General features: G+C 70.8%; 103 protein-coding genes, 2 tRNA genes, 1 pseudogene and 1 riboswitch (1 of these 107 running past the window's edge). Of the genes and pseudogenes, 71 read left to right on the forward strand and 35 right to left on the reverse strand.

Annotation, left to right across the window (positions count from 1 at the left end; all coding sequences use genetic code 11):
- The 16 genes from P5G59_RS14065 to msuE form a co-directional block, all read left to right on the forward strand.
- Positions 1-1,120 (forward strand): DNA polymerase III subunit gamma/tau domain-containing protein (locus P5G59_RS14065; protein ID WP_487247320.1); only part of this gene is annotated, 1,120 nt, incomplete at its 5' end.
- Between the two features lie 3 nt (positions 1,121-1,123).
- The gene (gene recR, locus P5G59_RS14070; protein WP_175335615.1) at positions 1,124-1,720 is read left to right on the forward strand and encodes a recombination mediator RecR; all 597 of its coding nucleotides are present in this window, start codon (positions 1,124-1,126) and stop codon (positions 1,718-1,720) included.
- Positions 1,721-1,829: 109 nt separating this feature from the next.
- Positions 1,830-3,116: an aspartate kinase gene (locus P5G59_RS14075; RefSeq protein WP_301219626.1), complete on the forward strand. Its 1,287-nt coding sequence runs from the start codon at positions 1,830-1,832 to the stop codon at positions 3,114-3,116.
- A gap of 72 nt (positions 3,117-3,188) precedes the next feature.
- On the forward strand, positions 3,189-4,274 hold the full coding sequence (locus P5G59_RS14080) for an aspartate-semialdehyde dehydrogenase (protein ID WP_301219627.1): 1,086 nt from the start codon (positions 3,189-3,191) through the stop codon (positions 4,272-4,274).
- An 84-nt stretch (positions 4,275-4,358) separates the two neighbouring features.
- Entirely contained in the window at positions 4,359-5,834 is a 1,476-nt protein-coding gene (locus tag P5G59_RS14085; protein WP_301219628.1) for a malate:quinone oxidoreductase, read from the forward strand.
- A 213-nt stretch (positions 5,835-6,047) separates the two neighbouring features.
- Positions 6,048-7,661: an ABC-F family ATP-binding cassette domain-containing protein gene (locus P5G59_RS14090; RefSeq protein WP_301219629.1), complete on the forward strand. Its 1,614-nt coding sequence runs from the start codon at positions 6,048-6,050 to the stop codon at positions 7,659-7,661.
- A 27-nt stretch (positions 7,662-7,688) separates the two neighbouring features.
- Positions 7,689-8,828: an Rv2578c family radical SAM protein gene (locus P5G59_RS14095; RefSeq protein ID WP_301219630.1), complete on the forward strand. Its 1,140-nt coding sequence runs from the start codon at positions 7,689-7,691 to the stop codon at positions 8,826-8,828.
- A gap of 116 nt (positions 8,829-8,944) precedes the next feature.
- Positions 8,945-10,189: a sensor histidine kinase gene (locus P5G59_RS14100; RefSeq protein ID WP_301219631.1), complete on the forward strand. Its 1,245-nt coding sequence runs from the start codon at positions 8,945-8,947 to the stop codon at positions 10,187-10,189.
- Positions 10,186-11,418 carry a hypothetical protein gene (locus P5G59_RS14105; protein ID WP_301219632.1) on the forward strand — a complete coding sequence of 411 codons (1,233 nt, stop codon included), beginning with the start codon at positions 10,186-10,188 and terminating at the stop codon, positions 11,416-11,418. The genes P5G59_RS14100 and P5G59_RS14105 overlap by 4 nt, the downstream gene beginning before the upstream one ends.
- Complete coding sequence (locus P5G59_RS14110) at positions 11,415-12,131, forward strand: response regulator transcription factor (protein WP_301219633.1); 717 nt, start codon at positions 11,415-11,417, stop codon at positions 12,129-12,131. The genes P5G59_RS14105 and P5G59_RS14110 overlap by 4 nt, the downstream gene beginning before the upstream one ends.
- A gap of 43 nt (positions 12,132-12,174) precedes the next feature.
- On the forward strand, positions 12,175-12,849 hold the full coding sequence (locus P5G59_RS14115; protein ID WP_301219634.1) for a thymidine kinase: 675 nt from the start codon (positions 12,175-12,177) through the stop codon (positions 12,847-12,849).
- A 72-nt stretch (positions 12,850-12,921) separates the two neighbouring features.
- On the forward strand, positions 12,922-14,229 hold the full coding sequence (locus P5G59_RS14120; RefSeq protein ID WP_301219635.1) for a UDP-glucose dehydrogenase family protein: 1,308 nt from the start codon (positions 12,922-12,924) through the stop codon (positions 14,227-14,229).
- Between the two features lie 64 nt (positions 14,230-14,293).
- Positions 14,294-16,171, forward strand: a complete 1,878-nt coding sequence (locus P5G59_RS14125; RefSeq protein ID WP_301219636.1) for a DUF4012 domain-containing protein — start codon at positions 14,294-14,296, stop codon at positions 16,169-16,171.
- Between the two features lie 55 nt (positions 16,172-16,226).
- Positions 16,227-16,790, forward strand: coding sequence for a hypothetical protein (locus P5G59_RS14130; protein ID WP_301219637.1), 564 nt, complete (start codon positions 16,227-16,229; stop codon positions 16,788-16,790).
- Positions 16,791-16,872: 82 nt separating this feature from the next.
- Complete coding sequence (locus tag P5G59_RS14135) at positions 16,873-17,889, forward strand: LLM class flavin-dependent oxidoreductase (protein ID WP_301219638.1); 1,017 nt, start codon at positions 16,873-16,875, stop codon at positions 17,887-17,889.
- Positions 17,890-17,977: 88 nt separating this feature from the next.
- A complete protein-coding gene (gene msuE / locus P5G59_RS14140; RefSeq protein ID WP_301219639.1) occupies positions 17,978-18,571 on the forward strand; it encodes an FMN reductase in 594 nt (197 codons plus the stop codon).
- Between the two features lie 200 nt (positions 18,572-18,771).
- Here the strand turns inward: msuE and P5G59_RS14145 are convergent.
- From P5G59_RS14145 to P5G59_RS14155, 3 genes are all read right to left on the reverse strand, one after another.
- Positions 18,772-18,845, reverse strand: a tRNA-Pro gene (locus P5G59_RS14145).
- A gap of 53 nt (positions 18,846-18,898) precedes the next feature.
- A complete protein-coding gene (locus P5G59_RS14150) occupies positions 18,899-19,879 on the reverse strand; it encodes a metallophosphoesterase (protein WP_301219640.1) in 981 nt (326 codons plus the stop codon).
- The gene (locus P5G59_RS14155; RefSeq protein ID WP_301219641.1) at positions 19,879-22,404 is read right to left on the reverse strand and encodes a transglycosylase domain-containing protein; all 2,526 of its coding nucleotides are present in this window, start codon (positions 22,402-22,404) and stop codon (positions 19,879-19,881) included. Before P5G59_RS14155 ends, P5G59_RS14150 begins: the two co-directional genes overlap by 1 nt.
- Positions 22,405-22,485: 81 nt before the next feature.
- Between P5G59_RS14155 and sp36 the strand changes: the two genes are divergently transcribed.
- Complete coding sequence (sp36, locus tag P5G59_RS14160) at positions 22,486-22,653, forward strand: Sp36 family protein (protein ID WP_301219642.1); 168 nt, start codon at positions 22,486-22,488, stop codon at positions 22,651-22,653.
- Complete coding sequence (locus tag P5G59_RS14165) at positions 22,653-23,123, forward strand: RidA family protein (protein WP_301219643.1); 471 nt, start codon at positions 22,653-22,655, stop codon at positions 23,121-23,123. The genes sp36 and P5G59_RS14165 overlap by 1 nt, the downstream gene beginning before the upstream one ends.
- A 66-nt stretch (positions 23,124-23,189) precedes the next feature.
- Here P5G59_RS14165 and acs read toward each other — a convergent pair whose 3' ends face one another.
- The gene (acs, locus tag P5G59_RS14170) at positions 23,190-25,139 is read right to left on the reverse strand and encodes an acetate--CoA ligase (RefSeq protein WP_301219644.1); all 1,950 of its coding nucleotides are present in this window, start codon (positions 25,137-25,139) and stop codon (positions 23,190-23,192) included.
- Between the two features lie 334 nt (positions 25,140-25,473).
- On the opposite strand from acs, the gene P5G59_RS14175 reads away from it, so the two are divergent.
- The 5 genes and pseudogenes from P5G59_RS14175 to P5G59_RS20785 form a co-directional block, all read left to right on the forward strand.
- A complete protein-coding gene (locus P5G59_RS14175) occupies positions 25,474-26,436 on the forward strand; it encodes a TadA family conjugal transfer-associated ATPase (protein WP_301219645.1) in 963 nt (320 codons plus the stop codon).
- Positions 26,433-27,377 (forward strand): type II secretion system F family protein, encoded by a 945-nt coding sequence (locus tag P5G59_RS14180; RefSeq protein ID WP_301219646.1) that lies wholly within the window; start codon positions 26,433-26,435, stop codon positions 27,375-27,377. The genes P5G59_RS14175 and P5G59_RS14180 overlap by 4 nt, the downstream gene beginning before the upstream one ends.
- A 177-nt stretch (positions 27,378-27,554) precedes the next feature.
- Positions 27,555-27,719, forward strand: coding sequence for a DUF4244 domain-containing protein (locus P5G59_RS14185; protein ID WP_301219647.1), 165 nt, complete (start codon positions 27,555-27,557; stop codon positions 27,717-27,719).
- Between the two features lie 22 nt (positions 27,720-27,741).
- Positions 27,742-28,044 carry a hypothetical protein gene (locus tag P5G59_RS14190; RefSeq protein ID WP_301219648.1) on the forward strand — a complete coding sequence of 101 codons (303 nt, stop codon included), beginning with the start codon at positions 27,742-27,744 and terminating at the stop codon, positions 28,042-28,044.
- Positions 28,041-28,400, forward strand: a pseudogene (locus P5G59_RS20785) (Rv3654c family TadE-like protein); the annotation flags it as partial. The gene P5G59_RS14190 and the pseudogene P5G59_RS20785, both read left to right, overlap by 4 nt.
- 67 nt (positions 28,401-28,467) lie before the next feature.
- On the opposite strand, the gene P5G59_RS14195 reads toward P5G59_RS20785, so the two are convergent.
- Entirely contained in the window at positions 28,468-28,713 is a 246-nt protein-coding gene (locus P5G59_RS14195; protein ID WP_301219649.1) for a hypothetical protein, read from the reverse strand.
- 245 nt (positions 28,714-28,958) lie between these two features.
- On the opposite strand from P5G59_RS14195, the gene topA reads away from it, so the two are divergent.
- From topA to P5G59_RS14275, 16 genes are all read left to right on the forward strand, one after another.
- Positions 28,959-31,748: a type I DNA topoisomerase gene (gene topA, locus P5G59_RS14200; RefSeq protein WP_301219650.1), complete on the forward strand. Its 2,790-nt coding sequence runs from the start codon at positions 28,959-28,961 to the stop codon at positions 31,746-31,748.
- Positions 31,745-32,365 (forward strand): dTMP kinase, encoded by a 621-nt coding sequence (gene tmk / locus P5G59_RS14205; RefSeq protein WP_301219651.1) that lies wholly within the window; start codon positions 31,745-31,747, stop codon positions 32,363-32,365. The genes topA and tmk overlap by 4 nt, the downstream gene beginning before the upstream one ends.
- A 107-nt stretch (positions 32,366-32,472) precedes the next feature.
- A complete protein-coding gene (locus P5G59_RS14210) occupies positions 32,473-33,660 on the forward strand; it encodes a DNA polymerase III subunit delta' (protein WP_301219652.1) in 1,188 nt (395 codons plus the stop codon).
- Positions 33,657-35,216: an alpha/beta hydrolase gene (locus P5G59_RS14215; protein ID WP_301219653.1), complete on the forward strand. Its 1,560-nt coding sequence runs from the start codon at positions 33,657-33,659 to the stop codon at positions 35,214-35,216. The genes P5G59_RS14210 and P5G59_RS14215 overlap by 4 nt, the downstream gene beginning before the upstream one ends.
- Positions 35,217-35,276: 60 nt before the next feature.
- The gene (locus P5G59_RS14220; protein ID WP_301219654.1) at positions 35,277-35,969 is read left to right on the forward strand and encodes a TetR family transcriptional regulator; all 693 of its coding nucleotides are present in this window, start codon (positions 35,277-35,279) and stop codon (positions 35,967-35,969) included.
- 81 nt (positions 35,970-36,050) lie between these two features.
- Positions 36,051-36,126: transfer RNA gene (locus P5G59_RS14225), tRNA-Thr, on the forward strand.
- Positions 36,127-36,229: 103 nt separating this feature from the next.
- Positions 36,230-38,785, forward strand: coding sequence for a PKD domain-containing protein (locus tag P5G59_RS14230; RefSeq protein WP_301219655.1), 2,556 nt, complete (start codon positions 36,230-36,232; stop codon positions 38,783-38,785).
- A 49-nt stretch (positions 38,786-38,834) separates the two neighbouring features.
- A complete protein-coding gene (locus P5G59_RS14235; RefSeq protein WP_301219656.1) occupies positions 38,835-39,047 on the forward strand; it encodes a hypervirulence associated TUDOR domain-containing protein in 213 nt (70 codons plus the stop codon).
- Positions 39,048-39,088: 41 nt separating this feature from the next.
- Entirely contained in the window at positions 39,089-40,579 is a 1,491-nt protein-coding gene (locus P5G59_RS14240) for a D-alanyl-D-alanine carboxypeptidase/D-alanyl-D-alanine-endopeptidase (protein ID WP_301219657.1), read from the forward strand.
- 16 nt (positions 40,580-40,595) lie between these two features.
- Positions 40,596-41,171, forward strand: a complete 576-nt coding sequence (locus P5G59_RS14245; protein WP_301219658.1) for an isochorismatase family protein — start codon at positions 40,596-40,598, stop codon at positions 41,169-41,171.
- A 54-nt stretch (positions 41,172-41,225) separates the two neighbouring features.
- The gene (locus P5G59_RS14250; RefSeq protein ID WP_301219659.1) at positions 41,226-43,427 is read left to right on the forward strand and encodes an MMPL family transporter; all 2,202 of its coding nucleotides are present in this window, start codon (positions 41,226-41,228) and stop codon (positions 43,425-43,427) included.
- 46 nt (positions 43,428-43,473) lie between these two features.
- Complete coding sequence (locus P5G59_RS14255) at positions 43,474-44,202, forward strand: alpha/beta fold hydrolase (protein WP_301219660.1); 729 nt, start codon at positions 43,474-43,476, stop codon at positions 44,200-44,202.
- A gap of 46 nt (positions 44,203-44,248) precedes the next feature.
- Positions 44,249-44,758 (forward strand): Lrp/AsnC family transcriptional regulator, encoded by a 510-nt coding sequence (locus P5G59_RS14260; RefSeq protein WP_301219661.1) that lies wholly within the window; start codon positions 44,249-44,251, stop codon positions 44,756-44,758.
- A complete protein-coding gene (locus tag P5G59_RS14265) occupies positions 44,758-46,221 on the forward strand; it encodes an NAD-dependent succinate-semialdehyde dehydrogenase (protein ID WP_301220142.1) in 1,464 nt (487 codons plus the stop codon). The genes P5G59_RS14260 and P5G59_RS14265 overlap by 1 nt, the downstream gene beginning before the upstream one ends.
- Before the next feature lies 1 nt (position 46,222).
- Positions 46,223-47,413 carry a thiolase family protein gene (locus P5G59_RS14270; protein WP_301219662.1) on the forward strand — a complete coding sequence of 397 codons (1,191 nt, stop codon included), beginning with the start codon at positions 46,223-46,225 and terminating at the stop codon, positions 47,411-47,413.
- 41 nt (positions 47,414-47,454) lie between these two features.
- Positions 47,455-48,216 carry a 3-hydroxyacyl-CoA dehydrogenase gene (locus P5G59_RS14275; RefSeq protein ID WP_301219663.1) on the forward strand — a complete coding sequence of 254 codons (762 nt, stop codon included), beginning with the start codon at positions 47,455-47,457 and terminating at the stop codon, positions 48,214-48,216.
- Between the two features lie 27 nt (positions 48,217-48,243).
- Here P5G59_RS14275 and P5G59_RS14280 read toward each other — a convergent pair whose 3' ends face one another.
- Positions 48,244-49,695: a helix-turn-helix domain-containing protein gene (locus P5G59_RS14280; RefSeq protein WP_301219664.1), complete on the reverse strand. Its 1,452-nt coding sequence runs from the start codon at positions 49,693-49,695 to the stop codon at positions 48,244-48,246.
- A 114-nt stretch (positions 49,696-49,809) separates the two neighbouring features.
- On the opposite strand from P5G59_RS14280, the gene P5G59_RS14285 reads away from it, so the two are divergent.
- The gene (locus P5G59_RS14285; RefSeq protein WP_301219665.1) at positions 49,810-51,642 is read left to right on the forward strand and encodes a phosphoenolpyruvate carboxykinase (GTP); all 1,833 of its coding nucleotides are present in this window, start codon (positions 49,810-49,812) and stop codon (positions 51,640-51,642) included.
- Between the two features lie 109 nt (positions 51,643-51,751).
- Here P5G59_RS14285 and P5G59_RS14290 read toward each other — a convergent pair whose 3' ends face one another.
- Positions 51,752-53,722 carry an ABC transporter ATP-binding protein gene (locus P5G59_RS14290; protein WP_301219666.1) on the reverse strand — a complete coding sequence of 657 codons (1,971 nt, stop codon included), beginning with the start codon at positions 53,720-53,722 and terminating at the stop codon, positions 51,752-51,754.
- Positions 53,723-53,779: 57 nt separating this feature from the next.
- The gene (locus tag P5G59_RS14295; protein ID WP_301219667.1) at positions 53,780-53,995 is read right to left on the reverse strand and encodes a hypothetical protein; all 216 of its coding nucleotides are present in this window, start codon (positions 53,993-53,995) and stop codon (positions 53,780-53,782) included.
- A gap of 94 nt (positions 53,996-54,089) precedes the next feature.
- On the opposite strand from P5G59_RS14295, the gene P5G59_RS14300 reads away from it, so the two are divergent.
- The 3 genes from P5G59_RS14300 to P5G59_RS14310 are packed head-to-tail and all read left to right on the forward strand — an operon-like array spanning position 54,090 to position 56,676.
- A complete protein-coding gene (locus tag P5G59_RS14300; protein WP_301219668.1) occupies positions 54,090-55,016 on the forward strand; it encodes an ABC transporter ATP-binding protein in 927 nt (308 codons plus the stop codon).
- Entirely contained in the window at positions 55,013-55,849 is an 837-nt protein-coding gene (locus P5G59_RS14305; protein WP_301219669.1) for an ABC transporter permease, read from the forward strand. Before P5G59_RS14300 ends, P5G59_RS14305 begins: the two co-directional genes overlap by 4 nt.
- A 29-nt stretch (positions 55,850-55,878) precedes the next feature.
- Positions 55,879-56,676, forward strand: a complete 798-nt coding sequence (locus tag P5G59_RS14310; protein ID WP_435871278.1) for an ABC transporter permease — start codon at positions 55,879-55,881, stop codon at positions 56,674-56,676.
- Between the two features lie 80 nt (positions 56,677-56,756).
- Here the strand turns inward: P5G59_RS14310 and P5G59_RS14315 are convergent, their stop codons facing one another.
- On the reverse strand, positions 56,757-58,151 hold the full coding sequence (locus tag P5G59_RS14315; protein WP_301219671.1) for an MFS transporter: 1,395 nt from the start codon (positions 58,149-58,151) through the stop codon (positions 56,757-56,759).
- A 167-nt stretch (positions 58,152-58,318) separates the two neighbouring features.
- Between P5G59_RS14315 and P5G59_RS14320 the strand changes: the two genes are divergently transcribed.
- From P5G59_RS14320 to P5G59_RS14335, 4 genes are all read left to right on the forward strand, one after another.
- Positions 58,319-58,747, forward strand: a complete 429-nt coding sequence (locus P5G59_RS14320) for a DUF2269 family protein (RefSeq protein WP_301219672.1) — start codon at positions 58,319-58,321, stop codon at positions 58,745-58,747.
- An 88-nt stretch (positions 58,748-58,835) separates the two neighbouring features.
- On the forward strand, positions 58,836-59,186 hold the full coding sequence (locus P5G59_RS14325) for an ArsR/SmtB family transcription factor (RefSeq protein ID WP_301219673.1): 351 nt from the start codon (positions 58,836-58,838) through the stop codon (positions 59,184-59,186).
- Positions 59,183-59,659 carry an SRPBCC family protein gene (locus P5G59_RS14330; RefSeq protein WP_301219674.1) on the forward strand — a complete coding sequence of 159 codons (477 nt, stop codon included), beginning with the start codon at positions 59,183-59,185 and terminating at the stop codon, positions 59,657-59,659. The genes P5G59_RS14325 and P5G59_RS14330 overlap by 4 nt, the downstream gene beginning before the upstream one ends.
- Before the next feature lie 3 nt (positions 59,660-59,662).
- Positions 59,663-60,277 (forward strand): dihydrofolate reductase family protein, encoded by a 615-nt coding sequence (locus tag P5G59_RS14335; protein ID WP_301219675.1) that lies wholly within the window; start codon positions 59,663-59,665, stop codon positions 60,275-60,277.
- Positions 60,278-60,338: 61 nt separating this feature from the next.
- Here the strand turns inward: P5G59_RS14335 and ribH are convergent, their stop codons facing one another.
- From ribH to ribD, 4 genes are read right to left on the reverse strand one after another with little or no spacing between them, the layout of a single operon-like run.
- On the reverse strand, positions 60,339-60,833 hold the full coding sequence (gene ribH, locus P5G59_RS14340; RefSeq protein WP_301219676.1) for a 6,7-dimethyl-8-ribityllumazine synthase: 495 nt from the start codon (positions 60,831-60,833) through the stop codon (positions 60,339-60,341).
- Entirely contained in the window at positions 60,830-62,128 is a 1,299-nt protein-coding gene (gene ribA / locus P5G59_RS14345; protein ID WP_301219677.1) for a GTP cyclohydrolase II, read from the reverse strand. Before ribA ends, ribH begins: the two co-directional genes overlap by 4 nt.
- Positions 62,125-62,754 carry a riboflavin synthase gene (locus tag P5G59_RS14350; protein ID WP_301219678.1) on the reverse strand — a complete coding sequence of 210 codons (630 nt, stop codon included), beginning with the start codon at positions 62,752-62,754 and terminating at the stop codon, positions 62,125-62,127. Before P5G59_RS14350 ends, ribA begins: the two co-directional genes overlap by 4 nt.
- 5 nt (positions 62,755-62,759) lie before the next feature.
- The gene (gene ribD / locus P5G59_RS14355; RefSeq protein ID WP_301219679.1) at positions 62,760-63,845 is read right to left on the reverse strand and encodes a bifunctional diaminohydroxyphosphoribosylaminopyrimidine deaminase/5-amino-6-(5-phosphoribosylamino)uracil reductase RibD; all 1,086 of its coding nucleotides are present in this window, start codon (positions 63,843-63,845) and stop codon (positions 62,760-62,762) included.
- A 73-nt stretch (positions 63,846-63,918) separates the two neighbouring features.
- Positions 63,919-64,070, reverse strand: a riboswitch (FMN riboswitch).
- A gap of 140 nt (positions 64,071-64,210) precedes the next feature.
- Here ribD and P5G59_RS14360 point away from each other — a divergent pair.
- Positions 64,211-65,563 (forward strand): hypothetical protein, encoded by a 1,353-nt coding sequence (locus P5G59_RS14360; protein WP_301219680.1) that lies wholly within the window; start codon positions 64,211-64,213, stop codon positions 65,561-65,563.
- A 28-nt stretch (positions 65,564-65,591) separates the two neighbouring features.
- On the opposite strand, the gene P5G59_RS14365 is transcribed toward P5G59_RS14360, so the two are convergent.
- Complete coding sequence (locus P5G59_RS14365) at positions 65,592-66,593, reverse strand: sugar-binding transcriptional regulator (RefSeq protein WP_301219681.1); 1,002 nt, start codon at positions 66,591-66,593, stop codon at positions 65,592-65,594.
- 143 nt (positions 66,594-66,736) lie between these two features.
- Here P5G59_RS14365 and P5G59_RS14370 point away from each other — a divergent pair, with 143 nt between their 5' ends.
- From P5G59_RS14370 to P5G59_RS14385, 4 genes are all read left to right on the forward strand, one after another.
- Positions 66,737-68,476: a glycerol-3-phosphate dehydrogenase/oxidase gene (locus P5G59_RS14370; RefSeq protein ID WP_301219682.1), complete on the forward strand. Its 1,740-nt coding sequence runs from the start codon at positions 66,737-66,739 to the stop codon at positions 68,474-68,476.
- Positions 68,477-68,609: 133 nt separating this feature from the next.
- Positions 68,610-69,386 carry an MIP/aquaporin family protein gene (locus tag P5G59_RS14375; RefSeq protein WP_301219683.1) on the forward strand — a complete coding sequence of 259 codons (777 nt, stop codon included), beginning with the start codon at positions 68,610-68,612 and terminating at the stop codon, positions 69,384-69,386.
- Positions 69,387-69,453: 67 nt separating this feature from the next.
- Positions 69,454-70,974 carry a glycerol kinase GlpK gene (gene glpK / locus P5G59_RS14380; protein WP_301219684.1) on the forward strand — a complete coding sequence of 507 codons (1,521 nt, stop codon included), beginning with the start codon at positions 69,454-69,456 and terminating at the stop codon, positions 70,972-70,974.
- A gap of 129 nt (positions 70,975-71,103) precedes the next feature.
- Positions 71,104-72,363, forward strand: a complete 1,260-nt coding sequence (locus P5G59_RS14385) for an LCP family protein (protein WP_301219685.1) — start codon at positions 71,104-71,106, stop codon at positions 72,361-72,363.
- Positions 72,364-72,367: 4 nt separating this feature from the next.
- Here P5G59_RS14385 and P5G59_RS14390 read toward each other — a convergent pair whose 3' ends face one another.
- The 11 genes from P5G59_RS14390 to sdhC all read right to left on the reverse strand — a co-directional run bounded on the left by P5G59_RS14390 (position 72,368) and on the right by sdhC (position 83,982).
- Positions 72,368-72,871: a MarR family winged helix-turn-helix transcriptional regulator gene (locus P5G59_RS14390; protein WP_301219686.1), complete on the reverse strand. Its 504-nt coding sequence runs from the start codon at positions 72,869-72,871 to the stop codon at positions 72,368-72,370.
- A 68-nt stretch (positions 72,872-72,939) separates the two neighbouring features.
- Positions 72,940-75,915 carry a glycosyl hydrolase gene (locus P5G59_RS14395; RefSeq protein ID WP_301219687.1) on the reverse strand — a complete coding sequence of 992 codons (2,976 nt, stop codon included), beginning with the start codon at positions 75,913-75,915 and terminating at the stop codon, positions 72,940-72,942.
- Between the two features lie 63 nt (positions 75,916-75,978).
- The gene (locus tag P5G59_RS14400; RefSeq protein WP_301219688.1) at positions 75,979-76,710 is read right to left on the reverse strand and encodes an HAD family hydrolase; all 732 of its coding nucleotides are present in this window, start codon (positions 76,708-76,710) and stop codon (positions 75,979-75,981) included.
- The gene (locus tag P5G59_RS14405; protein ID WP_301219689.1) at positions 76,707-77,300 is read right to left on the reverse strand and encodes a GNAT family N-acetyltransferase; all 594 of its coding nucleotides are present in this window, start codon (positions 77,298-77,300) and stop codon (positions 76,707-76,709) included. The genes P5G59_RS14400 and P5G59_RS14405 overlap by 4 nt, the downstream gene beginning before the upstream one ends.
- Positions 77,300-78,310, reverse strand: a complete 1,011-nt coding sequence (gene trpS / locus P5G59_RS14410) for a tryptophan--tRNA ligase (protein ID WP_301219690.1) — start codon at positions 78,308-78,310, stop codon at positions 77,300-77,302. Before trpS ends, P5G59_RS14405 begins: the two co-directional genes overlap by 1 nt.
- A gap of 44 nt (positions 78,311-78,354) precedes the next feature.
- Positions 78,355-79,191, reverse strand: coding sequence for an exodeoxyribonuclease III (locus P5G59_RS14415; RefSeq protein ID WP_301219691.1), 837 nt, complete (start codon positions 79,189-79,191; stop codon positions 78,355-78,357).
- Between the two features lie 9 nt (positions 79,192-79,200).
- Complete coding sequence (locus P5G59_RS14420; RefSeq protein ID WP_301219692.1) at positions 79,201-80,445, reverse strand: YihY/virulence factor BrkB family protein; 1,245 nt, start codon at positions 80,443-80,445, stop codon at positions 79,201-79,203.
- 90 nt (positions 80,446-80,535) lie between these two features.
- Positions 80,536-81,297, reverse strand: coding sequence for a succinate dehydrogenase iron-sulfur subunit (locus P5G59_RS14425; RefSeq protein ID WP_301219693.1), 762 nt, complete (start codon positions 81,295-81,297; stop codon positions 80,536-80,538).
- Complete coding sequence (gene sdhA / locus P5G59_RS14430; RefSeq protein WP_301219694.1) at positions 81,297-83,099, reverse strand: succinate dehydrogenase flavoprotein subunit; 1,803 nt, start codon at positions 83,097-83,099, stop codon at positions 81,297-81,299. Before sdhA ends, P5G59_RS14425 begins: the two co-directional genes overlap by 1 nt.
- 21 nt (positions 83,100-83,120) lie before the next feature.
- Positions 83,121-83,564 (reverse strand): succinate dehydrogenase hydrophobic membrane anchor subunit, encoded by a 444-nt coding sequence (locus P5G59_RS14435; RefSeq protein ID WP_301219695.1) that lies wholly within the window; start codon positions 83,562-83,564, stop codon positions 83,121-83,123.
- A 1-nt stretch (position 83,565) separates the two neighbouring features.
- Positions 83,566-83,982 (reverse strand): succinate dehydrogenase, cytochrome b556 subunit, encoded by a 417-nt coding sequence (gene sdhC / locus P5G59_RS14440; protein ID WP_301219696.1) that lies wholly within the window; start codon positions 83,980-83,982, stop codon positions 83,566-83,568.
- Between the two features lie 161 nt (positions 83,983-84,143).
- On the opposite strand from sdhC, the gene P5G59_RS14445 reads away from it, so the two are divergent.
- The gene (locus tag P5G59_RS14445; RefSeq protein ID WP_301219697.1) at positions 84,144-84,368 is read left to right on the forward strand and encodes a hypothetical protein; all 225 of its coding nucleotides are present in this window, start codon (positions 84,144-84,146) and stop codon (positions 84,366-84,368) included.
- Positions 84,369-84,372: 4 nt separating this feature from the next.
- Here the strand turns inward: P5G59_RS14445 and P5G59_RS14450 are convergent, their stop codons facing one another.
- A complete protein-coding gene (locus tag P5G59_RS14450) occupies positions 84,373-85,509 on the reverse strand; it encodes a magnesium and cobalt transport protein CorA (RefSeq protein WP_301219698.1) in 1,137 nt (378 codons plus the stop codon).
- Between the two features lie 64 nt (positions 85,510-85,573).
- On the reverse strand, positions 85,574-86,743 hold the full coding sequence (locus P5G59_RS14455; protein WP_301219699.1) for a glycosyltransferase family 4 protein: 1,170 nt from the start codon (positions 86,741-86,743) through the stop codon (positions 85,574-85,576).
- A 74-nt stretch (positions 86,744-86,817) separates the two neighbouring features.
- Here P5G59_RS14455 and P5G59_RS14460 point away from each other — a divergent pair, with 74 nt between their 5' ends.
- The 10 genes from P5G59_RS14460 to P5G59_RS14505 all read left to right on the forward strand — a co-directional run bounded on the left by P5G59_RS14460 (position 86,818) and on the right by P5G59_RS14505 (position 97,131).
- Positions 86,818-87,957, forward strand: coding sequence for a mannose-1-phosphate guanylyltransferase (locus P5G59_RS14460; protein WP_301219700.1), 1,140 nt, complete (start codon positions 86,818-86,820; stop codon positions 87,955-87,957).
- A gap of 188 nt (positions 87,958-88,145) precedes the next feature.
- A complete protein-coding gene (locus P5G59_RS14465; protein WP_301219701.1) occupies positions 88,146-89,228 on the forward strand; it encodes a BMP family lipoprotein in 1,083 nt (360 codons plus the stop codon).
- Between the two features lie 179 nt (positions 89,229-89,407).
- Positions 89,408-90,928 (forward strand): ABC transporter ATP-binding protein, encoded by a 1,521-nt coding sequence (locus P5G59_RS14470; RefSeq protein WP_301219702.1) that lies wholly within the window; start codon positions 89,408-89,410, stop codon positions 90,926-90,928.
- The gene (locus P5G59_RS14475; protein WP_301219703.1) at positions 90,925-92,223 is read left to right on the forward strand and encodes an ABC transporter permease; all 1,299 of its coding nucleotides are present in this window, start codon (positions 90,925-90,927) and stop codon (positions 92,221-92,223) included. Before P5G59_RS14470 ends, P5G59_RS14475 begins: the two co-directional genes overlap by 4 nt.
- A complete protein-coding gene (locus P5G59_RS14480; RefSeq protein WP_301219704.1) occupies positions 92,220-93,512 on the forward strand; it encodes an ABC transporter permease in 1,293 nt (430 codons plus the stop codon). The genes P5G59_RS14475 and P5G59_RS14480 overlap by 4 nt, the downstream gene beginning before the upstream one ends.
- Positions 93,509-93,925 carry a cytidine deaminase gene (locus P5G59_RS14485; protein WP_175335540.1) on the forward strand — a complete coding sequence of 139 codons (417 nt, stop codon included), beginning with the start codon at positions 93,509-93,511 and terminating at the stop codon, positions 93,923-93,925. The genes P5G59_RS14480 and P5G59_RS14485 overlap by 4 nt, the downstream gene beginning before the upstream one ends.
- A 14-nt stretch (positions 93,926-93,939) precedes the next feature.
- On the forward strand, positions 93,940-95,247 hold the full coding sequence (locus P5G59_RS14490; RefSeq protein ID WP_301219705.1) for a thymidine phosphorylase: 1,308 nt from the start codon (positions 93,940-93,942) through the stop codon (positions 95,245-95,247).
- A 10-nt stretch (positions 95,248-95,257) separates the two neighbouring features.
- Positions 95,258-96,376: an adenosine deaminase gene (locus tag P5G59_RS14495; protein ID WP_301219706.1), complete on the forward strand. Its 1,119-nt coding sequence runs from the start codon at positions 95,258-95,260 to the stop codon at positions 96,374-96,376.
- Positions 96,377-96,400: 24 nt separating this feature from the next.
- On the forward strand, positions 96,401-96,862 hold the full coding sequence (locus P5G59_RS14500; RefSeq protein WP_301219707.1) for a PTS sugar transporter subunit IIA: 462 nt from the start codon (positions 96,401-96,403) through the stop codon (positions 96,860-96,862).
- A complete protein-coding gene (locus tag P5G59_RS14505) occupies positions 96,859-97,131 on the forward strand; it encodes a PTS sugar transporter subunit IIB (RefSeq protein WP_301219708.1) in 273 nt (90 codons plus the stop codon). The genes P5G59_RS14500 and P5G59_RS14505 overlap by 4 nt, the downstream gene beginning before the upstream one ends.
- Before the next feature lies 1 nt (position 97,132).
- Here P5G59_RS14505 and P5G59_RS14510 read toward each other — a convergent pair whose 3' ends face one another.
- Entirely contained in the window at positions 97,133-98,311 is a 1,179-nt protein-coding gene (locus P5G59_RS14510) for a Fic family protein (RefSeq protein ID WP_301219709.1), read from the reverse strand.
- Positions 98,312-98,382: 71 nt separating this feature from the next.
- The gene (locus P5G59_RS14515) at positions 98,383-98,685 is read right to left on the reverse strand and encodes an ArsR/SmtB family transcription factor (RefSeq protein WP_301219710.1); all 303 of its coding nucleotides are present in this window, start codon (positions 98,683-98,685) and stop codon (positions 98,383-98,385) included.
- Between the two features lie 49 nt (positions 98,686-98,734).
- Between P5G59_RS14515 and P5G59_RS14520 the strand changes: the two genes are divergently transcribed.
- A complete protein-coding gene (locus P5G59_RS14520) occupies positions 98,735-99,922 on the forward strand; it encodes an MFS transporter (RefSeq protein ID WP_301219711.1) in 1,188 nt (395 codons plus the stop codon).
- A gap of 1 nt (position 99,923) precedes the next feature.
- Here the strand turns inward: P5G59_RS14520 and P5G59_RS14525 are convergent, their stop codons facing one another.
- Together P5G59_RS14525 and P5G59_RS14530 are read right to left on the reverse strand one after the other, a co-directional pair.
- Positions 99,924-101,627, reverse strand: coding sequence for a phospho-sugar mutase (locus P5G59_RS14525; protein WP_301219712.1), 1,704 nt, complete (start codon positions 101,625-101,627; stop codon positions 99,924-99,926).
- The gene (locus P5G59_RS14530; RefSeq protein ID WP_301219713.1) at positions 101,624-102,457 is read right to left on the reverse strand and encodes a purine-nucleoside phosphorylase; all 834 of its coding nucleotides are present in this window, start codon (positions 102,455-102,457) and stop codon (positions 101,624-101,626) included. The genes P5G59_RS14525 and P5G59_RS14530 overlap by 4 nt, the downstream gene beginning before the upstream one ends.
- Positions 102,458-102,540: 83 nt before the next feature.
- Here P5G59_RS14530 and P5G59_RS14535 point away from each other — a divergent pair, with 83 nt between their 5' ends.
- The 3 genes from P5G59_RS14535 to P5G59_RS14545 all read left to right on the forward strand — a co-directional run bounded on the left by P5G59_RS14535 (position 102,541) and on the right by P5G59_RS14545 (position 107,285).
- Positions 102,541-103,977, forward strand: a complete 1,437-nt coding sequence (locus tag P5G59_RS14535) for an NAD(P)H-quinone dehydrogenase (protein WP_301219714.1) — start codon at positions 102,541-102,543, stop codon at positions 103,975-103,977.
- Between the two features lie 16 nt (positions 103,978-103,993).
- On the forward strand, positions 103,994-105,859 hold the full coding sequence (locus P5G59_RS14540; RefSeq protein ID WP_301219715.1) for a cation:proton antiporter domain-containing protein: 1,866 nt from the start codon (positions 103,994-103,996) through the stop codon (positions 105,857-105,859).
- Positions 105,860-105,947: 88 nt separating this feature from the next.
- Complete coding sequence (locus P5G59_RS14545; RefSeq protein WP_301219716.1) at positions 105,948-107,285, forward strand: hypothetical protein; 1,338 nt, start codon at positions 105,948-105,950, stop codon at positions 107,283-107,285.
- Here P5G59_RS14545 and P5G59_RS14550 read toward each other — a convergent pair.
- Both P5G59_RS14550 and P5G59_RS14555 read right to left on the reverse strand, forming a co-directional pair.
- Positions 107,282-109,045, reverse strand: coding sequence for an acetyl/propionyl/methylcrotonyl-CoA carboxylase subunit alpha (locus P5G59_RS14550; RefSeq protein WP_301219717.1), 1,764 nt, complete (start codon positions 109,043-109,045; stop codon positions 107,282-107,284). The genes P5G59_RS14545 and P5G59_RS14550 overlap by 4 nt on opposite strands.
- Before the next feature lie 106 nt (positions 109,046-109,151).
- Positions 109,152-109,790: a Maf family protein gene (locus P5G59_RS14555; RefSeq protein ID WP_301220143.1), complete on the reverse strand. Its 639-nt coding sequence runs from the start codon at positions 109,788-109,790 to the stop codon at positions 109,152-109,154.
- A gap of 24 nt (positions 109,791-109,814) precedes the next feature.
- Between P5G59_RS14555 and P5G59_RS14560 the strand changes: the two genes are divergently transcribed.
- Genes P5G59_RS14560 through P5G59_RS14575 form a run of 4 tightly spaced genes read left to right on the forward strand, consistent with a single transcriptional unit; the run spans position 109,815 to position 114,112 of the window.
- Entirely contained in the window at positions 109,815-111,107 is a 1,293-nt protein-coding gene (locus tag P5G59_RS14560) for a class I SAM-dependent RNA methyltransferase (protein WP_301219718.1), read from the forward strand.
- A 44-nt stretch (positions 111,108-111,151) separates the two neighbouring features.
- Complete coding sequence (locus tag P5G59_RS14565; RefSeq protein WP_175335526.1) at positions 111,152-111,811, forward strand: response regulator transcription factor; 660 nt, start codon at positions 111,152-111,154, stop codon at positions 111,809-111,811.
- On the forward strand, positions 111,798-113,093 hold the full coding sequence (locus tag P5G59_RS14570; RefSeq protein WP_301219719.1) for a sensor histidine kinase: 1,296 nt from the start codon (positions 111,798-111,800) through the stop codon (positions 113,091-113,093). The genes P5G59_RS14565 and P5G59_RS14570 overlap by 14 nt, the downstream gene beginning before the upstream one ends.
- Entirely contained in the window at positions 113,090-114,112 is a 1,023-nt protein-coding gene (locus P5G59_RS14575; protein WP_301219720.1) for a hypothetical protein, read from the forward strand. The genes P5G59_RS14570 and P5G59_RS14575 overlap by 4 nt, the downstream gene beginning before the upstream one ends.
- A 405-nt stretch (positions 114,113-114,517) precedes the next feature.
- Here the strand turns inward: P5G59_RS14575 and P5G59_RS14580 are convergent, their stop codons facing one another.
- On the reverse strand, positions 114,518-114,766 hold the full coding sequence (locus P5G59_RS14580) for an acyl-CoA carboxylase epsilon subunit (RefSeq protein WP_301219721.1): 249 nt from the start codon (positions 114,764-114,766) through the stop codon (positions 114,518-114,520).
- Positions 114,763-115,343: the final stretch of an acyl-CoA carboxylase subunit beta gene (locus tag P5G59_RS14585; RefSeq protein ID WP_301220144.1), read on the reverse strand. It continues 1,042 nt past the right edge of the window; only the last 581 of its 1,623 coding nucleotides appear in the window; the start codon falls outside the window, past its right edge; it ends in the stop codon at positions 114,763-114,765. The genes P5G59_RS14580 and P5G59_RS14585 overlap by 4 nt, the downstream gene beginning before the upstream one ends.

A 115,343-nucleotide genomic window follows, 5' to 3' on the forward strand; every position in this document is an offset into this window, starting at 1 on the left:
CGCCGGGTCGTCACGGTCCTGCACGAGCTGGCCCACATGTGGTCCGGCGACCCCGTCCACCCCGGCGCCGTCCGCTGCGCCCGCGGCGGCTGCCCCGTCACCCGAGCCGGCACCCGCCGTCGAGCCGCAGGCCGCCGCGCCGGTCGGCCCCGTCACGACGCAGCAGGTGAAGGACGCCTGGCCGCAGATCCTCGAGGCCGTGCAGCGCGCGAAGCGCAGCGCATGGATGGTCGTCTTCACCGCGCAGGTCCGCTCGCTCAACGGCGACGTGCTCACCCTGTCGTTCCCGAGCGACAATGACGTGCAGAGCTTCCGCCAGCCCGAGGCCGGGGGAGCGCTCGGCACCAGCGAGTACCTCCGTCAGGCGATCGTCGACGTGCTCGGCATCCGCGTGAAGTTCATCGCCCGTGCCGACTCCGCTCCGGGCGGCGGCGGTTCGCCGCGTCCGTCCGGCGGCGCCCCGACCGCGCCGACCGCCGAGACCTGGCCGGGTGCGGAGCCGTCCGCCCCGGCAGCCTCCGACGGCGGCACGTCCGCCCCGGCCGCCACCGGCCCGACCGGCGGCACGCCCACGCGGTCGAGCGCGGCGCCCGCCGCGACCTCGGGTGCGACGCCGAGCGCGTCCACCGTCGCCGGCGGCGTGGTCACCGAGTGGGCGACCGTCGCCATCCCGTCGGCACCGGCCGCCGACGCTTCCGTCGCCGCCGTCTCGACCACGGCGGCCGTCGTGACGCTCGAGCGCCCGGCTGCGCCCGCGGTCCCCGCCGTCGCGGACGCGCCGCCGGCCGCGCCGGACGTGGACGAGCCGCCGTTCGACGACGTCCCGCCTCCGGAGAGCGAGCCGCCCTACGAGCCGCCGGTCCCGGAGGAGCCCGCGGGCGACTGGTCGGCTGCGCCCTCGGACGACGCCGCGTCCCGTCCGGCACCGCCGGCCCCGGCCGCCCCGCGTCCCTCGGACGAGTCCACCCGCTCGGCGCGCCCCTCGTCGGCTCCGGCCGCCGGGTCGCGCACCCCGACCTTCCAGCAGCCGCAGCGCTACGGCGAGGCCGTGGTCCGCGAGATCCTCGGTGCCACCTTCCTCGAGGAGCAGCCCGCGCCTCCGACCCCGGGGATGAGGTAGCCGGTGTACGAAGGCATCGTCCAGGAGCTGATCGACGAGCTCGGGCGCCTTCCGGGCATCGGCCCGAAGTCGGCGCAGCGCATCGCGTTCCACATCCTGCAGACCGAGACGTTCGACGTGACCCGGCTCGCCGAGGTGCTGCTCGAGGTGCGAGACAAGGTCCGATTCTGCGAGATCTGCGGCAACGTCTCCGAGGAGGCGACCTGCTCCATCTGCCGCGACCCGCGCCGCAATCCCGCGCTGATCTGCGTCGTGGAGGAGGCGAAGGACGTCGTCGCGATCGAGCGCACCCGCGAGTTCCGCGGCCTCTACCACGTGCTCGGCGGTGCGATCAGCCCGATCGACGGCGTCGGCCCCGACGACCTGCGCATCCGCCAGCTGATGCAGCGGCTCGCCGACGGCACCGTCCAGGAGGTCATCATCGCGACCGACCCGAACCTGGAGGGCGAGGCGACGGCCACGTACCTGAGCCGGCTGCTGGTAACGCTCGACATCCGCGTCACGCGCCTCGCCTCCGGCCTCCCCGTCGGCGGCGACCTCGAGTACGCCGACGAGGTCACGCTGGGCCGCGCCTTCGAGGGCCGACGCCAGGTCTCCTGACCCGTCCCCGCTGCCACGCCGCGCGCCCGTTGTCCACAAGGGCCGTCACATAAGGGAACCGTCATATCCCGGCCGGTAGGATGGGAAGCCCGTGAGTTCAGGAGTGTCCGTGGCCCTCATCGTCCAGAAGTTCGGCGGTTCGTCCGTCGCGACAGCTGAGAGCATCAAGCGCGTCGCGAAGCGCATCGTCGAGACGCGGAAGGCCGGCAACGAGGTCGTCGTGGCCGTCTCCGCCATGGGCGACACGACTGACGAGCTGATCGACCTGGCGCACGAGGTCACCCCGATCCCCGCGCCGCGCGAGCTCGACATGCTGCTGACGGCGGGGGAGCGCATCTCCATGGCCCTGCTCGCCATGGCGATCAAAAGCATGGGCTACGACGCCCGGTCGTTCACCGGCAGCCAGGCCGGCATGATCACCGACGCGCAGCACGGCTCCGCCCGTATCGTCGACGTGACCCCCGGCCGCATCCAGGACGCCCTGACCGAGGGCGCCATCGCGATCGTCGCCGGCTTCCAGGGCTTCAGCCGCGAGTCCCGCGACATCACGACCCTCGGGCGCGGCGGGTCCGACACGACGGCCGTGGCCCTCGCGGCCGCACTGGGCGCCGAGGTCTGCGAGATCTACACCGACGTCGACGGCGTGTTCACCTCCGACCCGCGCCAGGTGCCGCTCGCGCGCAAGATCGACCGCATCACCAGCGAGGAGATGCTGGAGCTGGCGGCGGCGGGCGCGAAGGTGCTGCACATCCGGGCCGTGGAGTACGCGCGCCGCCACAACGTGACGCTGCACGTGCGCTCGTCGTTCTCGAACAAAGAGGGCACACTCGTCCTCAACGAAGCCGCGGCCGCCGAGGCCGCCAAGAAGGATGGAACCGTGGAAGAGCCCATCATCTCCGGCGTGGCCACCGACCTGAGCGAGGCCAAGATCACCGTCGTCGGCGTGCCCGACGTGCCGGGCAAGGCTGCGCAGATCTTCAAGATCGTCGCGAAGGCCAACGCCAACGTCGACATGATCGTGCAGAACGTGTCCGCCGCGGCCACCAGCCTCACCGACATCTCGTTCACCCTGCCCAAGTCGGAGGGCCAGCGCGTGCTCACGGCGCTCACCGCCGAGAGGGACGAGGTGGGCTACCAGTCGCTGCAGTACGACGACCAGATCGGCAAGCTGGCGCTGGTCGGCGCCGGGATGCGCACCAACTCCGGCGTCTCGGCGAAGCTCTTCGAGGCCCTCTACGACGCGGGGATCAACATCGAGATGATCTCCACCAGTGAGATCCGCATCTCGGTCGTGACGCGCGCCGACACGGTGGCGGAGGCCGCCCGCGTCGTCCACACCGCCTTCGGCCTCGACGGCGACGAGAAGGCCGTCGTCTACGCCGGCACCGGCCGCTGAGCCGACACCTCCACGAGGGAATGCGTGCCCGCAGGCGGCGGTTCACCTCACAAACGACCCGAAGGGGCTGACATGAGCGAGTTCACCGATTTCGACAGCAACGGCGTCCGCGTGGCCGTCGTCGGCGCGACAGGCCAGGTCGGCGCCGTCATGCGCCGACTGCTGGAGGAGCGCGCCTTCCCGGTGAAGAGCATCCGCTTCTTCGCCTCCTCGCGCTCCGCCGGCACGACGCTGCCGTTCAAGGGGCAGCAGATCACGGTGGAGGACGTCGCGACCGCCGACGTCTCCGGCATCGACATCGCCCTGTTCTCGGCCGGCGCGACCGGCTCGAAGGCGCACGCGCCCCGCTTCGCCGAGGCCGGCGCCATCGTCATCGACAACTCGAGCGGATGGCGCATGGACCCGGATGTGCCGCTGGTCGTCTCCGAGGTCAACCCCGACGACATCGCCCAGGCGCGCAAGGGCATCATCGCCAACCCGAACTGCACCACCATGGCGGCCATGCCCGTCCTGAAGCCGCTCCACGAGGAGGCGGGCCTCACCCGCCTCGTCGTCAGCACGTACCAGGCGGTCTCCGGCTCCGGCCTCGCCGGCGCCGAGGAGCTGGCCGAGCAGGCCCGCGCGGCGGTCGCCGACGAGCATCTCCTCGACCTGGTGCACGACGGCTCGGCCGTGACCATGCCCGACCCGGTGAAGTACGTCCGTCCGATCGCGTTCGATGTCATCCCGCTCGCCGGCTCCATCGTCGACGACGGCCTGAACGAGACCGACGAGGAGAAGAAGCTGCGCAACGAGTCGCGCAAGATCCTCGGCGTGCCCGACCTGCTGGTGAGCGGCACCTGCGTCCGCGTCCCGGTGTTCACCGGCCACTCGCTGTCGATCAACGCCGAGTTCGACCGCCCGATCAGCCCGGAGCGCGTCGCCGAGCTGCTGGCAGACGCCCCCGGCGTGCAGCTCACCGACGTCCCGACGCCGCTGCAGGCGGCCGGGAACGACCCGAGCTACGTGGGCCGCATCCGCGCCGACGAGGGCGCCCCCGCGGGCCGCGGCATCGCTCTGTTCGTCAGCAACGACAACCTCCGCAAGGGGGCGGCGCTGAACGCCGTGCAGATCGCCGAGCTGGTCGCCGAGCGGCTCTCGAACCCCGTCACGGCGTAGCCCGCTCGCGCTGAGTTGTCTCGATGTCGAGAGATATCGGGAGCATCAGGCGGTGCTCCGGCGCTCGCATCATAGGATTGACGGGTGAGCAATTCTCCCATCGACGTCGTCCTCATCGGCGGCGGCATCATGAGTGCCACGCTGGGGGCCATGATCCAGCGTGTGCAGCCCGACTGGAGCATCCGGATCTACGAGCGCCTGGGCGAAGTGGCCCAGGAGTCGTCCAACCCCTGGAACAACGCGGGCACCGGCCACGCCGCCCTGTGCGAGCTCAACTACATGCCTGAGGCGTCCGACGGCACCGTCGACCCGGCCAAGGCGATCAGCATCAACGAGCAGTTCCAGCTGAGCCGGCAGTTCTGGTCGAGCCTGGTCGCCGCGGGCGATCTGCCCGAGCCGAACACCTTCATCAACTCGACTCCGCACATGACGTTCGTGCGCGGCCGCGACAACGTCCGCTACCTCCGCAAGCGCTACGAGGCGCTCAAGGACGAGCCACTGTTCGCCGGCATGGAGTACTCGGAAGACCCCGCGGTGATCGGCGAGTGGACGCCGCTGCTGACGAAGAGGCGCAACTCCAAGCAGCGCATCGCTGCGACGCGTCAGACCTCCGGCACCGACGTCGACTTCGGCGCCCTGACGCGCGCGCTGATCGACAACCTGGTCGAGAACGGCGCGACGCTCGCGCTCAACCACTCCGTCCGCAGCATCAAGCGCACCAAGGACGGCCTCTGGCGGCTGAAGGTGCGGCACGAGGTCGGCCACACCACGCACGTCGCCACCGCACGGTTCGTCTTCGTGGGCGCGGGCGGAGGCGCGCTGCACCTGCTGCAGAAGTCGGGCATCCCCGATATCGACGGGTTCGGCGGCTTCCCGATCTCGGGTCAGTTCCTGCGCACGACGGACCCCAAGCTCGTCGCCCAGCACCAGGCCAAGGTCTACGGCAAGGCCGCCGTCGGCGCTCCGCCGATGTCCGTGCCGCACCTCGACACGCGCGTCGTCGACGGCCAGGCCTCGCTGCTGTTCGGCCCGTACGCCGGCTTCAGCCCGAAGTTCTTGAAGACGGGCTCGTGGTTCGACCTTCCCGGCTCGATCCGGCCCAAGAACATCGGCCCGATGCTCGCGGTCGCGCGCGACAACTTCGACCTCATCAAGTACCTCGTCGGCGAGCTGCTCGCCAACCGCGACAAGAAGCTGCGGGCGCTGCAGGAGTTCATGCCGACCGCGAAGAGCGAGGACTGGGAGCTCATCACCGCCGGCCAGCGCGTCCAGGTGATGAAGAAGGACGCCAAGAAGGGCGGCGTGCTGCAGTTCGGCACCGAGGTGGTCGCGGCCGAGGACGGCTCGATCGCCGGCCTGCTCGGCGCCTCGCCGGGGGCCTCCACGGCCGTCCCGATCATGGTCGACCTGCTGAAGCGCTGCTTCCCGGACCGGTTCTCCGGCTGGCTGCCGACGCTGAAGGAGCTGATCCCGACCGTCGGTACGACGCTGAACGACCGGCCGGAGGAGGCCGAGCGCGTCCTCGCGGCCACGGCGGAGACCCTGCACCTGCAGCACTGATCGCTTTACACCGGCGTGGACGGCCTGCTATGGTCGTCCACGCTATGAAGTGAGAACCTCCTGACGTCCCGCGCCTGAGGCGCCGTCGATGTGAGTGAGGACCCACAGGTCTAGCGCTGCCCGGTCAGGCACCTGGGCGCTCCGGCGCCGCTCACGACGGAGATCGCCCGGCGGGAACCTGCTCCTTGTGGAGCGCCCGGAAAGGCGGTTCCCATGCCAACCATCACCCTCGCACCCCTGCGCGCCGACGGCGTCTCCGTCGTCTACGGCGATCGCCGGGTGCTCACCGACGTCTCGCTGACCGTCGCGCCGGGACACCGGCTCGGCCTGATCGGCGAGAACGGTGCGGGCAAGTCCATGCTGCTGCGCGTGCTCGCCGGGGCGGAGACCCCGGACTCCGGGACGCTGTCCCGCCCGCCGCGGACGGGTTTCCTCTGGCAGGAGGTCCGGTTCGAGCCCGGCGACACGCTCGCGGCGCTCATCGAGCACGCGCTCGGCGAGGTCCGCGGGATCGAGCGCGAGCTCGAGGCGGCGGCGACGGCGCTCGGCTCGGGCGACCCTGCGGCCGACGCCCGCTACGACACCGCACTGGCGGCCGCCGAGCGGGCCGAGATCTGGAGCATCGACGCGCGCCGCGACGAGCTGCTCGACGGGCTCGGGGTCGGCGGCATCCCGCTGGCCCGGCGTCTCGGCGAGGTCTCCGGCGGCCAGCGCAGCAGGTTCGCCCTCGCCGCGCTGCTGCTCGGGCGTCCGGACGCCCTACTGCTCGACGAGCCGACCAACCACCTGGACGACGAAGCGGCGGCGTTCCTGGAGCGGCAGCTGCGGTCGTGGCCCGGGCCGGTCGTCTTCGCCAGCCACGATCGCGCCTTCCTGGACGCGGTGGCGACAGGCCTGCTCGACCTCGACCCCGCACGGTCGGGGACGACGGTGTTGGGCGGCGGCTACAGCGACTATCTGTCCGAGAAGGCGGCAGAGCGCTCCCGGTGGGAGAAGCAGTACGCCGACGAGCAGGCGGAGCTCAAGGAGCTGAAGCATGCGGTCGACGTGACCGCGCGCTCGATCGCCTGGTCGGGGAAGGTGCGCGACAACGACAAGTTCGTGAAGTCGTACAAGGGCAACACGCTCGACCGTCAGATCAGCCGCCGTGTCCGGAATGCGGAGGGGAGACTCGACGACCTGCGCGACGCGCAGGTGGGGAAGCCGCCCGCTCCGCTGACCTTCGCCGGGATCCCTTCGGGCTTCCAGGTGCTGGGCGACGGCTCCGGCCTGCTGGTGCAGGCGCGGGAGGTGCGCATCCCCGGGCGCCTGCGGCTCGACGAGCTGAGCGTGGCTCCCGACGCGCGGATCCTCGTCACCGGTGCGAACGGCGCGGGCAAGTCCACGCTCCTGTCGGTGCTGGCCGGCCGGCTCGAGCCGACCGCCGGGACCGTGCAGCGCAGGCGCGGGCTCCGTGTGGCGCTGCTGGAGCAGGATGTGCGCTTCGCCGATCCCTCGGCGTCGCCCCGCCGCATCTACGCGGCGACGATGGGAGAGAGGCGGGCCGAGACCGTCCCGTTGACCTCGCTCGGGCTGATCGCGCCGCGGGACGCCGACCGGCCGGTCGGCGCGCTCTCGGTCGGGCAGCAGCGCCGGCTGGCGCTCGCGCTGATCGTGGCGCGACCGCCGCATCTGTTCCTCCTCGACGAGCCGACGAACCACCTGTCGCTCGCGCTCGCGACCGAGCTGGAGGAGGCGCTCGGCGCGTATCCCGGCGCGGTCGTTGTCGCGAGCCACGACCGGTGGCTGCGGTCCCGCTGGAGCGGAGGGGGCGTGCACCTTGCTTAAGCTTCGAACATATGTTCGAATGGAGCCATGCGTTGGAGTACTCAGGAGTTGTCGGTCGACGAGCCGTCGGCCCTGCCCGGGCTCGCGCGGCTGAACAACCTGGTGCGCTCGGTGCGCACGCCCGACTTCGCCGGCATCACGTTCCACGAGGTGCTGGCGAAGTCGGCGCTCAACCGCATCCCGGGCGGGGGAGGGCCGATGCCGTTCGGCTGGACCATCAACCCGTACCGCGGCTGCTCGCACGCCTGCGTCTACTGCTTCGCGCGGCCGACGCACACCTACCTCGACCTCGACTCGGGCAAAGACTTCGACAACGAGATCATCGTCAAGGTCAACGTCGCAGAGGTGCTGCGCAAAGAGCTGTCGAAGCCGAGCTGGGGGCATCATCCGGTCGCCCTCGGCACCAACACCGACCCGTATCAGCGGGCGGAGGGGCGGTACGCACTGATGCCCGGCATCATCGATGCGCTGGCAGACTCGGGCACGCCGTTCAGCATCCTGACCAAGGGCTCGCTCCTGCGGCGCGATCTCGACCGGCTGGCGGAGGCCAACAAGCGCGTGCCGGTCGACCTCGCGATGTCCATCGCGGTCTACGACGACGAACTGCAGCAGTCGGTCGAACCGGGCACGCCCACGACCAAGGCCCGGCTCGCGACGGTCACCGCGGTGCGTGAGCACGGTCTCGACTGCGGCGTCTTCCTGATGCCGATCATCCCGTATCTGACCGACACGCGAGCGCACCTCGACGAAGCGCTGCGACAGGCGAAAGAGGCCGGCGCCACCTCGGTGCTCTACTCGGCGCTGCATCTGAAGCCCGGGGTCAAGGAGTGGTTCTACCTCTGGCTCGGCGAGCAGCACCCGGAGCTGCTGCCGCAGTACCGCGCGATGTACGGTCGCGGCACCTACGCGCCCAAGGAGTACCGGGCGTGGCTGGCGGCGCGCATCAAGCCGTTGATCCGGGCGCACGGGCTGGAGCGCGGGCGCGAAGACCCACTCACGGGCGGGGTGCGGTCGAGCGCTCTCGGGATGCTGCGGGACGACGAGGGGGAGCGGCAGGTCGTCGGATCCGCCGTCCGGGCGGCAGGGCCGAACCCCGAGGCGCCGGATGCCGCTTCGCTCGTCAGCGCGTCGTTGACGGGATTGGGGGTGCAGCCGACGTTGTTCTGAGCGTCGGCGGAATCCTCAGAGCATCGGGGTACGTCGCCGGGGTACACAGGGGGAGCGACGGATGCCATAATCCCGGGAGGACCGAGGCGCGCTCGGTCCGGGAAGGGACGCTCGTCGTGTCGCTCGGTCTGCCCAGCCATCTGGCACGACCCGCGAATTCGCGCGCCATCGCGTCGGCCGCCCGCTGGGCCGGCCTGGTCTGCCTGGGCGGCGCGGTCGTGAACGTCGCGACGTCGAGCTTCGGCAGCCACAACGTGACCTCCTGGCTCACGCTGCTGTTCCTCATCCCGATGGTCGTGCTGCTGCTCATGCTCGCCCGCGGGCGCACCGTCGTCCTGACGCTGGCCTACCTCCTCGTCGGCGCCGTCTGCACCTACTTCTACGTCGTCGCGCTGCTCACCGGAACGCCGTCCTACCGCGACACCAACCTGTTCGTGATCGCCTTGCCGGTCGTGGCGATGACCCTGGTCGGCGGCACGGGGACGGGGTCGCTGGTCGGCATCCTGTGGGCGACGCTCGGCTTCGCGCTCGCCGAGGCCGCAGTCATCGTCGCGGCGGCGACGGCGGAGCGCACGTACATCCCGGACGCCATCTCGCTCGGCGCGTACCTGCTGCTCGTGGGCGTCCTCGCCTTCGACGGGCTGACCCGCGGAACGCGCTCGCGCGCGCAGACCGCCCTCCACCGAGCGGTCAGGGACGCCCGGCTCGTCGACATCCGCCGTGAGCTGACCGCCGCATCCACCGCCGAGCTCCACGACACCGTGCTGAGCGAACTCGTCGCCGTCTCGGCGGCGCGACCCGGCCCCCTCGACCCGCGCCTCGCCGGCCGGATCGAGGCCGACCTGCGTGGACTCGCCGTCGGCGTCCCGGGCGACGACGGCCCCGGTTCGCCCGAGCCCGCCAGCGCTGATGAGGGGACGGCCGCGTCCGCTGCCGACCCCTGGTACGACAGCGACCTGCACCAGGCGATCGAGGCCGCGCGGGACGAAGGACTGACGGTCGACGTGTCGGGTGACCGCTCGGCGTTCACCGGCCTCGACGAGGACGTGCGCCGGGCGGTCGGGCTCGCGGTCCGCCAGTGCCTGGTCAACGTGATGCGTCACTCGGGGAGCCCTGTCGCCGAGGTGGCGCTGTCCGCCGGCGGCGGGTCCGTGTCCGTGATGGTGGTGGACAGCGGGAGCGGCTTCCCCGTCACGGGGCCGGCGGCCGACCGGCTCGGCCTTCGCCAGTCGGTGCAGGACCGGATCGCCCGCGTCGGGGGAACGGTCGACATCTACTCCAGCACCGACATCGGCACGACGGTGATCCTCACCGTCCCGTCGGCGTCGGAGCATGCGGCGGGCGGAGGCCCGGCCGCATGAGCGCCCTCACCCCGCGCACCATCGTGGATGCGCGCTCCGTCCCCCTCGAGCGCACACCGCAGCGACTCGACCCGCTCGGTGCGCAGTCCGCCTGGCTGCTCGTGCCGCTCCTCGGCGGCCTGGCGGTGGTCTACGCGGCGTACTCGACCTTCCTTCACCGGGACCAGCTCCGGGACCCGGCCGTCGCCGGTGTCGCCATCGCCGTCCTCGCGGTCGCCGTGCTGGTCGCGTCCGTCCGCTCGCACCCGGGCTTCGCCCCCTTCGGCCGCTGGTCGCACTTCTGCGTGATCGCCGTCGCGGTCACGGCGGCCTGCCTGTTCGACTCGGCCGTGTGGGGTCACAACGAGCGGATCCAGGACGACTGGGGTCAGATCGCCGTCGCTCTGCTCCTGGTCGTCATGCCGTTCTACCGTCCGGTCGGCGAGGTCGCCGGCTCCGCCGTCGTGTCGGCCCTGGTGCTCGGCGGGCTCGCCGCCGCCCAGCACTCCCTCGTCATCGCGAACGATCCGCTCGTGTACGCCACGGTCGCCGCGACACCGGTGCTCGCCCTCGCGGCCGGCGGCGCGGGCTACGCCTGGACCATCACCGGCGAGACGCTGCGCTGGCGCGAGGTCGCCCGCGACGGCCAGGAACGGCTCGACGGTGAGCTGCGCCAGGCCGCCGCCCGGATGATCGCGCAGGAGCGGATGACCGCGCTCAACGCGGAGGCGGTCCCGTTCCTGACCGGGCTGCTGCAGCGCGGCCAGGTGACCGAGGACGACGTGGAGGACGCGCGCAACATCGCCGACCGTCTCCGCGGCCTGTCGGTGCAGGCCGTCGGGAAGACGTGGCTCGCCGACACGCTCGATCTCGCTCTCGGCGCGCGGCTCGGCGGGCCCCCGGCACGGCAGGAGGCACCGCGGGTGGACGACCCCGACCGGCTGGAGCGCGTGCTGACCACCGACCAGCGCGCGATCGTCGGAGCCCTCCTCTCGACCGTCGCCGGCCTGCCCGGGCTCGATCCCGGCCGCCTGACCGTCTCGGCGACGGATCCCGAGCGCCCCACCTTCCTCCTGCGCGCCCGCGTCGAGGAGCCGCGCGGCGAGGTCCGCCGCGCGCTGCTCCCGTTCGTGAGCGCCCTGAACTCGGTCGCGATGGATGCGACGATGCGCCAGAGCGGCGCCGAGCTCACCATCCGGTTCGCCTCACCGGGCGCCGGTCTCCCGTACCCTGGAGCGAGACGACGATGACAGCAACACCTTCCGACCCACCGCCCGCCGCAGCAGGCTCAGCCTCCGCGGCCGGCGCGCGCACCGCAGAGCCGCCGATCCGGCTGGCGATCCTCGACGACCACGAGATCCTCCTCGACAGCCTGTCGACCTGGATCGAGAAGAACGCGCCGGAGTTCGACCTGGTCCTCCGGGCGGGCAGCTGGCTGGAGCTCGTGCACAGCGACGCGTTCCCGACCGACCTGGTCATCATGGACCTGCAGCTGAAGGAGTCCGTCTCCATCGGCGCCCGCGTGCGCACGTGCCGGGCCGCCGGCGCGAAGGTGGTCGTACTGAGCGCCGTGGACACGCCGGAGGACCGGGATGCCGCGCTCGCCGCGGGCGCCGTCGCCTACGTCACCAAGTCGCAGCCGATGGCAGAGCTCCTCGGGGCCGCGCTGTCGGCCGCCGGGCGCGGCCCCGGCCGCAGCCGGTCCGCGCCGCCGGCCTGGCGGCCGAAGCCGCTCATCCCCGAGTCGTCCCGGCCGCGTCTGAGCGACGGCGAGCGGCAGGCGCTCGTGCTGTACGCCGACGGCCGCACCACGTCCGAGGTGGCCCGCGCGATGAACGTCCAGTACGAGACCGCGAAGACCTACCTCCGCCGCGTCCGCGAGAAGTACGGCAAGGCAGGGCGTCCGACCAGTTCGCGGGCCGACCTCATCCGCCGCGCCGCGGAGGACGGCTACCTCACGTGAGCGGCTGACGCGCGCGTCCAGCTCGCCCGCATAGGATCGATGCGTGGCGAAACTGTATTTCCGGTACGGCGCGATGAACAGCGGCAAGAGCACGGCGATGCTCCAGGCCGCGTACAACTACGAGGAGCGCGGCCATCGCGTCCTCCTCGCGAAGCCGTCGATCGACACCAAGGGCGACCTGGGCATCCTGTCCCGGCTCGGCGTCACCCGCGAGGTCGACTTCCTCATCGCACCCGAGACCGACGCGTACGGCTCGTTCCAGCGCCACCGTGAGCGCACCATGAAGCGCTCCGGGCGCGATGTGAGCGCCCTGCTGGTCGACGAGGCGCAGTTCCTGACCGAGGCGCAGGTCGACGACCTGCTGCGGATCGCGCTGCTCGACGACGTGCCCGTGCTCGCCTACGGCATCCGCACCGACTTCCAGACGGTCGCCTTCCCGGGCAGCCGCCGTCTGCTGGAGGTCGCGCACAGCCTGGAGGAGCTCAAGACGATCTGCCGCTGCGGCCGGAAGGCGATCTTCAACGCCCGCAAGATCGACGGCGTCTTCGTCTTCGACGGCGACCAGGTGGCCATCGACGGCGCCTCGGTCTCCTACGAGTCGCTCTGCGGCAACTGCTACCTTCAGGAGAGCCGCGGCGTGCTCAACAACGGCCGCAGGCACTGGCCGGTGGATGCCGCCTCGGCGTACGTCGACGAGCCGGACCCCGACTTCACCTGACGAGCGCGTCCCCCTCCATGAGACCAGAAGCCGTCCCCGCGGGCGACGGCTGCGACCCAAGGATCTGACCCGATGAGAATCTCCGTGATCGGCTGCGGCTACCTCGGCGCCGTGCACGCGGCGTCGATGGCCCACCTCGGCCACGAGGTCGTCGGCATCGACATCGACGAGGCGAAGATCGCCTCGCTCTCCGCCGGCCGTCCGCCGTTCTTCGAGCCCGGCCTGCCCGAGGTGCTCGAGTCCGCCACCGCGACGGGCCGCCTCCGGTTCACCACCGACTTCTCGGCGGCGGCGGACGCGGACGTGCACTTCGTCGCCGTCGGCACACCGCAGGTCGCCGACGGGGACGCCGCCGACATGCGCTTCGTCGACGCCGCGTTCGGCGCGCTCGTGGAGCACGTGAAGCAGGGCGACCTCATCGTCGGCAAGAGCACCGTCCCGGTGGGGACCGCGGCGCGGCTCGCCGCCCTGATCGCCGAGCGGCAGCCCGGCGCGACGCTGGCCTGGAACCCCGAGTTCCTGCGCGAGGGCTTCGCCGTGAAGGACACGATCAGCCCCGACCGTCTGGTGTACGGCGTCCCCGAGGGCGAGGCGGGGGAGCGGGCTGCCCGCCTGCTCGACGAGGTGTACGCGTCGGCCGTGGCGGCCGGGACGCCCGTGATCGTGACCGACTACGCCACCGCGGAGCTCGTGAAGGTCTCCGCCAACGCCTTCCTGGCCACCAAGATCTCCTTCATCAACGCCATGGCGGAGATCGCGGAGGTCACCGGGGCCGATGTCACCAAGCTGGCGGATGCGATCGGGCATGACGCCCGCATCGGCCGCCGCTTCCTCAACGCCGGTGTCGGCTTCGGCGGCGGGTGCCTGCCGAAGGACATCCGGGCGTTCAGCGCGCGGGCGCGTGAGCTCGGCCGCGGCGAGTCGGTGCGCTTCCTGGAGGAGGTCGACAGCATCAACCTGCGACGCCGCACGCGTGTCGTCGAGCTGGTGCGCGAGGCGGCCGGCGGTCTCGCGGGCGTGCGGGTGGGCGTGCTGGGCCTCGCCTTCAAGCCGCACTCCGACGACATCCGGGACTCGCCGGCGCTCGAGATCGCGATGCGGCTGGCCGAGGCCGGCGCAATCGTGCGCGCGACCGACCCGGAGGCGGCGGAGAACGCTCGCAGGCGAGCGCCGCAGGTCGACGTAGTGGACTCGACGGAAGAAGCCGTGCGCGACGCCGACGTGGTCGTGCTCATCACGGAGTGGCCCGAGTTCACCGGTCTCGACCCGGAGGAGGTCGGCCGGCTGGTGGCGCATCGCACGGTGATCGACGGCCGCAACGCGCTGGATCCTGCGGCCTGGCGGGTCGCCGGCTGGTCGTACCGCGGCCTCGGCCGCTGACGCGGGCCGGGACTCGCCCCATTTGGGGGCCGCCAAAAAAGTGAGGATTTGTTAGATTTGTCGCATGGCGACAGGTCTTACCGAGCCGGACGCACCGCCGCGACCCGCGGACACGGTGCCGCCGACCGCGCCGCGGCGCCGACCCCTCCGCCACCCGGCGACCGTCTCCATCCTGATCCGGCTCGGCGTCGTCCTCCTCTTCGCGATCGTGTGGATCGGCGTCCGCGGCTACCTGGCGCAGCGCGCGCTGACCGACGCCATCCCCGCCGCCGAGCAGGTCAAGACCGCGATCGGCTCCGGTGACCTGCCCGCCGCCGAGCGTGCCGCCGCCGCGCTGAGCGAGCGGACCCACCAGGCGGCCGGCCTCACCTCCGACCCGGTCTGGCTCACCGCCGAGGCGGTGCCGTGGATCGGGCCCAACCTGACCGCGGTGCGCACGGCGGCCGCGGCCTCCGACGACGTCGCCTCCCGTGTCGTCCGGCCCCTCGTGGCGGCGGGCGAGGGCGTCGACCTGCGCGCGCTCGTGATCAAGGACGGCCGGGTCGACCTCGCCCCGATCGTGGCGGCTCAGCCGGCGGTCGCCAAGGCCAGGTCGGCGTTCACCTCCGCGAGAGCGAGCGTCGCTGCGATCCGGACCGGCGGCCTGGTGGCGCCGGTCGCGGCCGGCGTCTCGCAGCTGCACGACGTGCTCGACCACGCGGCCCCGCAGATCGACGCGATCGGCAACGCGGTCAAGCTCCTGCCCTCGATGCTCGGAGCGGACGGCCCGCGCGAATACCTGCTCGCGGCCCAGAACCCCGCTGAGCTGCGGGCAACGGGCGGCCTGATCGGTGCCGTGGCGCTCGTCCACGCCGACAACGGCGCGGTGACGCTGGTGCGGCAGGAGGCGGGGACGTCGATCGGGCCGTGGGGCGCCTCCGTCGCCGACGTGCCCAGCACCACGGAGGGCCTGTACGGTCCTCTCGTCGGCCGCTACCTCCAGGACGCCAACCTGACACCCCACTTCCCGCTGGCCGCGAGCACCGCCGCCGCGATGTGGACGAAGTCCTACGGCGGCACGGTGGACGGCGTGGTCGCCGTCGACCCTGTCGTGCTCAGCGGGCTGTTGAAGTCCACCGGTCCGGTCACGCTCCCCACCGGAGACACCCTCACCTCGTCCAATGCCGTCAAGCTGCTGCTGAGCGACGTGTACCAGCGTTTCTCCAAGCCCGCCGAGCAGGATGCGTTCTTCGCCTCGGCAGCGTCCGCGGTGTTCTCGCGGCTCTCGTCCGGGAACGTCGATGCGAAGAAGCTCGTGAGCGCGCTCGCCGCCGCAGGCGAGTCTCGACGCGTGCTCGTCTGGAGCGCGCATCCGGGCGACGAGAAGGTGCTGGGGCAGACGACCCTCGCGGGCGGCCTGCCGCGCTCCGACCTCTCGAGCGCCGGGATCGGCGTCTACTACAACGACGCCACCGGCGCGAAGATGGACTACTACCTCGGCACCTCCGTGGCCGCGGGCGCTGCGATCTGCCGGGCTGACGGCAAACCGTCGACGGTGGTGCGGGTGACGCTGACCAACCGCGCGCCGGCGGATGCGGCCACCTCGCTGCCGGAGTATGTCACGGGCGGCGGCACGTACGGGGTGCCGCCGGGCTCCATCCGCACCCGTGTGGCGGTCTACGGGCCCTCCGGCGGTCTGCTCGCGGCGACGCAGAGCGATGGCGCGAACTACTCCACCGTGTCGGGGGTCGACGAAGGCCGCCCGGTGAGCTTGTTCACCGTCGAGCTGGCGCCTGGTCAGTCGCGGACCGTCTCTGTGCAGTTCCTGAACGAGCAGCAGTCGTCCGCCGACCTGACGGTCGTGACGACCCCGACGCTTCCGGGCGACGGTTCCACCCCCGATGTGGGGGCAGAGAAGACGGTCGAGCCCATTGTCGTTCAGTGCTCGGGCATCGTAAAGTGAAGATTACTCATCTAACCCGACCGTGAGCCGGGCCCCACAACAGAAAGGCGGGCCGATGTTCAAGAAGATCCTGGCGGCAGTCGCCGTGACCGCGGGGCTGCTGCTTGCGGCACCCGCGGCGGCGAACGCCGTCGACTACACCGACGGCGCCCAGTGCAAGTTCGACGTCAGCGTCGTCGACTCGGGCAGCAGCGCGACACTCATCTGCATCCCCGGCACCTGGTCGCCGGGCGAGGCGATCACCTGGACGGTGACCGGACAGGACGGCTCCAGCTTCAAGCTGGCCTCCTTCACCACCGCCAGCAGCAGCCTCCAGTTCACCAAGCACGCCAACGCCGACGGCAGCGACGTGCTCTCCGTGACGCTGCCGGCGAGCGCATCCGGCCAGTACAGCGTGGTCGGCGTCGGCCAGACCAGCGGGCACGAGTGCCCGACCACCCTGACCGTCCTGCCGGCCGACCAGGCCAGCACGGTGGTCGACCCGGGCAGTGGCGGACTCGCGCACACCGGCTCCGTCGTCGCCACCTGGGCGGCCTGGGCCGGCGGTTCGCTCGTGGTCCTCGGCCTGATCGCCCTCGCGATCGTGGCCTGGATCCGGAAGCTCAAGACCACGGTCTGAGCAGCCTCCAGCACGACCCCGATTCCCGGCCGGTTCCGAACCGGCCGGGAATCGCCGTGTCGGGCCGTGCGTTGCACCCGGAGTGACCTCTCGCAGCATCCCCCTCAACGTCCTCGACCTCGCCAGCCGCCCCGCGGGCGGGACCAACGCCGAAGCCGTCGCCGGCACCGTGCGCCTCGCACAGGCCGCGGAGCGCCTCGGCTACGACCGGTTCTGGGTCGCTGAGCACCACGGGATGCCGGCCATCGCGTCCAGCGCCCCCGCCGTCCTCATCGCCGGGGTCGCCGCGGCGACCGAGCGCATCCGGGTCGGCAGCGGCGGAGTGATGCTGCCCAACCACGCGCCGCTCGTGGTCGCGGAGCAGTTCGGCACCCTGCGCGCCCTCTACGGCGACCGCATCGACCTCGGCATCGGCCGCGCGCCGGGCACCGACGGCGCCACCGCGGCAGCGCTCCGCCGCAGCCAGGAAGGCCTGGGCGTCGACGACTTCCCGCAGCAACTGCTCGACCTGTTCGGCTTCTTCTACGGCGGGATGAGCGACGCCAACCCCCTGCGCGGCATCACGGCCGTGCCCGGCCTCGGCGACGCCCCGCAGGTCTGGCTGCTCGGCTCCAGCGGCTACAGCGCCCAGGTCGCGGCGGCGCTCGGGCTGCCGTTCGCGTTCGCCCACCACTTCGCCGGCGAGAACACCGAGGCCGCGCTCGACCTCTACCGGTCGAAGTTCGAGCCCAGCGACACCCTGGCAGAGCCGCACACCATGATCGCCGTCAACGTCATCTCCGACGAGGACCCGGAGACCGTCCGCGCCCTCTCCCTGCCCGGCCAGCTGTCCTTCCTCCGCATGCGCCGGGGGCTCAAGCCCGAGCCCGTGAGCATCGAAGAGGCGCTGGCGTACGAGTTCAGCCCGCTGGAGGAGGAGTTCATCGCCAGCCGGAACGCCCGCCAGGCCGTGGGCACGCCCGACGAGGTGAAGACCCGGCTCGACTCCCTGCTCGCCTCCACCGGGACCGACGAACTCATGGTCTCCTCCGGAGCAGCCACCGTCGACGGCCGCATCCGCTCGCTGGAGATCGTCCGGGAGCTGTACCCCGCCGCATGACGGACCGTGACGGCCGCCCGCGCGGTCGGAGACGGCTCCGGGTACCGTTGGGCGAAATCCCGATCCCCAGCCGGAAGGCGGTTCCCACATGTCGCATCCACTCAACGTGGTCGGAGTGAGCGGAAGCCCCACCCATCCCTCCCGCACGACGGTCCTGGTCGACGAGGTCACGCGCGCGTACGCGGAGGCCACCGGCGGCGTCGCCCGCACCATCCAGCTCGCGCCGCTGCTCCCGGAACTCGGGGCAGGACCGTTCCGCAACAGCCTCAGCCCGGCCGTCACCGAGGCCCTGGAGGCGGTGGAGGCGGCGGACATCCTGGTGGTCGGCTCACCGGCCTACCGGGCCACCTACACCGGCCTGTTCAAACTCTTCTTCGACCACATCGGGCAGTACGCGCTCATCGACAAGCCGATCGTGCTCACCGCGACCGGGGGAAGCGACCGGCACGCCCTGCTGGTGGAGCATCAGATGCGGCCGCTGTTCGGCTTCTTCCAGTCCCTCACCCTGCCGCTCGGCATCTACGCCGCCGAAAGCGACTTCGCCGACTACGAGATACGGTCGGACGACCTGCGCGAGCGCATCGCCACGGCGGTGTCACGGACGCTGCCGCTGATCCGGTCGCGGGTGGACCCGGGGGTGGGGGTGGGGGTTGTGGAGTTCGCTCGGCCGGATGCGTTTTAGGTATCCGCCGGCCGCTTCTCCACGGGCGTCGCGAGGTGCGCCCCACCCGCTACCCCAAACGCGGCTCCTCGCTTCGCTCGGGGCCGCGCTTGGGGCCCCTCGCGGGCGGGGACCCCATTAGTCACCGCGAGTAATGCAAAAGAAGAGGTTGGCCCCGGCTCGCTCAGCGAGCCGGGGCCAACCTCTTCTTTTGCATTACGTCGGGGTGACAGGATTTGAACCTGCGGCCTCTTCGTCCCGAACGAAGCGCGCTACCAAGCTGCGCCACACCCCGAAGGCCTCATCCAGGATACACGAGCGGGAGAGTGTTCATGACCACAGGGACAGTCAGGATGCCGCGGTCAGCGTCACCAGGGTCGCCTCCGGACGGCAGGCGAACCGCACCGGCGCGTAGATCGAGGTGCCCAGCCCGGCGGACACGTTCAGGTAGGCCGAACGGAACGCGTGCCGCCACACGCTCAACCCCTTCACCTGCGCGCGCGGGATGTCGCAGTTGGTGACGAGCGCCCCGAACCCGGGCACGCACACCTGGCCGCCGTGGGTGTGGCCCGCGAAGATCATCTCCGCACCGTAGGTCACGAACGCATCCAGCACACGCCGGTAGGGGGAGTGGGTGACGCCGATCGTCACGGCCTGGCGCTCGGTCCGCGGACCCTCGTCCGGCCAGGCGTTGTCGTCGGAGAACGGGTCGTCCTCGCGCAGCTCGTCCAGGGCTCCCGGGATGGACTCCACGCGGTCGAAGCGGATGTGCGGGTCGTCGACCCCGAAGAACTCCAGGTGCGTTCCGCGCAGCTCCAGGCCCGCGGCGCGGTTGTCGAGGTCGATCCAGCCGAGGTCGCGGAAGAACGCGGTCAGCGACGCCGTGTCGAGCCGCGGAGCGGTCGAGGTGCGCTTCTTGGACGGGCCGAGGAAGTACTTGAGCGGGTTCTTGAACTGCGGCCCGAAATAGTCGTTCGACCCGTGCACGAAGACGCCGGGGATGCCGGCGAAGCCCTGATATGCCGCACGCACGCCCTCGAGACCCTGGGCGTGGCCCAGCACGTCCCCCGTCTCGACGATCAGGTCGGGCTTCAGGCGGGCGAGCGAGCGGATCCACTCCTGCTTGTCGCTCTGCCAGGGCGCCATGTGCAGGTCGGACAGGTGCAGCACCCGGATCGGATCTGCGCCCGGCGGCAGGACAGGCGCGCTCACTTCACGGAGCGTGTACGCGCGGCGCTCGATCAGCGACCCGTAGGCGAACGCGGCGGCGCCCGCCCCGGCGATGAGAGCCAGGGCGGACGCCGCCGGACGAAATGCTCCGCGAGCCACTAGCCGCCCGCACCCGGGGTCGGCGAGGGGTTCGGCGCGCTGAGGGTCAGGGTCACCTGCGAACCGGTCTTGACCGGCGTGTTCGCGGCCGGATCCTGGGCCTGCACGATCGCGGTGGGACTGTTGCCGCCCACGGTCTTCACCTTGAATCCGGCAGCCGTGAGGGCGGCCTGGGCGTCGCCTGCCTTCTGGCCGACAACGTTCGGCATGGCCACCATCGAGCCGTTGCTCGTGAAGATCGTCACCACGGTGCCCTTGCTCACCTGCGTGCCCGCGGCCGGGTCGGTCGCCGACACGGTGCCCGCGGGGGCGACGGAGTCCTGCTGCGGGCCGTCGGCGGAGTCGAGGCCGAGTCCGGTCAGGATGGACTTCGCCTCGTCCGGGGTCTTGCCGGTGAGGTCGGGGATGGCGACCTGGATGCCCTTCGTCAGCTTGGACGGCGGCTCCGGGAAGTCGTCTCCGCCGTACTTGCCGACGGCGGCCGACATCATGGTGCGCATCACCGCGGTGCGGGCGCTCGCCGGGGACGTGCCGTGCGTGGGGTAGACCTTGCGGAAGTCGACGTGGTCCTTGATGTTGCCGACCCAGTATGCCCCGGCGACCTTGGTCGTGGCGGCGACGAGCCACAGCTGGTCGTTGTACTCGGTGGTGCCCGTCTTGCCGAGCATGTCCTTGCCTGTCCGGTTCATGCCGGAGGCGGTTCCGCCGCCCTGGAGCGGGCCTTTGAGTGCCTTCGCCATTGTGTTGGCTACGGCGGGGTCGACGGACTGCGTGCACGACGTCGTCGGTGCCTGGACCGCCTTGCCTGCGGCGTCCACGATCTTGTCGATCGCGATCGGCGTGCAGGTCTTTCCGTTGTTCGCAATGCCCGCGAAGGCGGTCGCCATGGTCAGCGGAGCGATGTAGTTCGTGCCGAGCACCGACGACGGGTTGGTGTCGAGCGGCTCACCCTTGGCCGTGTGCACCCCGAACGCCTCGGCGTCCTTCTTGATCTCGCACAGGTCGAGCTGGCTCGCCATGCTCACGAACGCGGTGTTGATGGACTGGGTGGTCGCGCTCTGCGCGTTCCGGATGCCCTCTTCACCGGGCGAGTCATTCGTCGGACGGTACGTGCCGCTCCAGTCGCCGTCGCACGAGTTCTTGAACTTCGTGTAGGTGCGGATGTTGGCGTTGACCGACTCGTTGAGAGAATGACCCTCCTTGAACCACTCGGCCAGGGTGAAGACTTTGTACGTCGATCCGACCTGGAAGCCGCCGGAGCCGCCGTACTTCTGATCGGTGGCGAGGTTGATCGAGGAGTAGTCCGTGCTGCTGTTGAGCACCTCCTCGTCCTGGCTGTACTTCTTGTTCTGCGCCATGTAGAGCACCCGGCCGGTGTCAGGCTGGACGCCGGTCAGCACACCGCCGATGTCGGCCTTGGCGTATGACGACGGAACGTACGACTGGATGGTCTCCTCCGCGACCTTCTGCAGGTCGAGGTCGAGGGTGGTGTAGATCTTGTACCCGCCACGGTTGAAGGTGGAGGTGCGAGCGTCCTCGTCGGCGCCGAAGGTCGGGTCGTTGAGAATGATCTTCTGCACGTAGTCGCAGAAGTACGCGGCGCCGCCGGCGGTCTGGCAGCCGCGCTCGGACGGGGTGATCACCGGCTGGATCGGCGTCTTGACGGCCTCGTCGTACTGCGCCTTGGTGAGCTTCTTGTACTGGTACATCTTCTGCAGGATGTAGTCGCGTCGCTCTTTGTTCTTCGCGTACCCGTTGGCCGCACCGTTGGTCTTGGACTCGGGGTTGTCGATCTTCAGGCTGGTCGGCTCGTTCACGATCGCGATCAGGCTGGCCGCCTGCGCCGGGGTCAGCGCCGCAGCGGTGGTGTTGTAGTAGTACTTGGCCGCGGCCTCGATGCCGTACACCGAGCCGCCGAAGCCGGCGATGTTGAGGTAGCCGACGAGGATCTGGTCCTTCGTGTACTTCTTCTCGATCCCGATCGAGTACTTCATCTCCTTGAGCTTGCGGTCGGGGGAGACACCGGTCGAGTCATCGACGCACTGCTGGTACTTGGCCTTCTGCTCCTTGGTCTTGACCGGCAGGGCCTCGCACTTCTGCAGCAGCACGTTCTTCACATACTGCTGGGTGATCGAGGAGCCGCCCTGGACGCCGCCGCCGGCGACCGTCGAGAGCACACCGCGGACTGTGCCCTGGATGTCGACGCCGCCGTGGCTGTAGAAGCGCGGGTCCTCGCCGGCGATCGCGGCGTCCTTGCCGGCCTGGGAGATCTGGTTGAACGCGACCGGGAGCCGGTTCTGCGAGTAGAAGGTCGCCAGCGGCACATCCTGGTCGCCGTTCTTGGCGTAGATCGTGGTCGGCTGGGCGAGCTGATCGACGTTGAGGTACTCGGGGAGGCCCTCGAAGACGCCGATGCTGTTGTTGGCGGCGATGCCGGTCACCGCGATCGCGGGAGTGACGGCGGCGGTGACCAGAAGACCGGCCACGACACTCATGCCGATGAAGGCAACGGTGGCGCCGAGCACACCTCTAGCCTGTGGTTTTTGCGCAGACATAGGATCAGAGTAGGTGATGAACCTGCGAAATCCCCCGAATCAAGGAGCACGATGCCGCGCTGGGAGTACCTGACCACCCCGCTGATGATCCACAACACCGCCGCGATCCTGAACAACTGGGGCTCCGACGGCTGGGAGCTGGTGCAGATCGTGACGGGTCCGGAGGGCGGCCTGGTCGCCTATCTCAAGCGCCCGGTGCAGGACGGGGATCAGGACTGATGGCGGACATCGACGCCCGACTCGCAGAGCTCGGGATCACGCTGCCGGAGGTCGTCCCTCCAGTCGCCGCGTACACACCGGCCGTGCTCGACGGCTCCCACGTCTACACCTCCGGCCAGCTGCCGATGGTCGCGGGCGCGCTGCCCGCCACCGGCAAGGTCGGCGAGGCCGACGGCCTCGTGCCGCCGGCGGACGCCAAGGATTACGCGCGCATCTGCGCGCTCAACGCCCTCGCCGCGGCGAAGAGCGTGCTCGGCTCGCTCGACCGCGTCACCCGGGTCGTCAAGGTCGTCGGCTTCGTCGCCTCCGACCCCGCGTTCACCGGGCAGCCGGGCGTCGTCAACGGCGCCTCGGAGGTGCTCGGCGAGATCTTCGGCGACGCCGGCGTGCACGCCCGCTCGGCGGTCGGGGTCGCTGTGCTGCCGCTCGACTCGCCCGTCGAGGTGGAGCTCGTCCTCGCCGTCGACTGACCGCGGGAACGACGAAGGGGCGGCGCCACCTGGCGCCGCCCCTTCGTCGTTCTTCCGGCCCGCGGGCTAGGACAGTTTGGCCTGGATCGAGCTCATCACCGCGGTGTCCGCCAGGGTGGTCGTGTCGCCGACCTCGCGGCCCTCCGCCACATCCCGCAGCAGGCGCCGCATGATCTTGCCGGACCGGGTCTTCGGAAGCTCAGAGACGATGAAGATATCCCGCGGGCGCGCGATGGCGCCGATCTGCTGCGCGACGTGCTTGCGCAGCTCGGCGGCAACATCCAGCGCCTCCGCCTGCTCCAGCTGGTTCTGCTTGATGATCACGAAGGCGACGACGGCCTGACCGGTCGTCTCGTCGGCGGCGCCCACCACCGCGGCCTCGGCCGTGAAGGGGTGCGCGACCAGCGCCGACTCGATCTCCGCCGTGGAGAGCCGGTGGCCGGAGACGTTCATCACGTCGTCGACGCGGCCCATCAGCCAGATCTCGCCGTCGGAGTCGTACCGGGCCCCATCGCCGGCGAAGTACTTGTCGCCGAACTTCGACCAGTAGGTCTCCGTGAAGCGCTCCGGGTCGCCCCAGATGCCGCGCAGCATGCTCGGCCACGGCTCGGTGACCACGAGGAGGCCACCCTGGTCCTTGCCGACCGGCGTCCCGGCCTCGTCGAGGATGTCGATCGAGATACCGGGCAGCGGCACCTGTGCGCTGCCCGGCTTCAGCGTGGTGACGCCGGGAAGGGCCGACACCATGATCGCTCCGGTCTCGGTCTGCCACCAGGTGTCGACGATCGGAGTCCTGTCGCCGCCGATGACGTCGCGGTACCACATCCACGCCTCGGGGTTGATGGGTTCGCCCACCGAGCCGAGCACGCGCAGGCTCGAGAGGTCGAACCGCTGCGGGTGCTGCCGCCCGAGCTTCATGAACGAGCGGATGGCCGTGGGAGCCGTGTAGAAGATCGAGACCTTGTACTTCTCGATCAGCTCCCACCAGCGACCGGGATGCGGCGTCTCCGGCGTGCCCTCGTACAGCACCTGGGTCGCGCCGTTGGCGAGGGGACCGTAGACGACGTAGGTGTGACCGGTGATCCAGCCGACGTCGGCGCTGCACCAGTACACGTCCGACTCGGGGTGCAGGTCGAAGACATTCTTGTGGGTGAACGCGGCCTGTGTGAGGTAGCCGCCGGTGGTGTGCAGGATGCCCTTGGGCTTCCCCGTGGTCCCCGAGGTGTAGAGGATGAACAGCGGCTGCTCCGCCGGGAAGGCCTTCGCGACGTGATCGGCGTCGACCAGGGCGAGCTCGTCGTGCCACCACAGGTCGCGGCCCTCGGTCCAGGCGACCTCGTTCTCCCCGCGCTTGACCACCAGCACGTGCTCCACGGTGGTGGCCTCGCCGGTGAGGGCGGCGTCCACCGCGTCCTTCAGGGGGAACACCCGGCCCTTGCGCCAGCCGCCGTCGGCGGTGATCACGAGCTTCGCCTCGGCGTCGTCGATCCGGGAGCGCAGGCTCTCCGCGCTGAAACCGCCGAAGACCACGGAGTGGACGGCCCCGATGCGCGCGACCGCGAGCATCGCGACGACCGCCTCCGGGATCATCGGCAGGTAGATCGCGACGCGGTCGCCCGCTCGGATGCCGAGGCTGGTCAGGAGGTTGGCCGCCTTCTTGACCTCTGCGGTCAGCTCGGCGTAGGTGATGGTCCGGGTGTCTCCCGGCTCGCCCTCCCAGTGGATCGCGACGCGGTCGCCGTCGCCGGCGAGGACGTGACGGTCGAGGCAGTTGTACGCCACGTTGAGCTCGCCGTCGTCGAACCACTTCGCGAATGGCGGGTTGCTCCAGTCCAGGGTGCGCGTGAACGGCGTGTGCCAGTGGAGCAGCTCGCGGGACTGGTCGGCCCAGAAGCCGAGGCGGTCCTCGGCCGCGCGCTCGTACAGTTCGGCCTGGGCGACGGCGTTCGCGGCGAACTCGTCGCTCGGCGGGAACCGGCGGGCTTCGTGGAGCAGGTTGTCGATTGTGTTGCTCATGGGGAGTCTTTTCGCTCCTTTGCGATGCGGTCGATACGAGTCGTGGCGCGACAATCCCTGACTCTACAACCTGGCGGAACCGCAGCCCCAGGAGACTTGCGTTTGCATTGATTCTGCGTAAACTGGACCCCGGCCGAATGAAAATTCGTGCGTGCGGCGCAATCGATTCCCCCCAATCCTGCGCCGCAGTGGCCGCACCTGTTCCCCCCAATAGGTGCGGCCCCCCTTTTTTAACCGGTGGCTCGATGTCATCCACAGGGTGACCCTTCGGTCTGTTGTCCACAGATCCGGGTCCGCGACCGCCGGCGGTCGCGGGTCTCCGTAGCGTCGGCGTATGGTCGACACCCCCACAGCATCTCCTGCGGAGCCAGGACACTGGCAGACGTTCGGGCCCCTCGCCCCCTACCTGCTCCGGCCGGGGGTGACCGATGTCTTCCTGACCGGCACGGGCGAGCTCTGGACCGACGACGCCCGAGAGGGCCTACGGCTCGAAACGAGTTGGCGGGCCGACCGGAGGACCGCGCGCGAGCTGGCCGTCCGCCTGATCGCAGCGGGCGGACGGCACATCGACGAGGCGACCCCGTTCGTCGATGTGCGGCTTCGCGGTGGTGTGCGCGTCCACGCGGTGCTCCCGCCGGTGTCGACCGGGGGAGCGCTGCTGTCGATCCGGGTCCCGACAGCGGCCCAGCCGGGTCTCGCCGACCTCGTGGCCTCCGGCGCGATGCAGGAACGCGAGCGTCGCGTCCTGCTGGACGCGGTCCGCACCCGCACCAACCTCCTCATCACGGGAGCGGGCGGCACGGGGAAGACGACGCTGCTCGCCGCGCTGCTGGGCCATGCGCCGCCGGGGGAGCGCATCGTCGTGATCGAAGACGTCGCCGAGCTCCGCATCCCGCACCCGCACGTGGTCGGGCTCGAGACGCGGCAGCCCAATCTGGAGGGCGCGGGCGGTGTCGATCTGCGCCGGCTCGTGCGCGAGGCCCTCCGGATGCGACCCGATCGTCTGGTGCTGGGTGAGTGCCGGGGAGCCGAGGTGCAGGATCTGCTCGGCGCGCTGAACACGGGTCACGACGGTGGCGCCGGCACGCTGCACGCGAACTCGCTGGGCGACGTGCCCGCTCGGCTGGAGGCGCTCGGCGCGCTGGCGGGGATGAGCGAGCACGCGCTCGCCCGCCAGGCCGTCAGCGCGATCGGGCTGGTGGTGCATCTGGTCCGGACCGACGGGATTCGCAGGGTCGCGGGCTTTGGGCGGCTGCGGCTGGATGCGTCCGGCCGTCTCGCGGTGGTGGAGGCGTGAGGCGGCCGGCGCGCGGGGCGCGGTGGCGGCCGCGCAGGCGTCGTCCGCCGGGTGCCGAGGCGGATCGGGTCGCGGCGCTGGCCGAGTCGCTCGCCGTCATGCTCGACGCGGGACTTTCGCCGCGTACTGCCTGGTCCGCCGCGGCCGACCATGGCGTGCACCCCGTCGCCGTGAGCGTGCTCGCTGGTCTGCAACAGGACGGGGATTCGTGCGCCGCGGCCCTCGCGCGGGCTGCGACGACGGATGACGTCCGCAGCATCGCGACCGTGTGGAGCGTCGCCGAGGTCTCCGGCGCGCCCCTCGGACACGCGCTCCGCACGATCGCCGAAACGCTCAGGGATGCGGCGGAGGCGGAGCGGGAGGCCGACGTCGCCCTGAGCGGTCCCCGCGCGACCGCGCGCCTGGTGTCGTGGCTTCCAGCCGTTGGTGCCCTCCTGGCCGTCGCCGTCGGCGCGGACCTCGCCGGGACGGCCGTGTCGCCGGCAGGGGCGGTGACGCTCGGAGGCGGCGCACTGCTCATGCTGGCCGGACGATGGTGGATGCGGGGGCTCGTGCGCCGCGCGACCGCCCGGAGGCCGCATCCGGGCCTCGCCGAGGAGCTGATCGCCATCGCCCTGTCGGGAGGCGCGTCGGCGGAGGCCGGACGTCGGCTGGCGACGGAGGCCGCGGCGGGGTGCGGGCTTGCGCCTCCGGACGACGACGGTGCGCGGGTGACCCTGCGGCTCGCCGCCGCGACCGGTGTGCCCGCGGTGGAGCTCCTGACCGCCTCCGCGCGGCAGCGTCGCCGGTCGGCGCGGGCGGAGGCCCGCTCGGCCGCTGCCGCGCTCGGGGTGCGCCTGATGGTCCCGCTCGGAGTGTGTGTTCTCCCGAGCTTCGTCCTGCTCGCCGTGGTGCCGCTGCTGCTGTCCCTGTTGTCGTCCACAGCCGAGGGGTGGAGATGAGTTCCCCACAGATCTCGGCGCCGCCGACATCGGCTGGCCCGCCGCCGGAAGCATGGAACCACCGCACCCGACCTGGAGGAGGAACCGATGGAGTGCACATGGAGAAGGCGAGCACAGAGAAGGCGAGCACAGAGAAGGCGAGCACAGAGAAGGCGAGCACATACGAGCTGGCGAACCTTGGCGTCCCGCTTACGGGAGGAGCGCGGTGCTGCGACGGCCGAGTACGCGATCACGATCCTCGCCGCCGTCGGCTTCGCGGGCCTGCTCGTCGCCCTGCTGAAGGGCGACGAGGTCAAGAGCCTGTTGAGCGACTTGGTGCACCGTGCGCTCGCCGGAGGCTGACGTGCGAGGGGAGCGGGGGAGCGTGACGGCGGAGTTCGCGATCGCGACGCCGGTGGTGCTGGCCTGCGTCGCGCTGTGCGTCGCCGTCGTGGTCGGCGCGGCCGCGCACGCCGGCCTCGCGGCCTCCGCCGCCTCGGCCGCCCGTCTGGCGGCCCGGGGCGACGACCCCGGCGGTGCCGAGCTGCCGGCGGGAACGGCCGTTTCGGTCGAACCGCACGGGAGCACAACGTGCGTCAAGCTCATCGCGCCCGAGGGGGCGCTCAGCATCATCGGCGTCCGGATCAGCGCGCGGGCGTGCGCCCTCGACGAGGGGAGCGACGAATGACACGACGAGGAACGGCTCCGTGGGCGCGACGAATCCGGCGGCTGGTTCGGAGCGAGCGGGGCACGGGGTCGGTGCTCGCGCTGGCCTCCGTCGGGGTCGTCGTAGCCGTGGCAGCCGGGGCGATCACCGCGGTCGGAGCGTTTGCGGCGCGAGCACGCGCCGCCGCGGCCGCCGACCTGGCGGCGCTTGCCGGGGCCGACGCGGCGAGCGGACGCTCGCCCGGCATCCCGTGCGATCTGGCCGAGACGGTGGCCCGGTCCAACGGCGCTGCGCTGTCCTCCTGCGCTCAGGAGGGATCGGTGGTCACCGTGGCCGTCACGGTCCCGTATCTCGCGCTTTCGGCGTCCGCGACCGCGCGCGCCGGGCCGCCGCCCGGTCTCGGCGAGGCCACGCCGGCCGGGACCGCACCCGCTGCAGGCGGGATCAGTCGAACACGGTCTCCACGTAGCGGTATGCGACCGCGGTCGGAAGGCGTCCGCGACCGTCGTCCGACGCGAACTCGACCTCCGAACCCGCGGCGCGCACGTAGAGATAGTGCTTCGCGCCCGCAGAGGCCGAGATCTCGAGACGGGGACGGGCGTCTCCGGAGTCGAGGAAGCCGGTCGAGATGGTCTTGCCCTCGAGGGGGCCGTCGATCAGTTTGGCTGTGTACGTCGTCGTCGTTGCCATGTCCTCATTGTCCTCTCGGCATCGTGCCGCGCATAGGGTCTGCGGGCCTTGTGCAGGCTGCGCCCACGGCGAACGGGCTCGACACGATTAGGCAGACGAACGGCGAAGGTGTGTATGGTTTGCCTGTCGGCCGCACGGACCGCGCGGGTCGTGAACCGTCGCAGCAGGGGGAGCGCCGCGTTCGTCCCAACGGGCGAGACCGTCAGCTGTGGACGACACAGTGTGTGCATATTAAGAGGAGTCACGTGCCTGACACGAAGAAGCTCGTCATCGTCGAGTCACCCAACAAGGTGAAGTCGATCGCGCAGTATCTGGGCGACGGCTACGAGGTCATGGCCTCGGTCGGGCACATCCGCGACCTCATCGAGCCGAAGAACCTGCCGCCCGAGCTGAAGAAGGGCTCCCTCGGCAAGTTCTCCGTCGACGTCGAGAACGAGTTCGAGCCCTACTACGTGGTGTCCGACCAGAAGAAGAAGACGGTCGCCGACCTCAAGCGCGCGCTGAAGAACGCGGACGAACTCCTGCTCGCCACGGATGAGGACCGCGAGGGCGAGGCCATCGCCTGGCACCTCGTCGAGGTGCTGAAGCCGAAGATCCCCGTGAAGCGGATGGTCTTCCACGAGATCACCCGCGAGGCCATCGAGAAGGCCCGCGACAACACCCGCGAGATCGACACCGCTCTGGTCGACGCTCAGGAGACCCGGCGCATCCTCGACCGCCTCTACGGCTACGAGGTCTCGCCCGTGCTCTGGCGCAAGGTCGGCCCCGGCCTCTCGGCCGGCCGGGTCCAGTCCGCCGCCACCCGACTCGTCGTCGACCGGGAGCGCGAACGGCTCGCCTTCGTCCCCGCGTCGTACTGGGGCCTCACGGCCCAGCTGGCGCCCGAGGACGCGAGCACGTTCGAGGCGCGGCTCGCGCGCATCGACGGCGACCGCGTCGCCACCGGCCGCGACTTCGACGACCACGGCCGCCTCACCTCCGGCGCGCGCACGCTCGACGAGGCGTCGGCGACCGCGCTCGCGGCGGCCGTTCGCCAGCCGAGCACGGCGGTCGCCGTGTCCAAGCTCGACACGAAGCCGTACTCGCGTCGTCCGGCGGCGCCGTTCACCACCTCCACGCTCCAGCAGGAGGCCGCCCGCAAGCTGCGCTTCTCCGCACGGCAGACGATGAGCGTCGCCCAGTCGCTCTACGAGAACGGCTACATCACCTATATGCGAACCGACTCCTCGTCGCTCTCGCAGCAGGCGACCAACGCCGCCCGGGCGCAGGCGGCGAAGCTGTACGGCCCGGAGACCGTCCCGGAGAAGCCGCGCACGTACGCCTCCAAGAGCAAGAACGCGCAGGAGGCGCACGAGGCGATCCGTCCCTCCGGCGAGACCTTCCGCACGCCGGCGGAGCTCGAGCGCTCGCTTCGCGGGCCGGAGTTCCGCCTCTACGACCTGATCTGGAAGCGCACCGTCGCCTCGCAGATGGCGGACGCGAAGGGCCAGACGGCCTCCGTGACCGTCGAGGCGCGGGTCGGCGAGGGGCCGCTCGACGGCACGGTCGCCGAGTTCACCGCGAGCGGCACCGTCATCACGTTCCGCGGCTTCCTCAACGCCTACGAGGAGGGCAAGGATGAGGAGCGCAACGCGTCCGACTCCGCCGAGGCGAAGCTTCCGCCGCTGACGGAGGGCCAGGCGCTCGAGGTGCGCGACATCGCAGCGGACGGCCACGAGACCACCCCGCCGCCCCGCTACACCGAGGCGAGCCTCGTCAAGACGCTGGAGGAGCTCGGGATCGGGCGCCCCTCGACGTTCGCGAGCATCATCTCCACGATCATCGACCGCGGCTACGTCACGCAGCGCGGTCAGGCGCTGGTGCCGAGCTGGGTGGCGTTCTCCGTCGTCCGGCTGCTGGAGGACTACTTCGCCGACCTGGTGCAGTACGACTTCACCGCCGAGATGGAGGACGACCTCGACCGCATCGCCGACGGCGAGGCGGAGCGCGTGGACTGGCTGAACAGCTTCTACTTCGGGAGCGACAAGCACAAGGGCCTGCGCCGGGTCATCGACAACCTCGGCGAGATCGACGCCCGCAGCATCAACTCCATCACGATCGACGAGGGTGTCACCCTCCGCATCGGCAAGTACGGCCCCTACCTCGAGGTCGCCGACACCGAGGCCGGTCCGGATGCGCCGCCGCGGCGCGTGAACATCCCGCCGGACCTCGCCCCCGACGAGCTCACACCCGCCAAGGCGCGCGAGCTGATCGAGGCCCCGGTGCAGACGGACCGCGTCCTCGGCACCAACCCGGAGAACGGCAAGGTCGTGCTCGCGAAGGACGGCCGGTTCGGGCCGTACGTCACCGAGGCCGACCCGGAGGAGGAGCCGAGCGTCGACTCCGCCACCGGTGAGGTGGTGGAGCCGGCGAAGAAGACCAAGAAGGCCGCGGCGGCGAAGCCCCGCACCGCCTCCCTGTTCAAGTCGATGGACCTCGCGACGCTCGACCTCGAGACGGCCCTCAAGCTGCTCGACCTCCCGCGCGTCGTCGGCGCCGACCCGGAGAGCGGAGACGAGATCCAGGCGCAGAACGGGCGCTACGGGCCGTACCTGAAGAAGGGGACGGACACCCGCTCCCTTCCGAGCGAGGACGACATCTTCGACATCGACCTGGCCGGAGCGCTGGAGCTGTTCGCTCAGCCCAAGTACGGCAACCGCCGGGCGTCCAGCGCGCTCAAGGAGTTCGACGCCGATCCGGTCAGCGGCAAGCCGATCCGGATCAAGGACGGCCGCTTCGGCGCGTACGTCACCGATGGCGAGACCAACGCGACCATCCCGCGCGGCGAGACCGTCGACGAGGTCGACTTCGACCGTGCCGTGCAGCTGCTCGCCGACAAGCGCGCGAAGGGTCCGGCCAAGAAGCCCGCCCGCCGCACGACCACGGCCAAGGCGAGCACGGCGAAGACCACCACCGCGAAGAAGGCGGCGACGGCCAAGGCAACGACGGCGAAGAAGACCACGACGAAGGCCGCCGCGAAGAAGACCGCAGAGTGACCGCCGGCCTCTTCATCACGCTGGAGGGCGGAGACGGCGTCGGAAAGTCGACGCAGGCCGCACTCCTCGAGGAGTGGCTGGTCGCCCAGGGGCGGACCGTCGTCCGCACCCGGGAGCCCGGCGGGACGAAATTCGGGGTGGAGGTGCGCGAGATCGTCCTCCACCACCGCGGCGACATCGCGCCCCGCGCCGAAGCCCTCCTCTACGCGGCCGACCGCGCCCACCACGTGGCCACGCTGGTGCGCCCAGCGCTGGAGCGCGGCGACATCGTGCTCCAGGACCGCTACATCGACTCGTCCGTCGCCTACCAGGGCGCAGGGCGGGTGCTCGACGCGCAGCAGATCCGCGACCTGTCGCTGTGGGCCGCAGAGGGCCTGCTGCCCGACCTCACCATCCTGCTCGACCTCGACGAGGACGCCGCCCGAGCCCGCCTCGACAGCGCGCGCACCCGCTACGACCGGCTGGAGGCGGAGCGCTCCGACTTCCACGCCCGGGTCCGGGAGGCCTACCTCCGGCTCGCCGCAGCCGAGCCGGAGCGGTTCCTGGTGGTCGACGCCGCACGTCCCGTCGATGACATCGCAGCCGAGATCCGCGAGCGCCTCAGCGGACGGGTCTGACGCATTCGGCCCCGGCGCATCCGGTCCGGACGCACGCGTTTCTCCCCAGCCGCCGTGTTCTCCACAGCCGTCCGCGGGTGTCCGCGGTGACGGCTAGCCTGGAACGCATGACGGTGTGGGACGAGCTCACGGGGCAGGACGAGGCGATCGAGGTCGTCCGCGCCGCCGCGGAGGGGTCCGGCGCCGCCTCCGGCGGCCCCGCCAACCGTGGCATGACGCACTCCTGGCTCATCACGGGGCCGCCCGGCTCCGGCCGCTCGAACCTCGCGTACGCGTTCGCAACCGCGCTGCTCAGCCCCGGAACGCCGGAGGGCGACCTCGCCACCCGCCGCCAGGTCGACGCGCGCACGCATCCCGACCTCGCCGTGCTCAGCACCGAACGGGTCATCATCTCCATCGACGAGGTGCGGTCACTGGTCGCCAGCTCGCAATTCTCGCCGTCCGTCGGCCGCTACCGGGTCATGGTCATCGAGGACGCCGACCGCATGACCGAGCGCACCTCCAACGTGCTGCTCAAAGCGCTGGAGGAGCCGCCGGAGCGCACGGTGTGGATCCTGTGCGCGCCGAGCGAGGCCGACCTGCTCCCGACCATCCGCTCCCGGGTCCGCACCGTGCGCCTCCGGGTGCCGAGCGTCGACGATGTCGCCGAGCTCATCCAGCGCCGCGACGGGGTGGACGCCGAAGCCGCTGAGCGCGCCGCGCGCCACGCCCAGAGCCACATCGGCATGGCGCACCGCCTCGCCACCAACGAGGAGGCACGACGCCGCCGCGAGCAGACGCTGCAGCTCGCCCTCGGCATCCGCTCGGTCTCCGACGCCGTGCTCGCCGCCGCGACCCTGCTCGAGATCGCGGGCGCCGACGCGAAGGCCATCACCGAGGAGCGCGACGCAGAAGAACGCGAGCACGCCCTCCGCTCGCTCGGCGTCGAGCCGGGAGGCACCATCCCTCCCGCGCTGCGCGGCCAGCTGCGGCAGCTGGAAGAGGACCAGAAGCGCCGGGCGACGCGCAGCCTCCGCGACGGCATCGACCGCATCCTGGTCGACCTGCTCTCGCTCCACCGCGACGTCATGATGCTCCAGCTGGGCACCGACAGCGAGCTGGTCAACCGGGAGCTCCGCGCCGAGCTCGACGCTCTCAGCACCCACACGACTCCGGCCGCTACGCTCGCCGCGATGGACGCCGTGGCGACCGCGCGGGAGCGCATCGACGGCAACGTCGCCCCGGCCCTCGCCCTCGAGGCCATGCTGACCACGATCCTGCGCGGCACGACCGCACGAAAGGGGAGCGACCTGTGATCACCCGACCCGGCCCCTCGGCGCCCCGCCGGCGCAGCGCGCTCACCGCCGTCGTGGCGCTCGCCGCGGTGCTGGCGCTGACCCTGAGCGGGTGCGTCACGTGGTTCCTCCCGGCGAAGACGTCCGGCACCTCCACCCCGTCGCCCGAGAAGGTCGCCGCGGCGCTGCAGCCCTACTACGGCCAGGTGCTGAAGTGGACCGGCTGCGGCAACGGGATGCAGTGCACGACCGCCAAGGCGCCGCTCGACTGGAACGCCCCGGCGAAGGGCGAGATCGAGCTCGCCCTCATCCGCCAGCCGGCGAAGGGCACGAAGCAGGGCTCGCTGCTGACCAACCCCGGCGGCCCGGGCGCGTCCGGGTACGACTTCGTGAAGGACTCCGTCGACTTCGTCGCCGACAAGACGCTTCAGGACCACTTCGACATCGTCGGCTTCGACCCCCGCGGCGTCGGCCGCTCCACCGCGGTGAAGTGCTACGACGCCAAGCAGATGGACGACTACCTCTACGGCATCACGCCGGGTCAGCGCGGCTCCGACGAGTGGATCGCGGCCAACACGAAGGTCGCGAAGGACTTCGGCGACGCCTGCAAGAAGAACACCGGCGCGCCGCTGCCCCGCGTCGACACGGTGTCCGCCGCGCGCGACCTCGACCTGCTGCGGGCGACCCTGGGAGACAAGAAGCTGAACTACCTCGGCTACTCGTACGGCACCTACCTCGGCGCGGTCTACGCCGGGCTCTACCCGGGCAAGACGGGAAGACTCGTGCTCGACGGCGCCCTGGATCCGGCCGCCACCAACTTCGACGTCACCGAGGTGCAGGCCAAGGGCTTCGAGAGCGCCCTGCGGGCCTATCTCGCCGACTGCCTGACCCGCAAGGACTGCCCCTTCACCGGCACCGTCGACGAGGCGATGACCACGGTCGGGCAGCTGCTGGCGGCAGTGGAGAAGAGCCCCATCCAGAATTCCGACGGCCGGGAGCTCGGCGCGAACACGCTCGTGACGGCCATCATCACGCCGCTGTACGACGCCACCGCGTGGTCGTACCTCGACAAGCTGTTCGAGTCGGTGATGAAGGGGAGCGCGTCCGTCGCCTTCACGCTCGCCGACACCTACAACAACCGCGACTCCGACGGCACGTACTCCGACAACTCCACCGAGGCGTTCGTCGCGATCAACTGCCTCGACTACACGTACGACGCCGACCCGGCCGTGATGCGGCAGCAGGCGGCCGAGTTGGCGAAGGCCGCGCCCGTCATCGGCCCGTACATGGCGTACGGCGACATCGGCTGCGCGCACTGGCCGTACAAGGCGACGGGAGACCGTGGCCCCATCGCGGCCGACGGCTCCGCGCCCATCCTCGTCGTCGGCACGACGAACGACCCGGCGACCCCGTACGTGTGGGCGAAGAACCTCGCTTCCGAGCTTCAGAACGGCCACCTGCTCACCTACAAGGGCGAGGGGCACACCGCGTACAACAAGTCGAATTCCTGCGTGAACGACACGGTGGACTCCTACCTCGTCTCAGGAACGGTGCCCGAGAAGGGCAAGACTTGCTGAGCGACGCCGAAACGCCAAGGTGAGTGGTGCAATTTTGCAGCGAGTGAAATAATCGTGGATGTGTCTGCCGCCCCCGATGCCCTGGTGAGCGAGCCGGGCCTCCGCGAGCGCAAGCGCATCGCGACCCGCCGCGCCATCCAGCTCGCCGCCGTCGAGCTGGCGAGCGAACGCGGGTTCGACCGCGTCACGATCGACGAGATCAGCCACGTCGCCAACGTCTCGCCGCGCACGTTCTTCAACTACTTCCCGTCGAAGGAGTCGGCCATCATCGGCGAGCTGCCGGAGCTGCCCGACGAGGAGACCATCGAGCAGTTCGTGGCTGCCGGCCCGGAGCAGCCCATCCTGGATGGGATCAGCACCCTGCTCATCGCGGCGATCGACCTCGGCGACACGTCCGACCCGGATGCCGACGAGCGGACCTCCGGGCCGGAGAGCGTCCACCGCCTCCACGAGCTCCGCCGCGCCCTGCTCAAGGACAACCCGGAGCTCTTCGCCCTACGGATGGCGAGCATGCACAAGTTCGAGGATGCGCTGAGCGGGGTGGTCCAGCGCCGCCTGGCCCATGACGACCCGGAGCTCGCCGCCGACCAGGAGGCGCTGCACCAGCGGGCGCGGCTGGTGACCTACGTCGCGTTCGCGGGCATGCGCCACGCCTGGTCCTGCTGGGCGGACCACGGCGGCGTCGAACCGCTCTCCGACCGCCTCCGCAGCTCGTTCGAGCAGCTCTCCACCCTCGGAACCCAGGTGCGCTGACCGCAGTCCGCGCCTGGTCGTCAGTACCCCGCCGGATCGGGTAAGCTATCTGACTGTGCGTCGGGCGTCAGCCCGGCCCACGCCGCCCTAGCTCAGTCGGCAGAGCATCTCACTCGTAATGAGAAGGTCAAGGGTTCGATTCCCTTGGGCGGCTCCATCCCCTCCTCTCTCGCCTGAATCCCCGATTCTGCTGCGCTGCCGCCTCGCGCGGAGTACGCTGTGCGCAAATTGAGAATTAATCAGGTCTTCCGGGGGCTGTGATGGATGCAACGAAGGGGTCCCGCCGGACGCGCGCGCTCGGCCTGCTCACCGCGACGCTGAGTGCGCTGCTGCTGATCGGAGGGGGCGTCGGGCTGGGCGTCCCCGCGTCCGCCGACACGATGCCGCCGGACCCGAACAATCCCGCCACGCCGCCCACCGTCGGAGCGACGGCGCTGCCGACGACGCAGATCGACGGGGTGGCGTGGGCGCAGGTGGTCGTCGGCGACACCGTCTACGTGACGGGCAAGTTCACGACCGCCCGACCGGCCGGCTCTCCCGCCGGGTCGAACACGACCCCGCGCAGCAACCTGCTCGCGTACAACATCACGACCGGCGCGCTGACCCCGTTCAACGTGCCGCTGAACGCCCAGGGGCTCGCGATCGCGGCGAGCCCGGACGGCTCCCGCATCTACGTCGGCGGCGACTTCACCTCCGCGGGCGGCGCCTCCTACTACCGCATCGTCGCGATCAGCACCGCGACGGGTCAGCCGATCGCGTCGTTCCGCCCGATCATGGAGAGCCAGGTGCGGGCCCTCGCCGTCACGAACACGGCGGTCTACGCGGGTGGGACGTTCTCCAGCGTCAACGGTGTCAGCCGCGGCTACATCGCCAAGATCGACCCGACCAACGGCGCTCTCGTCAGCTCCTGGGGCGCCTCCGCCGACTACGTCGTCGACGCGCTCGCCGTCAGCCCGGACGGCGCACGCGTGTACGCCGGGGGCCGCTTCAAGAACGTGAACGGCGAACCGCACTACGGGCTCGCGATGCTGACGGGATCGACCGGGAGCACGCTCCCGTTCCCGGCCAACAACGTGGTCCGCGACGCCGGCACGCAAGCAGGCATCACAGCGCTCGCCGCGACCTCCGACCGCATCTACGGCTCGGGATACGTCTACGGCTCCGGCGGCAACCTGGAGGGGAGCTTCTCCGCCGACGCGGTCACGGGCGCCCTGATCTGGCTGGAGGACTGCCACGGCGACACCTACTCGATCGCGCCGCTCGGCAACGCGCTCTACGTCGCCGGGCATCCGCACATGTGCAGCAACGTCGGCGGCTTCCCGGAGACCAACCCGCGCACCTTCCACCACACGATCGCGTTCTCGAAGGCGAGGACGGGCACGCTGACCAACGACGGCAACCGCTCCTACGCGAACTTCAGCGGCCAGCCCGCGCCGACGCTGCAGACCTGGTTCCCGAACTACACGGTCGGAACCTACACCGGGCAGTACCAGGCGGTGTGGAGCCTGGCGGGCGACAGTCGGTACCTGGTCGCGGGCGGCGAGTTCCCGACCGTCAACGGCACGGCGCAGTACGGGCTGACGCGGTACGCGTTCGACTCGGTCGTGCGCAGCACCACGGGGCCGAACAACAACACGGCGCTGACCCCGAACGCGACGTCGCCGTCCGCCGGCCAGGCCAAGATCACCTGGACCGCGACGTACGACCAGGACAACGCCGCGCTCACCTACGCGCTCTCGCGCGACGGCGACACGGCGCATCCCGTCTATCAGGTCACGCGCTCGACGAACTTCTGGAGCCTGCCCGGGATGTCGTTCACCGAGAACGGGCTGGCCGGCGGCAGCGCGCACACCTACACGCTGACGGTCACCGATCCCGACGGGAACCGGATCGCGCGCACGGGCAACCGGGTGGTGATCGCCGGGGGAGGGACGAACCAGCCTCCGACCGCGTCGTTCACGGTCGGCGCCAACGGCCTCGCCGTCTCGGTGGACGGCCGCGCCTCCAGCGACCCGGACGGCACGATCTCCTCCTACGCGTGGTCGTTCGGCGACGGCGGCACCGCGAGCGGAGCGACTGCCGCCCACACGTACGCCGCGGCCGGCACGTACACGATCACGCTGACCGTGACGGACAACGCGGGAGCGACCGCGTCGACGACGCGTCAGGCGACCGTCGCGGCGAACACCGGGTCGACGATCGCCCGGGACGGCTTCGAGCGCACGGTGACCGGGGGCTGGGGCACCGCGGACGTCGGAGGGGCGTGGACGGGCGCGGGCACCGCATCCTCGTACTCGGTCGCGTCGGGCGCCGGTCGCATCAACGACCCGGCGGGATCGACGAAGACAGAGACCCTCGGCGGCGTCTCGTCGAGCCGGACGGACTCCACCGTGTCGTTCACGACGGACCTCGCGCCGAGCGGAGGCGGCGTCTTCGTGTCGGCGATCGGCCGCCAGGTCGGCTCCGCGGTGTACGAGGGGCGGGTGTGGCTGAGCGCGAGCGGCGCAGTGCAGATCCAGCTGCTCGCGAACGGGGCGGCCCTCCAGACGTCGACGGTCAGCGGGCTCACCTACACGCCGGGACAGCAGCTGACCGTGCGGATGCAGGCGGTCGGCTCCTCGCCGACGGTCGTGAGCGCGAAAGTCTGGTCCGCTGCTCAGGCGCAGCCTGCCTCGTGGCAGGTGTCGGCCACGGACTCCACGGCCGGGCTGCAGGCCGCGGGCAGCGTCGGTCTGCGCGCGTACCTGTCTGCCACCGCGACGGCGACGCCCGTGACGGTGTCCTTCGACAACTACCTGGTGACCGCCGTGCCGTGACGCGGCCGGCCCCCTGGCGGGGTCGGGGCCGCGGTGGTTGGCTGCGGGCATGGCGGATGAGCTGAAGCGCGGCGACCGGGTCGAGTGGTCCTCCCATGGGGTGGATGTGCCAGGCGAGGTCGAGAAGAAGATCACCGAGGACACTGAGGCGGCAGGCAGGACCGTCCGCGCCTCGGAGGACGACCCGCAGTACCTGGTGAAGAGCGAGAAGAGCGGCAAGGAGGCCGTGCACAAGCCGGAGGCGCTGCACAAGAAGGGCTGACGGGAGTTCCCGCGTTCAGGAAGCCCGGGTAACATACCCGGATGCACGAATCGGATCAGCCGGACACCGGCGTGCCCGCACGCCCCCCGCGGCGACCGCTCGCCGGCATCATGACCGCGGTGCGCTCGCACCCGAAGACCTGGATGGCCGCAGGTGCGGCCGTCGTCTTCCTGCTCCTCGCCTCCGGTTCCGTCGCGCTCGGCGCGACCGTCGGAGCGCCCGCCGCCGCGGCCGGCCCCGTCTCACCCACCGCGATGCCGACCCGCACGGCCACCCCGACCCCGACCCCGACGGTCGACCCCGGACGGCCGGTGCCCGCCAACCAGGGCGCGGCGACGCGCGTCCGCACCTGCTCCGTCGCCGGTCTCGCGGGCGACGGCCGGCTCGGCACGCTCGAGGCGCAGGTCGTGAATGCGAAGACCGGTCAGGTGCTGTTCGACCGCAACGGCGGGAAGCCGGCGCCGACCGCGTCGGTCCTCAAGACGCTGACCTCCGCCGCCGCGCTCGCCACTCTCGGCCCCGACTACCGAGTGTCGACCACCGTCGTCGCGGGGAGCACCCCCGGCCAGGTCGTGATCGTGGGCGGCGGCGATGTGACCCTCTCGCGCCTGCCCGACGGCCAGGCGTCGTTCTACACCGGAGCGCCCAAGATCCAGGACCTCGCGAACCAGGTGAAGCAGGCAATGGGCGGACAGCCGATCACCTCCATCGTGGTGGACTCGTCCCTCTTCGGCGCGCCGTTCTGGCAGCCCAGCTGGGACGAGCACGAGGAGCGTGTCGTCGAGGGCTCGACGCCGTACATGACCTCGCTCATGGTCGACGGCGACCGCGACGACCCCACCGCGGTCGAGTCCCCGCGGAGCACGGATCCCGTCTCGCGCGCCGTGCAGTACTTCCAGCAGTACCTCGGCACCAACGTCGGCGTCAGCCAGGGCGTCGCCCCGGCGGGCGCTCGCCAGCTCGGCGTCGTGCAGTCGCAGCCGGTGACCACCCTGATCGACCAGGCGATGCGCGTCTCGGACAACACGATCATGGAGGAGCTGGCACGCCTCGTCGCCATCAAGAACGGCGCGGGCAACACCTTCGACGCCCTGAATGCGGGCGTGCTCGCCGGGCTGAAGGGCTACGGGATCGACACCTCCGGCATCCACATCGCCGACGGCTCCGGCCTCAGCGACGACAACGCGGTTCCGCCGTCGTACCTGACGCAGCTGTTCATCAAGGTGCTGAACCGGCAGAACGGCCTCGGCGTGGTCTACGACGGGTTGCCCGTCGCGGGCAAGTCGGGCACGCTCGGCCCGGGCTACAACCGGTTCACCGGGGCCAGCTCCGCCGCCCGCGGGTCGGTGTTCGCGAAGACCGGCTGGATCGACCACGGCTACACGCTCTCCGGCATCGTCAACGCGGCCGACGGCACGCCGCTCACCTTCGCGGTGTTCGCCCTCGGCAACGTCAGCGACAACGCCAAACAGGCGATCGACACTCTCGTCACCGGCTTCTACAAGTGCGGTGACAATCTCACCAACGGCTGACCTGAGGAGGCGGCACATGGGCAGGGCGCTCTTCATCGTGGACGTGCAGAACGACTTCACGGAGGGCGGTGCGCTCGGTGTCGCCGGCGGCGCCGCCGTCGCGGAGGGCGTGACGGCCTGGCTGCGCGACCACGCGGACGACTACGACCTGATCGTGGCGAGCCGGGACTGGCACGACGGCCACAACGACAACGGGGGCCACTTCGCCAACGACTCCGAGCCGGACTTCGTCGAGAGCTGGCCGGTTCACTGCGTGGCAGGAACCCCGGGGGCCGACTACCACCCGGCGCTCGACACGACGCGGGTGACGCATCACGTCCACAAGGGCCAGGGGGTCCCCGCGTACTCGCTCTTCGAGGGCCGGACGGAGGCGGGGGAGACGGTGCACGAGCTGCTGGACGAGCGCGGCATCCACGAGGTCGACGTCGTCGGCATCGCGACCGACTACTGCGTGCGGGCATCGGCGCTGGATGCGCTGGGTCACGGTCAGCACGTGCGCGTGCTGACCGGGCTGGTCGCCGGGGTGGCGCCGACCTCGTCGGAGGCCGCGCTGGCCGAGCTGGCGCATGCCGGTGCGGAGCTCGTGGACTGAGGGCGCCATCCGCGCTACCCTGATTGCTAGCCCATCTAGTAATCAGGAGGCGTAGTGTCTAACGGACAGGCGGACGAGCCCGGAACGACCAGGCAGCCGGCCCGCTGGCTGCGGATCGTGGTGCCCACCGCCCTCGTGCTGATCTGGCTTGCGCTCGCCGGTCTCGGCGGCCCGACGTTCGGCAAGCTCTCCGGCGTCTCCAGCAACGACCAGGCCACCTTCCTGCCCGCCAGCGCCGAGTCGACCGAGGTGCAGGACTGGCAGAAGCGGTTCACCGACTCCGGTGCCATCCCCGCGATCGTCGTCGTGGAGGCCGACGGGACGATCCAGAAGAGCGAGCTCGCCACGACCTACGCCGAGCTGGGGCGGAAGCTCGGCGAGGTGGACGGTGTGCAGGCGCCGCCCGAGGGCCAGTCGACCAGCGTGGCCGGACCGATCCCGTCCGCGGACGGGAAGGCGGTGGAGTACATCGTCCCCGTCGAGCAGTCCGACGAGCTGAAGACTGTCGTCGCCGACCTGCGCTCGGTCGCCGACGAGGGAGTGCCCGAGGGCGCGAAGGCGTGGGTGACCGGTCCGGCCGGCCTCACCGCCGACCTCGTCGCCGCCTTCGGGGGCATCGACGGCATCCTGCTCCTCGTCGCGGTCGCGGCCGTGTTCGTCATCCTGCTGCTGGTCTACCGGGCGCTGCTGCTTCCCTTCCTCGTGCTGTTCACCTCGATCTTCGCGCTGTGTGCGGCGATCCTCGTCGTCTACCTGTTCGCGCTCTGGGGCTGGATCAAGCTCTCGGGGCAGAGCCAGGGCATCCTCTCGATCCTCGTCATCGGCGCCGCCACCGACTACTCTCTGCTGCTGGTCGCCCGGTACCGGGAAGCCCTGGAGCGCGACGAGTCGCGCTGGGTCGCCATCCTCCGGGCCTGGAAGGCGGCGTTCGAGCCGATCGTCGCCTCGGGCGCCACGGTCATCCTGGCGCTCCTGTGCCTGCTGTTCTCGGACCTCAACTCCAACAAGAGCCTCGGGCCCATCGCCGCGATCGGCATCGTGTTCTCCCTGTTCGCGGCCCTCACCCTGCTGCCCGCTCTGCTCGCGATCTTCGGGCGGGCGTCGTTCTGGCCGTTCCGGCCCGTCGTGGGCGGCCGCCGGCACACGCACGAGGAGGGTGCGACGCTCACCGGGCTGGAGGGCGTCAGCGGTCTCTGGCGCCGCGTCGGCGGCCTGATCGCCCGTCGCCCGCGGGTGACCTGGATCGTGTCGTTCGTGCTGCTCGCGGCCTGCGCGCTCGGCCTCACGCAGCTGAAGGCGAACGGCGTCCAGCAGACCGACGTCGTGCTCTCCCAGTCGGACGCGGTCGACGGCCAGGCCGTCGTGGCGAAGCACTTCGACGCGGGCTCCGGCTCGCCCGTGCTCATCGTAGCCCCGCAGTCGGATGGCGACGCCGTGCTGGCCGCGGCCGAGAAGACGGACGGCATCGCCTCCGCCACCTTCTACACCGGCGAAGGCCGGCCGCAGCCGGGCGTGCAGCCGGAACCGGTGGCGAAGGACGGCCACGTGCTGATCCAGGCGACGCTCGCGTCGGAGCCCGACTCGGCCGAGGCGGAGGCGGTCGTGAAGAAGCTGCGCACGTCCCTGTCCGACGACGGCTCGGTGCTCGTCGGCGGGGTGACGGCGATCGCGCTCGACACCAACGAGACGGCGCAGAGCGACCTGCTGAAGATCATCCCGATCGTGCTCGGGGTCATCCTGCTCATCCTGATGCTGCTGCTCCGGTCGATCGTCGCGCCGGTGCTGCTGATCGGCAGCGTGGTGCTCTCGTACGCGGCCGCGCTCGGGGTCTCGGCGCTCGTCTTCAACAACGTGTTCCGGTTCCCCGGCGCGGACGCGGCGGTGCCGCTCTTCGGTTTCGTCTTCCTGGTCGCGCTCGGCGTGGACTACAACATCTTCCTGATGACGCGTGTGCGGGAGGAGTCGCTGCACCTCGGGACCCGGCCGGGCATCCTGCGCGGGCTCGGCCTGACCGGCAGCGTCATCACCTCGGCCGGCGTCGTGCTGGCGGCGACGTTCGCGGCTCTCGCGGTCATCCCGATCCTGTTCCTGGTGCAGATCGCGTTCATCGTGGCGTTCGGCGTGCTCCTCGACACGGTCGTGGTGCGGTCGCTGCTCGTGCCCGCCGTGTCGTACGACATCGGCCGGGCGATCTGGTGGCCGTCGAAGCTGTGGCACAAGAAGGACCACGAGGCGAGGGCGGAGCTGTCGTCCTGAGCCCCGCCGAGTTGCCCGCCGGTCGCCCGTGAACGAGAGTGGGGGGATGGCGCACCTGCACGTCGACCGGCACCCCGGAGATGACCCCGTCCTCCTCGTCCACGGCTTCGCGTCGACGGGAGCCCTCACCTGGGATGCGACGGGATGGGTGGCCGCGCTCGCCGAGGCCGGGCGCGGTGCGATCGTCCCCGACCTGCGCGGGCACGGCCGGAGCGACGCACCGCACGACGCGAGCGCCTACTCGCCCGACCTGCTCGCCCAGGACCTGCTGACGGTGCTCGACGAGCAGGGCGCCGACCGCGTCGACGTGATCGGGTACTCCATGGGCAGCTGGGTCTCGCTCGCGCTCGTCGGGCTCGCGCCGCACCGCGTCCGGCGCCTCGTCGTCGGCGGGATCGGAACGGTGGAGCAGTTCGGCCGCTGGGGTGTCGCGCCCGTGCAGGCGGCCCTCCGCGGCGAGCCGGCCGCCCTCGACGCCGGCAGTCCGCTCGCACCGCTGCTCGCGTCCCTCCGCCAGGCGCCCGGGGTGGACCGCGAGGCGCTCGCCGCGTGCGCGGCCGGGATGGCGACGCACCCCCTGCCTCTGGCGAGCACGGTCCCCACGCTGCTGGTCGCGGGCGACGCCGACCCGGTCGCCGAGGATGCGGCGGAGGCCGCCCGGCTGCTCGGCGCGCGGCTGGTGGAGCTGCCGAAGCGCAACCACGTCACGGCGCTCAGCGCCCGCGGCTTCAAGGCCGCCGCGTTGCCCTTCCTCGCAGACGACGGCCCTGCATAGTCCAGGCCCGGCGTCGTACGATGTGCGAGGACCGAAGGAGGGCCGCATGGTCGACAAGCTCGACGCCGAGCTGATCGCGTTGCTGGCCGCCGAGCCCCGCCTGGGCGTCTTCGAGGCGTCCCGCCGGCTGGGCGTCGCTCGCGGGACGGTGCAGGCCCGGCTCGACCGGCTGCAGCGCTCGGGGGTGGTGCAGGACTTCGCGCCGACCGTCGACCCGGAGCTGCTGGGCTACCCGGTCACGGCCTTCGTCACGGCGGAGCTCGCCACGGGGGAGGATGGCACAGGGGAGGACGGCGCGGGCGTCGTCGACCGCCTGCGCGGCATCCCCGAGGTGCTGGAGGCGCACACGATCACCGGCGCGGGCGACCTGCTGATCCGGGCCGTCGCGCGGAGCAACGCCGACCTGAAGCGCGTGATCGGGCGTATCGTCGGCGCTCCGGGGATCGTGCGCACCTCGACCGTGATCGCGCTGGCGACCGCGATCCCGTACCGCACCGTCCCGCTCGTGCAGGCGACGGTCGCGACCGACGACGCAACAGAGGAGGAGAACGGGTGATGGATGAGAAGGCGCTGCTGGAGCGCGTGCCCGACGGACTGTACATCGGTGGCGAGTGGACGGCCGGGTCGGCCGGGACGTTCCCGGTGTTCGACCCGGCGACCGGGGACCGCATCAAGGAGATCGCCGACGCCTCCCCGGAGGACGGCCTCCGGGCCCTGGACGCCGCGGTCGCCGCGGCCGACGACTGGGCGGCCACACCGGCCCGGCAGCGCGGCGAGATCCTCCGCCGCGCGTTCGACCTGCTGCAGGAGCGGCGCGACGAGTTCGCGCTGCTGATGACGCTGGAGATGGGCAAGCCCCTCGCCGAGGCCAGCGGCGAGGTGACCTACGGCGGCGAGTTCCTGCGCTGGTTCTCCGAGGAGGCGGTGCGCATCACCGGGCGCTACGGTGCCAACCCGGAGGGCACGGGGCGGATGATCGTGTCGCAGCATCCCGTCGGCCCCTGCTTCCTCATCACGCCCTGGAACTTCCCGCTGGCGATGGCGACGCGGAAGATCGCGCCGGCGCTCGCCGCGGGCTGCACGGTGGTCATCAAGCCGGCCGAGCTGACGCCGCTGACCACGCTGTACTTCGCGAAGCTGCTCGAGGACGCCGGCCTCCCGGGCGGCGTGCTCAACGTCGTCACGACGACGACCTCCGGGAAGGTCTCCGCGCCGATCATCGCCGACTCGCGGCTGCGCAAGCTGTCGTTCACCGGCTCCACCGAGGTCGGCAGGAAGCTGCTGCAGCAGGCGTCCGAGAACGTGCTGCGCACCTCGATGGAGCTGGGCGGCAACGCCCCGTTCGTGGTGTTCGACGATGCCGACCTCGACAAAGCGGTGGACGGCGCGATGCTGGCCAAGTTCCGCAACATCGGGGAGGCGTGCACCGCCGCCAACCGCTTCATCGTGCACGAGGCCGTGGCCGACGAGTTCGCCCGCCGCGTGACCGAGCGCGTGAAGGGTCTGAAGGTCGGCCGCGGCACAGAGGAGGGCGTGACCATCGGCCCGCTCATCAACGAGGACGCGATCGGCAAGGCCTCCGAGCTGCTGCAGGACGCGGTCACGCGCGGCGCGTCGGTGCTCACCGGGGGCTCCCGGGTGGAGGGGACGGGCACGTTCTTCGAGCCGACCGTCGTCACCGACGTGCGCCCGGGGAGCGAGATCCTCCGGCAGGAGATATTCGGGCCGGTGCTCTCGATCATCCGGTTCTCGGACGAGGACGAGGCGGTCCGGCTCGCCAACGACACCGAGTACGGCCTGGTCTCCTACGTCTTCACGAAGGACCTCGCGCGCGGCCAGCGCATGATCGAGCGGCTGGAGACCGGGATGATGGGGCTCAACGTCGGCGTCGTCTCCAATGCGGCCGCCCCCTTCGGCGGTGTGAAGCAGTCGGGGCTCGGACGCGAGGGCGGCTTCGAGGGCATCCACGAGTACCTGAACACCAAGTACACACTCACGCCCAACCCGTTCGGAGCCTGACATGAGCCGTGCAGAAGCCGTCATCGTCGACGTCGTCCGCACCCCCTCGGGGCGCGGGAAGCCCGACGGCGAGCTGTCCGACATCCACCCCGCCGACCTGCTCGCCGGAGTGCTCATCGAGCTGGTGAACCGCACCGGCATCGACCCGGCGGTGGTCGACGACGTGATCGGCGGATGCGTCACGCAGTCGGGCGAGCAGGCAGGCAACATCACGCGCACGGCGCTGCTCAGCGCGGGCTTCCCGGAGAGCGTGCCCGCGGTGACGGTCGACCGGCAGTGCGGCTCCAGCCAGCAGGCGGCCGCGTTCGCCGCTCAGGGCGTCATCTCGGGCGCCTACGACGTCGTGATCGCCTGCGGCGTGGAGTCGATGAGCCGCGTCCCGATGGGCTCCAACGTGCAGGGCGCGTCCCTCGGCGGGGAGCTGCTGCGGCAGCGTTACCCGGAGGGGCTGGTGAACCAGGGCGTCGCCGCGGAGCTGATCGCCGACCGGTGGGGCTTCGGCCGCGCTCAGCTCGACGACTACGCGGCCGAGTCGCACGGGCGCGCCGCCTGGGCCGCGGCGAACGGGGCGTTCGAGGGGGAGCTGGTCGGCGTCCCCACCCCCGACTCGGGCAGCGTCGTGGCGGACGAGACGATCCGCCCCGGGACCACCGCGGAGGCCCTCGCGGGCCTGAAGCCGGTATTCCGCACCGACCGGCTCGCGGAGCGGTTCCCCCAGCTGGAGTGGCGCATCACCGCGGGCAACTCGTCGCCGCTCACCGACGGCGCCTCGGCTGCGCTCATCATGAGCGCGGATGCTGCCAAGCGGCTGGGCCTGCGGCCGCGGGCGCGCTTCCACTCCTTCGCCGTCGCCGGCAGCGACCCGCTGTTCATGCTGACCGGCATCCTCCCGGCGACGCGCAAGCTGCTGGAGCGCAGCGGCGTCGGGCTCGACGAGATCGACGCCTACGAGGTCAACGAGGCGTTCGCTCCCGTGCCGCTGCTCTGGCGGCAGGAGTTCGGCGCCGACCCGTCCAAGCTCAATCCGCGCGGCGGCGCGATCGCCCTCGGCCACGCTCTCGGCTCGTCCGGCACACGGCTGCTGGCGACGCTGCTCAACGAGGTCGAGGCGCGCGGCGGCCGCTACGGCCTGCAGACCATGTGCGAGGGCGGAGGCACCGCCAACGCCACCCTCATCGAAGTGCTGCGCTGACCGCGCGGGCACCCCATCCACTCTCGAACAGAAGGAGAACCATGCGACTCGACGGATGCTCGGCGATCGTCACCGGCGGGGCGAGCGGACTCGGCAACGCCACCGCGCGGGCCCTCATCGACGGCGGAGCGCACGTCGTCATTCTCGACCTCCCCAGCTCGGAGGGCGAGAAGGCGGCGACCGCCCTCGGCCCGAACGCCCGGTTCGTCGCCGCCGACGTCACGGACGAGGCGCAGGTGCAGGCCGCCGTCGACACCGCGTCAGGGCTGGCGCCGCTGCGTGTCGTCGTCAACTGCGCGGGCATCGCCACGGCGGAGAAGGTGCTCGGGCGCGACGGGCTCATCCCGCTCGACCACTTCGAGCGCGTCATCCGGGTGAACCTGATCGGCACCTTCAACGTCGTGCGGCTCGCCGCCGCGGCGATCGCGCAGACCGAGCCGGTGGGGGAGGAGCGCGGCGTGATCGTGAACACCGCGTCGGTCGCGGCCTTCGACGGGCAGATCGGGCAGCCGGCCTACTCGGCGTCGAAGGGCGGGGTCGCGGCCATGACGTTGCCGCTCGCACGCGAGTTCGCCCGGTCGCTCATCCGCGTGATGACGATCGCGCCGGGCATCTTCGAGACGCCGATGATGGCGGGCCTGCCGCAGGCGGCGCAGGACTCGCTGGCCGCGCAGGTGCCGCATCCCTCGCGCCTCGGCAAGCCGGCCGAGTACGCCGCCCTGGTGCGCGCGATCGTCGACAACCCCATGCTCAACGGCGAGACCATCCGCCTCGACGGCGCCATCCGCATGCAGCCCAAGTAGCCCCCAGCTGATGGCGTTGGGGCCGGGTCAGGCGCCGGAGTGGGCCTCGAGGAAGGCGTAGACGTCGGCGTCGTCGACCCCCGGGAACGATCCCGACGGCAGCGGCGACAGGATGTGCGCGTGCAGCCGTGCGCTCGGCCACGCCTTGCCCGCCCAGCGCCCGGAGAGGTCCGCCGGCGGCCGCTTGCAGCACGACTCGTCGGGGCAGCGCGACTCGGCCCGCACCGTCGTCTCGCGACCGCGGAACCACTTGGCCTCGTCGAAGGGCACGCCGACGCTGATCGAGAAGCCGCCCTCCGCGGTCGTGCCGGTCTGCGTGGCGCACCAGTACGTGCCGGCCGGGGTGTCGGTGTACTGGTACAGCTCGGTGGTGCGGTTGGTGTGGGTGAACGCGCTGCGGGCGCCCCACTTGCGGCAGACGATCTGCCCCTCGATGGATCCCGTCACATCCGTCGGCAGCGGCAGCCCGTCGTTCTCGTACCCCTTGTAGAGCGCGCCGTCGTCGCCCACCCGGAGGAAGTGCAGCGTCATGTCGAGGTGGCTCGTCGCCAGGTTGGTGAGCCGCAGCGCCGCCGCCTCGTGGGTGACGCCGAACGCGTCGCGGAAGTCCTCGACGGCGAGGTCCTTGTCCTTCTTCGCCTGCTGCAGGAAGCCGACCGCGGCCTCCCGGGGCATCAGGCAGCACGCGGCGAAGTAGTTGATCTCCAGCCGCTGCCGCAGGAAGTCGGCGTACGACTCCGGGCGGGTGTGCCCGAGCAGCCGGTGCGCCATCGCCTGCAGGGCCATCGAGCGCAGGCCGTGGCCGCCCGGGATGGACGCGGGCGGCAGGTAGATCCGGCCGTTCTCCAGGTCGGTGACCGAGCGCGCAGAACGCGGCAGGTCGTTGACGTAGATGAGCTCGAAGCCGAGACGTTCCGCCATCACGCTCACCTCGCGGTGGGTGAGCGCGCCGCGCACATGCCCGGACGCCGTCACCTGCTGCTCCGCGAGCTCCTCGATCTCCGGGATGTAGTTGTTCTGCGCCCGCATCCGCTCGCGCAGCTCGGTGTTGGCGCGCCGGGCCTCCTCGGGCGTCGCGATCGCCTCGCTGGCGCGGCGGCCGAGCTCCCGGTGCAGCCCGACGAGGGCGCGCAGGGTCTCGGTCGGTGTGCCCTTCGTCGGCTTCACCGCCGGAAGTCCCAGCGACGCGTAGAGCGTGCCGCGCTGCGCCCGGGCGAGCTCGATCTCCAGGGCGGCGCGCTCGTCCGGCGGCTCGGACGACAGCAGGTCGGCGGTCGGCACGCCCAGGGCGGACGCGAGCGCGCTGAGCAGGGAGACCCGCGGCTCGCGCTTGCCGTTCTCGATGAGCGAGAGCTGGCTCGCGGCGATGCCTGCGGCGGACCCCAGTTCGTCGAGAGTCATGCCCCGGCCGACCCGGAAGTGACGGATGCGATGGCCCAGGGTGGCGACATCGATGTCGCCCGTACCGACGGTGCTCATGGCTTCACGTTAGCGAAAGAATCCCGATTCTTACAAGGAATTCGGCGGTTCAGGCGCCCTGAACATCCCCGATCCTGGATGCATAGCCGATTCTTTCACTGCAAAGGACCCGATATGAGCATCGCCGAGCTTCCGCTGACCGACACCGTTCCCGCCGGCGGCCTCGACGCCGTCCGCGCCTGGGTCGACGACATCGCCGCCCTCACGCAGCCCGACGAGGTCGTCTGGTGCGACGGCTCGCTCGGCGAGGCCGACCGCCTGACCAAGCAGCTCGTCGCCGAGGGCAAGCTCATCCGCCTCAACCCGGAGTGGCGCCCGAACAGCTTCCTCGCCCGCACCGACCCGGGCGACGTCGCGCGCGTGGAGGACCGCACGTTCATCTGCTCGGAGGACGAGTCGGACGCCGGCCCCACCAACAACTGGCGCGCGCCCGACGCGATGCGGGCCGAGCTCCGGGAGGTCTTCGCCGGCAGCATGCGCGGGCGGACCATGTACGTCGTCCCGTTCTCGATGGGACCGGTCGGCGGCCCGATCTCGCAGGTCGGCATCCAGCTCACCGACTCCGCCTACGTCGCCGTCAGCCTCGGGATGATGACCCGCGTCACGGACATCGTGCTCGACCTGATCGACGCGGGGCAGCCGTGGGTGCCGACCGTGCACAGCGTCGGCTTCCCGCTGGTCGATGCGGACGGGGTCGCCCGCGAGGACGTGCCCTGGCCGTGCAACCCGACCAAGTACATCGTGCAGTTCCCGGAGACGCGCGAGGTGTGGTCGTACGGGTCGGGGTACGGCGGGAACGCCATCCTCGCCAAGAAGTGCTTCGCGCTGCGCATCGCCTCGGTGATGGCGCGCGACGAGGGCTGGCTGGCCGAGCACATGCTGATCATCAAGGTGACCTCGCCGGAGGGGCGCGTGTTCCACTTCGCCGCGGCGTTCCCCTCCGCCTGCGGGAAGACCAACCTCGCGATGCTGGAGCCGAGCATCCCCGGCTGGACGGTCGAGACCATCGGCGACGACATCGCCTGGCTGCGGCAGGGTCCGGACGGCCGGCTGCGGGCGATCAACCCGGAGGCCGGTTTCTTCGGCGTCGCGCCGGGCACGGGCCTCAGCACGAACCGCACGGCGGTGCAGACGCTGTGGGGCAACACGATCTTCACCAACGTGGCACTGCGCGACGACGGCGACGTCTGGTGGGAGGGCCTGACCGACGAGCCGCCCGCCCACCTGGTCGACTGGGAGGGGAACGACTGGACGCCGGAGAGCGGCCGCCCCGCCGCGCATCCGAACTCGCGGTTCACGGTCAGCGCCGCGCAGTGCCCGTCCATCGCCGACGACTGGGACGCGTTCGACGGCGTACCGATCGACGCCATCCTGTTCGGCGGACGCCGGGCGACCAACGTCCCGCTGGTGGCGCAGGCCCGCGACTGGAAGCACGGCGTGTTCATCGGAGCGACCGTCTCCTCGGAGAAGACCGCCGCCGCCGAAGGCGTCGTGGGCGAGCTGCGCCGGGACCCGTTCGCGATGCTGCCGTTCTGCGGCTACAACATGGCCGACCACTGGGCGCACTGGCTGAAGGTCGGCGAGCAGCTGGGCGACAAGGCGCCGGCGATCTTCCAGGTGAACTGGTTCCGCAAGGGCGACGACGGGCGATTCCTCTGGCCGGGCTTCAGCGAGAACGCGCGCGTCATCGAGTGGATCGCGCGCCGCGTCGAGGGGTCCGCCGGCAGCGTCGGGACGCCGATCGGCCGCCTCCCGGTCGTGGAGGAGCTCGATCTCGCGGGTCTCGACCTGCCGGAGGAGGACGTCGAGGCGCTCTTCGAGGTCGACTCCGCGAGCTGGCAGGCCGAGTGCGATCTGACCGAGCAGTTCTTCGACCGTTTCGGCTCCCGCGTCCCGGCCGCCCTCCGCGCCGAGCTCGCCTCCCTCCGCTACCACCTCCGCGCCTGACCCCCACCCTTCTCTCTCTCCCCCCCTGTCGCTTCCTCACTTAATCCGCCGACACACCGCTGCGGGCCGGAATAAGTGAGGAAGCGATAGTGAGGGGAGGGGAGAGGGGTCAGACCAGGAGCTGGTGCTTGGCGAGGTCGCGGTAGAGCGGGGTGGATTCGACGAGCTCGGAATGGGTGCCGGTGCCGACGACGCGGCCGTGGTCGAGCACGACGATCTGGTCGGAGTCCACGACCGTCGACAGGCGGTGCGCGATGACCAGCAGTGTGCGATCCTCGGCGACGGCGTCGATCGCCTCCCGCATCAGCTGCTCGTTGCGACCGTCCAGGCTGGAGGTCGACTCGTCGAGCAGCAGCACCGGCGGCGCCGCGAGCAGCGCGCGGGCGATCGCCAGGCGCTGACGCTCGCCGCCGGAGAGCATGATGCCGTCCTCGCCGACCGGCGCGTCCAGCCCGAGCTCGCTGCGCTCCAGCACCTCCGTGAGGTTCACGGCGTGCAGCACGTCGGTACACTGCGCGTCGGTGGCGTCCGGCGTCGCCAGCGTCAGGTTGTCGCGCAGCGATCCTGCGAGCACGGGCGCATCCTGCTCGACGTAGCCGATCTGCGACCGCAGGGCGACCCGGTCGAGCGACCGCACGTCCATCCCGCCGAACCGCACCTCGCCGGCCTGCGGGTCGTAGAACCGCTCGACCAGCGCCAGGATGGTGGACTTGCCTGCGCCGGACGGCCCGACCAGGGCCGTGCGCTTGCCGCGCGGCACCCGGAAGCTGACCCCGTGGAGCACGCCGCCGTGCGCGAGCGGACCCTCGCCCCCGCCGGTGCCTGCGGCGGCCTCCGCCTCGGCGACCACGTCGGCGCCGGTGAGCGCCTCGAACGCGAGTCGCTCAGGCGTCGGGTCCGCGCTCGCCGTGGCCGCAACGGCGGGCGCCTCCTCCTTCGCCGTCTCCGGGTAGGCGAACCGCACGTCCACGAACTCGATCGCCGGGGCGTCCGGCGCGAGCGACTCGTTCGCAGCCCCCACCGTCAGGGCGAGCGGCGCGATCTCGCGGTCGCGCTGATCCTCGGTCGGCAGGTCGAGGATCTCCTGGATGCGGCCGAGCGCGCCGAGCGCCGAGTTGACGGCCGCGATCGCGCCGAACGCCTGGCCGAGCGGCAGGATCATCATGAACAGGAAGAGGATGAACGACACGAGGCTCGCGATGGTGATCGCGCCGCTCGCAACCCGGAACCCGCCGACGCCGAGCACAACGAGGAACGACACCTGCATCGCGATGCCGGCAACCGGGACGACGAGCGCCGAGATCTTGGCGACGCGGATGCCCATCCTCCAGGCTCCCGTCGCGTCCTCGTCGACCGCGGCGATCTCGCGCTCGGTGGCGTTGGCGGCGCGGATGGTGCGCACCGAGCTGATGGCGCGCTCCACCGCCGCGGCCAGGTCGCCGACCTTGGTCTGCGCCTTCTGGCTCGCGACCCGGATGCGGCCGGACAGCAGCACCACCGTGACGACCGAGATCGCGACGACGAGCACGGTCAGCCCGAGCAGCACCGGGTCGATGATGAGCATCGCGATGAGGGCGCCGATGAACGTCAGCGCCCCGCCGATCGCCTCCACCAGCCCCTGGGTGAGCACCGCGCGCAGCAGCGTCGTGTCGGAGCCGACGCGGGACACCAGGTCACCGGTGCGTCGGGTGTCGAACTCGCTGATCGGCAGGCGCAGCATCCGGCCGACCAGCTTGCGGCGCGACGACAGCACGACGCCCTCGCCGGTGCGCTGCAGCAGGTAGTGCTGGTAGCCGGAGATCAGCCCGGAGATCACGACGAGCGCGACAAGGCCCCACACCAGTCCGCCGAGCGGCTGCTGCGCTCCGACCGCGGAGATCACCTGGCTCACCAGCAGCGGCTGCGCGAGGCTCGCGGCGGCGCCGAGGATGCTGAGCACCACCACGAAGGCGAGCACGCGCTTGTGCTCGAGCAGGTAGGGCAGCAGCTGCGAGAAGCGGGCGCGGGGGCCGGCGTCGTCGGCGGGGCGTCCGAAGCCGCGGCGGCGGCGCGGTGCGGCAGTGGTGGACGTGCTGGACATGGGGGTGCGTTCCGTTCCGGGAGAGGGTGTTCGTGCGGGGCGTCGGGCGGCGCTCCGCTAGCTTCGACCGTACTTCTTGTGGACTGCCTGTTTGCTGACACCGAGGGCCAGGGCGATGAGCTGCCAGGTCGCGTCGGCGTTCCTGGCGCGACGGACGGCGACGGCCTCCACCCGGTCGAGCTCGCGGTGCATGCGGGCGATGGCGCGGAGGGCGACGATCGGGTCGTCCGAGTCGGCGTCGCCGGCGAGGGTGTGGAGGGTCGAGCTGTCCATGCGGTCAACCGTAGTTGACGTCATGGCATTCGTCAACCTGGATTGACGACGCACCCCCGGCGGATGTCACCGGTCGCGGCTACAGTGCTGAACTATGCCGACGCCCGTCATCGCCGCCCGCGACCTGGTCAAGAAGTACAAAGACTTCCCCGCCGTCGACGGCATCAGCTTCGAGGTCGAGCCGGGGGAGTCGTTCGGGCTGCTCGGCCCTAACGGCGCAGGCAAGTCGACCACGATGCGGATGATCGGGGCGGTCTCGACCCGCACGGGAGGCGACCTCAGCATCCTGGGGCTCGATCCCGACCGCTACGGTCCGGAGATCCGCAGCCGCCTCGGTGTCGTGCCGCAGTCCGACAACCTCGACACCGAGCTCCGGGTGCGGGACAACCTCATCGTCTACGGCCGTTACTTCGGTCTGCCCGCGGCCCGCGTCCGCGCGCGCGCCGACGAGCTGCTCGCCTTCGCGCAGCTGGAGGACAAGGCGAAGGCGAAGGTCGACGACCTCTCCGGCGGCATGAAGCGCCGTCTGACGATCGCCCGGGCACTCATCAACGACCCGCGCATCCTGCTGCTCGACGAGCCGACGACCGGCCTCGACCCGCAGGCGCGCCACATCCTCTGGGACCGGCTGTTCCGTCTGAAGGAGCAGGGCACGACCCTCGTGCTGACGACCCACTACATGGATGAGGCCGAGCAGCTGTGCGACCGCCTGGTCGTCGTCGACAAGGGCGCCATCATGGCGGAGGGGTCGCCGGCCGCGCTGATCCGGCGGTACTCCACCCGCGAGGTTCTGGAGGTGCGCTTCGGCTCCGACCGCAACGCGGAGGTCGCGGGGCAGCTCGAGGGCATCGGCGAACGCGTCGAGGTGCTGCCCGACCGCATCCTGGTCTACAGCGACGACGGCGAGGCCGAGCTGGCGCGGATCACCCAGCGCGGGCTCCACCCGCTCACCAGCCTGGTGCGCCGCTCCAGCCTCGAGGACGTCTTCCTCCGGCTGACCGGACGGAGCCTGATCGAATGACCGTCGAGACGCACGAGATGCACGAGGCGCTCGCCGGGGCGCTCCGGCCCCGCCGGTTCGGCGCCTGGTATGTGGCGGAGCACCGCTTCCGCGTGATGCGCTCGTACCTGCAGACGGTGCTCGTCACGGGGTTCGGCAATCCACTGCTCTACCTGCTCGCGATGGGCTTCGGCCTGGGGAGCCTGGTCAGCGCCAACCTCGGCCCGCACGCGGTCGACGGGGTGAGCTACCTCGTGTTCGTCGCGCCCGCGCTGCTCTGCACCGCCGCCGTGACGGTGGCGAGCGAGGAGTTCACCTACCCGGTCATGCTCGGGTTCAAGTGGAACCCCACGTTCTTCGGCATCAACGCGTCGCCGATCTCGCCCGGTCAGATCATCGACGGGGTGGTGATCGCGGTCGTCGCGCGGCTGCTCGGAACGTCGGTGGTCTACTTCGCGTTCATGCTGCTGTTCGGCGCCGTGCCGAGTCCGTGGGGGTGGCTGAGCATCCTCGTCGGGACGCTCGGCGGCCTGGCTTTCGGCGCCCCGATCATGGCGTACGTCGCCACCCTGGAGCAGGACACCGGGCAGATCGCGATGCTCATGCGCTTCGTGCTGCTGCCGATGACGCTGTTCTCGGGCACCTTCTTCCCGCTCGCGAGCATGCCGTCCTACCTGCAGTGGATCGGCTGGATCTCGCCGCTGTGGCACTCCACCGAGCTCTCGCGCGTCTTCACCTACGGGATGAGCGAACCGCCCTGGCTGTCGGTCGTGCACGTGCTCTACCTGGCCGTGCTCTTCGTCGTGTTCTGGCAGTGGTCGCGGCGCATCGCGGGGAAGCGGCTGAACAAGTGACCGCCACCGACGAGCTCCTGACCGCGGAGATGCCGCGCTCCCGGCCGCTGCGCGCCCTCTACGCCGGCAACGCGCGCTCGGTGATGCACCGAGGCTGGTCGGCGACCCGGAGCACCAACTGGCTGGTGATCGTCTCCGGCTTCTTCGAGCCGATCTTCTACCTGCTGTCGCTCGGCTTCGGCTTCGGCAACCTGGTCGGCGACGTGCAGACCGCCTCCGGTCAGACCGTGCCTTACGCCGCCTTCGTGGCCCCCGCGCTGCTCGCGACGGCCGCGATGAACGGGGCCGTCTACGACTCGACGTGGAACGTCTTCTTCAAGATGCACTTCGCGAAGCTGTACGAGGGGATGCTGGCCACCTCGCTCGGTCCGCTCGACGTCGCCCTCGGCGAGATCCTGCTGGCCCTGCTCCGCGGTGCGCTCTACGCGCTCGGCTTCATGCTGGTGATGCAGGCGCTGGGGCTCAACCTGTCGTGGTGGGCGCTGCTCGCCCTGCCTGCCGTGCTGCTGATCGCCTTCGGGTTCGCGAGCTTCGGGATGGGCATCACGAGCTACATGAAGACCTTCCAGCAGATGGACTGGATCAACTTCATCCTGCTGCCCATGTTCCTGCTGTCGGCCACGTTCTACCCCATCACCGTCTACCCGGAGCCCTTGCAGGTCGTCATCAAGGCGCTGCCGCTGTGGCAGGGCGTCGAGCTCGTCCGCGGCCTCACCACGGGCCAGGTCGATCTCGGGATGCTGTGGCACGTGCTGTACTTCGTCGTGATGATCGTGCTCGGCCTCATCCTGACCACCCGGCGGCTGCGCGCCCTGTTTCTCGACTGAGCAGGCGCCCCGCCGAGTGGTGACTCGTCGTCGCCATCGGGCGCGGATTGCGACATCATGTCACCACTCGGCGGTGCGGATCAGCTGACGTTGTCGGTGAAGTCCACGTCGCGGGTCTCCTTCGAGAGCAGGAGCGCGATCAGGGTGAGCACGCCCGCGAGCGACAGGTAGACGCCGACCCAGAAGGTGCTGCCGTGGCCGAGCGTCCAGAGCCAGACCGCGATGGTCGGGGCGACGGCCGCGCCGAGGACGCTGGACAGGTTGTAGGCGACGGCGGATCCGGTGTAGCGGACGTTCGTCGGGAACAGCTCGGGCAGCTCGGCGCCCATCGGGCCGAAGGTGAGGCCCATCAGGGTGAAGCCGATGATGAGCAGCGCCATGGTGCCGACCGTTCCGCCGGCGAACAGCGGCACGAACAGCAGGCCGAAGACGATGATGCCGATGGTCACCCAGATGAGCGTCTTCCGCCGGCCGAAGCGCTCGGCCAGGGGGCCGGCGACCAGGGTGAAGACGCCGAAGAACACCACGCCCACGATGAGCATGATCAGGAAGTCGTTGCGGCTGAAGCCGAGCCCGGGCACGAACGTCGCCGCCGAGAACGTCTTCCCCGCCTTCTCCGCGGCGGCCTGCGCCTGGGCGGGGGTCGCGGCGGTGGTGCCGTAGGTCAGGGTGAACGCGGTCATCAGGTAGAAGAGCACGTAGGTGGCGAGCATGATGAACGTGCCGAGCACGATCTGCCGCCAGCTGGTGCGGAAGACGCGCGCGAGCGGCAGCTTGGCGACCTCGCCCGTGTCGACCACCTTCTGGAAGGCCGGCGTCTCGACGAGCTTCAGACGCACGTACAGGCCGACGATGACGAGCACGGCGCTCAACAGGAACGGGATACGCCAGCCCCAGGCCGCGAAGGCCTCCGGCGCGATGGTCAGGCTCAGGATGAGGAAGAGCACGTTCGCGACGATGAAGCCGATCGGCGCGCCCAGCTGCGGGAAGGTGCCGTAGATGGCGCGCTTGCCCGCCGGGGCGTTCTCGGTCGCGAGCAGCGCCGCGCCGCTCCACTCGCCGCCGAGCCCGAGGCCCTGGCAGAAGCGCATGACGACCAGCAGGAACGGCGCCCAGAACTCCCAGCCCGGCACCTGCGCCGTGGGCAGGCAGCCGATCAGCACCGTGGCGATGCCCATCGTGAGGAGCGAGCCGACCAGGGTGCCCTTGCGACCGATCCGGTCACCGAAGTGGCCGAACAGGATCGAGCCGACCGGCCGCGCGATGAACGCGACGCCGAACACGGCGAAGGACGAGAGGAGGGCCGTGGTCGGGTCCTCGCTGGTGAAGAAGAGCGCGGGGAAGACCAGGACGGCGGCGGTCGCGTAGACGTAGAAGTCGTAGAACTCGATCGACGTGCCGATGAGGCTGGCGAGGATGACGCGTCCGCGGGTGTTCGCGCGGGCGGGGGTGATGACGGGGGCCGTCGTAGACATGCGTGTGGAGAGCTTCCGGAAGTAGCGAGAGAGGTCGCACGGCGTGCGCGGCGTCGGTCGGGCGGAAGCGCGCGGGGCGGAGAGGTCGGAAAGCGCTTGTGGCGCACCTTCTACCCTATGCGTGTGCGGGGAGGACGCCGAATCCGCGCGATCGGTAGCCTGGTGGCATGGAAACGCTCTTCGCCGTACTGCATGTCGTCACCGCCGTCTTCATCGTCGGTCCGATGGCCATCCTCCCCATGACGGCGATGCGCGCCGTCCGCGCGGGCGACGCCCGCCAGGTCGAGACGCTCGCCAAGTCGACGAACCTGCTGTCGCTGCTCTCGCTGCTCGTCGTGCTGTTCGGGTTCGGCGTGATGGGGCTGGCCGACAAGAAGTACGAGCTGAGCGTGACGACGCCGTGGATCCTGTGGTCGCTCATCCTGTACGTGGTCGCGCTCGCGCTGACGCTGTTCGTGGTGGTGCCGACCATGCGCCGGGCGGCCGAGGCGCTGCGCGACGGGACGGCGTCCCGCTACCCGGCGATCGCCGCGGGCTCGGGCGTCGCCAGCTTGCTCCTGCTGGCCGTCGTCGTGCTGATGGTCTGGAAGCCGTGAACTAGGGCGCCGTTCGGGTCTTGACCCGGGTGGCGCTTCGTTCTATCTTTTATTCAACAAACAGGTTGATCAAGTCAGGGGTTGAGTAATGGTGGATGACGGATCCCTCGACCGGGCCTTCGCGGCGCTGGCCGACCCTGTCAGGCGGGCGATCGTCGCCCGACTGAGCCGGGGTCCGGCGACCGTGAACGAGCTCGCCGAGCCGTTCGCCATCACCCTCCAGGCGGTGTCCAGGCACATCAGCGTGCTGGAGGCCGCCGGGCTCGTCTGGCGCACCCGCGAGGCCCAGCGCCGGCCCGTCCACCTGGACGCGGCCGCGCTCGAGCGGCTCACCTCCTGGATCGACCGCTACCGGCTCGAGGCCGAGGCGCGCTACCGGCGCCTCGACGACCTCCTCGCGGAGGGGCAGCAGCACACCAGCAAGGAGAGGACATCATGAGCAACGCCGTCACCATCGAGGCCGTCGAGGGCACCTCGTACGCCGACATCACCCGCGAGTTCGACGCGCCGGTCGAGGCCGTCTTCCGCGCCCACGCCGACCCGGAGCTGTACGCCCGGTGGGTCGGCCCGCGCCGGCTGGTCACGACCATCACGGACTGGGACTTCCGCACGGGCGGGCGCTACGCGTTCGAGCAGCGCGACGAGGACGGCTCGGTGTACGCCTTCCGCGGCGTCATCCACACCGTCGTGGAGAACGAGCTGATCATCCAGACGTTCGAGTTCGAGGGCGCTCCCGGCGAGGTCAGTCTCGACCGGCTCCGGTTCGAGTCGCTGCCCGGCGACCGCACGCGGCTGGTCGGCCGGTCGGTGATGACCTCACGAGAGGCCCTCGAGGGGATGATCGCCAGCGGCATGGAGTACGGCGTGCGCGAGGGCTACGAGAAGCTCGACGAGCTGCTCGCGGAGGCCTGAGCCATGACCCGCATCGTCGCTGACATCACGATGTCGCTCGACGGCTTCGTCACCGGCCCGAACGCGGGGCCCGGCAACGGGCTGGGCGACGGGGGAGAGCCCCTGCACCGCTGGGTGTTCGCCGGCGACCCGGAGGACGACCGCATCCTGAAGGAGGGCACGGAGCGCTCGGGCGCCGTGATCATGGGCCGTTCGCTCTTCGACGTGATCGATGCGCCGGACGGCTGGCGCGACGACCTCGGCTACGGCGCGCACGAGGCCGGCCGGCCGCCGTTCTTCGTCGTGACCGGCACGCCGCCCGCCGCGGTCCGGCTCTCCGGCCTCGACTGGACGTTCGTGACCACGGGCCTCGAGGACGCGATCGATCAGGCGCGCACGGCGGCCGAGGAGGCGTCCGCGGCGACCGGCCGCGACCTCGACGTGGTGCTGATGGGCGGGGGAGCGCTCGTGGGCTCCGCCGTCTCGGCGGGGCTGGTCGACACCCTCGGGCTGCACATCTCGCCGCTCATCCTCGGCGACGGCACCCCGCTGTTCGCGGACGCCGTGCGCCGCGAGCTGGTGCAGCGCTCCGTCGTCGTCACCCCGTACGCGACGCACGTGCTCTACGACGTGCGCTGACCCGCGGCCTGGTGGACGCGACACGCCGCCCGCCGAGAGCGGAGACGGCGTGTCGTGTCCACTAGAGCGCGAAGTCGGTGCGTGCCCGCAGCTCCCGGAGGGTGACGGCGGTGGCGAGGGCGGCGTGCGCGGCCTCCGCTCCCTTGTCCTCCTTCGAGCCGGGGAGGCCCGCACGGTCGATGCCCTGAGCCTCGTCGTCGAGCGTGAGCACGCCGAAGCCGACGGGCTTGCCGGTGTCGAGGGCGACGCGCGTCAGGCCGTCGGTCGCCGCGGCCGAGACGTACTCGAAGTGCGGGGTCCCGCCGCGGATGATGACGCCGAGCGCCACGACGGCGTCCGCGCCGGCCTCCAGGGCCGCCTTGCTCACGACGGGCAGCTCGAAGCTGCCGGGCACGCGCACGAGCGAGTACGACGCGCCGGCGTCGTCGAGCGTGCGCGTCGCGCCGGCGATGAGGCCGTCGGTGATCGTCTCGTGCCAGGTGCCCGCGACGATGACGACCTTGAGGCCGCTCCCGTCGATCCGCTCCTGCGTGCTTGGCGCTCCCGCACCGCTCATCGTGTCGTCCTTCCCGCCGCGAGGTCCGCGGCCGTCTCCTCCGCCGACACCGTGTCGATGTCGCCGATCGCGTGACCCATCCGGTCGCGCTTGGTCTCCAGGTAGCCCTCGTTGAAGGCGCCGACGCCGACGACGAGCGGTACGCGCTCCTCGACCTCGATGCCGTGCTCCTCCAGCTGGCGCACCTTCTCCGGGTTGTTGGTCAGCAGTCGCACCGACTCGACCCCGAGGTCCTGCAGGATGGCCGTCGCCGCCCCGTAGTCGCGCGCGTCGATCGGCAGGCCGAGGGCGAGGTTCGCGTCGAGCGTGTCCAGGCCCTCCTCCTGGAGCTTGTAGGCGCGCAGCTTGTTGATCAGGCCGATGCCGCGTCCCTCGTGCCCGCGCAGGTAGACGACGACGCCGCCCTCGCGCTGGATGGTGTCCATCGCGGCGTCGAGCTGCGGGCCGCACTCGCACTTGAGCGAGCCGAAGGCCTCACCGGTCAGGCACTCCGAGTGGACGCGGACCAGCGTGCCGTCGCGCTGCGGCGTCCCGGCGACGATGGCGACGTGGTCGGCTCCGGTCATCCGGTCGCGGTAGGCGCGCATCCGGAACGGTCCGTGCGTGGTCGGCACCGTGGTCTCCACCTCGAAGATCACGCGCGAGGTCTCCGGGATCGGCGTCACCGTCTCCAGCGGCTGGTCGCAGTGGAACTCCTGCAGGTAGTCGATGAGCGCCTCGATGGTGACGACGAGCACGCCCTCCCGCCGGCCCAGCTCGATCAGGCCGGGCAGGCGCATCATCTCGCCGTCGTCCGCCACGATCTCGGCGATGGCGCCGACCGGCGTCATGCCGGCGAGCTTGAGCAGGTCGACCGCGGCCTCGGTGTGGCCGTCGCGCTCGCGCACGCCGCCCTCGACCGCTCGCAGCGGCAGGATGTGGCCGGGCCGGTGCAGGCTCGACGGCGTCGAGTCGAGGTTCGCCAGCACGCGGAGGGTGTGCGCGCGGTCGGCGGCGCTGATGCCGGTCGAGAGGCGGTCGGCCGCATCCACGCTCACGGTGTAGTTCGTGCCGCGCGAGTCCTCGTTGTGCGCGACCATGACGGGCAGCTCGAGGCGGTCGGCGATCTCGTTGGTCATCGGGGCGCAGATGAAGCCGGAGGAGTTCTTCACCGTCCAGGCGATCCACTCCTGGCTGGCGAGCTCCGCCGCCAGCACGACGTCGCCTTCGTTCTCGCGGCTCTCGTTGTCGACGACGATGACGGGACGGCCGGCGCGCAGCTCCGCCAGCGCTTCGGGGATGGTGGCCAGACTCATGACGCACTCCGTTCGGTCAGCCGGGGTTCGAGCGCGAGCATGCGCTCCACGTGACGGGCCAGGATGTCCGTCTCGATGTTGACGCGGTCGCCCGCGGTGAGGGCGCCGAGGGTGGTCGCGGCGAGCGTCTCGGGGATGAGGGACACCTCGAACCAGCCGTCCTCCAGGCCACCGCCGACGTCGCTCACGGTGAGCGAGACGCCGTCGATCGCGATGGAGCCCTTCCGGGCGACGAGCGGCGCGTGCTCCGGGTCGAGGCTGAAGCGCAGCACCCGCCACGCGCTGCCGTCCGCGACCGACAGCACGGTCGCCGTGCCGTCGATGTGGCCCTGGACGATGTGGCCGCCCAGGCGGTCGCCCACCTGCGCCGCCCGCTCCAGGTTGACCCGGCGTCCCGGCCGGACGCCGTCGAGGGTGCTCATGGCGAGGGTCTCGGCCATCACGTCCGCGGTGAACGTCTCGGCGTCCTTGTCGATCACGGTGAGGCAGACGCCGCTGACCGAGATGGAGTCGCCGTGGTGCGCGTCGCTGACGGCGAGCGGTCCGCGGACGGTGACGCGCGCCGCGTCGGCGGTGCGGTCGACGGCGGTGACTTCGCCCAGCTCTTCGATGATTCCGGTGAACACGGTGGTCAGACCTCCTCGGTCTCGGGGAAGATGTCGGCGCCGGCCACGTCGGCCGGGTCGGTGTCGGCGGCGCGGGGTGCTCCGGCGGGGACGGGGACGGCCCGGATGAGCAGGTCGCCGCCGAGCCGTTCGACGTCGACGATGCGCAGCCTCCTCTGGTCGCCGATGGTCTCGACGCCGATGTCGCCGAGCGCGAGGCGCGGGCCGCCGAGCAGCGTCGGCGCCAGGTAGACGGCGTACTCGTCGACCAGGCCCGCCGCGACGAACGCGCTGGCGAGGGTCGGTCCGCCCTCGACGTAGGCTCGCCGGAACCCGCGCTGGTGCAGATCGGCCATCACCGCGTGCAGGTCGTGCGTGCCCTCGAAGATCACCGGGTTGGGGTGGCGGAAGACGGCGGCGTCGTTCGGGATGGCGCGGGTGCCGATGACGACGGGCGTCGGCTGGGTGGCCAGCAGTTCGCCGGCGTCTCCGCGGGCCGTCAGGCTGGGGTCGTCGGCGAGCACGGTGCCGGTGCCGACGACGATCGCGTCGGACGCCTCGCGCTGCTCGTGCACGCGCTGGCGCGCGGCGGCGCCGGTGATCCACCTGCTCGTGCCGTCGGCGGCCGCCGCTCGGCCGTCGAGGCTGCTCGCCCACTTCACGACGATGTACGGCCGCCCGAGTCGTGCGGCGGTGAGCCAGTCGCCGAGGAACCGCTCGACCTCGTCGCGCAGCACGCCGTCGACGACCTCGACGCCGGCCTCGCGCAGGCGCTCGGCGCCTCCGCCGGAGTGGTGCCCGGGGTCGTCCGTGGCGTAGACGACGCGGGAGACGCCGGCCTCGATGAGGGCGACGGAGCACGGGCCGGTGTGGCCCCAGTGGTTGCAGGGTTCGAGGGTGACGACGGCGGTGGCGCCGCGCGCAGCGCCCTCCGGCAGCTTGCCGAGCGCGTCGACCTCGGCGTGCGGCGTTCCGACGCCGCGGTGCCAGCCCTCGGCCAGCACGTTCCCCTCGGCGTCGAGGAGGACGCAGCCGACCCGCGGGTTCACGCCCGTGGCGGGACCGTTCGCCGCCAACTGCAGCGCCGTGCGCATGGGGGCTTCCCACGTCATCCGGTTGCCATCCTGTCTCTCACTCGAGACGTGTCGCCGGGGTCGCGCGGGCGTCGGCCCACGCGGACCGCCCACCGTGCTTCCTCCCATCCGGACTGAGCGGCAGGCTCTCGCCTGACGCATTACCGTCGGTGCCGGAATTCCACCGGCTCAGCAGGACGCTCTCGCGTCCCGCTCGCGGACTGTCACCGCCGGTTCGGACTCTCACCGACCCCGGAGCACGTATTTCGTTGTCGAGTGTAGATCAACGCGGGGCGTCCCGGTCTATTCCCGTCACGGGAGCGTCACGGGAGCGCCACCGCGGCGCGGCGGCCAAGCGGTCAGTTTCAGGAGGCGCTCAGGAAAACGATTCATACGATATAGATATGTACTACCCGAAATTGATACATAACAGACACACCCGACGCGTCGTGATCGGCGCAGGCGCCGGTGCGGGGCTGGCGCTCGGACTGGTCGCCACGACCCTGGCCGCGGCCGCGACGGTGAGCACCCCGCCGGACGCCCCCGCTCCGGTCTCGATGACGGTCGGCGCACCCTACGACGACCTCTCTTCCACGGTCTGCGACGGGACCAACGCGATCGCCGTGTCCAAGATCCAGTCGACCGACGGCTTCGTGAAGGACCTCTACGCCCTGCCGGGCGACACCGTCGAGCTGGTGGGTGTCGCGAAGGCGTGCCAGTGGCAGGCGGCCCCGACCGATGTGCTGGAGTGGGGGTTCACCACGCGGGAGTTCCGCTGGACGAAGACCCTCACCGACGGGCTGTTCTCCGACCTCGGAACCCAGACGGTCATCCAGCAGGGGCGCAGCGGCGTCCCGACGACCTCCAGCATCCTGCAGACCGTCGGCCTTCCGGACGACGGGGCGCGACTCACCTTCGGCAACATCTCGCCGGTGACCTCCCCGAACAACCAGGACACTGTCTCGACGGCCACCACGGTCTTCCTGCACGTGATCGACCCGCGTCTCCAGCTCAAGAAGGAGGTGTGCGTCACTGTCACCGGCTGCGACCCCGCGGACGACGCGAGCTGGGTGGAGAAGACCCAGGCCACTCCCGGCGCATCCGTGCAGTGGCGGCTGACGGCCACCAACCTCGGCAACGTCCCGCTGACGAACGTGCGGGTGGCCAGCGACGTGCTGTCCGGCGGCACCGGCACGAACAACGGCTGTGTGGGCCACACCGTCACGGCCGACCTGCCGGTCGGGGGCTCGGCGTCCATCGTCTGCGTCCTCGATGGCGCAGCGGCGGCGGGCGATGGCCCGATCACGAACACCGCAGAGCTGACCAGCGGCTTCGTGGACCCGAGCCCGGGCGGTCGCCTGCTCGCCCGGTTCCCTGACGGCGTGACGTCGGGCACCGCGGATGCGGCTGTGACCGTGCCGGTCGCCTCGACGACGCCTCCGGTCGACCCCGGGACGGGCGGAGACGGCGGAGACGGCTCCGGCGGTCAGGGCGGCGACGGCGGTGCGGGCGGCACGGGCGGCTCCGGCTCCGGCTCGGGCGGCTCCGGCGGATCGTCGGCCGGCTCCGGCTCCGGCTCCGGCTCGTACGGCACCGGCCCCGGGTCGCGCTCGGCGAAGCCGGCCGGCCAGGACTCCGCGACGGGCTCCCTCGCCAGCACCGGTCTCGATGCGGCCCCTGCCGTCCTGGCGGCCCTCGCCCTGGCGGCGCTCGGTGGACTCCTGGTGCTGCTGCGGCGCAGGCCCGCGCGCGGCTGACGCCCCGGCGGCGGTGGTCGGGGCCGGCTCAGGCCGCCTCGGCCGCCGTCGCCTCCTGCGCGCTCTGCACGAGCGCCCGGGCGGTTCCCTCGTCGACGATGAGGTCGGTGATGAGGCCGGCCGCGAGGGCCCCGCGCAGGCTGTGGACCTTCGACGGGCCCGACACGATGCACACCCGGCGCGGGACCCGCTTGATGAGGTCGATGTCCGGTCCGCTCGCCCGCTCGTTCAGCGGGATGCCGTGGTGGCTGCCGTCCTCGCGGAAGAACACGGTCGCCACGTCGCCGACGACGCCGGAGGCGTCGAGCGAGGCGTAGTCGGCCTGGTCGAGGTAGCCGCCGGCGTAGACGTGCGAGCGCACCTCCGAGAAGGGGGAGCCGAGGCCGAACAGGGCGACGTCCATCCGCTCCTGGATGTCGAGGATGCGCCGCGTGCTCCGCTCCCGCCACATCGCGACCTTGGTCTGCGGGTCGTCGAAGAGCGCGGGCACCGGGAACTCCTGGATCGTGCCGGAGTAGGTGTCGCCGAACCGGCGCAGGATCTCCGACGCGTAGAGCACACCCGTCGTGTACGTGTTCCCCGCGCCGTTCAACTGCACGAACTCGACGTTGTGCAGCTCCTTCGGGATGAGGTGCCTGCTGAGGGCGCTCATCGTCGAGCCCCAGGCGACCCCCACCGTCTGGTTGGAGTCGATGAAGCGGTCGAGAATCCGTGCAGCGGAGATGGCGACGCGCTCCAGCCGGTCGACGTCGCTGATGGCGCTCGGCATCGGGACGATGTGCGCCGCGATGCCGTACCGCTCGTGGATCGACTGCTGGATGCGGGTCGCACCTTCGTGCGGCTCGGCGATCTGGATGGTCACGAGCCCCGACGAGCGGGCGTAGCTCAGCAGCCGGGAGACGCTGGAGCGCGACGTGTGCATCTCATGCGCGATCGCCTCCATCGTCAGGTCCTGCATGTAGTACAGGTGGCCCGCCTTGAGGGCGTCGCGGACCTTGTCGGGCAGGTGCTCGGTGTCGGGCTGGGGCATTCGGGGCCTCTTCTCCTCCGGCGGCCGTTCCTCCTCGGGCGAACGAGCGTGCACGTATGTGCATCGAGCTTGATCGAAGTTGTGCCGCCACGAAGACTATAGCTCGCAGCAACACCCGCACGCAGCAGAACCAGGAGAGAACCGTGACGACGAAGTCGAGCACACGCAACGAGGTCCAGCGCCTCATCGAGCGACCGCGAGCACAGGTGCTCGTCGTCGGCGGCGGCATCAACGGCCTCGGCACCTTCCGCGACCTCGCCCTGCAGGGCGTCGATGTCGTCCTCGTCGAGCGCAACGACTTCGTGTCCGGCGCCTCCGCGGCCTCCAGCCACATGATCCATGGCGGTATCCGCTACCTGGAGAACGGCGAGTTCCGGCTGGTCAAGGAGTCGGTCACCGAGCGCAACGGCCTGCTGAAGATCGCGCCGCACTACGTGAAGCCGCTCGAGACCACCATCCCGATCTTCTCCACCTTCTCGGGGATCCTCGCCGCCCCGCTCCGCTTCCTCACCCACAAGCAGGGCAAGCCGAAGGAGCGCGGCGCGTTCCTGATCAAGACCGGCCTGACCATCTACGACTCCTTCTCGCGCGCCGGCGGCACGGTGCCTCGGCACAGCTTCCACGGCCGCAAGAAGTCGCTCGAGATCCTCCCGGAGCTGAACCCGGGCCTCAAGTACACGGCGACGTACTTCGACGCGTCGGTGCACGATCCCGAGCGGCTCGCCCTCGACGTGCTCGCCGACGGTCTCGCCGCCGGTCCGCACGCCCGCGCCGTCAACTATGTGGAGGCCGTCGGCACCCGCGACGGCGGCGTGCTGGTGCGCGACCGCGAGAGCGGCGAGGAGTTCGTGATCACCGCCGACGTCGTCGTCAACGCCTCCGGCCCGTGGACGGACCTCACCAACGAGGCGCTCGGCCAGGCCACCCGCTACATGGGCGGCACCAAGGGCTCCCACATCGTGCTCGACAACCCTGAGCTGCTCGAAGCCTGCAAGGGCCGCGAGATGTTCTTCGAGAACAACGACGGCCGCATCGTGCTCATCTACCCGCTCAAGGGCCGGGTCATGGTCGGCACGACCGACATCGACGCCGACATGAGCGAGCGCGCGGTGATCACCGAGGACGAGATCGACTACTTCATCGAACTGGTCGCGCACGTTTTCCCAACGATCCCGGTCACCCGTGAGCAGATCGTCTACACCTTCTCCGGCGTGCGTCCGCTGCCGCACCACGACGACACCGCCCCCGGCTTCGTGTCCCGCGACTACCGCATCGTGCCCGGCACGATCGCGGGGCTCGGCGACACCACGGTCCTCAGCCTCGTCGGCGGCAAGTGGACGACGTTCCGCGCTCTCAGCGAGCACCTCGCGAACGAGACCCTCAAGGCCCTCGGCGCGACGCGCACCGTCCAGACCCTCGGCCTGCCGATCGGCGGAGGGGCCGGTTTCCCGACCACGCCGCAGGCGGAGCGCGACTGGGTCGCCCGCTACGGCGCCGACGTGGGCACGGAGCGCGCCACCACGCTGCTGCACCGCTACGGCACGAAGGCGAGCTTCGTCATCGACGCGATCGCGGGATGGGACGGCGACGACGCCCCGCTCGCCGCGGCCCCGACGTACTCCCGTGCCGAGATCGACCACCTGGTCCGGAGTGAGCACGTCGTGCACCTGTCCGACGTCTTCCTCCGGCGCACCAGCCTCGCCTTCACCGGCGCCATCACCCCGGCGCTGGTGCACGAGATCGGCGAAATCGCGGCAAACGCGCTCGGATGGTCGCCAAACCGGCGCACCGAGGAGGAAGATTCGTTCGTAGCGGACCTTGCCGACGCCCACCGGGTGCAGCTGAAGTCGGGGGACGGGAGCGAAGCCGCGGCTGTTCGATAAATGCACGAACGTGCATGACACGGTTCTTGTCAAGGCGAGCGCGACCGCAATAGCGTTCAGATGCCCACCCTGACAAGAGCCACACCAGATCGCACAACAGGGTGCGGGTCAACTGAACAACTGGAAGGTCAACGTGGACAATATCGGTGTAGATTTCCTGTCCGAGGTGGTGGGAACGGCGTTGCTGCTCCTGCTCGGTACCGGTGTCGTGGCGAACGTCGCCCTGATCAGGAACAAGGGCTTCAACGGCGGGTTCCTGATGGTCAACTTCGGTTGGGGCATCGGTGTGTTCGCCGGTGTCGTGGTCGCCTACAACTCGGGTGCTCACCTCAACCCGGCCGTGACGCTGGGTCTCGTCGCGAACGGGGCCAAGACGTTCGGTTCGGCCGCCGCGCACACTCTCGTGCCGGTGAACTTCGCCACGGTGGTGCTGTACATCCTCGCCCAGCTGATCGGTGCGATGATCGGCGCCGTTCTCACCTGGCTCGCCTACAAGCAGCACTTCGACGAGGAGCCGGACCCGGCCAACAAGCTGGGCGTCTTCTCGACCGGTCCTGCCATCCGCAGCTACGGCTGGAACCTGGTCACCGAGATCATCGGCACCTTCGTGCTGGTGTTCGTGGTCATCGCCTTCGGCCACCAGCCGGGCACGGCCGCCGGCCTCGCCGCCTTGGGCGCACTGCCCGTCGCCCTCCTGGTGATCGGCATCGGCGCCAGCCTCGGTGGTCCGACCGGGTACGCCATCAACCCAGCCCGTGACCTCGGTCCGCGCATCGTGCACGCCATCCTGCCGATCAAGGGCAAGGGCTCCAGCGACTGGGCGTACTCGTGGGTCCCGGTGGTCGGGCCGATCATCGGCGGTCTGCTCGCCGGTTGGCTCGCCCTTCTGCTGCTTCCGATCCTGAAGTGACACGGGGCCGGCGGGGACACCCCGCCGGCCTCCTCCGTTCCACCCCCAAAGAACAAAGGAGTTACCTATGGCCGACTACGTCGTCGCCATCGACCAGGGCACGACCAGCACCCGGGCGATCATCTTCGACAAGTCCGGATCGATCGTGTCGACCGGACAGCTCGAGCACGAGCAGATCTTCCCGAAGGCCGGCTGGGTCGAGCACAACCCGGTGGAGATCTGGAACAACACGCGCGAGGTCATCGGCCAGGCCCTGTCGAAGGCCGACCTGACCCGTCACGACATCGCGGCCGTCGGCATCACCAACCAGCGCGAGACCGCGGTGGTCTGGGACAAGAACACCGGCGAGCCCGTCTACAACGCCATCGTCTGGCAGGACACCCGCACGCAGCCGATCGTGGACCGCCTGGCGGCTGACGGCGGCACCGAGCGCTTCAAGCAGATCGTCGGCCTTCCGCTGGCGACCTACTTCTCGGGCACCAAGATCGTCTGGATCCTGGAGAACGTGGAGGGCGCCCGCGAGCGTGCCGAGGCCGGCGACCTGCTGTTCGGCACCACGGACACCTGGGTGCTGTGGAACCTGACCGGCGGCCCGGACGGCGGCGTGCACGCCACCGACGTGACCAACGCCTCCCGCACCCTGTTCATGGACCTGGAGACGCTGAGCTGGCGCGACGACATCCTCGAGGTGTTCGGCGTGCCGAAGTCGATGCTCCCGGAGATCAAGAGCTCCTCCGAGGTCTACGGCGAGGTCGAGTCATCCAGCCTGCTCCGCGAGGTGCCCGTGGCGGGCATCCTCGGCGACCAGCAGGCCGCGACGTTCGGCCAGGCGGCGTTCGATCCGGGCGAGTCGAAGAACACCTACGGCACGGGCAACTTCCTCATCTTCAACACCGGTGAGGAGATCGTCCACTCGAAGAACGGCCTGCTGACGACGCTGGGCTACAAGCTCGGCGACGAGGCTCCGCACTACGCGCTGGAGGGCTCCATCGCGGTCACCGGCTCGCTGGTGCAGTGGCTTCGCGACAACCTGGGGATCATCTCCAGCGCCCCGGAGATCGAGGAGCTGGCGAAGACCGTCGAGGACAACGGCGGTGCCTACTTCGTGCCGGCGTTCTCGGGCCTGTTCGCGCCGTACTGGCGGGCGGACGCGCGCGGCGCGCTCGTCGGCCTCACCCGGTACGTCAACAAGGGCCACATCGCCCGTGCGGTGCTGGAGGCCACGGCCTTCCAGACCCGCGAGGTGCTCGACGCGGTCAACGCCGACTCCGGTGTGGACCTGACCGAGCTGAAGGTCGACGGCGGCATGATCGCCAACAACCTGCTGATGCAGTTCCAGGCGGACATCATCGGCGTGCCGGTCGTACGTCCGGTGGTCGCCGAGACGACCGCCCTCGGCGCGGCCTACGCCGCGGGCCTCGCGGTGGGCTTCTGGGAGAACCTGGACGACCTCCGCAAGAACTGGCAGGAGGACCGCCGCTGGGAGCCGAAGATGGAGGAGGCCGAGCGCGAGCGCCAGCTGCGGCTCTGGAAGAAGGCCGTCACGAAGACCTTCGACTGGGTCGACGACGACGTCCGCAACGCCTGATCCATCCTTCACGACGGAACGCCGTCCGGCTCGCGCCGGGCGGCGTTCCGCTTTCCCCGTCGCCTATCCTTCGGGCCTCCTCATCGAGTGGAAAGCGTCCGCGCAGCCCGGTCCTCTACCGTCGGGCGTATGAGGCATTCCGCACGCACGTACTCGGTTCGGCACGGCCGGCTCCCGGTGCGCACGGCGCGGGGGCCGGTCGCGCGGCTGATCGCCTCGGTGCTCGCCGTCGCGGCGGTCTCGGCGACCGCGGTGACCGCCTACGCGGTGGAGGACACCGTGTCCTCGTTCAAGCCGTCCATCCACCTGGTGTCGGCGTCGGGCAAGTCCGTCGCCGCGCCCCCGAGCGTCGGCGCCGAGTCCGGTGCGGTGAACATCCTCCTCGCGGGCACGGACACCCGCACCGGCCAGGGCGGCCAGTTCTCGACCGCGGACGAGCTCGCCGGCAGCTCCGGCGCCGGGAACAACGACGTCACGATGGTGCTGCACCTCTCCGCCGACCACACGCATGCGAGCGTCATCAGCATCCCGCGCGACCTCATGGTGCCCGTGCCGTCCTGCCCGACCGCGAGCGGCGGCTCGACCCCGGCGCAGTCGGACGCGCAGTTCAACACCACGCTCTCCACCGGCGGGCTCTCCTGCGTGGTGCTGACGGCGGAGGCGCTCACCGGGCTGAGCATCCCGTACGCGGCCGAGATCAGCTTCGACGGCGTGATCGCGATGTCGAACGCGATCGGGGGAGTGACGGTGTGCCTGGCGACGCCGGTCACCGACCCCTACGTCGGGCTCGACCTCCCGGCCGGGCAGCAGACGCTCGTCGGTCAGCAGGCACTGGCGTTCGTGCGCAGCCGCCACGGGATCGGCGACGGCAGCGACCTGGGCCGGATCAGCAACCAGCAGCTGTTCCTGTCGGCGCTGCTCCGGAAGGCGACGAGCGCGGGCACACTGGGCAACCCGTTCACGCTCTACTCGCTGGCGAAGGCGGCGACCTCGAACATCCAGCTCTCGGACACGCTCGCGTCGCCCACGACGCTGGTGTCGATCGCGCTGGCGCTCAAGAGCGTCCCGCTGAGCGACTTCGTCTTCCTGCAGTACCCGGCGATGACCGACCCGGACAACCCGAACCGGGTGGTGCCCGAGCCCGACGGGGTCGCGGCGCTGAAACAGGCGCTGGCCGCCGATGTGCCCGTGGTGCTCACGGGCCACACGGGGGACGGGACGGTGTCGGCGACCGCGACGCCCACGCCGACGCCCACACCGTCGACGGCGGCCACGGCTCCGGCGGCCGGGTCCACCCCGGTCCCGACGCCGTCCTCCACCGACGTGAGCCTGCCCTCGGACGTGACCGGCCAGACCGCCGACGAGCAGACCTGCACGAAGGGGAACTGACTGACTAGCGCTCGCGCAGCCCCGGCGTCATCTCCAGGCCGGCGAACGCCTGCCGGGCGAACCGCGCGACGGCGCGGCGCAGGGTCTCGACCTCCTGCGGGTCCCAGCCGAGGGTGACCTCGTCGACCTGCGCCTGGGCGACCTCCATGATGCGCTCGCCGAGCTCGCGGCCGTCGCGGGTGAGCGCGACCAGCACGCTGCGCTCGTCCCGTGGCGACGGCACGCGCTCGACCAGACCGATCTCCTCCAAGCGGCGCACGATCTTGGAGATGTTCGCCTTGCCCGTTCCGAGGGTCGCCGCCAGGTCGGTGGGCCGCAGCGCACCGCGGTAGGCGAGCTGGTTGACGACGACGAACATCGGGATGTCGTCGACCGGGAAGCCGATCTTCTCCATCACGCGCTCGCGCACATCCCGGCTGTCCGCCCAGTGCACGATCGACGCGATCGACAGACGGAGGTCGAACGGGTCCTGCTCGATGACCGGCGAGAGGTCGGGGTCGTCCGACACGCTGCCACCTCCTCTGTTCGGCGTGCTGCCCAGTATCCCAGCCGCGTGGGGCCGGAGTCGCGCGGGGCTCAGCGTTCGCGCACGACGGTCACCGGCCCGAGCAGGCCGTGCGGCCGCACCTGCGTCTGGTGGCCGCCCTCGCGGCCGAGCAGCAGCAGGCCCATGTCCGGGATGCGGTCGTAGTATCCGCGCGCGATCAGCCGGTTGTTCAGGGAGCTGGCGACCCGGACCGTGACCGTGTTGCGCCCGGTCCTCGCCATGTCGGTGATGTCGACGACAGGACGCGAGGTGTCGAAGCCGCGCGCCTCGCCGCCGTTGACGCTCGCGACGCCGAGGCCTCCCGCGGTGGAGCCGAGGTCGAGCAGCAGGCGCTCGCCGGGCTCCGCGGCGCGCTCGAGCTCGAACTCGGCGCGGTACTCCGCGACGCCGGAGACCTCCGGGCCGACGCCCGGGAGCTCCGTCCACGGTCGCAGCCCGGAACCGTCGACCGGGAGCGTCGTGACCGCGGTCGTCGGACGCACCTCCCTGGTCTCGTAGCCGAGGCCGCGGTCCTCGACGATCAGCTCGTCCGGTCCGGCGTCCCAGCTCTCGACGGCGATGCTCCAGCCCTCGAGCCGCTGCACGGTCTCGCGCTGGGCCGGGCGCGATCCGGCGGGCGTCTGGGAGCGGTCGACGGTGAGGAGGGCGATCTCGCCGGGGGCGAGCGCGACCGACACGACGGTGCGGTCGCCGTCGAGCCGTACCCCGCGGTGCTCGGCGACCGCGCCGCTCCACGGGTCGACCCGGTACGGAGTGCCGGCGCCGGGGAGGGCGACCTCCACGACCGTGTCCTCTCCTGTCTCGTACAGGAAGTGGTAGAGGTACACGTGCAGCAGGTCGCCGTCCTCGCGCAGCGAGCCGAGCACGAAGCGGTTCTCGGCGACGAACTCGGCGCGGCCGACGACGCCGAGCCCGCGCAGGGCGGACACGGTCTCGGCCGGGTCGTCGATCTCGGCGACGGTCGGCTGCGCGTGCAGCGCCGCCATCGTCTCGGCGAGCTCGGTGTCGCGGCCGTCCAGCCCGGGCGTCCGGGATGTCGCGCGGGCGTTCAGGATGTGCTCCCCGGTCAGCAGCAGCTTCAGCTCGCGGGCGCCGTTCACGATCAGCACGCGGAGTCCGGCCCTCGCCTGGTCGAGCAGCAGCCGGGCGACGTCCGGGTTCAGGGCCTCCTGATAGACGATCAGGGCCTGGTAGCCAGGGCCGTCCGGTTGCACGAGGCCGTCCGCGAAGGCGACGTCGTCGCGCAGCAGCAGGCTGCCGTCGAAGAACTCGTAGCTCCACCCGGCGTCCTGCATTCCGAGGTCCTGCCACCAGTGGTTCTCGCGGTTACGCATCCACATCGTGCCGTAGGCGACCTCGTCGGGGATCCGGCGGCCGTCGGGGTCGAGGAAGTACATCCCCGACATGTTGTCGACGAAATGGTCGGTGCGCAGGATGCCGACGTCGATGCGGGGCCGGCCCTGCCGCAGCAGGTACTGCACGCGCCCGAGCGCGGCGTTCCACTGCGGGTAGAACTCACTCGCCGGCTGGCGGAGGTCGAACCGCTCGGAGAACGCCGGCCACATGCCCTCGTGCCCGGGCCACTCGGTCGCACCCTCCGCGCCCGCGGTGCTGGCCCAGCCGTGCAGCACGGTCTTGGTGATGCCGGCCGCGAGCTGTGTCGCGATGATCTGGTCGTAGAACCGGTGGTCGAGCATGTGGTTGCGCGTCGTGGCGCCGGTCTCCGACGAGTACTGCTTGCCGAAGAGGTGCGCGGGCCCGGCGAGCAGCCGGTAGGCGTCGATCTGCGAACCGAACTCCAGCGACTCCGTCTCGATGCCGTCCACCTCCGGCCCCGGCCGGGTCAGCTCGAAGGGCAGGCCGTAGCTGATCTCCGAGCGCAGCAGGATGCCGTTCTCGTGCAGGAACGCGGCGAACGGCCGCAGCATGTTCTCGATGTAGAGGTCGGTGAGCGTCTCGACATAGTCGTGCCGGACCTTCTCGACGGTGGGCCGCTGCGCCTCGGTCGGCTGGTTGCGGTACGTCGTGGCGGAGGCCATCAGCAGCACGCTGCGGGTGAGGAACGGCAGCCACGGGGCGATGTCGTAGCCGCGGCGCTCGCGGAACTCCCGCGCGACCGACGCACCCCAGAACAGGCCGCCGTCGCCCCAGGTGGTGAGCTCGAGCGAGTCCATGTACATCTGCGCGCGCGGGTTGCGGGCGATCAGCGCGCGCAGCTCCGGCGTCAGGACGGTGGACCGCCAGTAGTCGATGACCGCGTCGACGCCGGCGCGGTCCAGGTAGTTGACCGTGTAGTTGACGCCCACCGACGGGGAGGCCGTCTGGCCGGTGCCGTGCGACCAGAACACGAAGAGCCGCCAGGCGCGGTCGTCGCCGGCGTCGGGGCTCCAGTCGAGGGTGCCGTCGACGACCCGGGAGGTCAGGTCGAGCACGGCGTCCGCGTCGAGCACCGGCGCAGCGCCGTCACCGCCGTCGGACACGACGGGGGCGGCGACGGCGGCGACGAACTCCTGCGTCCTCGGCGGGACGCGGTGGCCGGGGAGCAGGCTCTCGGCGCGCTCCTCGTCGAGCACGATGCGCGGAAGGGCGCCGGTGCGGCCCGTCCCCGCCCGCACGTCCTCCGTCACGACGTTCAGCTCCCGGGCCGCGGCCGGGTGGTCCGGGTCGATCGTCGGCAGGTTGGCGTTGGACCAGTTCGTGCCCGACGTGAAGCTCACCGACATCCCGCGCGCGGTCGTCTCCTCGACCACGATCTGCGAGTCGTGCACCCACTCCTCGGAGCCCCAGCCGTAGCGGGCGTGGTCGATGGCCTGCTCGTCCATCGCGAGGAACTCCATCCCGCCGAAGCCGAGCCGGTGGGCGGCGTCGATCTCGAACCGCAGGGTGCGGTCGGTGTGCAGGCCTTCGGCCAGCCACCAGCGCAATTCGGGGCGGTACTCGATGGGCGGATCCTGCAGCGCGGCGCGGTGGCGCTCCAGCGGGCGGGAGGTCTCTGGCTCGGTCACGATCGGTTCTCCTTCGAACGACGGTGTCGTGAGCGTACCACTTATTGTCTATAGGACACTACTTCAGGAGAGCAGCTCCGGAAGCTCGGCGAGGGAGCGGATGGTGAGCACCCCCGCCGCGAGGGCATCGTGCTCGTCGTCGGAGGAGGGGACGGCGTCCCGGCGGTTCAGCCACACGCCGGTCAGGCCGGCGCGTGCGGCGCCGATCGCGTCGGTGCGCAGCCGATCGCCGACGTAGGCCGCCTCCGCGGGGCTCACGCCGAAGGCGTCGCAGGCGAACCGGAAGATCGCCTCGTCGGGCTTCGGGATGCCGACCTCGCCCGAGGCGACGACGTGCTCGACGCGCGCGTCGAGACCCACGGCGTGCACCTTCCGGCTCTGGAACGCCAGGTCGCCGTTCGTGATCAGGCCGAAGCGCACCCCGGGAATTCGCCGCTCCAGCTCGTCGAGCGCGGGCAGCGCGTCGTCGTGCAGCGTCCAGGCCGCGACATAGTGCTCGAAGTAGTCGGCGAACCACGCGCTCGCCTGCCCGTCGTCGAGGACCACTCCATGACGCGCGGCGAAATCGCGCGCCCTGGCCTGGCGCTGCCCCTCGAAGTCGAGTCGCCCAGCGAGGTAGGAGTGGTAGTGCTCCTCCTCGAGGTCGTGCCAGAGGGTCGTCAGCTCCTCCGCCTCGAGCGCGCCGTACGGAGCGCCCAGAGTGTCGGCGTAGCGCAGGATGCCCGACTCCACGGCCGCGCGATGCGCGAACAGGGTGTCGTCCAGGTCGAACAGGACGACGCGCGGCGCGGTCACGCCTCCGCCTGCACGAACGTGACGTCCGGCCAGTCGCCTGCGGGCGCCCGCGGGTCGTCCGGCAGCAGCACGCCGCGCCACTCGTCGAGGCGCTCACCGCGCTGCACCGCTCCGCCCGGCACCACGCCCTCCCACCGGAAACCGGCGCGGCGCGCGACCGCAGCGCTCGCCGCGTTGCCGGTGAGGGCGCGCCACAGGATCCGCCGCAGGGCCAGCCCGTCGGGCCCGGGGGCGAAGCCGTACGCCAGCACCAGTGCGGTGGCCTCCGACATCACCCCGCGGCCTCGCGCCTCCGGAGCCAGCCAGTAGCCGATCTCGCCCTGGTGCTGGTGGATGTCGCCGAGGCTGACCATGCCGACCAGCTCGCCGTCGACACGCACGCTCCACGTGCAGACCCGGTCGCTGGCCCACCCGTCGGGCACCACGCTGGTGACGAACCCGACCGCGTGCTCGCGCCGGTACGGCGACGGCACGGTGGTCCATCGCGCGATCTCCGGGTCGCTGCAGAGCTCGGCGATCTGGTCGACGTCGGACTCCGCGGGCTGGTCGAGCGTCACCCGCGCGCCCGACAGGACGACCGGATACGGCATCAGCGCGCCTTGCGCAGGAAGCCGACGCGCTCGTACGCCTTCGCCAGCGTCGCCTCCGCCACCTCGCTCGCGCGTTCGGCGTTGACGGCGAGGATGCGGTCGAGCTCGCCCGGATCGGCCAGGAGGTCGAGCGCGCGCTGCCGCACGGGCGTGAACTCGCCGACCACGACCTCGACCAGGCCCTTCTTGAAGTCGCCGTAGCCCTTGCCCTCGTACTCCAGCTCGATGGACTCGATGGAGCGGCCGGTCAGCGCCGAGTAGATGCTGAGCAGGTTCGAGATGCCGGGCTTGCCCTCGCGGTCGAACGACACGACGCCGTCGGTGTCGGTCACTGCGCGCATGATCTTCTTGCGGGTGACGTCGGGCTCGTCGAGCATCCAGATGATGCCGGAGCCGGACTCCGCGGACTTCGACATCTTCGACTCCGGGTTCTGGAGGTCGTAGATGCGGGCGCTCTCCTTGAGGATCATCGCCTGCGGCACCACGAACGTCTCGCCGAAGCGGCTGTTGAAACGCTCGGCGAGGTCGCGGGTGAGCTCGACGTGCTGGCGCTGGTCGTCGCCGACCGGGACCACCGTCGTGTCGTAGAGCAGGATGTCGGCGGCCATCAGCACCGGGTAGGCGAACAGTCCGACCGAGGTCGCGTCGGCGCCCTGCTTCTGCGACTTGTCCTTGAACTGCGTCATGCGCGACGCCTCGCCGAAGCCGGTGATGGTGTTGAGCACCCAGGCGAGCTGGGCGTGCGCGGGCACGTGCGACTGCACGTAGAGGGTGGACGCGGACGGGTCGATGCCGGCCGCGATGTACTGGGCCGCCGTGCGGCGCGTCTTCTCGCGCAGCTCGGCAGGATCCTGCTGCACCGTGATGGCGTGCAGGTCGACCACCGAGAAGAACGCGTCGTGCGTGCTCTGCAGCTCCTTCCACTGCAGCAGCGCGCCGATGTAGTTGCCGAGGTGCAGGGAGTCGGCGGAGGGCTGCATGCCGGAGTAGAGGCGGGGGAGTTCGGTCATGGTTCTGCTTTCGAAAATCTGTGGATGGAGTGCGGGCTGTGCGGTCAGACGGCGTAGTCGACGACCACGGGCGTGTGGTCCGACCATCGCTCGTCGTACGCGGCCGCGCGGTCCACCGCGACGTCCTGCACCCGCGCCGCGAGCGCGGGGGTGGCCAGCTGGTAGTCGATGCGCCAGCCGGTGTCGTTGTCGAACGCCTTGCCGCGCCACGACCACCACGTGTACGGGCCCTCGACCTCGCCCGCGTGGCGGCGGACGACATCCACCCACCCGAGCCCGGCGCCGTCGTTGTAGGACGGGTCGCCCTCCGCGCCGAGGATGCGGTCGAAGTAGGCGCGCTCCTCCGGCAGGAAGCCGGCGCGCTTCACGTTGCCCTTCCAGTTGCGGATGTCGAGCGTGCGGTGGCCGACGTTCAGGTCGCCCATCACGACGGCGAGCTCGTTGTGCTTCTGCAGCTCCGGGAGCCGCGCCTCCATCGCATCGAGGAACTTGTACTTCTCGACCTGCTTGTCGGTGCCCGCTTCGCCCGAGTGAACGTACGCGCTCACCACGGTGACGACGGTGTCGCCCACCTCGTAGTCGGCCTCCAGCCAGCGGCCGGCGCTGTCGAACTCGGTCGGGCCGAGCTCGACGCGGTGGATGGCCGCGCGGTGGCGGCTGGCGATGGCGACGCCGGCCCGGCCTTTCGCGCTGGCGGGGTCGTGCACGATGTCCCACTCGTCGCCGAGCAGCCCCTGCAGGTCTTCGCTGGAGGCGCGCACCTCCTGGATCGCCAGGATGTCGACGTCGCGCCCGTCGAGCCATGCCCCCATGCCCTTGCGGAAGGCGGCGCGGATGCCGTTGGCGTTGATCGTGGCGATGCGCAGGCGACTCGAGGGCATGCCTCCAGCCTAGCGTCGGCTGCCGACAGCGGTTCCGGGCTCCTGCACGCCGTCCAGCAGGTCGTCGAGCCGGTGGGCGGCGCGCTCCACCCGCCGCTGCGCGGGCAGGCGGGCGAACCACCGGGCCGCCGCCAGATCCTCCTGCGCGTGCTTCAGCTCGGCCTGGGCGACCAGCACGCGCGCCTGGTGCTCGGCCGCCGCCCGTTCCGCCGCGGCCTGCTCCGGCGTGACGGCGCGCGGCGAGATGCCGTGGTCGAACATCCCGACCGCGATCCACGACGCCGAGAGCAGGATGACCCGCGAGATCAGGTTGAACCACAGCAGCAGGCCGATGAAGACGGCGAAGGTGGCCAGCAGCGGGTTCTTCTGGTTGGCGAACAGGAGGCCGCTCAGCACGCTCAGCCCGGCGAGCACGAGCGACCCGAGAAGCACCCCGAAGAACAGGTTGCGCCACGGGATGGCGACGCGCGACATCACGCGGAACATCGCGCCGAGGGTGACGATGTTGAGCACGACGGAGACGACGAGGCCGGAGAAGCGGGCGACGGCGTTGGTCCAGAACGAGTCGGAGCTCAGCCCGATCAGGTCGAGGAGGAAGGTCAGCGTCTGCGTGCTCACGATGCTGACCAGGGCGGACGCGATGAACAGCACGCCGAAGATCAGCGCGAGCCCGAGGTCGCGGATCTTCTGCAGCACGTAGTTGGTGGTGTCGCGGCTGAGCCCGAACACCGCCCGGACCGCCTGGCGGGTGTAGTAGAGCCAGCCGATCGCGGTCCAGATGAGGCCGACGGCGGCGACGATGCCCGTCCAGCCGAACGAGGTCGCCGTCTGCAGCTGCTCCGCCGGGATGACGCCGGGCGTGGTCGGGGTCGACACGAGGCCGGGCACGGCGCGGTTCAGCAGCTTGACGATCGCGTCGAACACCTCCTCGTTGCCCGCCAGCCACACGCTGGAGATGGAGAAGCCGACCCAGACGGCCGCGAAGATCGCGAACAGCGACTGGTAGCCCATGCCGGCCGCCCGCAGGTTGCCGTCCGAGTGCGAGTAGTTGATGTACACGCGGTACGGGCGGAGCCCCTCCACCCACTTGGCCAGGTGGGAGACGCGCGCCACCGGCTTCTCCAGGCGGCGGCGCAGCGGATCGGCGTGCTCCAGCAGCCGCTCCTTCAGCGACTCCTCCGGCTCGACCGTCCCTTCGGCGCGCTGCACCGCGGGGTCCGGCTCCAGCGGAGCGCGCCTGGTCTTCTTGGCCACGCCGTCAGGATAGCGAGGGAGGGGCGCACGGGGAGACGCAGACGGCCCGCCCTGCCGGGGGCAGGACGGGCCGTCGGGCGTGCGGCGCGATCAGCGGCGACCGCGCATGATCGCCTGCTTGACCTCGGCGATCGCCTGCGTGACCTGGATGCCGCGGGGGCACGCGTCCGTGCAATTGAAGGTCGTGCGGCAGCGCCAGACGCCCTCCTTGTCGTTGAGGATGTCGAGGCGGACCTGCGAATTGTCGTCGCGCGAGTCGAAGATGAAGCGGTGCGCGTTCACGATCGCGGCCGGGCCGAAGTACTGGCCGTCGGTCCAGAACACCGGGCAGGACGACGTGCACGCGGCGCACAGGATGCACTTGGTGGTGTCGTCGAAGCGGGCGCGGTCGGCGACCGACTGCACGCGCTCCTTGCCCTTCTCGGGCTTGGAGTTGGCGACCAGGAACGGCTGCACCTCGCGGTACGACTCGAAGAACGGCTCCATGTCGACGATGAGGTCCTTCTCGAGCGGCAGGCCCTTGATCGCCTCGACGTAGATCGGCTTCGAGATGTCGAGGTCCTTGATCAGCGTCTTGCAGGCGAGCCGGTTGCGGCCGTTGATGCGCATGGCGTCCGAGCCGCAGATGCCATGGGCGCACGAGCGGCGGAAGGTCAGCGAGCCGTCCTGCTCCCACTTGATCTTGTGCAGCGCGTCGAGGATGCGGTCGGTCGGGAACAGCTCGACGTCGAAGTCCTGCCAGCGCGGCTCCGAGTCCACATCCGGGTCGAAGCGGCGGATGATCAGGGTCACGGTGAACGACTCGACCGGCGCCTCGGGGGCCGGGGGAGTCTCGAGCACGGCGTTCGACATCAGTACTTCCTCTCCATCGGCTGGTAGCGGGTCACGACGACGGGCTTCCAGTCGAGCGTGATGTGGTCTGCCGCGTCCGACGAGTGCGGGTCGCCGGTGAGGTAGGCCATGGTGTGCTTCATGTAGTTCTCGTCGTCGCGCTTCGGGAAGTCGTCGCGCATGTGGCCGCCGCGGGATTCCTTGCGGTTGCGGGCGGAGTAGACGACGACCTCCGCGAGGTCGAGCAGGAAGCCGAGCTCGACGGCCTCCAGCAGGTCGGTGTTGAAGCGCTTGCCCTTGTCCTGCACCTGGACGTTGCGGTAGCGCTCGCGCAGCTCGTGGATGGTCTCGGTGACCTTGGCGAGGGACTCGTCGGTGCGGAACACCTGGGCGTTCCGGTCCATCTCGTCCTGCAGCTCCTTGCGGATCGCCGCGATGCGCTCGGTGCCGGTGGAGGTGCGCAGGCTCTCGATCATGCCGCGGACGGCGGCGGCCGGGTCCTCCGGCAGCGGCACGTACTCGGCGGTCTTGACGTACTCGACCGCGTTGTTGCCCGCGCGCTTGCCGAACACGTTGATGTCGAGCAGCGAGTTGGTGCCGAGGCGGTTGGAGCCGTGGACCGAGACGCAGGCGCACTCGCCCGCGGCGTAGAGGCCCGGGACGACGGTGGTGTTGTCGCGCAGCACCTCGGCGGCGGTGTTCGTCGGGATGCCGCCCATCGCGTAGTGCGCGGTCGGCATGACGGGCACCGGCTCGACGACCGGGTCGACCCCGAGATAGGTGCGGGCGAACTCGGTGATGTCCGGGAGCTTGGTCTCGAGCACCTCGGCGCCCAGGTGCGTGCAGTCGAGCAGCACGTAGTCCTTGTGCGGGCCGGCGCCGCGTCCCTCCGCGACCTCCTGGACCATGCAGCGGGCGACGATGTCGCGCGGCGCCAGGTCTTTGATGGTGGGGGCGTAGCGCTCCATGAACCGCTCGCCGGAGGCGTTGCGCAGGATCGCGCCCTCGCCGCGGGCGCCCTCGGTGAGGAGGATGCCGAGCCCGGCGAGGCCGGTCGGGTGGAACTGGAAGAACTCCATGTCCTCCAGTGGAAGGCCCTTGCGCCAGATGATGCCGACGCCGTCGCCCGTGAGGGTGTGGGCGTTGGAGGTGGTCTTGAAGATCTTGCCGAAGCCGCCGGTGGCGAAGATGATCGCCTTCGAGTGGAAGACGTGCAGCTCGCCGGTGGCCAGCTCGTACGCGACGACGCCGGCCGGCTGCGGGACGCCGTCCACCTCGTTCATGATCACGTCGAGCACGTAGAACTCGTTGAAGAAGTTGATGCCCAGCTTCACGCAGTTCTGGAACAGCGTCTGCAGGATCATGTGGCCGGTGCGGTCCGCCGCGTAGCACGCCCGGCGGACGGGCGCCTTGCCGTGGTCGCGGGTGTGGCCGCCGAACCGGCGCTGGTCGATCTTGCCCTCGGGCGTGCGGTTGAACGGCAGGCCCATATTCTCGAGGTCGATGACCGCGTCGATGGCCTCCTTCGCGAGGATCTCCGCCGCGTCCTGGTCGACCAGGTAGTCGCCGCCCTTGACGGTGTCGAAGGTGTGCCACTCCCAGCTGTCCTCCTCCACGTTGGCGAGCGCGGCGGCCATGCCGCCCTGCGCAGCGCCCGTGTGGGAGCGGGTGGGGTAGAGCTTCGAGATGACGGCGGTGCGGGCGTGGGGCCCGGCCTCGATGGCCGCGCGCATGCCTGCGCCGCCGGCGCCCACGATGACGATGTCGAACTCGTGGTAGTGGACGCCGTCGATGACGGTGGATTCAGTAGCTTCTGTTGTCACAGGTCTTCCGTTGTCGAAGGATCAGCGTGCCGGGCAGAAGGACGGCAGGTCGGAGGCCGCGGCGCCCGCGGGGCAGGGGTCGAACGTGAAGATCACGAGCGTGCCGAGCACGATCAGCACGACGACCGCGGCGAGCACGGCCCACTTCAGGATGCGGTTGACCGTCCGGTTGTAGGCGTAGTCGTTGATGAGCGTCCGCATGCCGTTGCCGCCGTGGATGAGCGCCAGCCACAGCATCAGCAGGTCCCAGACCTGCCAGAACGGCGTGGCGTACTTGCCGGCGACGAAGGCGAAGTCGATCTGCTTGACGCCGTCGCCGAGCACGAGGTTGATCAGCAGGTGGCCGAAGATGAGGATCACGAGCACGAAGCCGGAGGCTCGCATGTAGATCCAGCCCCACTTCTCCCAGTTCTTGCCGCGGGAGGAACGGGCGGCGGGGGTGCGCGGCGCCTCGATGGTGGTCACGTCAGTTCACCTCCGAGAAGATGTGCACCAGCTGCACGGGCACGAAGCCGGCCATGAGGATCACCCAGAGCGCGATGACGATCCAGAACATGACCTTCTGGTACTTGACGCCCTTGCTCCAGAAGTCGATCGCGATGATGCGCAGGCCGTTGAACGCGTGGAACACGATGGCCGCGACCAGGGCGATCTCGCCGAGGCCCATGATCGGGTTCTTGTAGGTGCCGATGACGGCGTTGTAGGCCTCGGGGCTCACGCGGACGAGTGAGGTGTCCAGGATGTGGACGAGAAGGAAGAAGAAGATGGCGACGCCGGTGATGCGGTGGAGGACCCACGACCACATCCCCTCGCGGCCACGGTACAGTGTGCCGCCCGGCCGGGTCTTGGCCGGCTGCAGCGTCCCTGCCGCTTGGTCTGACACGGACAACCCTCCCTGGTTGCTGATCGCTGATAGGGCGCGGTGAGCGCAGCGCCAGTCTATGCCGCGGGTGCCGATCACGCCTCTTAGGGTGGCCTTGGTTATCTCGATGTCGAGATAACCGGCCCTCGACGGGAGAGCGCGTGCGGCGTACCGTCCAGGCCATGACACAGGACGAGCCGATCATGGACGGCAGCTTGGACGCCGGCCACGACGAGAAGGTCGCCGGAGTGGTCGAGCAGGTGCGCGCCGACGCGCAGCTGCGCGACTCCGAGGAGGTCGCGCAGCTGCTGCGTCAGCGCCTCGACGAGACCGGGCTCCAGGTGTCCGACGACGAGTTCGCCCGCCACGTCGACGACATCCGGAACGGCACATCGGCCGCCGGCTGACGTCTCAGAGCCAGCCGCGGCGCTTGAAGATGGAGTAGAGCAGCCCGCTGAGGCCGACCATCGCCAGCACGGCGAGCGGATAGCCGAGCGGCCACTGCAGCTCCGGCATGTGCGTGAAGTTCATGCCGTAGACGCCCGCGATCAGGCTCGGCGCGAAGAGGATCGCCGCCCAGGAGGAGATCTTCTTCACCTCCTCGCCCTGGCGGTTGCTGGAGTGCGCCAGCCGGGTCATCTCCTCGTTCTGGCGCTCCGACACCAGGGTCGAGTTCACCGTCAGGATGTCGCGCAGCAGGTAGCGGAAGCCGTCGATGCGCTCGTTGACCTGGGTGAGGTGGTCGGCGACGTCGCGGAGGCGGCGCTCCAGCTCCTGCGTCACGCCGTACTTCGCCGTGCCGCGCTCGAGCGCCAGCATCACGGCCGAGAGCGGATGCGTCGCCCGCTGGAAGTCGATCACCTCGCGCGACAGCTCGTAGATGCGGCGGGACACCAGGGCGTCGCCGCCGAACACCTGCGTCTCGATCTCGTCGATGTCGTTGGCGAGGCCCGCGACCACAGGGCTGTACGCATCCACGACCGCGTCGATGATCGCGTACAGGATGGCCTGCGCGCCGAGCGCGAGCAGCTCCGGCTCGCCCTCCATCCGCTGGCGGACGTGGGAGAGGTCGGGCGACTCGCTGTGCCGGACGGTGATGACGAAGTTCGGCCCGACGAACAAGTGCAGCTCGCCGAAGTCGACCTCCTCGGGCACGTCGAGGTAGTTGGCCGCCTTCAGCACGACGAAGAGGACGGTGTCGTACCGCTCGAGCTTCGGCCGCTGGTGGGCGACGATGGCGTCCTCGATGGCGAGCGGGTGGAGGTTGAACTCCTCCGCGAGCGACATGAGCTCCTGCTCGGTCGGCCGGTACAGGCCGATCCACGCGACTCCGCCCGGAGTGCGGTCCAGCGCGCCGTACGTCTCGGCCAGGGTGGTCGGCGAGGCGACGCGGACGCCGTTCGCGTAGATCGCGCTGTCGACCATGCTGGTGCGCCGCCCGGACTGCTCCTCCACGGCCGTCTGCGACGCGACGGGAGAAGGAGGGTCGGTCCGGCGTGTGCGGCTGACGAAGGGCATTTGGATGCCGCGTCGGTTCAGGTTGGCCATGGGTCACCTCCGTCGTCACGAGGACGGGATAGAGCGGATACAGGGACCGGCCCGCTGGGGCCACCTAACTGTACGCGCGCGAACCCTCCGCGGGCTGTACGTCGCGGGCGGCCACGTCTGCGACGGCGTTCAGGATGACGCGCTCGTAGTGGCCGATCAACTGCCCGCAGAGCACCTCCCAGCTCCGGCCGAGCACGGCGCGGCGGCCGGCCTCGCCCATCCGCCTGCGCTCGGCGCCGTCGCGGACGAGCAGCGTGACGGCGGCGCGGAGGGCGCGGTCGTCGGAGGGCGGGAAGAGCAGGCCGTCGACGCCGTGCTCCACCAGGTCGATCGGGCCGCCCGCGCGCGGGGCGACGACGGGCAGGCCGGACGCGTGCGCCTCCTGCACCGTCTGGCCGAAGGTCTCCTCCGAGCCGGTGTGCACGAAGACGTCGAAGGCGGCGTAGGCGGCGGCGAGCTCCTCGCCCCCGCGGCGGCCCAGCCAGGTGACCGGCATCCCGCGCAGCTCCCGCGCCACCGCGTCGCGCGACGGACCGTCGCCGACGATCGCGAGCGAGACGCCGGTGAGGCCGCGGAGCGACCGCAGCCGCTCCACCTGCTTCTCGGGTGCGATGCGCCCCACGTAGCCGATGACCGTCTCGCCGTCGGGGGAGAGCTGCTCGCGGAGAGCGGCAGCCGCCGCCGTCCTCCTCTTGTTCGGGTGGTAGCGCTCGAGGTCGACGCCGCGCCCCCAGCGGTCGAGCCGGGTCACCCCGGCGGTGCGCAGGTCGTAGGCGCTCGCCGCGGAGGGCGCGAGAGTGAGGTCCGCCCCTTCGTGCACCCAGCGCACGTACTTCCAGGCGATGGCCGAGGTGACGCCGAGGCCGTTCCTCCGGGCGAAGCCCGCGACGTCGGTCTGGTAGATCGCGACGGAGGGCACGCCGAGGCGGTTCGCAGCGGCGATGGCCTGCGCACCTAGGAAGAAGGGGGAGGCGGCGTGCAGCACATCCGGCGCGAACGTGCTCAGGATGCGCTGCACTTGGGGGCTCGGCAGCCCCACCGGGAACTGCCGGTACGCGATCGAGGGGACCTGGTGGATGCGGAACCCGGCGTACTCCGCCGGAGCACCCGCGTCGGGGCAGATCACGATGGCCTCGTGGCCGTGCTCGGCCAGATGGTCGAGCACCCGGAGGACGCTCGTCGTGACCCCGTTGACCGTGGGGAGGAAGCTCTCGCTGACGACCGCTACCCGCATGGCCTCACGCTAGGAGCGCGGGGTGTCGTGGCCGTGAACTGCGGGTGTCCTGCACCGCTCGGTATCCTTTCGGCATGACTCAGCAGCGCAGGATCACCACCGGCAAGCCGATCGACCGCTTCTACAGCGTGATCCCGGCCGGCGGCATCGGTTCGCGCCTCTGGCCCCTGTCGCGGGCCGACGCGCCGAAGTTCCTGCACGACCTCACGGGCTCTGGCCAGACGCTGCTGCGCGACACCTGGGACCGGCTGGTCCCGCTGTCGGGCGAGCAGCGGATCATGGTGGTCACCGGCCGTGCCCACCGCGCCGCCGTCGAGACCCAGCTGCCGGCGCTCGCCGACCCGAACGTGGTCCTGGAGTCGGAGCCGCGGGACTCGACGGCCGCCATCGGACTGGCGGCGGCCATCCTGGAGCGCCGGGAGCCCGGCGTGATCATCGGCTCCTTCGCGGCCGACCACGTCATCCACAACATGCCTGCGTTCCAGGCGGCGGTCCGCGAGGCGGTCGCCGCGGCGGAGGCGGGGTACATCACCACCGTTGGCATCCGCCCGACCGAGCCCGCCGTGGGCTTCGGCTACATCCACTACGGGGATCGGCTGGAGCTGCCGGGGGCGCCGAGCGCGCTCACCGTCGACTCCTTCAAGGAGAAGCCCGACCTGGAGACGGCGGAGCGCTACCTGGAGAGCGGCTCGTACCTCTGGAACGCCAGCATGTTCATCACCCGGGCCGACCTGCTGCTGGAGGAGATCGGCCGCAACCGCCCGCGCCTCCTGGAGGGGCTGCTCGAGCTCGCGGAGGCCTGGGACGACCCGGCGACCCGTGGGCCCGCGGTGGACCGGATCTGGCCAGGACTCGAGAAGATCGCCATCGACTACACCGTCGCGGAGCCGGCGGCGGCGGCGGGCCGGCTCGCCGTCATCCCCGGCTACTTCGACTGGGACGACGTCGGCGACTTCGCCTCGCTGGCCAAGCTCAACTCCGGGGGGCGCAAGTCGGACCTCGCGATCCTCGGCGAGAACGCCCGCGTGCTCTCCGACGCCTCCAGCGGCATCGTCGTCAGCCAGAGCAAGCGCGTCATCAGCCTGATCGGCGTGCGGGACATCGTGGTGGTCGACACCCCCGACGCGCTCCTGGTCACCACCAGCGAGAACGCGCAGCGGGTGAAGTCGGTCGTGGACGCGCTGAAGCTCACCGGTTCGACCGACGTCCTCTAGGGCGGGAGGAGTCCTCCCAGAACGGGGGACAGCCCTGCTCAAATGAGCGCGTGCCAATCGCGTGAGCGTTTGTAACGCTTGCATGAAGAAGCCGGATATTCGAACGGAGCCGTTCGTCACATTCGGTAACGTGAACCGCACAAGCCTGCGAGCACCCGCACAGGCTTACGCATCTTGGAGGAACAACCTTGTCAATCACAGCCCGTAAGGCCGGTCTCCTCGGCCTGGCGGCGGTCGGCGTCATGTCGCTGCTCGCCGCTTGCTCGGCTGCCCCGTCGGACAGCTCGTCCGGTGGCGCCGCGAAGAGCGACTTCCTTCCCTGCATGGTCTCCGACTCCGGTGGATTCGACGACCACTCGTTCAACCAGCTCGGCTACGAGGGCCTGCAGCAGGCCGCCAAGTCGCTGAACGTGAAGTACAAGCAGGCGGAGTCGAAGAGCGAGAACGACTTCGCTCCGAACATCCAGAGCATGGTCGACGCCAACTGCAACCTCGTCGTCACGGTCGGCTTCCTCCTGAAGGACGCGACGGAGAAGGCCGCGAAGGCGAACCCTGACGTCGACTTCGCGATCATCGACGACAACGAGATCCAGGCGAAGAACGTCAAGCCGATCATCTTCGACACCGCCCAGGCGGCGTTCCTGGCCGGCTACGCGGCCGCCAGCTACTCGAAGACCGGCATCGTCGGCACCTTCGGCGGCATGCAGATCCCGACGGTCACCATCTTCATGGACGGCTTCGCCGACGGCGTGAAGTACTTCAACGACCAGAAGGGCAAGTCGGTCAAGGTCGTCGGCTGGGACGTCGACAAGCAGAACGGCCTCTTCACCGGCGGCTTCGACGCCAACGAGACCGCGAAGAACACGGCTCAGGGCATCATCGACCAGAACGCCGACGTGATCATGCCGGTCGGCGGCCCGATCTACCAGTCGGCCGCGCAGGCGATCAAGGACTCCGGCAAGCCGATCGCGATGATCGGTGTCGACGCCGACGTCTACCAGTCCGACCCCAGCGTGAAGGACCTGCTCCTCACCTCGGTCATGAAGGGCATGAAGCCGGCGACCAACGACGTCGTCACCCAGGCCGCGAAGGGCAAGTTCGACGCGACCCCGTACGTGGGCACGCTGAAGAACGACGGCGTGGGCATCGCGCCGTTCCACGACTTCGAGTCGAAGGTCGACTCGGGTCTGCAGGGTGAGCTCGACAAGATCAAGGCCGGCATCATCGACGGCTCGATCAAGGTCACCTCGCCCTCGTCGCCGAAGCAGTAACCAGCGACGAGAACGCTCGACGGGGAGGTCAGCCATGGCTGGCCTCCCCGTTGCGTTCACACCCTCACCCTTTGCTCATCTGCGCACACCACGACATCTGCGCAGCCAGGTAATGTGAACACGCGCGTCGAGGCCACCAGCCGATTCCGCGTGCCCTCTCCTGAAGGAAACCCACCCGAATGAAGCTCGAACTCCGCGGCATCACCAAACGGTTCGGTGCCCTGGTCGCGAACGACCACATCGACCTCACCGTCGAACCCGGCGAGATCCACTGTCTGCTCGGCGAGAACGGCGCAGGCAAGTCCACCCTGATGAACGTGCTCTACGGCTTCTACCAGGCCGACGAGGGCGAGATCCTGCTCGACGACGTCGTCCAGCGCTTCTCCGGCCCCGGCGACGCCATGAAGGCCGGCATCGGGATGGTGCACCAGCACTTCATGCTGATCCCCGTCTTCACCGTCGCCGAGAACGTCATGCTCGGCCACGAGCAGACCAAGTTCGGCGGACGTCTCGACCTCAACGCCGCCCGCGCGAAGGTGCGCGAGATCTCGGCCCGGTTCGGCTTCGATGTCGACCCGGACGCGCTGGTCGAAGACCTGCCGGTCGGCGTCCAGCAGCGCGTCGAGATCATCAAGGCGCTGTCGCAGAACGCCAAGGTGCTCGTCTTCGACGAGCCCACCGCCGTGCTGACGCCGCAGGAGACCGACGAGCTCATGGCGATCATGCGCCAGCTCAAGGAGCAGGGCACGGCCATCATCTTCATCACCCACAAGCTGCGCGAGGTGCGCGAGGTCGCCGACCGCATCACGGTCATCCGCCTCGGCAAGGTGATCGGCGAGGCCGAGCCCACCGCGACCAACGTCGAACTCGCGTCGATGATGGTCGGCCGGGCGGTGACGCTGGCCGTGGAGAAGGAGCCCGCGAAGCCGGGAGCCGCCGCGCTCGTCGTCAAGAACCTCTCGGTGATCGACCAGATCGGTCAGATCGTGGTCAACAACGTGAGCTTCGAGGTGCGCGCCGGTGAGATCCTCGCCATCGCGGGCGTCCAGGGCAACGGGCAGACCGAGCTGACGGAGGCCATCATCGGCCTGCAGCCGCGCATCCAGGGCGAGATCCTGCTCGACGGCACGCCGATCCAGGGCCACAGCGTCCGCAAGGTGCTGGACGCGGGCGTCGGGTTCGTGCCCGAGGACCGCAACGAGGACGGCCTGGTCGGCGAGTTCACCATCCAGGAGAACCTGATGCTCGACCGCTCGACGGGCGACCCGTTCGTCAAGGGCGGCAACATCCAGTTCTCCTACCTCAAGGACTTCGCGGAGGAGAAGGTGCGCGAGTTCGACGTGCGCACCCAGTCCATCGACACCAAGGTCGGGCGCCTCTCCGGCGGCAACGCGCAGAAGGTCGTGCTCGCCCGCGAGCTGAGCCGCGAGCTGCGGCTCTTCGTCGCCGCCCAGCCGACGCGCGGCCTCGACGTCGGGTCGATCGAATTCGTGCACAAGCGGATCGTCGCCACTCGCGACGCCGGAGTGCCGGTGATCGTTGTGTCGACCGAGCTCGACGAGGTCGCCGCGCTGGCCGACCGCATCGCCGTGATGTACCGCGGGGGGATCGTAGGAATCGTGCCGGGGAACACGTCTCGCGACGTGCTCGGCCTCATGATGGCCGGCGAGTCGCCGGAGCAGGCAGGAGCAGCAGCATGACCGGGACCCCCACGTCCGGCCAGCCCGTGGCGCCGGCGCAGCCGGCCCAGTCCGGGAGCCCCGCCCCCGCGTCCGGACACGACGACCAGTCGCGTTGGAACCAGGCGGTCCGCGAGATCATGGGCGGACCGGTGGTCATCTCGATCCTGGCCGTGCTGCTCGCGCTCATCGTCGGCGCCATCCTGATCGCGGTCACCGACCCCGACGTGCAGCGTGCGGCCGGCTACTTCTTCGCGCGGCCGGGCGACACCTTCGCGGCGATCTGGAACTCGGTGTCGAACGCGTACGTCTCGATGTTCCAGGGCGCGATCTACAACTTCCGCCGGCCCTCCTTCGCCGCGGGCATCCGCCCGCTCACCGAGACGCTGACCTTCGCCACCCCGCTGATCGTCAGCGGTCTCGGCGTCGCGCTGGCGTTCCGCGTCGGCCTGTTCAACATCGGCGGCCAGGGGCAGCTGCTCATCGCGGCCGCCGCGTCGGCCTGGGTGGGCTTCTCGTTCAACCTGCCGCCGGTGGTGCACCTGGTGCTGGCGGTCGTCGCCGGCATCGTGGGCGGCGCGATCTGGGCGGGCATCGTGGGCCTCCTCAAAGCGCGCACGGGCGCGCACGAGGTGATCGTCACGATCATGCTCAACTACATCGCGTTCTACCTGATCTCCTATATGCTCCGCACCCAGGGCCTCCTCCAGGCGCCGGGGTCGAACAACCCGAAGGCGCCGGCGGTGCACGACAACGCCGTCTTCCCGCCGCTGTTCGGCGCGCAGTACAACCTCACCTGGGCGTTCGTCGTCGTCATCGGCGCGACGGTCTTCGTGTGGTGGCTGATCAACCGCTCCAGCCTCGGCTTCCGGTTCCGGGCCGTCGGCGAGAACCCGAACGCCGCGCGCGTCGCGGGCATCGACGTCAAGAACGTCTACGTCTACGCGATGCTCATCGCCGGTGGCCTCGTCGGCATCGCCGGCGCCAGCCAGGCGCTCGGCGTCTTCCCGCAGGGCATCAGCTCCGGCGTGGACGCGGGCATCGGCTTCGACGCGATCACCGTCGCCCTGCTCGGCCGCTCCCGGCCGTGGGGTGTGTTCATCGCCGGACTGCTGTTCGGCGCCCTCAAGGCCGGCGGCTACACCATCCAGGCGGCGAACGACATCCCGATCGACATCGTCCTCATCCTGCAGTCCCTGATCGTGCTGTTCGTCGCGGCGCCTCCGCTGGTGCGGGCGATCTTCCGCCTGCCCACCCCGGGGAGCACGCCCCGGAGACCGCGTCCCATCGTCACGAAGGAGGTGGAGGCGAAGTGAGCACCACCGCCCCCGTCGTCCCCGACTCCTCGCCGATCGTCCTCGAGAAGGCCGAGATCCGCTCCTGGAAGGCGCCCATCGCCTTCGGCGTCTTCGTGCTGATCAGCATCATCCTGTTCTTCGGCTTCGCCCGGCACGGGGAGAGCACCTTCCGCCTGTCGGAGAAGTCCGACGCGATCGCCCTGCCGACCGTCACGGTGGACAGCTTCGTGACGACCGCGATCGTCACCATCCTGCTGATCGCCCTCACGGCGTGGAGCGCGTACCTCTCCTACCGTGCGCGTCGGACCCCGCTCTGGGTCGTCATCGTGTTCTCGCTGCTGTTCATGTTCGCGTTCCTCACGTGGGCCGACTCCGGCAGCCCGTACCCGGTGCCGGTCACCGGCCTGCTGCTCGGCACGATCAGCCTCGCCGTCCCTCTGGTCTTCGGTGCCCTCGGCGGCGTCGTGTCCGAGCGCGGCGGCGTGGTCAACGTCGCCATCGAGGGCCAGCTGCTCGCCGGGGCGTTCGTCTCCGCGATGACGGCCTCGCTCACCGGCAGCTGGGTGGTCGGCCTGATCGCCGCCATGGTCGCCGGCGTGCTGGTGTCGTTCCTGCTCGGCGCGTTCGGGATCAAGTACCTCGTCGACCAGGTGATCGTCGGCGTCGTGCTGAACGTCCTCGTCATCGGCCTCACCAGCTTCCTCTACTCGAAGCTGCTGGCCGGCAACCCGCAGCTGCTCAACCACCCGCCGCGCCTGCCGAGCTGGCCCATCCCGGTGCTCAGCGACATCCCGATCATCGGCAAAGTCCTGTTCGACCAGTCGATCATCGAGTACCTGATGTACCTCGCGGTCTTCCTGGTCTGGTTCGGGCTGTTCAAGACCCGCTGGGGCCTGCGCCTGCGCTCGGTCGGCGAGCACCCGGAGGCAGCGGACACGGTCGGCATCAACGTCAACAGCACCCGGTTCTGGAACGTGGCCCTCGCGGGCGCGATCGCCGGCCTCGGCGGCGCTTACTACACGCTCGGCTCCGTCGGCGCCTTCTCCAAGGAGATGACCGCAGGACAGGGCTTCATCGCCCTCGCGGCCGTCATCTTCGGCCGCTGGGACCCGATCCGCGCGACCCTCGCCGCGCTGCTGTTCGGTTTCGCGACCAACCTGCAGAACGTGCTCAGCACCATCGGATCGCCGGTGCCGAGCGAGTTCATGCTGATGCTGCCGTACGTCGTCACGATCCTCGCGGTCGCCGGCCTGGTGGGCCTCTCGCGCGCACCCGCCGCCGACGGGAAGCCGTACATCAAGTCATGAGCACGATCGACTGGGAGGCGCTGCGCTCCGCCGCCGACGAGGCGCGGACGCACGCGTACGTCCCCTACTCCAAGTTCCCGGTGGGCGCCGCGGCGCTGGTCGACGACGGCCGGATCGTCAGCGGCTGCAACGTCGAGAACGCCAGCTACGGCGTGACGCTGTGCGCCGAGTGCGGCCTGGTGTCGTCGCTCGCCATGACCGGGGGAGGCCGCCTGGTGGCGTTCACCTGTGTGAACGGCGACGGCGACATCCTGATGCCGTGCGGTCGCTGCCGCCAGCTGCTGTACGAGCACTCGGCCGAGGGGATGCTGCTGGAGACCGTCTCCGGCATCCGCACGATCGACGAGGTTCTGCCCGACGCGTTCGGGCCGCGCCAGCTCGCCGCCTACGCGGCCGAGCACGAGAACGACTGAACAGGAACACATCCGTGACCGACCTTGCAGGAGCGGTCGAGGCGTTCGACGCCGTCGACCTCATCAGGACCAAGCGCGACCGGGGCGAGCTCAGCACCGCCGAGATCGACTGGCTGGTGGACGCCTACACCCGCGGCTACGTGGGCGACGAGCAGATGTCCGCGATGACGATGGCGATCTTCCTCAACGGGATGACCCGCCGCGAGATCAAGGACCTGACACTGGCGATGATCGCGTCGGGCGAGCGGATGGACTTCTCAGGGCTCGGGAAGCCGACCGCCGACAAGCACTCCACCGGCGGCGTCGGCGACAAGATCACGCTGCCGCTCATGCCGCTGGTCGCGACCTTCGGCGTCGCCGTGCCGCAGCTCTCCGGTCGTGGGCTCGGCCACACCGGCGGGACGCTGGACAAGCTCGAGAGCATCCCGGGATGGCGCGCACACCTCAGCAACGAGGAGATGTTCGCCCAGCTGCAGAACGAGGGCGGCGTCATCTGCGCCGCCGGCTCCGGCCTCGCGCCCGCCGACGGCAAGCTGTACGCGCTCCGCGACATCACCGGCACGGTCGAGGCGATCCCGCTGATCGCCTCCTCGATCATGTCGAAGAAGATCGCGGAGGGCACCGGCGCGCTCGTGCTGGACGTGAAGTTCGGCTCCGGCGCCTTCCTCAAGGACATCGAGCGCTCGCGCGAACTGGCACGCACCATGGTGGAGCTCGGCCGCGACGCCGGCGTCGCCACCTCCGCGCTGCTGACCGACATGAACGTCCCGCTCGGCCTCACGATCGGAAACGCGAACGAGGTGCGCGAGTCGGTCGAGGTGCTCGCGGGAGGCGGACCGGCCGACATCGTCGAGCTGACGGTCGCCCTCGCCCGCGAGATGCTCGCCCTGGCCGGCCGGCCGGACGAGGACGTCGAGGCGGCGCTGAAGGACGGCCGCGCGATGGACAAGTGGCGCGAGGTCATCCGCGCGCAGGGTGGCGACCCGGATGCCGCGCTCCCGGTGGCGAAGGAGACGCACACGGTCGTGGCAGAGGAGGACGGCGTCCTGGTCGAGCAGCAGGCGCTGCCGTTCGGGATCGCCGCGTGGCGTCTCGGCGCCGGCCGCGCCCGCAAGCAGGACCCGGTGCAGCACGCCGCGGGCATCGACCTGCACGCGAAGCCGGGCGACGAGGTGAAGAAGGGGCAGCCCCTGTTCACCCTCGCTGCCGACGAGCCCGCCCGCTTCGAGCGCGCGCTGGAGGCGCTGGACGGCGCCTACCGGCTGGCGCCGCTGGGCACCCCGTTCGAGCGCGGCCCGCTGATCGCCGATCGCATCGCCTAGGGTTGAGGCCATGAGCGACGCCTGGAACGAGTACACGCTGGCCGACGGCACGGAGATCCGGCCGCTTCCGAAGGTCTCCCTGCACGACCACCTCGACGGGGGGCTCCGCCCCGCGACGGTGCTGGAGCTCGGCGAGGAGATCGGGCTCGAGCTCCCGGCCCGGGATGCCGCGGAACTCGGCCGCTGGTTCGCCGAGAAGTCGAACTCCGGCTCGCTCGTCGAGTACCTCAAGACCTTCGACCTCACGACCGCCGTGATGCAGACCCGCGAGGGCCTGCGCCGCGTAGCGCGCGAGTTCGTGCAGGACCTCGGCGAGGACGGCGTCGTCTACGGGGAGATCCGCTGGGCTCCCGAGCAGCACCTCGGCGGCGGCCTGTCGCTGGACGAGACGGTGGAGGCCGTGCAGGAGGGGGTCGAGGAGGGCATCGCCGACGTGCGTTCCGCCGGCGGCCGCATCCGCGTGGGCCAGCTCGTCACGGCGATGCGCCACAACGACCGCGGTCTGGAGATCGCCGAGCTCGCGGTGCGCCACCGCGACCGCGGGGTGGTCGGCTTCGACATCGCCGGCCCGGAGGCGGGTTTCCCGCCCTCCAACCACCGCGCGGCGTTCGACTACCTCGCGTCCGAGTTCTTCCCGGCCACCGTCCACGCGGGCGAGGCCGACGGACTGGAGAGCATCCGCAGCGCCCTGCTCGACGGCCGGGCGCTGCGCCTCGGCCACGGCGTGCGGCTCGCCGAGGACATCACCATCGAGCGGCAGGACGACGAGAACACGTACGTCACGCTCGGCACCCTCTCGCAGTGGGTGAAGGACCGCGAGATCGCACTCGAGACCAGCCCCACCTCCAACCTGCAGACCGGCGCGATCGCGGCCTGGGGCGACGACATCCTCGACCACCCGTTCGACCTGCTGTACCAGCTGGGCTTCCGGGTGACGGTGAACACGGACAACCGCCTGATGAGCGGCACGACCCTGACGCGCGAGCTGAGCATCCTTGCGGACGCCTTCGCGTACGACCGCACCGACCTCGAGATCTTCCAGCTGAACGCCGCGGCCGGCGCCTTCCTCCCGCTCGAGGAGCGTGAGGAGCTGGCCGAGATCATCACAGCAGGTTTCGAGGGTTCCTGACGGCTCGGGCGTTAGTCTGAAGTCATGCCACTGCCACCGCTGCCTGATTCGGCCGTCACCGTCGGCGCACACGCCGCCGACTGGCGACAGGCGGTGGAGCTGGCGGGGGAGGCCCTCGCGCGCTCCGGCGCCACCGAGCAGGGCTACGGCCAGCGGATGATCCAGGTGATCGAGGAGTTCGGCGCCTACATCGTGATCGCCCCCGGCCTTGCGCTGGCCCACGCACGACCGGGCCCCGACGTGAACTCCGACGGCCTCTCCGTCGTCACGCTCGACGAGCCCGTGGTCTTCGGCCACCCCCACAACGACCCGGTGTCCGTGGTGATCGGCCTGGCCGTCTCGACGCCGGAGGCGCACGTCACCAGCGTCGCCGAGCTGGCGAACGTGTTCAACGACCCCGAGTCGATCCCGGCCCTCGCTGCCGCGACCGACGTGGCCGACGTGCAGCGCATCCTGACGCTGACGGAGGAGGAGGCGCAGCGGTGAAGATCGTCGCCATCTGCGGCGTCGGGATGGGCACCTCCGGCATCCTGAAGGTCAACGCCGAGCGCGTGCTCGACCGGCTGGGCATCGACGCGGAGGTCACCGCGTCCGACATCGGCAGCATCGACCAGGCGGCCTCGAACGCCCAGATCGTGCTCACGTCGCCGGAGCTCGTCGAGCGCATCGGCAAGACGAACGCCGACGTGATCGTGGTGAACAACTACTTCGACCTCGAGGAGCTCGAGCAGAAGCTCGACGAGGCGCTCGGCTAGGTCAGTCGCACACGCGGCGACCGGTGCGGTCCGAGAACGCGGTCAGTGCGTCGAGGACCTCGGGGTTGATCCACGTGCGGTTGCGCTTCGCGGAGTTGCCGCGCTGCAGGATGCCGTACTCGACCAGCGTCTCCAGGCCGTTCACGACGGCGGGCCGGCTGGCGCCGGTCAGGCGCTCCGCCGTGACGGCGTTGAGCACCGGGTATTCCAGCGACAGGGAGGCCAGCTTGCGGCCGACGGCGCCCGCACGGATCGGAGCCAGCGACTCCTGCCAGGCCTGGCGGAGGCCGATGAGGTCGTCGGCGAGCTGGTCGGCGTTGGCGACGGCCGCCAGCGACGCATCGGCGAAGACGCGCACGATGGGCTCGGCGTCGCCGGAACGGTAGGCATCGAGCGCGTCGAAGTAGCGACCGATGTCGGTCAGCAGGCCCGCGGACACCGGCACCGCGAGGTGGCGCAGGATGTCGCCGTGCCGCAGCATCGAATGCGCGAGCGCCCGGCCGGTGCGGCCGTTCCCGTCGGGGAAGGGATGGATCGTCTCGAACTGCGCGTGCGCGATGGCCACCTGCGGCAGCACGGGCAGATCGACGCGCCGCATGAACAGGATGAGATCGTTCATGGCTGCGGCCACCCGCTCGTGGTGCGGGGGGGCGAAGGCGGCGGTCTGCGGGAGAGCCCCGCCGATCCAGACCTGCTCCTGCCGGTAGCCGCCGGTGAGCTCTGGGCTCGACTCGTCGAGCAGTGCGGTGTGCATCGCGATGATCGACGCGTTCGAGATCTCGTCCGCCAGTGCGAGCGCCGCCTCCATCGCGTGGACATTGCTGACGACGAGGCGGGCGTTGCCTTCCGCCCGCTCGCCGATGACGGCTTCGGCGATGGCTCGGGGGCCTGCCGTGAGCTGCTCGATCTGCGAGCTGGACGCGGACTCGGTGCGCAGCAGGATCGCGGAGAACGGTGCGATGAACTCGGAGCGTTCTCCATCGAAGCGGACCAGTTCGCGGGTGGCGTCGTCGCAGTCGGCGAGCAGCTCGCCGGAGAACGTGAAGTCGGCGGACGCGAGCGAGGCGGGGATGGCCGCCTGGTACGGCTCGCGTCGTCGCAACTGCATGCGCCGCGACGCGTATTCGACCTCCAGGCGCTGTGGAAGTCGCCGCGTCTCGTAGGTCAGCGCCGTCGACATGCTTTCACACCCCTTACTCTTATGAAAGGTTACCGCCATAACCTTTCATAAGGAAGGTGCTTATGAAAGCTTCAGTCGGGGAGCAGTGCATCCATGAGCCCGGGAAAGCGCGCGTCCAACTCGTCGCGCCTCAACTGGATCTCGTGGGTGCGGCCGCTGACGATCGTGCGGGTCACTCCCGCCTCGCGCAGCGTCTTGAAGTGGTGCGCCATGGTCGACTTCTGCACGTCGACGCCCCACTCGGTCATCGTCTTCGGGTGCGGCCGGCCGTCGGCGAGCGCGCGCACGATCTGCAGGCGGATGGGGTCGGCGACGGCGCGGAGCACGTCGACGAGCTGCACGTCGGCGATGTCGGGGGAGGGATAGTCGCTCATCGTCACCAATTGTTTGACAAACATCGAACAATCGCCGTACCTTAACGGTATGACGTTCGTCGAACAATCGTACCGCAGGACGCTTCCCGCTCTCCTGGTCCTCGCACTCGCCCTCTTCGTGGTCGGCACCAACGCGTTCGTCATCGCCGGGCTGCTCCCGCAGGTCGCCGCCGGGCTCGGCGCCACCGCGACGCAGGTCAGCTGGTCGATCACGAGCTACTCGCTCGTGGTCGCGGTGGCGGCGCCGGCGGTGTCCATCCTTCTCCCACGCGTGCCCCGCGCCACACTGATGGCCGCGGGCCTCGCCGTCTTCGCTCTCGGCACGGCGGCGTCCGCGCTCGCCCCCGACCTCGGCTGGTTCATCGCCGGCCGCACCTTCTCCGGGCTGGGCGGTGCCGCCCTCGTGCCGACCGCGACGGCGGCGGCCGCAAGCCTCGCCCGGCCCGGCAAGCGCGGGCAGGCGCTCGCGATCGTCGGCGCCGGGTTCACACTCGCCACGGCGGTCGGCTCTCCGCTCGGCACGGCGCTCGGCGGGATGGCCGGCTGGCGGTTCGCGCTGTGGTGCATCGTCGGAATCGCGGCGGTGCTGGTGGTCGCGATCCCGCTCGTCGTCCGCGGCGTCCCGGTCCCGCCGGCCGTGACCCTGCGCCGGCGCCTGGCTCCGCTCGGCGACCTGCGGATCGTCGCGCCGCTCGGCACCACCCTCCTGATGGTGGCCGGCTTCAACATCGTCTACATCTTCTCGGCGGCGGTGACCCACGCCTCCACCGGCGGCTCCGGCGCGCTGCTCGCCGTGCTGCTCCTCGCCTACGGGGTGGCGGGGGTCGCCGGCAACAGCGTCGCGGGACCGCTGACCGACCGCTTCGGCAGCCGGCCGGTGGCGGTCCTCGCGCTGGCCGGACAGGCGCTGACGCTGATCGTGCTGGCCTTCACGGAGGCGTCGTTCGTCGCGTCGGTCGTGGTGTTCGCGCTCTGGGGCGTCGCGGCGTTCGCGATCGCCATCCCGGTGCAGCACCGCCTCGTGCACGTCGAGCCGGAGAGCTCTGCGCTGGCCCTGTCCTGGTACTCGACCGCGATGTACGTCGGCATCGCCATCGCGCCGCCCATCGGAACGCTCGCGCTCGCGGCCGGAGGCCCGGTCGCGGTGCCACTGGCCGGCGCGCTAGTCACGGCTGCGGCGCTCGCCGTGTTCCTGGTCGGATACCTCGCGCGGGCGCCGCGCCCCGTGACGGCCTGAGCTACGCGGTCAGCAGCCGCATCGCCTCGGCGAGGGCGGCGACGCGGGCCGTCGCGGTCGCGCGGCGGTCCTCCACGCTGCCCTCGTCGCTGGACGCGTCGATGTAGATCTTGAGCTTCGGCTCCGTGCCGCTCGGGCGGACCATCACGCGAGAGCCGTCCTCGAGCAGGATCCGCAGCACATCGCTCGGCGGCAGACCGCCGAAGCCGTCGCGCAGGTCGTCGATCTGCGTGACGCGCACCTCGCCCAGATGGCTCGGCGGGGTCGCGCGCAGGGCCGCCATGATCTCGCCGATGCGCGAGAGGTCGGTCACGCGGAGGGAGATCTGGTCGCTGGCGAAGAAGCCGAAGCGCTCGGCGAACCGGTCCAGCTGCTGGGCGACGGTCACGCCGTCCGCGGCGAGGGCGTTGGCGAGGTCGAGGAACGCGACCGCGGCGGAGATGCCGTCCTTGTCGCGGACCGTGTCCGGGTTCACCAGGTAGCCGAGCGCCTCCTCGTAGCCGTAGATCAGGCCGGGCGCTCGCGAGACCCACTTGAACCCGGTCAGGGTGTCGGCGAAGTCGAGCTTGTACGCGCGGGCCACCGCGGAGAGGGCGGGCGAGGAGACGATGGAGCAGGCCAGCGTCCCGACCGGCCCTCGCTCGTCCGCGCGGGTGGACGCGAGCTCCGCGGCGCGCCAGCCGAGCAGGGCGCCGACCTCGTTGCCCGACAGCCGGCGGTAGCCGTCGCCGATCGACGGGTCGGGGATGGCGACGGCCAGCCGGTCGGCGTCCGGGTCGTTGGCGACGATCAGGTCGGCGCCGGCCGTCCGGGCGGTCTCGAACGACAGATCCATCGCGCCCGGCTCCTCCGGGTTGGGGAAGGCGACGGTCGGGAACGCGGGGTCCGGCTCGATCTGGGCGGTCACCGGGACCGGCTCGGAGAAGCCGGCGCGGGCGAAGACCTCGCGGGCCGTGCGCCAGCCGACGCCGTGCATCGCGGTGTAGACGAACGACACGGCGTCGCGAGGAGCGCTGGTGGAGGCGACGGCCACGGTCGCGTCGATGTACGCCTGCTCGACGTCGTCGGAGGCGACCTCGTAGCGGTCGGAGCGCGGCAGGTCGGCGACGCTGCCCTCCGCCACCTCCAGGATGTGCGCGGCGATCTCGGCGTCGACGGGCGAGACGATCTGCGACCCGTGGTTCTCGCCGCCGAGGTACACCTTGTACCCGTTGTCGTTGGGCGGGTTGTGGCTGGCGGTGACCATGACGCCCGCGCTCGCGTCCAGGTGCCGCAGGGCGAACGCGAGCACCGGGGTCGGGAGCAGGCGCGGCAGCAGCACGGCGCGGATGCCCGCGCCGGCCATGAGCTCGGCGGTGTCGCGGGCGAACACGTCGGAGTTCTTGCGGCCGTCGTAGCCGATCACGACGGAGGGCGTCGCGTCCTCCGCGTGCTCCAGCAGCCAGCGGGCGAACCCGGCGGCCGCCTGCGCGACGAGCACGCGGTTCATCCGGTTCGGGCCCGCGGCGATCGCGCCGCGCAGTCCCGCGGTGCCGAAGGCCAGGCGCTCGTCGAAACGCGAGTGCAGGTCGGCCACGGCCTCGGCAGAGCCCGCCTCGGCGGCGACGATCAGCGTCTGGAGCTCGTCCCGGGTCTCGGGATCGGGGTCCTGGGCGAGCCAGGCGCGTGCCTCGGCGAGCAGCTGCGGCGTGTCCTTCGCGCTCACAGCGACTCCACGATCTGGGCGAGCAGCGCGCTGATCACCGGCTCGGCGGCGCGGCCGGCGTCGATGACCTCCTGGTGGCTGAGCGGGGTCTTCTGGATGCCGGCGGCCAGGTTCGTGATGAGCGACATGCCCAGGATCTCCATGCCGGCCTGGCGAGCGGCGATCGCCTCCAGTGCGGTCGACATCCCGACGATGTGGCCGCCGACGGCCTTCGCCATCTGCACCTCGGCCGGGGTCTCGTAGTGGGGCCCGCGGAACTGCGTGTAGACGCCCTCGTCGAGCGACGGGTCGATCGTGCGGGCCAGGTCGCGCAGGCGCCGGGAGTACAGGTCGGTGAGGTCGATGAAGGTCGCGCCCTCGAGCGGGGAGTCGGCCGTCAGGTTGATGTGGTCGCTGATCAGGACGGGCGTGCCCGGCTTCCAGTGCTCCTTGATGCCGCCCGCGCCGTTGGTGAGCACCATCGTGGTCGCGCCGGCGGCCGCCGCGGTCCGCACGCTGTGGACGACGCGACGCACGCCGTGCCCCTCGTAGTAGTGCGTACGTGCGCCGATCACCAGCGCGTGCTTGCCGTTCGCGAGGCGGACCGAACGCAGCGTCCCGACGTGGCCTTCGAGCGCCGGCTTGCTGAAGCCGAGGATCTCGGTGGCGGGGACGGTCGCGACCGTTTCTCCGATCAGGTCGGCGGCCTTGCCCCAGCCGCTGCCGAGGGTGAGGGCGATGTCGTGGCGCTCGACCCCGGTCTTCTCCGCGAGCTGAGCGGCAGCCTCCCGAGCCACCTCGAACGGGTCGGCGGCAGGGTCGTCGAGCGGGTTGGTGATGGATTCCAGCATGAGCCAACTCTACTGACGGGCCACTGTCCACAGGGCAGGCGACGGGGTGCGCATCGGTGCAGCCCATACGGAAGAATGGGGGCATGGCCTATGAATTCGAGCGGAAGCAGCGCATCGCCGTCCTCGGCGGCGGCCCGGGCGGCTACGAGGCGGCCCTCGCGGGCGCCCAGCTCGGAGCGGATGTGACCATCGTCGAGCGCTCCGGCGTCGGCGGTTCGGCCGTCATCACCGACGTGGTGCCCTCGAAGAGCCTGATCGCCACCGCGGAGGCGACCAACTCGCTCGGCGAGGCGACCGACCTCGGCGTGCAGTTCTTCTCCCGCGGCGAGACCGGCAAGCCGGTGCGCCCGGAGATCGCGGTCAACCTCGCCGCCGTGAACAAGCGGCTGGTCGGGCTCGCCCGGCAGCAGTCGGAGGACATGCGCGCCGAGCTGGTGCGCTCCGGCGTCCGGATCGTGACCGGTGAGGGCAGGCTCGACGGGTCGAGCGCCGTCATCGTCTCCACCTCGAAGGGCGACACCGGCACCGACTTCGACCGGGTGGAGGCCGACACGATCGTCGTCGCCGTCGGCGCCAGCCCGCGCATGCTGCCCTCCGCCATCCCGGACGGGGAGCGCATCCTCACCTGGACCCAGCTCTACGACCTGCAGTCGGTGCCGTCGCACCTCATCGTCGTCGGCTCGGGCGTCACCGGCGCCGAGTTCGCCTCCGCGTACACCGCGCTCGGCTCCAAGGTGACCCTGATCTCGTCGCGCGACCAGGTGCTCCCGGGAGAGGACGCGGACGCGGCAGGCGTGATCGAGAACGTCTTCCGGCGCAACGGCATGCAGGTGCTCTCCAAGTCGCGCGCCGAGTCGGTGGTGCGCACGGAGGACGGCGTGGTCGCCACCCTCACCGACGGCCGCACGATCGAGGGCTCGCACTGCCTGATGGCGGTCGGCTCCGTGCCGAACACGGCCGGCATCGGGCTGGAGGAGGCCGGCGTCCAGCTGACCAGGAGCGGGCACATCCGGGTCAACCGCGTCGCGCGCACGTCCATCCCGAACATCTACGCCGCCGGCGACTGCTCCGACTCGCTCCCGCTGGCGTCCGTCGCCTCTATGCAGGGCCGTACCGCCGTGTTCCACGCCATGGGCGACGCGGTCACCCCGATCGAGCTGCGCAACGTCAGCTCCAACATCTTCACCCAGCCCGAGATCGCGACCGTCGGCTGGAGCCAGAAGCAGATCGAGGAGGGCATCGCGCAGGGCGACATCTACAAGCTGCCGCTGAAGTCCAACCCGCGCGCCAAGATGCTCGGCATCCGCGACGGCTTCGTCAAGCTGTTCGCTCGCACCGGCTCCGGCACGGTCATCGGCGGCGTCATCGTGGCGCCGCGCGCCTCCGAGCTCATCTTCCCGCTCGCGCTCGCCGTGGAGCAGCGGCTCACGGTCGACCAGGTCGCCCGCGCGTTCACCGTCTACCCGTCGCTCTCGGGGTCGATCACCGACGCCGCCCGGGCCATGCACATCGTGCTCTGACGAGGGGATCCGGGGAATGGAGGTCGCACTCGTCATCGGGGTGCTCGCGGTGCTCACCATCGCTGCGGCGACCACCATCGGTCCGAAGTTCGGGGTCGCGTCGCCGCTGATCCTCGTCGTGGTCGGCATCCTGGTCAGCCTGCTGCCGTTCGTGCCCGCCGTGACGATCGAGCCCGAGTGGATCATCGCGGGAGTGCTGCCGCCGCTGCTGTACTCAGCGTCCGTCTCGATGCCCGCCATGAACTTCCGGCGCGAGTTCGGGGCGATCGGCGGGCTCTCGGTGCTGCTGGTCGTGGTCAGCTCGGTCGTGCTCGGCCTGTTCTTCGCCTGGCTCATCCCGGGACTCGGCATCGGCTGGGGCATCGCGCTCGGCGCCATCGTCAGCCCCACGGACGCCGTCGCGACGGGCATCGTGAAACGGGCCGGCATCTCGCCGCGCGTCGTCGCGATCCTGGAGGGGGAGAGCCTCCTGAACGACGCGACGGCGCTGGTGCTGCTGCGGGCGGCTATCGCCGCGGCGGCGGTCGCGACGTTCAGGATCGGCGACGTGACCCTGTCGTTCGTCTACTCGGTGCTGGTCGCCGTGGTGTTCGGCGGGGTGGTCGGCTGGCTCAACCTGCGGGTGCGCTCGCGGGTGAAGGATGCGACCGTCAACACGGTGATCTCGTTCACCGTGCCGTTTCTCGCCTCGATCCCCGCGGAGGCGCTCGGGGCCTCCGGGCTGGTCGCCGCCGTCGTCGCAGGGCTCGTGACCGGCAGCAGGGCGCCGCGACTGCTGTCGCCGGAGCACCGGCTGTCGGATGCGCAGAACTGGCGGACCGTCGAGCTCATCCTCGAGGGCCTCATCTTCCTGACCATGGGGCTCGAGCTGTTCGGGATCCTGCAGAAGGTCCAAGAGGACCACTCCGGCGTACTCCCCGCCGTCGGCATCGCGGCCGGCGCGCTGGTCCTGACCATCCTCGTGCGTGCCGCGTTCGTGGCGCCGCTCCTCGCCCTCCTCGCGCGGCGGCACCGGCGCGGGCAGCGGATGCGGCCACGGCTGGAGCAGCTGCAGGTGCACCTCTCCGACCCGGAGTCCGTGCAGCGCGGGATCGCGCAACGTATCGCCCCGCCGGAGGGGCGGGCGCTCACCGCGGGCGCCGAGGCGGACCCCGCCGAACGGCTCCCCGCGGTCGAGGACGGCACAGACCAGGACCGCATCGCGGACGGGGTCGCCAACGGCATCTTCCTCCCGGACACGCGCGACGGCGGACAGCGCCCGATCTCTCCGAAGCAGGCCGAGCGGCGACGCCGCAGGCTCGCCCGGCGCGGCGTACCGACGGTGGAGAACCTCACCCGCTTCGGCACGCGCCTGCGCCGGCTCCTGGCCGACATCGACTACTTCACCGACGCGCCGCTCGGCTGGCGCGAGGGCACGATCGTGGTGTGGGCCGGGATGCGCGGCGCGGTCACCGTCGCCGCCGCGCAGTCCCTGCCGCAGGACGACACCCCGGGTCGTTCGGTGCTGGTGCTGATCGCGTTCCTCGTCGCCGCGGGCTCGCTGCTGCTGCAGGGCGGAACGCTCGGCTTGGTGCTGCGCCTGGTGAAGCCGGCATCCGCCGACCCGCAGGCCGAGCGCGACGAGCGCCGCCGCCTGCTCGAGCTACTCCACGAGGCGGGCGAGACCGTCCCGCTTCCGTCGACGACGGAGCGGACCCCGGAGGCGTTCGCCGCGCACAAGGCCGCGCGACTCGCCCGCATCCGGGCGCAGCGCGACGCCCTGCTCGACGCCCGCGACGACGGCACGTTCAGTGCGGACGTGCTGGCCGGAGCCCTGAGCAACCTCGACGCCGACGAGATCAGCATCGACCTCAAGGGCGACCCCACCGAAGCGACCGGCTGAGGTCGGAATACCGTCTATCCGAGGCGATACTCGTCGTTCTACCCTTGGGCCGGGCGGCCTGTCGGCCGGTCTCTCAGCGAGGAGGCGCGTGGTGTTCGAGGTCGCGACGCAGAAGATCGACATCACTCCGGCCGCGGGCTATCCGATGGCGGGCTACGGGGCGGATGCACCTCGGCTCGCCGTCGGGACGAATCGGCCCCTGTTCGCCCGCTGCACGATCATCTGGAACGACGGGACCCCATTCGCGCTCGTCACGGTCGACGTGCTCGGATTCCGCCAGGACACGCACGACCAGATCCGTTCGGGAGTGGTCGGCCTCGGCATCGCAACCGAGCGCTTCGTGCTCACCGCCACCCACACGCACAACGGCCCCGTACTGACAACGGGCTTGGACCCGTTCATCGCGTACGACCTGGAGAACCTGACGTCGGTGGGAACGTATACGACCTGGCTCGCGGCCACGGTCGTGACCCTGGTCGCACAGACGAAGACCGCACCACGGACGTCGTGCACCCTCGACTACGTCGTGCTGGACGAGGACTTCTCCTTCAACCGGGAGGGGCTGCCCTACGCCGAACGCGACGTCCCGTGCCTCGTGGCGCGCGCCGCCGACGGGACGCCGCGGGCCGTCCTGTTCGGCTACGGCGCGCACCCCGTGGCCGCAGGTGCCCAGACCACCTTCGACCCCGACTATCCCGGGCCTGCGATCGACGCCGTCGAGCGCGAGTGGGACGGCTGTTTCGCACAGTTCCTGACGGGGCCCGCAGGCGACCAGAATCCCGTCGCGACGGGCTCCTTCGACGATGTGGAGGGATTCGGAGGGGATCTCGGGGCGACGATCGTCGATTCCATCGGCGCTCCCGGACGAGAGCTCTCGGGCCCGGTGGCGGCGGCCATGCGGTACGTCGCTCTGCCCCTCGATGTGGCACTCACCCCGCTGAACGTCGCCGAGGTGAGAGCCGACTACGCGCGGCGCGCCGGCAACTCGGGAATCGTCGGCTACGCCCGGCGGCACGCGCTCCGGATGACGCAGCTCATCGACGCGACGCCGCTCACCGCTCTGGAGCGCACGGTGAGCCTGCCCGTCCAGAAGTGGACCATCGGCGGTGAGACGCCCCTGGAGATGCTCTTCAGCGGGGGCGAGGTCGTCTCCGGCTTCGCCGTGGTGATCCGCGGAGAGTACGGCGGTTCGGACCGTGTGTGGTTCCTCGCCTACTCGAATGACGTCCCGGCCTATATCCCCAGCGACGAGCTCCTCGCGTCGCCGACGTATGCGGGCGGTTTCGATGCGGACTTTCCCGGCATAGCGGGAGGTTCGATGGCGGTGTACGACCACTGGGCGCACTTCTCCCGCAGCACGCCTCTCAGTGACGGCGTGGAGCAGACCTATCTTGCCGCCCTCAGGGGGCTGCTCGACACGGTCTAGACGATGTTCAGCAGCAGGTGGCCCGACGAGACCGTCTCGCCCACCGAGGCGTTGATGCCGGAGACCGTGCCGTCCTTGTGGGCGGTGAGCGGCTGCTCCATCTTCATGGCCTCGAGCACGAGCACCAGGTCGCCCTTGACGACCGGGTCGCCGTCGGCGACCGCGACCTTGACGACGGTCGCCTGCATGGGTGCGGTGACCGAGTCGCCGGTGGCCGTGTCGACGGCGCTCGACGTGCCGCGCCTGCGCGGTGCGGGGGCTGCGGACGGCTCGCCGGCGCCGCCGCTCAGCAGCTTGGCGGGCAGCGAGACCTCGATCCGCTTGCCGCCGACCTCGACCACGACGTTGCTGCGGCGCTCCGCGGCCGGCTGCTCGCCCAGCTCGCCCGACCACGGCTCGATCTCGTTGACCCACTCGGTCTCGATCCAGCGGGTGTAGACGGAGAACGGTTCGCCGTCCTGCGGGGCGAACGCGGGGTCGCGCACGATGGCGCGGTGGAACGGGAGGACGGTCGGAAGCCCCGCGACCTCGAACTCGTCGAGCGCGCGGCGCGAGCGCTCCAGCGCCTCCTCACGGCTGGCGCCGGTGACGATCAGCTTCGCGAGCATGGAGTCGAACGAGCCGCTGATGACGTCGCCCGCCTGGATGCCGCTGTCGACACGGACGCCCGGCCCGCCCGGCGCCTTGAAGACGTGCACGGGACCGGGCGAGGGGATGAAGTTGCGGCCGGCGTCCTCGCCGTTGATGCGGAACTCGAACGAGTGGCCGCGCGGGGCGGGGTCGTCGTAGTCGAGCTCGCCGCCCTCGGCGAGCCGGAACTGCTCGCGCACCAGGTCGATGCCGGTGACCTCCTCCGAGACGCAGTGCTCGACCTGGAGGCGGGTGTTCACCTCGAGGAAGGAGACCGTGCCGTCCTTGCCGATGAGGAACTCGCAGGTGCCCGCTCCCTGGTAGCCGACCTCCTTGAGGATCGCCTTCGACGACGTGTACAGCTTCTCGGTCTGCTCCGGCGTCAGGAACGGCGCGGGCGCCTCCTCGACGAGCTTCTGGTGACGGCGCTGCAGCGAGCAGTCGCGCGTGGAGACGACGACGACGTTGCCGTACGCGTCGGCGAGGCACTGGGTCTCGACGTGGCGCGGCTGGTCCAGGTACTTCTCGACGAAGCACTCGCCGCGTCCGAACGCCGCGATCGCCTCACGGGTGGCCGACTCGAAGAGCTCCGCCACCTCCTCGCGGGCCCGGGCGACCTTGAGGCCGCGTCCGCCGCCGCCGAACGCCGCCTTGATCGCGACGGGCAGACCGTAGACGTCGACGAAGTCGAGCACCTCGGCCGCGTCGGCGACCGGGTTGAGGGTGCCCGGGGCGAGGGGAGCGCCGACCTTCTCGGCGACGTGCCGGGCCGAGACCTTGTCGCCAAGGCGCTCGATGGCGTCGGGGGACGGGCCGATCCAGGTCAGCCCCGCACCGATGACGGCGCGCGCGAAGTCCGCGTTCTCGGCCAGGAACCCGTAGCCGGGGTGCACGGCGTCCGCGCCGGACCGTCGCGCCACCGAGAGCAGCTTGTCGATGACGAGGTACGTCTCCGCGCTCGTGGTCCCGTCCAGCGCGTAGGCCTCGTCGGCGAGCCGGACGTGGAGGGCGTCGCGATCCTGGTCGGCGTACACGGCGACGGACGCGATTCCGCTGTCCTTCGCCGCACGGATGACACGGACGGCGATCTCGCCGCGGTTGGCGATCAAAACCTTGGTGATACGTGGCACAGTTCCCTAGCCTATTGCTCGATATCAGAGTGGATTTGGGCGAACCCGACAAAAATGGGACCCGCGAAGCTCATGCAGCCTACAACGCCCGGAAACGGTCCGCGGTTCAGTGGCCGCGATTCCAGAGCGAGGTCCACTCCACGCCGAGCTCGCGCACCAGCTCGCGCAGCGTCGAGAGCGAGAGCCCGACCACCGTGCTCGGGTCGCCCTCCACCGCCGTGATGAACGGCCCGCCGAGGCTGTCGATCGTGAACGCCCCGGCGACCTCCAGCGGCTCACCGCTCGCGACGTACGCGTCGATCTCGGTGTCCGTCACGTCGGCGAAGGTCACCGACGCTGTGGCCGTACGGCCGGCGGCGGCGTTCTCACGTCCCTCCCGGTGGTCGATCAGCCAGTGGCCCGAGTGCAGCACGCCGGTGCGGCCGCGCTGCTGCAGCCAGCGGTCCCGCGCGACCTCGGGGAGGTGCGGCTTGCCGTGGATGGCTCCGTCGATCTCGAAGGCGGAGTCGCCGCCCAGGATGAGGCCGTCGATCGGCTCCCCGTCGAGGGTGCCGCGCACCGCCTCCGCTTTGAGCCGGGCGAGCAGCTGCACCATGGCGCCTGCACTGAGCGGACCGTGCTCGGCCTCCGCCGCGGCGACGGCGGCCGGCTCGTCGACGTGCGACGGCACGACGATCGGCTCGATCCCCGCCGCACGCAGCAGGGCCAGCCGGGCGGGGGAGGTGGAGGCGAGGTAGAGGCGCATGGTCACCTGTGGGATGCTCGAAGGATGCCCCAGAAGGACGAGGTCGAGCTCGACATTACCAACGTCGCCCACGGAGGCGTGTTCGTCGCCCGCCACGAGGGACGGGTCGTCTTCGTGCCGGACACGATGCCGGGGGAGCGGGTGCGCGCCCGCATCGCGGACACCAGCCACGACCGGTTCTGGCGCGGCGAAGTGGTGGAGGTCGTCGAGGCGTCGCCCGAGCGGCAGCCGCACGTCTGGGCGGCGGCGTCCGTCGAGCGCGCGCCCGGTCGGCGCGCCGGCGGTGCCGAGTTCGGCCACATCCGCCTGGAGCACCAACGCGAGCTCAAGCGCCGGGTGATCGGGGACGCTCTGCAGCGCACCGCGAAGCTCGCTCCCGAGGCCATCGCCGCGGCGGGCGTCGGCGGCGGCCGTGTGGAGGTCGAGCCCGTCGACGACGAGACCCCGGACGGCACGGGATGGCGCACCCGCGTGCGCCTGCAAGTCGACGCGGACGGCCGCATCGGCCCGTTCGCCCCGCGGTCGCACACCGTGATCCCGGTCGAGGACCACCCGCTGGCGACCCCTCTCGTGCAGGAGACGGCGCCGTTCGGCCGGCTCTTCCCCGGTGCCGAGTCGGTGGACGTGGTGGCCACGGGCCTCGGCGCGTCGCACGTGCTCGTCAACGACCCGCCGGTCCGCTCCGGGCGGCGCAGCGTGCGTCCGCGCCGAAGCCCGGTCCCCATCCGCGAGCGTGTCGGCGATCGCGAGTTCCGCCTCGACGCCCGTGGGTTCTGGCAGGTGCACCGCGGCGCGGCGCAGACCCTGACGACCGCGGTGTCCTCCGCCGTGGACGAGGCTCTGTTCGACCCGCGCGCCGCGAACCTCGACCTCTACGGCGGCGTCGGGCTCCTCGCCGCGGCGCTCGGCGACCGCTTCGGCTCGACGCTGCGCATCACCTCGGTCGAGAGCAGCGAGACCGCCACCGACGACGCCGCGGAGAACCTCGCCGACTGGGTGGGCGCCGCCGCGGTCACCGACAGGGTGGAGCGCTTCGTCGCGCGGCTCGCGGCCGACGCGTCCGCGTCGGAGCGCGCCCGCCTGCGTGCGGCCACGGTCGTGCTCGACCCGCCGCGGTCCGGCGCCGGACGCGAGGTGGTGGACGCCATCTCGTCGCTCGACCCCGCGCAGGTCGTCTACGTAGCCTGCGACCCGGTCGCCCTCGCCCGCGATCTCGCCTTCTTCGCCGGTCACGGCTACGCGCTGCGCGGCATGCGGGCGTTCGACCTGTTCCCGAACACGCACCACGTCGAGGCGGTCGCCACGCTGACGCGCTGAGCGGTCCGCCCTCCTGAGAGCGTTCACCCCCTACGATGGTCAGCATGGTGCGGGTGGCAATCGTCGACGATCACGAGTCCGTGCGTCTGGGGCTGAAGGCGGCCTGTCAGGACGCGGGGTACGAGGTCGTCGTCACCGCGCCCACCGTCGACGACTTCGTCGCTCAGCTCGGCTCGCAGGAGTGCGACGTCGTCGTGCTCGACCTCTCGCTCGGCGACGGCTCCAAGGTGACCGACAACGTCAAGCGCGCCCAGGCGACAGGCGCGGCCGTGCTGGTGCACAGCATCGCCGACCGCGTCGCCAGCGTGCGCGAGGCGCTCGCCGCGGGAGCCGCGGGCGTCATCCCGAAGTCCTCGCCCACCACCACAGTCATCAGTGCGATCGCGACCGTCGCCCGGGGCGACGTGCTCAACAACCTGGAGTGGGCGACCGCGATCGACGCCGACAGCGACTTCGCGAAGGCCCAGCTCGGCCGCCGGGAGCGCGATGTGCTCCACCTCTATGCTTCCGGTCTCCCGCTGAAGGCCGTCGCCGCCCAGCTGGGCATCGCCAACTCGACCGCACGCGAGTATCTCGACCGCATCCGCGTCAAGTACGTGGAGGTGGGCCGTCCCGCCCCGACGAAGGTGGACCTCCTCCGCCGGGCGGTGGAGGACGGCATCCTCCCCGGGCTCGATCCCGAGACGGGCAATGAGCGCTCCTAGCGGGGTCCGCCCGGGGCTCCCGCTGGAGTCGGCGAAGCCCCGCAACCCCCTCAGCCGGGCGCGGATCGAGCGCATCGCCGATCGCACGGTCTCGGCCTTCGGCCTCGTCTTCGGGCTGCAGACCCTCCCCACGGTGCTCGGCCAGCTGAAGGACCTGCGCGAGCCGTGGGGGCTCGTGTGGCTGGTGATCGTGTTCGGCGGCCTCGCCCTCACCGTTCTGCTCGCGATCGTGCAGCGCGGCGTGAAGATCGCCATGGGCATCCTCGCCGTCGTGTACCTCGCCGCAATCGTCACGTGGCCTCTGCTGGTGGCGCACCCCAGCGCCTTCGGCTCCGACAAACCGTGGGTCTGGTTCCTCTGCTCGGTGTTCACGGCGTTCGCCGCGGTGGCCTACCCGCTCTGGCTCGCCATCGCCTACACCTTCGTCGCGCCGATCGCCTACGGCATCGTGCGCGCCCTCCCGGCGGGCGGCGGTGTCGGCTTCGAGCTGGCCGCGCTCGACACGATCTACGCCATCATCCTCGGCGGCGTCATCCTCGCCATCATCGCGATGATGCGGCAGGCGTCGAGCGCGGTGGACACGGCCCAGAGCCAGGCGCTCGCCCGCTACGCCACCGCGGTCCGGCAGCACGCCACCGAGGTCGAGCGCGTGCAGGTCGACGCCATCGTGCACGACAGCGTTCTCACGACGCTCCTGTCGGCCGCGTCGGCGCGCTCGCCCGAGCAGAAGGAGCTGGCCGCCGCGATGGCGGCCGACGCGATCGGGCACCTGCACGCGGCCGAGGCGGCGCCGCCGGAGGACCAGTCCCTCGTCGGACTCGACAGCCTCTCCGACCGGCTCGTCACGGCGGCCAACGCGTTCTCGTCGCCGTTCGAGGTGGAGGTGCGCGACGTGGAGGTGCACACCCTCCCCGTGAACGTGGCCGACGCCCTCTACTCGGCGGCCGTGCAGGCGATGGTGAACAGCATCCAGCACGCCGGAGGCGCGGAGGTGTCGCGCAGCGTCTCGATCCGCGGCGGGAGCCCGGCCGCGACGGTGCAGGTCGTCGTCCGCGACGACGGCCGCGGCTTCAGCGAGTCCGAGGTCCCGGCCGAGCGGCTCGGGCTGCGGATCAGCATCCGGGACCGGATCGCGAAGGTGGGCGGCTCCGCCGACATCGCGTCCACGCCGGGCGAGGGGACGACCGTGACCATCCTGTGGCCGGCGGCGCAGCAGGTGGCGCCCGCCGCGGCGGCGCTCCACGAGCCGGTCCCCTCCGGCCACCCGGAGGTGGCCGAGTGATCACCCTCAACCGCGTCCTCTTCCTGATCCTGGGCGCGCTGTTCTCGGCGTACCACCTGTTCCTCGCGCTCTCGTCGCTCTCGACGCCGCGCTCACCCGGGCCGGCCATCGTCGCGATGGTCCTGTACGGCGTCGCGACCGTGCTCAGCCTGTGGCCGACGAGCCCGACGAAGATGCCGCTCTGGCTGGCGGCGTTCGACCTCGCCGTCTGCGTCGTCATCCCGATCCTCGTCACCAGCCAGCTCGATCCGGCGAAGGACAACGGCTACGCCACCTGGTACGTCGCCGCGGTCGGCACGCTGATGACCATCTGCGCCGTTCGGCGGCAGCAGCTCGTCGCCTGGGCCGGGGTCGGCTTCCTCGCCGTGCAGACGGTGGTCTGGGCAGGCCTCGGCGCGCTCGCCGGTCTCGGCGTGATCGGCTCCGTGGTGTGGGTCGGCGTCGCGGTCGTGATCTCCGGTTCGCTGGCGAAGGCCGGGCGGGACGCCCTGCAGTTCGCGCGCGCGGAGCGCGAGGCGACCGAGTGGCAGGCGGCGCAGGAGGCGCACGTCATGGAGCGGCAGCTGCGGCTGCGGCAGACGTACCGCGTCGCCGCGCCCATGCTCGCGGAGATCGTGCGCCGCGGCGGGGACCTGACCGAGGCCGAGCGGCGCGAGTGCCGCTACCTGGAGGGCGCGATCCGCGACGAGATCCGTGGCAGGCGGCTGCTCAACGACGACGTGCGCCGTGAGGTGATGGATGCCCGCCGGCGCGGTGTCGTGGTCAGCCTGCTCGACGAGGGCGGCATCGACGACCTCGACCAGCGCGGGCTCGAGACCGTGCTCCGGCGGCTGGCCGAAGCGATCCGCGGCACGACGACGGACAAGCTGATCGTCCGCACCGTCCCGCGGTCCTCGAAGACGGCGGTCACCGTCGTCGGCCTGCGGATGTCGGACGACGGAGCGGCCAACGCCCTCGGCGCGGACACCGAGGACGACGAGGTCGACCTCTGGCTCGAGATCCCGCGTCCCGTCGCCTGACCCCGGCGGCGCCGCCCGACCGCGAGTGCTGCCCTGTGGAACGACTGCGGCGCGTCGCGTAGCCGCAGACGTTCCCGGAGGCCGCAGACGCTCTGGCCCCTTAACGAGGAGAAAGGGGCCGACACCCGAATTGTCGGCCCCTTTTCAAACCCCGAGTCAGGGCGACAACCCGAATATCGCCCTGACTCGCCCCCAAAGCACTCGCCCGCTTACCCTAGTCGGCGAGTGATTGGCGGTGTGACTCACGAGGAGAGACACCTAGCAATAACTATATTGACGGCACTCCCAGCAATTACATAGTCGTCATTTTGGAGGACAGCGGGGGACACAGCACGACCCCCGTTCGAGGCGCATCCAGACGATTCCGCGTGTCCCGCACGCGGGGGACACCCCGATCGGGGTACATCAGCCCGCGAAGCCGCGCCAGGCGCCCGGGCCGGGACGCAGTTCGGAGCGCAGCGCCCGCTGCGTCCGCGCCCAGCCGTCAGGACCGTGCTCGGCCCGTGCCTGCTTGTCGGCCTCCGCCTGCTCGGCCGCGGCGGCCGCGAGCACGGCCGTCACCGCGGCGACCTCCTCCGGCGTGACGCCGGGCGTGAGGAACCGGAGCTCCGACGGGTCGAGTGCGCCGGCACCCTCTGCGGAGTGCGCGCTCACAGCGGGATGTTCCCGTGCTTCTTGGGCGGGAGGGACGCGCGCTTGGTGCGCAGCGCCCGCAGCGCCTTGATCACCGACACGCGCGTCGCGGCCGGCTCGATCACGCCGTCCAGCTCGCCGCGCTCCGCCGCGAGGAACGGGCTCGCCACGTTGTACGTGTACTCGTTCGCGAGCTTCGTGCGGACGGCGGCGACGTCCTCGCCTGCCTCCTCCGCGCGCTTGATCTCGCCGCGGTACAGGATGTTGACCGCGCCCTGACCGCCCATCACGGCGATCTCCGCCGTCGGCCACGCGAGGTTGATGTCGGCGCCCAGCTGCTTCGAGCCCATGACGATGTAGGCGCCGCCGTAGGCCTTGCGCGTGATGATCGTGACGAGCGGCACGGTCGCCTCCGCGTACGCGTACAGCAGCTTCGCGCCGCGCCGGATGACGCCCGTCCACTCCTGGTCCGTGCCGGGCAGGTAGCCGGGCACGTCGACGAGGGTGAGGATCGGGATGCTGAACGAGTCGCAGAAGCGGACGAACCGGGAGGCCTTCTCGCCCGCGTCGATGTTGAGCGTGCCGGCCATCGAGCTCG

Source organism: Leifsonia virtsii, assembly GCF_030433675.1.
Classification (GTDB): Bacteria; Actinomycetota; Actinomycetes; order Actinomycetales; family Microbacteriaceae; genus Leifsonia; species Leifsonia virtsii.

Coding starts and splice junctions, on each gene's coding strand:
- P5G59_RS14125 (WP_301219636.1), top strand. CDS start 14,294: ATGGCGACAGGTCTTACCGAGCCGGACGCACCGCCGCGACCCGCGGAC.
- P5G59_RS14275 (WP_301219663.1), top strand. CDS start 47,455: ATGCGACTCGACGGATGCTCGGCGATCGTCACCGGCGGGGCGAGCGGA.
- ribH (WP_301219676.1), bottom strand. CDS start 60,833: ATGAGCGGTGCGGGAGCGCCAAGCACGCAGGAGCGGATCGACGGGAGC.
- P5G59_RS14310 (WP_435871278.1), top strand. CDS start 55,879: ATGCCGCGCTCCCGGCCGCTGCGCGCCCTCTACGCCGGCAACGCGCGC.
- trpS (WP_301219690.1), bottom strand. CDS start 78,310: ATGACCGAACTCCCCCGCCTCTACTCCGGCATGCAGCCCTCCGCCGAC.
- P5G59_RS14320 (WP_301219672.1), top strand. CDS start 58,319: ATGGAAACGCTCTTCGCCGTACTGCATGTCGTCACCGCCGTCTTCATC.
- P5G59_RS14175 (WP_301219645.1), top strand. CDS start 25,474: ATGGTCGACACCCCCACAGCATCTCCTGCGGAGCCAGGACACTGGCAG.
- ribD (WP_301219679.1), bottom strand. CDS start 63,845: ATGACGTGGGAAGCCCCCATGCGCACGGCGCTGCAGTTGGCGGCGAAC.
- P5G59_RS14445 (WP_301219697.1), top strand. CDS start 84,144: ATGACACAGGACGAGCCGATCATGGACGGCAGCTTGGACGCCGGCCAC.
- glpK (WP_301219684.1), top strand. CDS start 69,454: ATGGCCGACTACGTCGTCGCCATCGACCAGGGCACGACCAGCACCCGG.
- sp36 (WP_301219642.1), top strand. CDS start 22,486: ATGCCGCGCTGGGAGTACCTGACCACCCCGCTGATGATCCACAACACC.
- acs (WP_301219644.1), bottom strand. CDS start 25,139: ATGAGCAACACAATCGACAACCTGCTCCACGAAGCCCGCCGGTTCCCG.
- P5G59_RS14415 (WP_301219691.1), bottom strand. CDS start 79,191: ATGCCCTCGAGTCGCCTGCGCATCGCCACGATCAACGCCAACGGCATC.
- P5G59_RS14485 (WP_175335540.1), top strand. CDS start 93,509: ATGAGCACGATCGACTGGGAGGCGCTGCGCTCCGCCGCCGACGAGGCG.
- P5G59_RS14120 (WP_301219635.1), top strand. CDS start 12,922: ATGAGAATCTCCGTGATCGGCTGCGGCTACCTCGGCGCCGTGCACGCG.
- P5G59_RS14500 (WP_301219707.1), top strand. CDS start 96,401: ATGCCACTGCCACCGCTGCCTGATTCGGCCGTCACCGTCGGCGCACAC.
- P5G59_RS14365 (WP_301219681.1), bottom strand. CDS start 66,593: ATGCCCCAGCCCGACACCGAGCACCTGCCCGACAAGGTCCGCGACGCC.
- P5G59_RS14425 (WP_301219693.1), bottom strand. CDS start 81,297: ATGTCGAACGCCGTGCTCGAGACTCCCCCGGCCCCCGAGGCGCCGGTC.
- P5G59_RS14450 (WP_301219698.1), bottom strand. CDS start 85,509: ATGGCCAACCTGAACCGACGCGGCATCCAAATGCCCTTCGTCAGCCGC.
- P5G59_RS14515 (WP_301219710.1), bottom strand. CDS start 98,685: ATGAGCGACTATCCCTCCCCCGACATCGCCGACGTGCAGCTCGTCGAC.
- P5G59_RS14325 (WP_301219673.1), top strand. CDS start 58,836: ATGGTGGATGACGGATCCCTCGACCGGGCCTTCGCGGCGCTGGCCGAC.
- P5G59_RS14335 (WP_301219675.1), top strand. CDS start 59,663: ATGACCCGCATCGTCGCTGACATCACGATGTCGCTCGACGGCTTCGTC.
- P5G59_RS14530 (WP_301219713.1), bottom strand. CDS start 102,457: ATGCTGGAATCCATCACCAACCCGCTCGACGACCCTGCCGCCGACCCG.
- P5G59_RS14290 (WP_301219666.1), bottom strand. CDS start 53,722: ATGTCCAGCACGTCCACCACTGCCGCACCGCGCCGCCGCCGCGGCTTC.
- P5G59_RS14255 (WP_301219660.1), top strand. CDS start 43,474: ATGGCGCACCTGCACGTCGACCGGCACCCCGGAGATGACCCCGTCCTC.
- P5G59_RS14555 (WP_301220143.1), bottom strand. CDS start 109,790: ATGCGCCTCTACCTCGCCTCCACCTCCCCCGCCCGGCTGGCCCTGCTG.
- P5G59_RS14460 (WP_301219700.1), top strand. CDS start 86,818: ATGACTCAGCAGCGCAGGATCACCACCGGCAAGCCGATCGACCGCTTC.
- P5G59_RS14130 (WP_301219637.1), top strand. CDS start 16,227: ATGTTCAAGAAGATCCTGGCGGCAGTCGCCGTGACCGCGGGGCTGCTG.
- P5G59_RS14080 (WP_301219627.1), top strand. CDS start 3,189: ATGAGCGAGTTCACCGATTTCGACAGCAACGGCGTCCGCGTGGCCGTC.
- P5G59_RS14570 (WP_301219719.1), top strand. CDS start 111,798: ATGAGCGCTCCTAGCGGGGTCCGCCCGGGGCTCCCGCTGGAGTCGGCG.
- P5G59_RS14300 (WP_301219668.1), top strand. CDS start 54,090: ATGCCGACGCCCGTCATCGCCGCCCGCGACCTGGTCAAGAAGTACAAA.
- P5G59_RS14260 (WP_301219661.1), top strand. CDS start 44,249: ATGGTCGACAAGCTCGACGCCGAGCTGATCGCGTTGCTGGCCGCCGAG.
- P5G59_RS14090 (WP_301219629.1), top strand. CDS start 6,048: ATGCCAACCATCACCCTCGCACCCCTGCGCGCCGACGGCGTCTCCGTC.
- P5G59_RS14285 (WP_301219665.1), top strand. CDS start 49,810: ATGAGCATCGCCGAGCTTCCGCTGACCGACACCGTTCCCGCCGGCGGC.
- P5G59_RS14270 (WP_301219662.1), top strand. CDS start 46,223: ATGAGCCGTGCAGAAGCCGTCATCGTCGACGTCGTCCGCACCCCCTCG.
- P5G59_RS14540 (WP_301219715.1), top strand. CDS start 103,994: ATGGAGGTCGCACTCGTCATCGGGGTGCTCGCGGTGCTCACCATCGCT.
- P5G59_RS14565 (WP_175335526.1), top strand. CDS start 111,152: ATGGTGCGGGTGGCAATCGTCGACGATCACGAGTCCGTGCGTCTGGGG.
- P5G59_RS14405 (WP_301219689.1), bottom strand. CDS start 77,300: ATGCCGTATCCGGTCGTCCTGTCGGGCGCGCGGGTGACGCTCGACCAG.
- P5G59_RS14105 (WP_301219632.1), top strand. CDS start 10,186: ATGAGCGCCCTCACCCCGCGCACCATCGTGGATGCGCGCTCCGTCCCC.
- P5G59_RS14245 (WP_301219658.1), top strand. CDS start 40,596: ATGGGCAGGGCGCTCTTCATCGTGGACGTGCAGAACGACTTCACGGAG.
- P5G59_RS14280 (WP_301219664.1), bottom strand. CDS start 49,695: ATGAGCACCGTCGGTACGGGCGACATCGATGTCGCCACCCTGGGCCAT.
- ribA (WP_301219677.1), bottom strand. CDS start 62,128: ATGAGTCTGGCCACCATCCCCGAAGCGCTGGCGGAGCTGCGCGCCGGC.
- P5G59_RS14330 (WP_301219674.1), top strand. CDS start 59,183: ATGAGCAACGCCGTCACCATCGAGGCCGTCGAGGGCACCTCGTACGCC.
- P5G59_RS14360 (WP_301219680.1), top strand. CDS start 64,211: ATGTACTACCCGAAATTGATACATAACAGACACACCCGACGCGTCGTG.
- P5G59_RS14305 (WP_301219669.1), top strand. CDS start 55,013: ATGACCGTCGAGACGCACGAGATGCACGAGGCGCTCGCCGGGGCGCTC.
- P5G59_RS14535 (WP_301219714.1), top strand. CDS start 102,541: ATGGCCTATGAATTCGAGCGGAAGCAGCGCATCGCCGTCCTCGGCGGC.
- P5G59_RS14110 (WP_301219633.1), top strand. CDS start 11,415: ATGACAGCAACACCTTCCGACCCACCGCCCGCCGCAGCAGGCTCAGCC.
- P5G59_RS14240 (WP_301219657.1), top strand. CDS start 39,089: ATGCACGAATCGGATCAGCCGGACACCGGCGTGCCCGCACGCCCCCCG.
- P5G59_RS14560 (WP_301219718.1), top strand. CDS start 109,815: ATGCCCCAGAAGGACGAGGTCGAGCTCGACATTACCAACGTCGCCCAC.
- P5G59_RS14095 (WP_301219630.1), top strand. CDS start 7,689: ATGCGTTGGAGTACTCAGGAGTTGTCGGTCGACGAGCCGTCGGCCCTG.
- P5G59_RS14295 (WP_301219667.1), bottom strand. CDS start 53,995: ATGGACAGCTCGACCCTCCACACCCTCGCCGGCGACGCCGACTCGGAC.
- P5G59_RS14230 (WP_301219655.1), top strand. CDS start 36,230: ATGGATGCAACGAAGGGGTCCCGCCGGACGCGCGCGCTCGGCCTGCTC.
- P5G59_RS14195 (WP_301219649.1), bottom strand. CDS start 28,713: ATGGCAACGACGACGACGTACACAGCCAAACTGATCGACGGCCCCCTC.
- P5G59_RS14165 (WP_301219643.1), top strand. CDS start 22,653: ATGGCGGACATCGACGCCCGACTCGCAGAGCTCGGGATCACGCTGCCG.
- P5G59_RS14510 (WP_301219709.1), bottom strand. CDS start 98,311: ATGTCGACGGCGCTGACCTACGAGACGCGGCGACTTCCACAGCGCCTG.
- P5G59_RS14475 (WP_301219703.1), top strand. CDS start 90,925: ATGACCGGGACCCCCACGTCCGGCCAGCCCGTGGCGCCGGCGCAGCCG.
- P5G59_RS14210 (WP_301219652.1), top strand. CDS start 32,473: ATGACGGTGTGGGACGAGCTCACGGGGCAGGACGAGGCGATCGAGGTC.
- P5G59_RS14470 (WP_301219702.1), top strand. CDS start 89,408: ATGAAGCTCGAACTCCGCGGCATCACCAAACGGTTCGGTGCCCTGGTC.
- P5G59_RS14315 (WP_301219671.1), bottom strand. CDS start 58,151: ATGTCTACGACGGCCCCCGTCATCACCCCCGCCCGCGCGAACACCCGC.
- msuE (WP_301219639.1), top strand. CDS start 17,978: ATGTCGCATCCACTCAACGTGGTCGGAGTGAGCGGAAGCCCCACCCAT.
- P5G59_RS14235 (WP_301219656.1), top strand. CDS start 38,835: ATGGCGGATGAGCTGAAGCGCGGCGACCGGGTCGAGTGGTCCTCCCAT.
- P5G59_RS14520 (WP_301219711.1), top strand. CDS start 98,735: ATGACGTTCGTCGAACAATCGTACCGCAGGACGCTTCCCGCTCTCCTG.
- P5G59_RS14455 (WP_301219699.1), bottom strand. CDS start 86,743: ATGCGGGTAGCGGTCGTCAGCGAGAGCTTCCTCCCCACGGTCAACGGG.
- P5G59_RS14265 (WP_301220142.1), top strand. CDS start 44,758: ATGGATGAGAAGGCGCTGCTGGAGCGCGTGCCCGACGGACTGTACATC.
- P5G59_RS14385 (WP_301219685.1), top strand. CDS start 71,104: ATGAGGCATTCCGCACGCACGTACTCGGTTCGGCACGGCCGGCTCCCG.
- P5G59_RS14495 (WP_301219706.1), top strand. CDS start 95,258: ATGAGCGACGCCTGGAACGAGTACACGCTGGCCGACGGCACGGAGATC.